Source organism: Brevundimonas sp., assembly GCF_036963785.1.
Lineage (GTDB): Bacteria > Pseudomonadota > Alphaproteobacteria > Caulobacterales > Caulobacteraceae > Brevundimonas.
Genome location: NZ_JBALUS010000004.1, coordinates 277,791 through 393,133, shown reverse-complemented (window position 1 = coordinate 393,133; position 115,343 = coordinate 277,791). Strand labels below are relative to the sequence as shown.

Below are 115,343 nucleotides of genomic sequence, written 5' to 3'. Positions count from 1 at the left end.
ATTTGGTGCCGCCCAGCTCGATGCCGGCGACCGGGCGCTCACCAGCAGACATAGCCACCATCGGTCAGGACTACGGACCCTGTCATCAGACTGGCGGCGTCGGAGGCGAGGAAGGCGATGACCGACGCGACTTCATGTGGCTCGCCCAGACGGCCCATGGGCGTGGAATCGATCCAGCGTTTGAACATCGGCGCCTCCCGGTCGGCAAAGGCGTTGAGCGGCGTGGCGATATAGGTCGGGGCGACCGCATTCACCCGGACGCCACGTCCGCCCCATTCGGCCGCCAGCGAGCGGGTCAGGTGATGCACGGCCGCCTTAGAGGCATTGTAGTGCGCCTGTCCCTGGGGCCGGTTGACGATGAAGCCACTCATCGATCCGACGTTGACGATGGCGCCCTGCCCCCTGTCCAGCATATGCCGGCCGAACGCCTGGGCACACCAGAAGGTGCCGTTGAGGTTGACGTCCAGCACCGCCTTCCAGCGCGCTTCCTCCATGTCCTCGGCGGCGATTTCGCTGAGCGCGATCCCGGCATTGTTGACCAGAATGTCGATGCGCCCGTGACGCGCCTGAATGTCGGCAGCCACCGCTTCGACCCGAGCGCGGTCGGTGACATCCATGACCACGCCGTCCGTCTCATGGCCCCTGTCCTTCAGCGCCGACCGGGCGCCCTCGATGACGGCCTCGTCCAGATCGGCGATGACGACGTGAGCCCCGGCCTCGGCCAGCGCCTCGACGGCGGCCAGACCGATGCCCCCCGCCCCGGCCCCGCCCGTGACCACAGCGACCCGGTCGGTCAGCTTCAGCTTGTCCAGATACATTTCGCCCTCAGTTCAGGATGGCGGCGCACGGCATGGGCGGTTCGACCGCTGCCTGCCCGGCCTCCAAGGCATAGACCTGCGGATCGCGGGCGGAATATTCGCCCCAGGGCAGGTCTCCGGTCTTGGCATACTGCACCCAGAGACCGTGTACCCGATCGGCCAGCCCCTGCGGCGGTGCCTCGCCCGTCAATCCTTCGGGCCCGGTGGTCGACGCCAGGGTGTTAAAGACGAACGGCAGTTCGATGCCGTGGCAGGCGCCCAGCTCGCCGCCCGAAGCCGGAGACTGCCATTCCATTTCATAGACATGGGTGCGGCCCTCATGGGCGGCGGCAAACTGCCGGGCGGGATAGCGGAACACCAGATCGCTGAGCGCGCGGGTAAAGGTCCAGCCGGGCTTCTCCCCCCGTTGCCGATAGGTCTTCAGGATTCTGCGGGCGTTGCGCTCGACCCGACCGAGGATCAGGGGCGCCAGCCAGCCCGGCAGTTTGGCGCGCACGCCGGTCGGCACGAAATAGAGGTTCATCTCCTCGCGATTGCTGCCGATCAGCACATCGATGTCGCGCCCGACACCCTTGCCCAGCGCATCAAGGGGTGGTTCGGGCAGGACGTCGTCTCCGAACACCGGCAGGAATTTGCTGAGCCCGTAGGTGGGCTCGCGGCCCCGCGCGTCGCGCAGGTCGAGGCGCACCGTCGGCTGAATGACCGCCTCCAGAACCCGCAGCGTGTCCTTGATCCGGGTGCCACGAAAGCCGTCGGCGTCCGGCCGGACCTTCAGCATCCTGGCGACCTTTTGCGTCAGACGTCGGGCGACCGGTAGAGGGCGCACCATTGACCCGTGACCGCTCTGGATGATGGCGCGGCGGAACAGACCCTGCGCCAGGGGCGACGCCACCAGACAGGCCACCGACATGGCGCCGGCGGATTCGCCGAAAACGGTGATGTTGTCGGCGTCGCCGCCGAGGGCCTCCGCATTGGCCCGCACCCATTTCAGCGCGGCGATCTGGTCCAGCAGGCCCAGGTTGGCGGGAGCCCCGTCGACCGGCAGGAACCCCTCAATCCCGAGGCGATAGGTGATCGACACCAGGACGATCCCGTCGCGGGCAAAGGCGGCGCCGTCCTGCACAGCGGCGGTGCTGGAGCCCAGCACGAACGCCCCGCCATGGATGAAGACCATGATGGGTCGACCGGTTCGGCCGTCGTCCGGCAACCAGATGTCGGCATTCAGGTAGTCGTCGCCCTCGGTCCAGCCGGTTCCGATCAGCGGGGCGACGTCCAGCCCCGGGAAGGGTTTGACGACATGCGGTGCATTGGCGCCGGCGACCGTTGCATCGCGCACGCCCGACCAGCCGGGGTGGGCCTCGGGCAGGCGAAAGCGTCGGTCGCCCACGGGCCCGGCCGCATAGGGCACACCGCGGAACCGCAGCACGCCGGATACGCGCGCACCCTTCACCTCGCCTTCCGCCAGCCGGATGATCGGTTCAGCCATACTCTGTCCTCCGTTTCGCCAGACCCTAGCGTCCAATGCCCCCGACCGGGCAGCCGCGATTGTGCCGAACCGCAGAAAAGCTGCGCGGCATACGCAGGGCACCTATCATACAGGTATTGCAAAACCTGTATGATAGGATACGGTGATGGCATCGCGGATGGACAGAGCCCAGGGCCGACGCCGCACGGAAACGACAGGACAGCCTGTGATTGACGCGCCTCTGCATCTCACGCTCGAGCCCGGCCTGAGGGTCCTGATCGGGCGGGCTGGCCGACCGCCACTGATCGAGTCCGCCAATGTGCGCGTCATGCGCTGTACGCTCGACTGGGAGGGATCGGGACGACGCGGGGCGCAGGCGATACTGTCCCTGGGGACCGCAGCCGATATGGACAATCCATCTGACCGTAGCGCGACGTCTCTCACGGTTATCTTTATCGGCGAGGGCCCCTTCGGGGGTATTCTGGCCGGCGCCGGCGACGGCGACTTCTATATGGGGGACCGCCTCGCAGCGCTGGCAACAGCCGCCGCTGCCCCCACCATTCAAGGCGCGGCGCGCGACATGTACCGGCGGGCAAAATGCCAGGAACTGTTCTGCGAGATCCTCGAAGCCGCCGAACGCGGAGACCTGGTGCCCCATACGCCCTCAGCCGGTCTCAGCCGGGCCGAGATGGAGCGGCTGATGACCGCCCGTCGCCTGATTGCCGACCGGTTCGACGAGAAGCTGACCCTTGACCAGATCGCTCGCACAGCGGGGCTGAACCGCACCAAGCTGACGCAGGGGTTTCGCGAAGTGTTTGGCCAGAGCGTCGCCGACTGTCTGGCCGATCAGCGCCTGTCACGGGCCGCGCGCGATCTGACCTCCAGCGACCGGCCGGTTTCGGTGGTCGGCTATGACGCCGGCTATCTGAACAATGCCAGCTTCGCCCGGGCCTTTACGCGTCGCTATGGCCTGTGCCCCAGCGACTATCGACGCGCGGGGGGGCAGGTGGCCCTCAATGCCGCCTAGCGGCGGCTTTCGCGACTGTGATAGCCTGATCTTCCCATTCGTTCCGGGTACTCCGACCATGCTCGCTGACAGCCGTCCCGACGAAACGCGCGTCCAGTACGTGATGCGTCAGGTCGCAGACTACATCGGCAAGGGACAGTTGAAGGTCGGGGACCAGTTGCCGAGCGAGGCGGCCTTTGGCGAGCGGCTGGGCGTCAGTCGACCGGTGGTGCGCGAGGCCTTCGGGGCCCTGGCCGCGCTCAACATCATCGACACTGCCAACGGCCGCCGCCCCCGGGTCAGCGCCCTGTCCAGTCAGACGCTGTCAATCTCGCTGGACCATGCCGTCCGCACCGAACAGATCACCGTCCAGCAGGTCTGGGAGACCCGCCGCTGCCTCGAGACCGAGACGATCGCCCTCGCCGCCGTGCGCCGTTCGGATGACGAGGCCCTGCGTATCCGGGATCTGGCGCGGGCCATGGCCGACGCCGCGCGTGGCTCGCCCGCCCTGATCGAGGCCGACATCGCCATGCACAAGGCCATTGCCGATGCCAGTCGCAATGCCCTGATGGCCAAGATCATCGGTGCCTTCGAGCCCCTGCTTGAATCTGCCGTGCCCGCTGCCTGGCGCACCCGCCGCACCGAGGACCAGCACGCCGCGATCATCGCCAAACACCTGGAGATGGCCGAGATGGTGTTGCAGCGCGACGCCGACGCGGCTCGCAAGGCCATGGACGAACATTTCGACCGCGCCATCGGCGCCATGCTGGCCGCCGACACCACCGTCTAGCTGTGAGACGGGGATCTCGCCCTCATTGTAGCCGGCGATCAGCGGCACGGGGGTCTGGTCACCCCGCTCGAACACATCGATCACCTGGTCGGGCAGGTCGGCCAACTCGGGCGCGCCCATCCGGCTGGCCACGGACAGCCCCACTGACTCGGCATCGGGACAGTTCTCGAAGGTGCCGTGGCGCAGTTCGGGCACGGTGATCAGATAGCCACTCTGGGCAGGCAGCACCGTTGCGATGCCTCAAGCGCTGCATTAGTCATGCAACAGGGGTGCTGAAGGACGAAAATGGCCGGAGCGACAATCTACGACGTTGCCGCCCGTGCAGGCGTCTCGATCAAGACCGTATCTCGCGTGGTCAATCGGGAGGCGAATGTCAGCCGGGCCATGCGCGAACGGGTCGAGGAGGCTGTTATCGCCCTTGGCTATCGGCGCAGTCTGTCGGCACGCGCCCTGGCCGGCTCGAACTCAACGATAATCGCCGCCCTCGTCGACGCCGAGTTGACCATCGAGCACTGGAAGAGCGGACGCGGCAACGACTATCTCAGCCGCCTGGAGCTGGGTGCCCTGATGGAATGCCGTCAGGCCGAATACCATCTCATGGTCGAACTCGTTGATCATGGCTCGGCTCACCTGGAGCGTGACATGCAGGCCCTGCTGGGCTCGATCCGCCCCGCAGGAGTCCTGCTGACGCCGCCCAATTCCGATCACGCGCTCGTTCTCGACATTCTGGACGCCGCAGGCGTGGCCTACGCCCGGATCAGTCCGGAAAAGGATCTGGCACGGGGCGTCTCGGTCCGGATGGACGAGCGGCAAGCGGCCTTCGACATGACCCGGCACCTGATCGACCTGGGACACCGGCGGATAGCGCACATCTCCGGCCCGGCGACCTATGCCGCCAGCAGCTTGCGCCGGGAAGGCTATGAGCAGGCGCTGAAACAGGCCGGCGTGGCTCCGTCCCCCTCTCTCATCGTCGAGGGTGACTTTACCTTTGCCTCCGGAATCGCAGGCATCGAGCGGCTTTTGTCTGGCGAGCGGCCCACCGCCGTATTTGCGGCCAACGACGACATGGCGCTCGGCGTGCTCCAGGGCGCGGCCGCAGCCGGCGTCTCTGTGCCGCTCCAGCTTTCTGTGGCCGGGTTCGACGACACGCCCAGCGCCCTGTTCAGTACGCCCCCCCTGACGACCATCCGTCAGCCGGTGGCCGAGATGGCGGCAGAGGCGACCCGGCGCCTGCTGCCCGCAATGGGCCAGGACAATTGGGCCGAGGCCGATCCTGTGGTCGTGGTGCCCTATTACCTGGTGGTCCGAGGATCGACGGCCGTTTGCCCCTGACGGGTTGACAGCGCTGTCAGGTTTACGCGAATGTGCGCTTCGGAGCGGTGATCGGATCGCACGGAGGGGGAGCGGCGCGTCACATCGCTCCGTACCTGCTGTTTCCTTCCCGAGCGTCCGAAGACCAGGTTCAAAGCCATCTCCTCCTGGAAGCCTGGCGGCGGCGGGAAACCGTCGCCGCCCCTGTTTCACTGCCGAGGCCCCTTCATGCGCGTTGCCGTTTCCGCCCTGGTCCTCCTGATGGCGCTTGGGCAGCCTGCCCTCGCCCAGCTCGCCGCCCCCGTCGATCCCGATGCCGCGACGGCTGACCCGGCGAACTGGCCGCGATCCGCATCCCCTGCGGCCCTGTCGGACGCCGAGACCGAAGCCTTCGTGGACGACCTGCTGGGGCGGATGACCGTCGAGGAGAAGGTCGGCCAGCTGATACAGGCAGACATCGCGTCGATTACCCCCGAAGATCTTCTGACCTATCCGATCGGCTCCATTCTTGCGGGTGGGAATTCCTCGCCGGGCGGCGACGAGCGCGCGCCGGCCGGGGCCTGGGTCGATCTGGCGCGGGACTTCCGCACGGCCAACGTCGCGCGCGGCGGTACGATCGTGCCCCTGATCTTCGGGATCGACGCCGTGCACGGCCACAACAATGTGGTCGGCGCGACGCTGTTTCCGCACAACATCGGCCTGGGCGCCGCCCGTGATCCGGATCTGATCCACCGCATCGGCGAGGCGACTGCGCTGGAAGTTGCGGCCACCGGCGCAGACTGGACCTTCGGGCCGACCCTGGCCGTGCCGCGCGACGACCGCTGGGGCCGGGGTTACGAAGGGTATGGCGAGCACCCCGAGATCGCCCAGAGCTATGCCGCACCCATGACGCTCGGGCTGCAGGGTCCGCTGAGCCCCGACGGGCCCATCGCATACGGTCGCATCGCCGGGTCGGCCAAGCACTTCCTCGCGGACGGCGGCACGCTCGGCGGCAAGGACCAGGGGGACTTCGTCGGAACCGAGCGTGAGCTGATCGATATCCACCTCAGCGGCTATCCGCAGGCGATCGACGCGGGCGTCCTGTCGATCATGATCAGTTTCTCGAGCTGGCACGGCGTCAAACATTCCGGCAACGCCAGCATTCTGCGCGACGTGCTTTACGGCCCGCTGGGATTCACCGGTTTCACCGTCTCGGACTGGAACGCCCATGGACAGATTCCGGGCTGTTCCAACGAGAGCTGCCCCCAGGCGATCAACGCCGGCATCGACATGCTGATGGCTCCGGATAGCTGGAAGCCGCTGTATGAGAACACGCTCGCACAGGTGCGGTCGGGTGAAATCCCGATGACGCGCGTCGACGAGGCCGTCCGTCGCATTTTGCGGGCCAAGGTCAAGGCCGGGCTCTTCCGGACAGAGCGCCCCTATGAGGGACGGCTCGAGCTGCTGGGTTCGCCTGACCACCGGGCGCTCGCGCGCGAGGCCGTCCGCAAATCCCTGGTGCTGCTGAAGAACGACGGCGTCCTGCCGATCCGTGCCGGCGCGAATGTGCTGGTCGTCGGCGCCGCGGCCGACGATATCGGTCAGGCGGCAGGTGGATGGACCCTCACCTGGCAGGGCACAGGCAACACCAATGCCGACTTCCCCAATGCCCAGTCGATCTGGGGCGGGGTCGAGGAAGCGGTTCGCGCCGGCGGCGGCACCGCGACGCTCAGCCTGGACGGCGCCTGGGAAACCCGCCCCGACGTTGCCATCGTGGTGTTCGGCGAAACGCCCTACGCGGAGTTCCAGGGCGACCTCAGCCATGTCGACTTCCAGCCGGAACAGCCGCTGGCCATGCTGCGTCGGCTGCAGGCCGCGGGCATTCCGACGGTTGCCGTCTTCCTCTCGGGCCGCCCGATGTGGGTCAATCCCGAGCTGAACGCCTCGGACGCTTTTGTGGCGGCGTGGCTGCCGGGCACGGAGGGCGGCGGCATCGCCGATGTGCTGATCGGCGGTCCGGACGGGTCACCCCGACACGACTTCACCGGCCGGCTGAGCTTCTCCTGGCCCCGGGACGCGACGGGGACTCCCGTGAACGTCGGCGACGAAGGCTATGACCCGCTGTTCGCCTATGGCTACGGCCTCAGCTATGCGGCGCCGGGGACGGTCGGCCCGGTGTCCGAAGAAAGCGGCGTCGCCACAAGCGGCTCCAGCGTTGCGGACTATCTGGTTGACGGACGCGTGGTCGAACCCTGGTCGCTTGCGCTGGAAGATGCCGGTGGCCAGACCCGGGCGGGCACAGAAGCCAGCATCGCCAGTCCGCGTGGCGCGGTCACCGTGACGGTTGTCGATGATCTCGCCCAGGAAAGCGGACGGCGTTTCACCTTCGCCGGCGCACCCCGCCAGCTCGCGCTGATCTGGGGCAATCCTGTCGACCTGAGCCGACAGGCCAACGGCGAAATGGCCCTGAGTTTCCGATACCGGGTCGACGCGGCGCCGACGGATCGGGTGACCCTCTCGGCAGGTGCGGCCGATCCGGCCCGCATCGGCGGCTTCGACCTGACGCCCTATCTGACCGATGGTCCGCTGGGACAGTGGCACACGATAAAGATTCGGCTGTCCTGCTTCGGCGACGCCGGGGCAGATCTGACAGCGCTGGAACGCCCGTTCCAGCTGTCGACGCCCGGGCAACTGACGCTATCCGTCTCCGAGATCCGCCTCGCCTCGAATGAAGGCGACGCCATCTGCCCGTCAGAGTGACGCCGGACAGTACTGTCTGAGAAAGGCCTCATGGTCCGGCATGGCGCCGGCCGTCCGGGCGATGACGTGCCGGATGCCGGCCAGCCGGTTTCGCAAGGTTTCGGCCGGCAGGGTGTCGGCCATCGGATCCCGGGACCGCGGCCAGATGCCCTGGCCCAGCAGCACGGCCAGCCAGCTGTCGGCCGAGAACAGTTCGTCGTCCCGCCGGAAGACCCGGCCCGTGGCCCGAAACAGGTCGATGCGCCCCTGCAGGCTGTCAGGAACCGGCATGTCCGCGACGTACCGCCAGAAGGCCGTGTCGTCACGGCGCGTGGCCTTGTAGTGCAGGATGATGAAGTCGCGCACCTGCTCGAACTGCTGCTGCATCATGCGATTGTATTCCGCGGCCAGCAGCGGCTCGAAATCGCGGTCCGGGAACAGGGCCAACAGGCGCGATATTCCGGCCTGGACCAGATGGATGCTGGTCGACTCAAGCGGCTCCAGAAAACCTGACGACAGGCCCAGCGCCACCACATTGCCGACCCACTGGCGCCGTCGCCGCCCCGCCGTGAACCGCAGGACCCGCGGCTCTGCCAGGGCTTCGCCCTCCAGTCCGTCCCGCAGGGTCTCCAGCGCCGCCTCATCGGTCGTGAAGGCCGAGGCGTGGACATAGCCGTTGCCGGTGCGGTGCTGCAGCGGGATCCGCCACTGCCAGCCGGCGTCGCGCGCCGTGGACCGCGTATAGGGCGTCAGCGGGCCGCCGTTGCGCGTGGGGACCGCGAGAGCCCGGTCGCAGGGCAGCCACTGGCTCCAGTCCTCATAGCCCGCCTGCATCGCCCCCTCGATCAGCAGGCCACGGAACCCCGAGCAGTCGATAAAGAGATCGGCTTCGAACCGGCGTCCGTCATCGGTTGCGACGGCGGTGACGTGGCCCGTGTCTGCATCTCGCACGACATCGGCGATGCGGCCTTCGTGCCGGGTCACGCCCCGGCTCGCGGCGATCTCACGCAGGAAGCGGGCGTAAAGACCCGCATCGAAATGATAGGCGTACTTCAGGCTGGACAGCACTGTGCGCGGGTCCGGCGACGGCAGGCACATACGGTTGGCCACGGCCGCGAAATTGGACAGATTGAAGTCCGCCAGATCCCCGCCGAAACCCTCGGCATTCGCCCTGAGCCAGGCCTGTGCGAAGGGCACGCCCTCTATGTCCATGCCGATCGCCCCAAACGGATGAACGTAGCGATCGCCCAGAGCGCCCCAGTCGACGAACTCGATGCCCAGCTTGAAGGACGCCTGGGTGCGTCTCATGAATTCGGACTCTTCGATTCCGACCAGGGCGTTGAAAGCCAGGATCGGCGGAATGGTCGCCTCCCCCACCCCCACAGTGCCGATTTCGTCCGATTCAATAAGGGAGACCTCGGTCACGCCGTTGGCGGCGAGGCGCGCCAAAGCGACGGCGGCCATCCAGCCGGCGGTACCACCGCCGACGATCAGGATACGCCGAAGGGGGCGGCGGACGGCAGCGGCAGACGGAGGATTGGGCGTCATCTGGGTCCAGGGACAGGGCGAGGAAGGGCGCGTTGATCTTATCGAGACTGCATGATAGTGTCACAAAATGACAGCGCTGTCAGACTGTCGTTAAATAGACATCTCCGAGGGGGGAAATCGTGGCTGTTATCCAATTGGGCCTGGGCGCCCCTGTGCGTGGACGTCTGTGCGGCTTGCTGTGCGGCGCGTCGGGTCTGGCCCTCGGGGCCGTGCTGCTGGTCACCCCGGCACAGGCCCAGGACGCAGCCGAGCAGGATCCCGAAGCGACCCAGGTCGAAGACATCATCGTCACCGGCATCCGCTCCAGCCTGCGCAACGCCCAGTCCATCAAACAGGACTCTGACGTCTTCGTGGACGCCATCAGCGCCGAAGACATCGGCGCCCTTCCTGATCGATCGGTGACCGAGGCGCTGCAGCGCGTGCCGGGCGTGTCCATCAGCCGCTTCGCCGGCGCCAACGACCCGGACCACTTTTCGGTCGAGGGCTCGGGCGTCGTGGTCCGCGGCCTGACCTTCGTCCGTTCCGAGCTCAACGGCCGCGACACCTTCTCGGCCAACAACGGGCGCGACCTGTCCTTCGCCGACGTCCCCCCCGAGCTGCTGGGCAGCGTCGAGGTCTTCAAGAACGTCTCGGCCGACATGATCGAGGGCGGCATCGCCGGCACGGTCAACCTGAATACGCGCCGTCCGTTCGACAGCCCCGGCCGAATGATGGCCTTGTCGGTTGAGGGCAACTATGGCGACCTCGAGCAGAAACTCACGCCCACCGTTTCGGCCCTGATCAGCGATCGTTGGGACACCGAGGCGGGCGAATTCGGTTTCATGCTCAGCGGCGTCTACTCCCAGCTCCAGTCGCGTTCCGACGGACTTCAGTCGCTCAACTACCGGCTCGATCAATCGGGCGGCAGCGATCTGTGGACCCCCTCGGGTCTCGCCTTCCGCACCCAGTCCTTCGACCGCGAGCGCACGGGCCTGGCGGCGGCGGGCCAATGGCGCTCGAACGACCGCACCATGGAGGCGACGGTCCAGTTCTTGCGGTCCGAGTCGACCCAGGCCTGGACCGAGAATGCGATCGAATCCATCGTCGACGACACGGGCAATCGGGTCCCGCTACCGGGAACCACCTGGGAGTATGACGACGACGGCATCTTCACCAGCGGGATCATCACCTCGAACGCGGGCTGGCGCTCGGCCGACCCCTCGGTGCCCCTCGAAGGCATCCAGCACAGCTTTGTCAAACGCGGCGTCGATCAGCGCTACGTCACCAGCGATCTGGGCTTCAACCTGAAATGGTCGCCGACCGATCGCCTGCGGCTGAATTTCGATGGCCAGTATGTGGAGTCCACCGTCCAGAACACGGACTTCCAGATCGCCAACTCCTTCTTTGCCGTCGATGTCATCGACCTGACCGGCGACACGCCCACCCTCGGACTGCTGCCGCCCAACGCCGGCGGCACGGGCGACATCGGCGCCTACCTTGCGGACCCGGCCAATTATTACTGGCGCAATGCGATGGACCACAAGGAAGACAGCGAGGGCGACGAATACGCCTTCCGGGCCGATGGCGAGTATGATCTCGACGCTGGCTGGCTGGACTCGGTCAAGGTGGGCGCGCGCTATGCCGAGCGCGACCAGACCACCCGCAACTCGCTGTACAACTGGGGAGTCCTGTCGGAAGTCTGGAACGGCGCCACCGGACCGGTCTGGCTGGACCAGGGCAGCGTGGGGACGCCGCGCCTTACGGGCGGCCTGGGCAATGCAGGCCTGTTCGACTTCTCGCCGATGGGCGTGCCGATTACGGCCTTTGGCTACGCCGGCAATCCCGGAAGCGACTACGACGCAGCTGTCGCCTTCGCGCTTGGCATCAACCAGATCTGGGGCGGCGGCGGATGGGTCCCGCTGAACATGCGCTCCAATGTCGTGCCCGGCACGGATTACACGCCCGGCGAGATCAACTCGACGAATGAGCAGACCCAGGCGGCCTATGCCCTGATCAAGTTCAGCAACGATGCGGACCCCGTCTGGGGCGAGAGCGTCTCGATCAGCGGCAATGTCGGCATCCGCTACGTCGAGACCACCATTACGGCGGAGGGCGCCCTCAGCTTCCCGACGCAAGCGCAGGTCTTCTCGGGTGACTGCAGCGTCCCCCCCGCGCCGGGCAGCTCGCTTCCCGCCTTCTGCCTGTTGACCCCGGCCGAGCAGGCCCGGGCCCTCGCCTTCGCGACAGGGGCCTCGGTCCCCAACAATGCGAAGAATACCTACGACAACTGGCTGCCCAGCGTGAACATCAAGGTCGGGCTGACCCCCGAGTTCCTGCTGCGGTTCGGCTATACAGAAGCGATCCGGCGGTCTGATCTCGGCCTGACGCGCAATCAGCTGCAAATCACGCCGCGCGTCGTCAACAACCAGTTCCTCGGCTTCGAAGCCCAGGCCGGCAACACCTTCCTCGAACCGATCCGGTCCCAACAGTTCGACCTTTCGGCGGAATGGTATTTCGCGCCGACCGGCTCACTGACGCTCGCCCTGTTCCACAAGTCACTGGAAGGCGTGATCACCAACGGCTTCTACGACCGGACCCTGACCAATGGCGGGGAGACCTACGACGTCTATGTACGCGGGCCCACCAACGCGTCCGAGGACGGCGAGATCCAGGGCTTTGAGCTGGCCTATCAGCAGTTCTACGACTTCCTGCCCGGCTGGTGGTCCGGCTTCGGCATCCAGGCCAACTACACCTATATCGACAGCTCGGGCGTACCCCAGGAAAACCTCCAGGCCGACAAGGCCAATCCGGGAGGGTCCGAACCGGCCATCGACACCAGCCTGCTGCCTCTGGAGTCTCTGTCCGAGCACAACTTCAACTTCGCCGCCATCTACGAAAACGACACGATTTCGGCCCGTCTCGCCTACAGCTGGCGGTCCGAATATGTGCTGACGACGCGCGACGAAATCGTGCCGTTCGCGCCGATCTATTCGGACGACACGGGCCAGCTGGACGCCTCGTTCTTCTACACGATCAACCCCACCTTCAAGGTCGGGGTCCAGGGCGTAAACCTGCTGGACGAGACCACCCGCACCTTCCAGGTTCTGGACGAGCAGCTGCTGAAGGCGCCGAGGTCGTGGTTCAAGAATGACCGTCGCTTCTCCTTCGTGGTGCGGGCGACCTTCTAGAGCGAAGACTGGCGCGCCGATCCACGTGGTCGGCGCGCCCCGTCGTCCTGTCTTCAGCGCCTGGACAGGGCGCCGAGCAGGAAGGCCCTCAGGGTCCGCGCAGTATCCTGGCTGAGCGGGCCCTGAATGCCGTGAGCGTGGGGCGGCAGATGCGCCGGCGGCACGGCGTCGGGGCCGAACACGAAGTGGTCGAACAGGTCCCGCCACGCCGCGCGGGTCGGCTCCGGCAGGGCGCGGATCGCCAGCATCCCGTGGACCATGGCCTCAAGGCCCGAGCCCGCCAGCGGATGGGCGTCCCACCAGTAGTTCACCAGCACATTGAACCGCGCCGACGCCTGCACGTGGTGCCACCACAGCGGAGGGATGTAGATCGCGTCTCCGGGCTCCAGCTCTGCGGTGACGGCCGCTGCCGCGGCCTCCGCGAACCGCGGGAACGCCCTTTCGTCAACGGCGCCCAGCCTGACCATGCTGACGGGCTGGCCTGCCAGCGTGTGCTCCAAGGGTCCCGGGTAGAGGTTGCGTGTCTGATCCGGGGGAAACAGTGTGAAGCGGCGTCGCCCCGCGACCACGCAGGCCAGGTTCTCGGAGACATCGAAATGCGTCTGCACCTCGACAGCATTGCCCAGCCATAGCCTCGGCACCGCGGATTCCGGCACGCCCGGCGGCGGATTGGCGCTCGAGAATTCGGGCAATCCGACCGGCAGCGACGCTGCCCCCATGTAGAGGGCGGGCGCACCGTCGACAGGCGCCGCCAGCAGGTCCGCGATCATCGCCGACACGGTCACTGGCTCCCGGACGAAGTTGTGGCCCCGCACATCCGGACCATAGAAGAAATGCCCGCCCGCCTCGGCCGGGGCCCGCATGCGCGTGCCGGCCGCGCCGGAGTCCATACCGGTCAGGTAGTCCGCGATCTGCGCGTCGCCGGCCAGCGCATGCTCGACGGCGGGCCAATGCGCAACGTGGCCGCGCAGCACGACGGGTTGAGCGGACGCCCGCGCCATGCCGAGGGCTAACCGGCCGTCCGATGTATTCGCTTCAATCACGCCATGAGCCTTGACAGCGCTGTCTTTAGACGGCGCACTATGCCCGGAGAGCCTTGCGTTAGACAGGGCCCGGGAGGCGAAAGATTGCAAATGAACGGTGCGAAGTTGCATAGCGGCACCGCAGCAATGACAGTGCCCACCGCGATGCCCGTTGATCATATCCCAAAGCCGTCGGACGGTGCGGTGACCGGCGGGTTCATCGCCCTTTACACCCTGGCCCAGATCGGCGCCTTCGTCGCCTTCATCCCGATGCTCAATCTGCTTCTGCCGCTGAAGGCCGAGGCTGTTGATCTGTCGGGCAAGGCCGTGCTGCTCAGCCAGGTCATGGTGATCGGCGCCGTTGTGGCCGGGTTCGCCAATCTGGCGGCCGGCGTTCTCAGCGACGGGACACGAGGGCCGTGGGGGCGGCGCAGGCCCTGGATTGCCGGCGGGGCTGTTGCCGTCGCCGCCACCCACGGGCTCGTCTATCTGGCGGACGGCCTCTGGAGTCTGATTGCCGCAGTGGTGGCGTTCCAGATCGCCCTCAATCTGATGTTTGGCCCGCTGAACGCCGTGCTGGCCGACCGGGTGCCGGACCACCAGAAGGGCACCGTCTCCGCACTCCAGGGACTCGCGCTTCCAACTGCAGGGCTGTTTTCCGCCGTGGTCCTGGCCATCGCCCTGGGCGGGCTCGCAGAGCGGTTCCTGATCACGGCCCTGGCCGTTCCGCTGCTGGTTCTCCCCTTTGCCCTGCTGGTGCCGGACCATAGCGAAGCAGGCCTTCCCGCCACGCGGCCCCGGTTCAGTCTCGGGGTCCTGACCGACCGGGACTTCCGACTGGCGTTTACCTCCCGCCTGCTGGTGCAGGTCAGCATCACCCTCAATGTCCTGTATCTGCTGTTCTACCTCCAGGACGTGGCAACCCTGCCGAGCGCGTCCGGCGCCACGGCGGAAACGGCCTTCGGCTGGCTCATGACCGCCGGGACCCTCGGCGGGCTGATCTTCGGATTCATCGGGGGCATTCTTTCAGACCGCACGCGGCGACGCCGGGTGCTCGTCATGAGCGGGGGCGTTCTGATGGCAGTGGGGGCGGGCCTGATGGTGGCACAGCCGGTATGGCCGGGCCCCCTGCTGGCCCAGATCGTGTTCGGGATCGGCCTCGGCCTCTATTCGACCGTCGACATCGCCCTCGTCGCGGAGGTGCTGCCCGATCGGTCGAGCGCCGGCCGCGATCTGGGCGTGATGAATCTGGCCATCACCGTGCCCCAGATCGCCGCGCCCCTGATCGGCCTGGGCGTGCTCCTCGCCTTCGGCGGCGAGCTCCGATGGGTCTTCGCGATTTCGGCGGTCTTCGCATTTGTGGGCGCAATCGCGGTCATGGGCATCCGGAGAGTCCGATGACCGGCCGCAGCATTCGGCGTGTGGTGATTGTCGGCGGCGGTACGGCGGGCTGGATGACCGCCGCGGCCCTGGCCCGCCTGGTCAAGACCCCCGACGTTTCGATCCAGCTGATCGAGTCGGCGGAAATCGGGACGGTGGGCGTCGGGGAGTCGACCCTGCCCCACATCCGGGCCTTCAACGAGCGCCTTGGCATTGACGAAGCGGCCTTCATGAAGGCCACCCGCGCGACATTCAAACTGGGGATCCAGTTCGAGGACTGGGGCCGCATCGGCGACCGCTACATTCACCCCTTCGGCGACTACGGCATGCCGGGCGGCGATGCGCCCTTCCATCACTACTGGCTCAAGGCGAGCGCTGAAGCTGACGTCGGGCCGATCGACGACTATTCCCTGCCCGTCGTTGCGGCGCGCGAAGGGCGGTTCGCGCCCCCGTCCGACAACGCCCGTTCCCTGATGTCGACCTATGGCTACGCCTATCAACTGGACGCATCCCTCTACGCCCGGTTTCTGCGCACCCTGTCCGAGGCAGAAGGTGTCGAGCGGCTCGAGGGTCGCATCGTCGGCACCGGACAGGACGGAGACAGCGGCCTGATCACGGGGGTCGAGATGGAGAGCGGCTCGATCGTCGAAGGCGACCTGTTCATCGACTGCTCCGGATTCCGCGGCCTGTTGATCGAGCAGGTGTTGAACGCCGGCTTTCGCGACTGGTCGCACTGGTTGCCCTGCGACCGGGCGGTCGCCATGCCGTGTGCCACCGATCAGGCCACTGTGCCCTATACCCGCGCCCGCGCGCTGGAGGCCGGCTGGCAGTTCCGCATTCCGCTGCAGCACCGGGTCGGCAACGGCTACGTCTACTGCAGCGCCTTCCTGAGCCCCGATGCCGCCACGGAGCGCCTGACAGGCCTGCTGGAAGGCGCGCCGCTGAACACGCCGAACCACTTGCGATTCACCGCCGGCCAGCGGCGGCGGACGTGGGTCGGCAACTGCGTTGCCATCGGCCTGTCCGGCGGGTTCATCGAACCGCTGGAGTCGACCAGCATCTATCTGATCCAGCAGGGCATCACCCAGTTGATCGCCCTGTGGCCCGACCGCGACTTCGCGCCCAGGGCCATCGACGAATACAATCGCTGGATGGATCTGGAATTCGAACGGATCCGCGACTTCATCATCCTCCATTACTGCGCCACGGAACGGGACGATTCCGAGCTGTGGAACCACGTCCGCACCATGACCCTGCCCGACAGCCTGTCGGCGAAGCTGGAGCTGTGGCGCGAAGGCGGCGTGGTGCAGGAGTATCGCGACGGCCTGTTCCTTCACCCCAGTTGGGTCGCCGTCTATCTGGGCCAGCGGGTGCGCCCCGCGCGCTGGCACCCCCTGGCGGACCGTCGGGAGACGGCCCAGCTGATCCCGGCGCTGGCCAGACTTCGCCAGACCGTGGCCTCGGCCGCCGGTCACCTGCCGACGCAGGACGCCTATATTGCCGGCTATTGCGACTGGCGCACCCAGGAGGCTTCATGAGTCCGCCCCCTTCCGGTCACCCGGCCCGCATCCGCAGCGTCTGCATCGTCGGTGGCGGCACCGCCGGCTGGATGACCGCGGCCGCGCTCGCCAAGGTGCTTGGCCCCCACTACGCCGAGATTACCCTGGTCGAATCCGATGAGATCGGCATCGTCGGCGTCGGCGAGGCGACCATCCCCCAGATCCGCCTGTTCAACCAGATGCTGGGGCTGGATGACGACGCGTTCGTGCGCCGCACCCACGGCAGCTTCAAGCTCGGCATCGAGTTTGTGGACTGGGGCAAGCCGGGCGACCGCTACATTCACCCCTTTGGCCGCTATGGCATCGACATGGCGGGCGTGTCCTTCCACGCCTTCTATCTGAAGGGCCGGATGCTGGGCGAGACGCACGACCTGGCGCACTATTCACTTGAGGCGTCGGCCGCCCGGGCCAACCGCTTCATGCGCTCGATCGACGCTGGCAAGTCGCCGCTGTCCAACATCGCCTATGCCTATCATTTCGACGCGGGCCTCTACGCCCGCTATCTGCGGGAATATGCCGAGGCGCGGGGCGTGCGGCGCGTCGAGGGGCGTATCGTCGACGTCGCGATGCGACCCGCCGACGGCTTTGTCGAGAGCATTGCGCTGCAGGATGACCGACGGATCGAGGCCGATCTGTTCATCGACTGCTCCGGCTTCCGCGGCCTGCTGATCGAACAGGCCCTGCAGACCGGTTACGAGGACTGGTCGCGCTGGCTGCCCTGCGACCGCGCCCTGGCCGTGCCCTGCGAGAGCGCGGGCGAGCTGACGCCCTACACCCGCTCGACGGCGCGTGAGGCCGGTTGGCAATGGCGCATCCCGCTGCAGCACCGGATCGGCAACGGCTACGTCTATTGCAGCGGCCACCTGTCGGATGACGAGGCCGCCTCGACCCTGCTGGCCAATCTGGATGGAAAGCCGCTGGCCGATCCCCGCCCGATCCGCTTCACGACCGGGCGACGCAAGGCCTTCTGGAACCGCAACGTCGTCGCGCTCGGTCTCGCCTCGGGATTCATGGAACCTCTGGAGTCTACAAGCATCCACATGATCCAGAGCGGCATTGCCCACCTGCTGACCATGTTCCCCGACCGGGACTTCGACCCGGCCGAGACCGCTCGCTACAACCGCGTGATCGGCGAGGAATATGTCCGCATCCGCGACTTTCTGGTGCTGCACTATCACGCCAACCAGCGCCCCGGCGACTTCTGGGCGCAGATGCGCGGCACGGAAATCCCCGATGGCCTGCGGGAAAAGTACGAGCTCTATCGCGCGCGGGGCCGGATCTATCGCGAGAACGATGAGCTGTTCAGCGAGACCAGCTGGTTCGCCGTCCTGGCCGGGCAGAACCTGTGGCCGGCGACCTATGATCCCGTCGCCGATGTGCTGACCGATGCGGAGACCCTCGAGCGGCTGGCCGGCGCGCGCGGCGTCTATGATGCCTGCCTGGCCCAGATGCCGGACCACGCCGACTTCATCGCCCGCAACTGCGGGATGGCCGCCGCAGCCTAGGGGTTCATCTCGCGCAGCATCTGCCGGACCAGCTGACCGGACGGGCTGATCATATCGTCGGTCCAGCCCCCCTGCCCCGAGGCGCCGGGCATCAACGCCGCCGATGTCTCGTCCTTGTCCGTGATCGACCAGTTCAGATGGCTGATGCCGTGGCTCTCCATGAAGTCCCACCACAGCCGGGTCTCCACGTCATCGAGAAGGCCGTCGCCGCTCGCCTCGCTGGTCCCCCATTCGGTGACGAACAGGGCCGCGCCGAGATCCATCGCCTTCAAGGCCTTGTCACGCAGTTCCTGGCGGTGCGTGCCGGCATAGAAATGCAGGGTGTAGGCGACATTGGAAAACGGCAGCGGGTCAGCGGCGGCGATATCCACGTCCTGCGACCATGACGGTGTCCCGGCGATGATCAGATTGTCGGGATCAACGGCACGAATGGCCGGGATCACCACCATGTGGAACGGCTTGACCACCTCGGCCCAGCCGTGGGTGTTGAGCGGCTCGTTGTAGACCTCATAGATGATGTTGGGGTGCTGCCCGTATTTGGCGGCGATCTGGGCGAAGAAGACTGCGGCGGCTTCGGGATGCGGCTCATGCGCATGCCAGTCGACGATGACGTAAAGGCCTTCGGCGAGCGCGGCCTCGATGACGGCCTCTGCCCGGGCCATCTCCTGTTCCGGATTGGCCAGATAGCCGTCGTGGTCGACCGCGATCGCGGCGCGGACCACCGTCACGTTCCAGTCCGACTTCAGATGGGCCACGGCTTCGGCGTTGTAGAACTGCCCGCCCCACTGGCTCCAGAACAGCGACATGCCGCGCAGAACGACCGGAGCCCCGCTCTGGTCCACGACCCGCCCGCCCTCGATCCGCAGGGCGCCGTGACGCTCTACGGGGGTCTGCGACAGGGCACAGCCAGCGAACAGCAGCGTCGAGACGCCAGCGACGAGGGTGAACAGTGTGCGAAGAAATGCCATGCCCCACCTTTGCTTGACAGCGCTGTCAGTCAAGTCAAATCTCTCATTTGGACGGCTTGGCCCGTTCACTTCGGGTTGCAGGGACAATAGAGGCCCGCAGGGTCCGGGGGAATACAGAAGCAGGATCATACGCGTTCCTGACCTTGCATGGGCTGACGGACGGGAACGCGGACATGAACCACGCCACCCACACGGCGGAACTCTTCCTCATCGCCATGCTGATCATCTTCAGCGTGCCGTATCTGATCTGGCGCGGCCTTCGGACCGAATATTATGCGCCGCTGGTGGTCGTGCAGATCGTCGGCGGCATCCTGCTGGGGCCCGGCGTTCTCGGCGCGGCCTTCCCCGACGCCCATGCGGCCGTCTTCAATGCCCAGGTGATCACGGCCCTCAATGGCGTGGCCTGGTGGGCGGTGATGATCTTCGTCTTCATCGCCGGGCTTGAGCTGGACCTGAGTGAGGCCTGGAAGCATCGGATCGAGACCGGGGTGACCGCCGGTCTGTCTCTCATCACCCCGCTGGCGTTCGGCGCCGTCGCAGCGATCGGTATGCTGCGCTTTCCGGGGTGGGCCGGACCGGACGGACAGGAATGGCAGGTCGTGCTCGGCATCGGCATGGCCTGTGCCGTGACCGCGCTTCCGATCCTGATGCTGTTCATGGGCAAGCTGGAGATCCTGCGGCAACCGCTGGGCCAGCGCATCCTGCGCTATGCGAGCCTCGACGACATCGCGATCTGGGGTGTCCTCGCGCTTATCCTTCTGGATTGGGAGCGCCTCGGCCGCCAGGCCACCTTCGTCCTCGGCTTCGCCCTTGCGGCCGTCGCGATCCGCGCTGTGATGAAGCGCATTCCCGAGTCTGACCGCTGGTACGTCGGGCTCATCTGGCTGGCGGCCTGCGGCCTTGCCGGCGACTGGTCGGGGCTGCATTTCATGGTGGGCGCCTTCCTCGCCGGCGTGGTGCTGGACAAGGCCTGGTTCGACCGCGCCCGGATGGATCTGTTCCGGGACCACATCCTGCTGGCCATCATGCCGGTCTTCTTCCTGAGCACCGGACTGCGGACGCAGTGGGACCTCGGGGGCACCGCCGTCTTCATGGCCGCGGGCGTGCTGCTTGTCGCTTCCGTCGCAGGCAAGCTGGCCGGGGTTCACCTCGCGGGCCGGATCCTGAAGTGGCGCAAGGGCGAGGCCTCGGTCATCGGCTGGCTGCTTCAGACCAAGGCCCTGATCATGATCATCTTCGCCAACATCCTGCTGGACCGGCAGATCATCACCAATGACGCCTTCACGGCCCTGCTGCTGATGGCCGTCGGATCGACCATGCTGACCATTCCGCTGGTCACGCCCCTGCTGAAGCCCAAGTCGAAAAGACCGACCTGACCCGGCCCCCGCAGCAGGGTGCGTCCACCCTCAGTGCGAGCCCGGAGCGGCAACCACATCGGCCCGGGACGCCGGCGTCCGGGCACAGGACACGGCGAAGATGGTCAGCAACGCATAGCCCGCCAGCGGCACATAGAAGACGGGGTTCAGCGTCGTCGAGGCATCGGCCACCATCCCGGCCATCCACGGCAGGACCGCGCCGCCGACGATGGCGGTGCACAGCAGGCCGGAGGTCGCCGAAGCCGCCGCCGACGACCGCTCCAGCGTCAGGGTGAAGATGGTGGGGAACATGATGGAGTTGAACAGACCGATGGCGATGGCGGCATAGGCCGCTGTGACGCCGTCCGTCTGCGTGACCGCAAGGCAGAGACCGCCTGCCATGACGGTGCAGATCGCCAACAGCGCTCCCGGGTTGATGCGGGTCAGCAGGATGCTGCCGATCAGGCGCCCGACCATGGCCCCACCCCAATAGTAGCTGACCATCTTGCCGGCCTGCTCCAGCGGCACGTCGAGAATATTGGGGCTGTGGAGGAAGTTGGTCAGCAGCGCGCCGATCGTCACCTCGGAGCCCACATAGAGGAAGATGGCCGCCGCCCCGAACAGGGCCCACTTCGAGGAAAAGGCCTTGAGCGGTGAGGAGACTTCAACCGTCGATCCGGCGGCCGCCGCATTGATCTTCTTGCGGGCCGTAAAGATGAAGAAGGCGATCAGGGCGAAGAAGCCCCCCATCGCCAGGAAGGCGAAATCGATACTGCGCAGCGACTCCGCGCGCGTCGCCTCCGTGATGACGGCACCCGCCGCAAAGACGCCGCCCGTGAGCAGCACGGTCGACCCGAGGTAGGGCCCCAGCGTCGTGCCGAGCGAGTTGAAGAACTGCGAGAAGTTGAGGCGGGCGTGGGATCCCTTCGGCGTGCCCAGTGCTGCGACCAGCGGATTGGCCGCAACCTGCAGGAGCGTGACGCCGGAAGCGATCACGAACAGGGCCAGCAGCACCCCCGGATACCAGTCCAGTATGGTCGCCACCGGAACGATCAGACACCCGCCGACCATCGTCGCCAGGGCGGCGATGATGGCACGGCTGTATCCCAGCCTGGACAGGACGGCCGCCGCCGGCACCGACACGATGGCATAGGCGATGAACCATGCCGACGCGGCCAGGGTCGCCTCGGTATAGCTGAGATCGAACACACGCCGGGTCGCCGCCATCAGCGGGTCGATCAGCGACGTCGCAAAGCCCCAGGCAAAGAACAGGGTGGTGACATAGGCGAACGCGGCACCCGTGCCCCGGGTAACGCGTGCGGTCTGCGGCGCGGATTCGGTCATTCAGCTCCCCCACGACCCGGATCAGGCCATTGCCTGTCCCGATCAATTTCATTCTTGTTTGACAGCGCTGTCAGCATAGGCGCGCCGCGCTCCGCTTGGCAACCGCGATTCCGCTCTCCGGGCTGCCGCCCGAAAATTCCTAAGCCTCCCCCACGGAAACATCGCCGGTCGGCGATCGCGAATAGGGATCCGGGGCTCTTTCAGCTAAGGCTCACGGATATGGGCAGGCAGGAACGGGACTGGGCGCCCCGGTTGGGCCCGGCCGATGCCTGTGCAGAACTCGAGGGACTCGTGTCAGGCAGAAACTCGACCTTGCCGTGGACGAGGATGGACGGTTCCCGGTGTCCTCGACCCTGCCGTTCGTCAACCGGAAGGCCGCCCGCGACACTTGCGGGCGCCTGAACAATCCAGACCCGGAGGGCCTCTGAGCCATGACTGCGACCGACTTCAACTTCGCCAATGCGCACGGCCGCGAATTGTCCGGCGTGCTTGAGCGCGGCGACGGCTCCGTACGGGCCTGGGCCGTGTTCGCCCACTGTTTCACCTGCGACAAGACTTCGCTGGCGGCGACGCGTCTCAGCCGGGCCTTGGCCGGCCTCGGGATTGGCGTTCTGCGCTTCGACTTCACCGGTCTCGGCGAGAGCGAGGGCGCGTTCGGCAAGGGCCTGTCCGGTGACATCCAGGATGTGGTCTGCGCGGCGCAGGCCATGGCCGTTCAGGGCATGACGCCCCAGCTGCTGGTCGGCCACAGCTTCGGCGGTGCGGCAGTGTTGGCGGCGGCGGCCGAACTGGACATGGTCAAGGCTGTAGCCGTGATCGGAACCCCGTTCGACGCCGAACACGTGCTGACCCATATCGGCCCGGCGTTGAAAGACGCCGCGGCCGGGCAGCGCATACCGGTCGAGATCGCCGGGCGGACATTTGAACTGGGCACCGAGTTCGTTCGCGATATTCGCGGCCAGAATCAGAAGGCGCGTATCGAAAACCTGGGCCGCGCCCTGCTGGTTCTGCACTCGCCGGTCGACGAAGTTGTCGGAATCGAGAATGCCGCGGAGATCTTCCTGACCGCGCACCATCCCAAGAGCTTCGTCTCGCTGGATCACGCCACCCATCTGCTGACGGACCCGGCGGATACCGATTATGCAGCGTCAGTGATCGCGGCATGGGCGGGCCGCTATCTCGATCTTGCACCCTAAGCCGGGCCCGCAGCGGGCGGGCTCGGGTGACTCAGGGCCGCTTGCACAAACGCAAAAGCATGACGCCGGCGCAGCGCGCTGTACGGCTTGAAGCGACGGTCTGGTTGGCCCTGGTGCGTGGTGCGCTGGCGCTGTTTCCTTTCCGTGTGGTCGCCGCGCGCCTCGGCGAAGCCTGCCCTCCGGCGGTCGCAGCCGCGCGGACGAGAACGGCCGACGTCCTGGCCTCGAAATCGAGGGAAAAATCTGGCACCGACGTAGGGGGTTGGTTGAAGGAGTTCCGAATGACCCGAGTCATGTCGATCATGGTCGCCAGCGCGCTGGTTCTGGCAGCCTCACCCGTGATGAGCCACGCACGCCTGGTATCGGCGACACCCGGCAGCGGGGCCGTTGTGTCCGCCCCCCGCACGATCAGCCTGACGTTCAGTGAGCGATTTGCTGCGCCGTTCTCCACCGTCGAGGTTGAGGATGGGCGGGGGCGCGCCGTCGCCTTGACCAAATCGGTCTCTGAGGACGGCAAGATCCTGGGCGGATCGTTTGCGGCGCCGCTTGCGGCCGGGACCTATCAGGTGACCTGGGCCATTGCGGCGGCCGACGGGCACCGCATGACGGGGACCTACAGCTTCACCGTCCGCTGACGTGCCGATCGATCTGACCGTCGTCCTTGTCCGGTGGCTTCAGTTCGCCGCCGCGGTCGTGGTACTGGGGCTGCCCCTGTTCCAGATGTATGCGCCAGGACCGGTCCCGGCGCGTTCGGCGCGTTGGGTCGCCATCGCCGCCGGGCTGCTGCTGGCGGCCGGAGCGGCCGGCGGCCTTGTGGCGCAGACGGCGATGATGGCCGGCGGCTGGGCCGCCGCCGTCGACCCCGCTTCGATCGGCTATGTCATCCAGTCCACCGGCCTCGGTATGGCGCACATTGCCCGCGCCGCACTGGCCCTGGCCGGGGTTGCGATCCTGATGATCGGGCAGAACAGGAGGGGCGCCGGTCTGATCGCTGTCCTGGCATTCGCCGGGGCCACCGCCAGTTTCGCCTGGAGCGGCCACGGGGCGGCCAGTGAGGGAGCCCTAGGGCTGATCCACCTCACCGCCGACATCGTTCATGCGCTGGCCGCTGCGGTCTGGCTGGGTGCTCTTGCGGGATTCTGCCTGATGACGGCGCGTTCGTCACAGGTCCCGGAGGGGAACACAGTCCGTTCGCTGGCGAGCTTTGCCGGCGTCGGCACGACAGCCGTCGTGACGCTGGCAATCACGGGCCTGGTCAACGCTGCCTTCCTGGTCGGAGCCGACGGAGTGACACGCGTCGTCGGTTCAACCTGGGGCCTGTTGCTGCTCGGAAAACTGGCTCTGTTCGTAACGATGCTGGGGCTGGCGGCGCACAACCGCTTCACGCTGACGCCCGCCTTGTCGAAGGCGAGCCATACATCCGGGACAGCCGGCGCCCTTCAGCGACTGCGCCTCAGCATCGGCGCCGAGATGGCAGCCGGCCTCGCCCTTCTGGGCCTGGTCGCGGCGATGGGCGTACAGATGCCGCCGGTGTCGATGTGATCAGCGCGGCGCGCGCGACGACCAGTGGATGTGGCGAATGCGCCAGGCGTCACCGTCCCGGTGCAGGATCATGGTCTCTGCGGTCAACCGATCGACAGCCCGGCCATTGAACGTTCCGGTGGTGCGGCCCTCGGTCAGGACCCAGGCGACGTCGCCCTCGACCCGGGCCACGCGGCGGGTCACCTCGGCGGTGGTGGCGGCCGCGAAGGCCATGTCGGCGGGCAGATGGTGGCCGGCGTATTCGGCGCGGGAGCGCTCGGCGCCGCCCTCTTCCAGCACCACGACGTCCTCGGTCAGCAGGGCCAGGACGGCCTCGGCGTCGCCCGATCGCAGGGCGGCATGAAAGGCGTCCACGACGGCGATGGCGGGGCGCGCAGCTTCATCTTCAGCCGGGGCTGACGCGGACGAGACCGCGCCGCTGGGGGTCACGATGACAGAGGCCGATACGGCGAGGGCGGCGGCAAGGATCAGGCGCTTCATGGACGGCTCCCGGTGGCGAAGGCCTGTGACTATGCTCTATTTGTGTGGAGAGGCCAGCACCCTCTTGCGAGGGACGGGCAAGGACCGTGCGTAGATGTGCGGAACCCATGGAGACAATCGGCATGGCCGAACTGGATACCTTGATTGCGCGGGACACGCCTTCGAAAGCCGCCTCCCTGGACGGTCTGGAGGACGACGTCTGGCGTCGCGTGGAACAGGCGCAAAACAGGACGCGTGAGCGATCGCTGCGGGTCGCGGCGCTCGGTGTCGCGGCGGTCATCGGCAGCGTGGCCGGTGGCATGACCGCGCCGACCGTCGAAACCGGTCACAGTGAACTGTCGATCTTCAGCCCCCGCATGGCCGCAACACCCCTGGGTGTGCGGAGCACCCTCGGATGAGCGGGCTGAAGTCCACACTGGTCACAGCGGTGCTGGCGGCCGCCGTAGGCGCGGCCGCGGCCTGGGGTGCGATGACCGTGCAGGCGCGGCAGGACCGACCTGCGGACCTCCACCACCTCGTTCACCAAAGACTGGATCTGAGCCCGGAACAGGATCGACGCCTGGACGAGATCGAAGCCGCGTTTGCCGAGCGGCGCGCGCCCCTGGAAGCGGAGGTTCGGCAGGCCAATGCCGAACTGTCGGCCGCGATTGCTGCCAGTCAGGGAGACACGCCCGAGGTGCAGGCCGCCGTCGATCACTTCCACACCGCCATGGGTGACCTCCAGATGGCGACGATCCGTCATGTCTTCGAAATGCGAGCTGTGCTGACGCCCCGGCAGGCGGAGGAGTTCGACCGTGCCGTGGTCGAGACCCTGCGCGCCGACGCCGACTGACACGGGCGTGGGGGCTGGCGACACCGACGAAGGCCAGGCCGCCCTCGGAGACCGGGCGGCGTTTTCGCGCCTGATGACGGCGACGAAGGGGGAGCTGTACCGGTTCGTCAGCCGCTATGTCGGCGACCCGGACGAGGCTCTGGATCTGACCCAGGAAACCTATGCCGCCGCCTGGTTGTCGATCCGTCGATATGACCCCGATCGGCCGTTCGCAGCCTGGCTGCGCACCATTGCCCTCAACAAGTGCCGGGACTGGAGCCGTCGTCGCCGCGTGCGCCGGTTGGTGAGGGGCGTCATGGGGCTCGACGCCCCGGAGGCCATGACGGTGGGCGACCCGACGCCGGGCATCGAGGACCGGATGGATGACCGGCGGCGGGTGGAGCGCCTGAACCGCGCCTTGAACGAACTGCCCGACGGTCAGCGCGCGCCGCTGCTGCTCGCGGTTCTGGAAAGCCGGTCTCATGCCGAGATCGGCCGGATACTGGGGCTGTCGTCCAAGGCGGTCGAACTGAGGATCGCGCGCGCCCGGAAAGCCTTGCTGGAGCGCGTCGGCCCATCTGAATGAGCCCCTGCGACCAGCCGTCGCGAGGGGCAGGCGCGGTTCTGGCGTAAGGCTTCATCAGACAGATGGGCCCAGACAGACGCATGAGATCGATTCAAACTGACCGTCGCGCCCTGCTGCGCGGCTTCGCAGGCGGCGCGGGGCTTTTTGCCGCCCAGGGGCTGATGCCGGCATGGGCCCGGAGCGGGTCAGCGGGATTAAGGGCAGACCTGCCCACTCTCGACGGCCCGAACGTGCGGCTGACCGTCGGCCATTCTCCCTTCACGGTCGGCGGTCAGGCCGGCCATGCCATTACCGTCAACGGCACCCTGCCGGCCCCGCTGATCCGGCTGCGCGAAGGCCAGACCGCCCGCCTGTCCGTGACCAACACCCTGGACGAGGACACATCGATCCACTGGCACGGCGTCCTGCTGCCCTTCCACATGGACGGCGTGCCGGGCGTCAGCTTCCCCGGCATCCGGCCGGGCGAGACCTTCCAGTACGAGTTCCCGGTCATCCAGTCGGGCACCTTCTGGTACCACAGCCACTCCAATCTTCAGGAGGCCATGGGCCACTACGGGCCGCTGATCATCGATCCTGCGGGGGCCGATCCGGTCGCCTACGACCGCGAGCACGTCATCGTCCTGTCCGACTGGAGCTTCCTGCACCCGCACGAAATCCTGGACCGACTGAAGAAGAGCCCCGGCTATTTCAACCAGTCGCGCACCACCCTCTCGGGCCTCGTGTCCGGCGAGGACGGCCTGTCGCTGGAAGAGCGCCGCATGTGGGGCCAGATGCGGATGGACCCGCGCGACATCGCCGACGTCAACGGCACGACCTACACCTATCTGGTCAACGGCCATGGTCCGGCCGAGAACTGGACCGGCCTGTTCCGGCCCGGCGAGCGGGTGCGGCTGCGGGTGATCAACGCCTCGGCCATGTCGATCTTCAATGTGCGCATCCCGGGTCTGGCCATGACCGTGGTCAATGCCGACGGCGAGAATGTGCGCCCCGTCGAGACCGACGAGTTCCAGATCTCGGTGGCCGAGACCTATGACGTCGTCGTCCGTCCGACCGAGGACCGCGCCTATACCCTGGTCGCCGAGTCCGTCGACCGCTCCGGCATGGCCCGCGCGACGCTGGCGCCCCGCATGGGCATGACGGCCGAGGTCCCGCCGCTGCGCGAGGTGCCGACCCTGACCATGCGCGACATGGGCATGGGCGGAATGGCGGGGATGGACCATTCGGCCATGGGCCACGGAACGGATCATGCCGCGATGGGCCACGGCGAGCCTGCCGCCGCTGCGATGGACCATGGCTCCATGGATCACGACATGCGCAACCCGGACAATGCACCCGCCGACATGGCCGTCGGCGTCGGGGTCGACATGATCTCGCCCGACCCGGCCAATCGCCTGGGCGAGCGTCCCATGGGGCTGGAGGACGCGCCGCACCGGGTGCTGGTCTATACCGACCTCGTCTCCCTGGCCCCCAACAGGGACCAGAGACCGCCCTCGCGCGCGCTGGAAATCCACCTGACCGGCAATATGGAACGCTTCATGTGGGGCTTCGACGGGCGCAAATTCTCCGAGATCGTCGAGCCGATCCGCTTCGAGCGCAACGAGCGGGTGCGGGTCACCCTGGTCAACGACACCATGATGGCCCACCCCATCCACCTGCACGGCCACTTCTTCGAGCTGGTGACGGGCGGCCCTGCCGGGCATCAGCCGCTCAAGCACACGGTCAATGTCGCGCCGGGGTCCAAGGTGACCTTTGACCTGACGGCCGACGCCCCGGGGGACTGGGCCTTCCACTGCCATATGCTGATGCACATGCATGCGGGGATGTTCAACGTCGTCACCGTCCGCCCGCTGGACGGAGCCGCGTCATGATCCGGCTCCTGATCTGTATGGTACCGCTGTGGCTCGTGGCGGGGGCTGCGACAGCCCAGGATCATGAGCATCACCCGCCAACGGCCCGGACGCCCGCGACCGTCCCGCCGACGGCCGACCCGCATGCCGGGCATGACATGAGCCCGACCCCGCAACCCGTCGACCCACACGCGGGACATGACATGAGCGGACAGGCCGCGGGCCCGCCTGACGTACCGACCAGCGCGGATGATGCGGGACGCCCGCGCCAACCGCCCGCCGCCCTGTCCGGCCCTGCCCATGCGGCCGACGCCATCTGGGGGGCGGATCGGATGGCCGGCGCCCGCGACCTCCTGAGGCGCGAGAACGGCGATGTGCGCGCCACCGCCGTCATCATCGACCGGCTCGAGGTCGGCTTCGACGACGGCCACGAGAGCTGGACCTGGGACGTCGCAGGCTGGACCGGCGGCGACATCAACCGCTTCTGGTGGAAGTCCGAGGCCGAGGGCGACTTCGACGGCGAGATCGAGGGCGAGGTCCAGGCGCTCTACAGCCGCGCCGTCTCGCCCTTCTGGGATGTGCAGGCCGGCGTGCGACAGGACTTTGGCGAGGGCGGCGAGAATCCGACCCACCTCGTGCTCGGCGTCCAGGGCCTGGCCCCCTACTGGTGGGAGGTCGACGCCGCCACCTTCCTGTCGACCGAGGGCGACCTGACCGCACGGGTCGAGGCCGAGTATGACCAGCGCATCACCCAGCGCCTGATCCTCCAGCCGCGCATCGAGGTCGAGGCTTCCGCGTCCGACATCCCTGACCTGGGACTGGGCTCTGGCCTGACCCACGTCGAGGCCGGCCTGCGCCTGCGCTATGAGATCGCCAAGGAGTTCGCGCCCTATGTCGGCGTCGAATGGAGTCGCGACCTCGGCGGCACCGCCGACTTCACCCGCGCGGCGGGCGGCGAGCCCGAGCACACCCGTATCGTCATTGGCCTCAAGGCCTGGTTCTAAGGAGAATACCCATGCGCAAGATCATCCCGGCCGTCGCCATGACCCTGGCCCTGGCAGTTCCCGCATTCGCCCAGGCTGCTGAGGCTTGCTGCTGCTGCAAGCAGGATCCCGCGAATGCACACGCCGGCCACGACGCCCATGGTGCCGACCCCGACCACGCCGCGCACGGTATGGTCACAACTCCGGCAGATGGGGCGATGACCGACGGGTCGCCGGACTGGTTCACCGCCACCTTCCCGCATGCCATGACGCTCACGTCCGTCACCGTGAGCGCTGATGGCCGGCCTGCCATAACGGTTCCCGTGGCGGCCGCCGCCGCGACGACGCGCGTCTCGGCCGATCTGCCGACCCTGGCCCCCGGCAACTATGTGCTGAACTGGACGGCCGAGGGCGCGGACGGCCATGAGATGACGGGCGTCGTCCGTTTCATGGTCCACTGATGCGGGCCCGGCTGAACCGTCGCACGCTTCTGGCCGGCGCCGTGGCGCTGGCCTCGACCGGTCCTGCGGTCGCCCAGGACCGTCGGATGACGGCCTACAAGACGCCCTGGTGCGGTTGCTGCGACGGCTGGGTGGCGCATATGCGCGAGGCGGGCTGGACCGTGGAAGTCATCGAACGCGAAGACCTCGCTCCGATCCGCGCGCGTCAGGGGGTGCCGGATCGCTATGCCGGCTGCCATACCGCCGTCGTCGGCGCCTATGCCATCGAGGGCCATGTTCCGGCCTCCGACGTCGCCCGTCTGCTGAGGGAGCGGCCGCAGGCCGTGGCCCTCGCCGCACCGGGAATGCCCGCCGGATCGCCCGGCATGGAGGCGGCGGGCCGCCAGCCCTACGTCACCCTGCTGATTGACCGCAGGGGTCAGGCCGCCGTCTTCGGCCGCCACAACGGAGCCTGAGCCTCAGGCCGCCTCCCCCTGGATGCGGTCGTCCCTGGGCCCGATCCGGAGCACATTCGCGAACCGCCCGGCGACTGACGGCCCCCGCGGCATGGTCCTAGGTTCGCTGGAAACGGCAAGGGGCGGCCGGTGTGTCCGGCCGCCCCCGCAGTTGGTCCACCGAGGTTCGGGTTACAGGAACCCGTCACCCGACGGCAGTTGATACCAGGTCTCGTCGGCATCCAGGCCCATCGGGTTCGGCAGGTCCGACGACCAGCTTGCCAGGAGGTCCCTCAGGCCCACGCCGGAAGACGCCGGATCAAGCAGGGCGTCCCCATACGGCAGGGCTTCGGTCGGCAGGACCTGCGGTCCCATGCCTTCCCAAACCATCGGCAGGAAGTCATCCGCGTCGACAGGCGACGCCGCGTAGGCCGGATCGGCACCCTCGACCCGCAGCATCAGCCCCGACCACTCACGTCCCGACTCGACCGGGAGCATGGGCAGGAAGGCATCGTCATCCAGCTGGGGAAGGACCTGCGGTCCCGCGTCCTTGAATGCGATGTCCTCACCCGCTCCAGGCAGGACCTGAGCACCCGCATCCTTGGCGGCGAATGCATCCGGCTCGGACGGCAGGACCTGTGCGTCATCACCCTTGTCATCGCCGGCCTCGACGCCCGGCAGGACTTGCGGACCGGACTCCTTGACGTCGCCCTCTCCACCCGTATCGGGCAGCACCTGAGCATCGGTCACGGGCTTGGATGCCATGGCCAGCGGGGCACCCAGGGGCACGATGGCCGCCGGAGCCGGGTCGATCGTCACCGTGATGGTCTGCGGCGCCGTACTGGCCGAAGACCCTGTTTCATCGATGAAGGTCGTCGCGACCACCGTCAGGGTGAACGAGCCCGAGAAGCTGTCCGGAGTATCGATGAGCAGGTTGCCGCCCAGTCCGCTGGCAGGAACCTTCCATCCACCGCTCGCCGCGTCAGCCTCGCCGGAGTTGAAGGTCGAACCTGCGGGGAAGCCCGTGATGATCACATAGGAATCCTCCGCAGCCTCACCGGCTCCCAAGGTCATGGAAATCGGCACGGTCACCTCCTCCCCCTGCTGTCCGGCGGCTTCGGCGATCCGGGCCAGACGCCCGGGGACGAGGCCGAGGAAGGCTTCGAGGGCCGCAGCGCTCTGGGAGGCCGAGTCGAGATAGGCCATCTGGCCACCGTCGGTCGGCGCGACCCCGTCATGGGCTGATTGCACCCCGACGCTGCCGAGCGTTGTCCAGCCGGCGAAGCCGCCTTCGAAGCTCGAGATCGTGCTGCCATTGACCTGCAGGTTATCGACCAGCAGGTGCGAATTCAGCGAACTGTCGTTCACATTCGAGACGCCCACACCAAAGCTGTATTCGCCCGCCTCGGTGGCGGTGAAGGTGAAGGTGTTCCAGCCCGTCGTGCCATAGTCGCCGACGACCTGGACCGAGCCGAGCATATAGGCCGCGCCGTTCACCGAGGCGAAGGCGAAGTCGTTGAACGGCATGTAGTCGTGCGCGACGAAGTCCCAGTCAAACGACACCGTGTCCCCGGCATTGAGCGTGATCGTCGTCTGGATCGCCGATCCAACGGTCGGGCTCAGGACCGTCGACGAACCGACGGCGAGAACCGGCGCATCCGCCACACCGGCGACGTTGATCGTGGTCGAGGCACTGGCCACGCCGCCGTTCCCGTCGGCGACGGTATAGGCGAAGTCGACCGGCCCACTGGCATTGGCGACGGGCGTGTAGGTCAGTGTCCCGTTCGCATTCAGCGTCAGGGTGCCGCCGGCGGTGAGGGCCACTGAGGCGCCGGCCGAAATGGCCTGGCCGTCGATATGCGTGACCGTCAGAGTATCGCCATCCACGTCGCTGTCGTTGGACCGGACGTCGAAGGTGACGGACTGGTCCTCGGTCGCGGCGACCGTGTCTGCGGCGGCCACGGGGCCGTCATTCTCGCCCTCAACAGTGACCGACAGGGTCGTCGTCGAGGATCCGCCGTCGTCGGTGACCGTATAGGTCACAGAGGTCGTCGCCGACTCCCCGGCCCCGAGATGATCGAAGTCATCGTCGGCACTGAAGGTGTAGCTGCCGTCGGACTGGAGGATGAACTCGCCGCCGTTCGAGCCGTCGACTTCCTGGCCCACGAGTCCGGCATCGCCGTCCACCGCCGTGATGAACACATCGGCATCCGCGGCGATCCGCAGATTGTCGATGAGACCGCCGACTCCGTCGTTGGCACCGGCCGGTTCCTGGAAGGTGATGATGTCCGAGCCACTGCCGATGAAGGTCACGGTGAAGGTGGAGAAGGTCGTCGAGGGCGGCGTGAACACACCCAGCGAGACACCGTTGACGAAGAACTCGACCTGGTTGCTGACGGACGAGGTGCCGTTGCGCTGCGCCAGGTCGAACGCCAGCGTATATTCGCGGCCGACATCCGTGGTCAGATTGCTGCTGTAGGCGTCCCGGCCACCGCCGTTGTCCAGTTCGAGGAAGGCGATGCCGTCGCTTGCGATGTTGCCGAGGAAGCCGGTGCCCCAGACCTCGAACGAGCCCTGGACGGACGTCCAGCCCGGCAGGCTGCCGGGATAGTCGATACCACCCGGGCCGACCTGGTGGCCGTCCTCGAAGCTGCCGTTGACCAGCACATTGCCGCTGTCGCCGGTTGAGCCGGTGACGACATCATTGAGCACAACATTGCCCGAAGCCTCGCCGTTCTGGGAGACCGTGACGCTGTCAGGATTGGCCGTCGGAGCCTCGAGCTGTCCATCGACGGTGATGGTGACCGTCGTGGTTGAGGTCGCCCCGCCGGCGTCGGTCACCACATAGGTGAAGGTGTCGGTCAGCTGCTGGCCACGGCTCAGCGCCTGGAGTTCGGTCGACGAGCCGGGGTCGTACACGACGTCGCCGGCGGCGTTGATCGATACGGAGGCGCCGCGCGCCGACACGGTCGAGACCGAGGAGATCTCCAGGGTGTCGCCGTCGAGGTCGACGTCATTCGCCGTCAGGCTTTCAGCCGTCAAAACAAGGGCCGTGTCCTCATCGGTGGACGCGGTGTCGGGCTGGCTGACCGGGGCGTCATTGGTCGGAGTGAGGTCGACCTCGACCGTGGCCGTCGTCGCCCCGCCAACGCCGTCGCTGACGGTATAGGAGAACGACTGCAGGCCATTCGCGTTCGCGCCCGGCGTATAGGTGAGGGTGCCGTCCGCGTTGAGACGCACACTCGCACCGCCACCCAGGGATACCGTCCCGTCCACGGCGATGTTGACGCCGTTGACATGGGTGACCGCCAGCGTCTCGCCATCGACATCCGTGTCGTTCGCCAGAACGTCGATGATGACCGACGTGTCCTCGGCCCCGACGATGGAGTCGACCGTCGCGACGGGCGCATCGTTGGCGCCGGCGACCCGCACGGTCACCGTGCTGGGCTCGGACACGGCGCCATGGGCGTCGGTGGCGGTATAGGTGAAGGTCACCGAGCGGGACTCGCCCTGGGCCAGATCCTGGAAGTCATCACCCGGAGAGAAGCTGAACGTGCCGTCGCCGTTGTTGATGACACTGCCTTCCGAAGGCGCCGAGGTGATGGTGTAGGTCAGGCTGGTGGCGTCATCATCGCTGTCGACGTCGTCGCCGACGAAGGATCCGGTCACGGCGGGACCGTCTTCATAGGCCCCCGAACCGCCACCGCTGCCGCCGTTCGGCGTGAATTCCGCGTCCCACGACATGTCGACGCCGGTCAGCGTCACGGACGCGAAGTTCAGATAGCCGTCACCATCGGTGTCCCCGAGGTTCTGCAGATAGGTCGCAGAACCGTTGTTGAGCGACGGCAGCACGATATCCAGGTCGCCGTCACCGTCCACGTCACCGACCGCCAGACCGTAGCTGTAGGTGCCGCTGCCGCCGAGCGCGCTCCGGACGGTGAAATCGACCAGTCCGTCGCCGTCGGCGTCACCGTTGTTGTACGCGATCCTGACGTCACCGTAGCTCGCGTCGGAAGTGACCACGTCCAGGTCGCCGTCGCCGTCGATATCGATCAGCTCGCTCTCCATGGTGGTGCCGCCGGTCCCGATCTCGAACGTACGGAATTCGATGTCGCCGTCGCCGTCGGTGTCGCCGTCGTTGATGTAGACGACCTCGTTCAGGCCGTTCCAGCGCGAGAGCACAAAGTCGAGATCGCCGTCTCCGTCGACGTCGCCGGTATCAATGCCCATGTCTGCGTAGTTGTAGACACTCGCGGTGAGCGGCTGGACCAGATAGTTGATGGCGCCGTCGCCATCCGTGTCGCCCTGGTTCAGGAACAGTTCCGAGACGCCGTAATAGCTGGCGACCAGCACGTCCACGCGACCGTCGCCGTTCATGTCTGCCGTGGTCAGGCCGTACGAATACTGCTGGCCACTGGTGTACAGGCTGGTCTGGCTGAAGTCGTTGATCAGGCCATCGCCATTGGAATCGCCCGTGTTCAGCAGCTGCACCAGGCCGTTGTACGACGAGGTCACGACGTCCAGTCGCCCGTCTCCGTCCAGGTCCGCGAGCGCCACATCATATCCATTGAAGCCCGACGCGATCACGGTGCGGGTGAAGTTGGCAACCCCGTCGCCGTCCGTATCCCCGACGTTGGTGAAGGCGCTGATGCCCAGGTCACTGGCCACAACGACATCCACGTCGCCGTCGCCGTCGATGTCCCCGACAGCAAGCCCGTAATTCCCGGAGTAGCTGTAGTTGTCCGTACCGTATTCCAGATCGGCATTCGAGCCCGGCGCGTCCGGAACCCCGTCATTATTGCTATCGACCAGCGAGAAAATGACCTGGCCGTTATTCTCGTCTGAATAGTAATAGTAGTTGTAGTAGCCGCCGAACACGAGCGGGAAGCCGGCACCGACAGACGTTCCACCCATTTCGACGTCACTGGTTACAGGCGCATCGTTGGTTCCGGTCACCGTGATCGTCACCGAACCCGGCGTAGAGGCGCCGTGCGCATCCGTCGCCTCGTAGCCGAAGGTGATCTCGCGGGTCTCGCCCGAGGCGAGGTTCTGGAAGTCGGCGCCGGGATCGAAGGAGAAGGTGCCGTTGCCGTTGTTGACGACACTGCCTTCGGCCGGGTTTGACGTAATGGTGTAGGACAGGCTTCCGGCGTCGTCATCGCTGTCCACATCATCGGCCGAGAAGGCCGCCGTAACAGGAGCGCCGTCCTCCATGGCGTCCGCAGTCACGCCCTCCACGACAGGCGCGTCATTGGTCCCGCGGATCACCACGGTCACAGTCTCGCTGACGACCCCGCCGTTGCCGTCATCGACGCTCACGACATAGCTCTGGGTCAGGGTCTCGCCTGCGGCCAGGGTCTGGATCGCGGCGTTGTCGACGGAAAACTGCCAGGCAAGGGAGCCGGCACCGTCTCCGGAGGAGTCATCGGTCAGCGAGACGCTGAAGTCTCCGAGATAGCCGGCCGCAGCGGCGGCGCTCGCCACGGTGTGGCTGTCCAGAAGGTCGACATCGGCGAACGCGAAGGTTCCGGACGTCGAGAGCACCGCATCCTCGGTCACGACGCCTTCGGTCACAGCCGCCGTGATAACCGGCGCGTCATTGGTCCCGACGATGGTGACATTGACCAGCTGCTGGGTGGTGCCGCCATTGCCGTCATCAAGGGTGATGACGTAGCGCTGCAGCAGGGACTGGCCTTCGGCCAGGTAGGCCAGCTCCGAGTCCGGGGCAGAGAAGGTCCAGGTGATTTCACCCGGGCCGTCGCCGGTGGCGCTGTCGGTGATCACCGCCGTGAAGGATCCGAGGTAGCCCTCACCTTCGGCCTCGGCGCTGACCTGGTGTCCGTCGATGAGATCCACATCGTCAAAGGTGATGGTGCCCGAAACGCTGTCGGTCACGCCCTCGACAACCTGGCCGAGCGAGAAGGCCGAAGTGATCACCGGGCCGTCGTTCTCGCCGGTCAGGGTGATGGTGACGTCCTGGGTCGCGATGCCGCCCTCGCCGTCATCCACGCTGACCGTATAGGTCTGGGTGCGGGTCTCGCCCGCGGCAAGGAACTGAACGGCAGCGTTGGCCACCGAGAAGGTCCAGCCAATGGCGCCCGTGCCGTCGCCCGTCGAAGGGTCGGAAACCGAGGCCACAAGGGTGCCCAGATATCCCTCACCCCCAGCCGTAACGCTCACCTCGTGATCGTCCGCAAGGTCCACGTCCGCGAAGGAAATCGTGCCACTGTCGGTCAGCTGCAGGTTCTGGCTGTCGATGCTCATCTGCAGGGTATAGGGGCCGGACGACTGGGCGCCGCCGCCGTCCCAGTTTCTGACGACGACGTAGAAGGCGCCGCCCGTCTCCGAGACGAACTGCAGGAAGGAGTCCTGCGACGCCAGCGATCCGGAGCCGCCCGCGCCCACCGGCGCGTCGTCATTGAAGTTCATCAGATTGCCGGCGGCGTCGTAGATGAACACGAACGAGTCGAGCCCGAAGCCTGCGGGATAGCCCGGAAACTGGCCCTCGCCGAAGCCGGCTGCGAAATCGATGTCGAGGGTCAGCAGTTCGCCAGCCGCGAGGTCGATGCGGAACACATCCTGGGCGCCCGGGGCTGCGACCGATCCCTCGATCGACAGGGACGGATCCGAAGCGTCGCCAAGGTTTGCGTTGGGGGCGATGCGGAACAGTCCGCGATCAATCACCTGCGCCGTCGCGAAGGTGTCGTTGCTTTCGGCCTCGGCCAGTACCGGCGTCGTCTCGGCCTGCGGTGCCACCACAGGGCTGGTTTCGGTCACGCCTCCGCTCGCATCCGCTGCCGTAACAACCGGCGCGTCATTGGTGCCCGTGATCGTCACCGTGACCGTCTGGCTGACCGCGCCACCGTTCCCGTCACTGATGGTGACGACATAGGTCTGGGTCAGGGTCTCGCCGGCGGCCAGGAACTGGATTGCAGCCGGGTCGACGTCGAAATTCCAGGTCACCGAACCGGCGCCGTCACCGGCGCCGTCGTCCACCATGCTTGCCGAGAAGGTGCCCAGATAGCCATCGTCGCCGGCCTCGCTGGTGACCGTGTGGCCGTCAGAGAGGTCTGCGTCCGAGAAATCGATCACGCCGGTCACGGACGATACCGAATCCTCCGTCACAGCGCCCTCCGAGACGACGGCCTCGAGCACCGGCGCATCGTTCGAGCCCGTGATGGTCACGGTGACGGTGGCGGTCCGGACGTCGCCGTCCGAGTCGGTGACGGTATAGGTAAAGGTGTCCGTCGCCGTCTCGCCGACCGCCAGATACTGCCAGTGCGATGCATCCGGAGTGTAGGTGAAGCTGGCCGTATCGGCCGATGCCGGCGCGCCGCTGGTGCGGACCAGGCTGACGGTGCCATGTTCCGGCTGGGTGTTGGTCAGGGTGGCGATCAGGTCCGGGACACTGTCATTGGCCAGCACGTCGACCGACACCGAGGCCGTGTCCTCGCCGGCCGTCATGACGTCATCGACCAGCGTCACCGCCTCGTCGCGCGGGTCCATCTCCACTCCATCCACGATGATGCGGATGTTCTCGAACTTCGACGCGATCAGGCCGAAGGAGAAGGTGAAGTTCTTGTTGTTGGCCTGGCCGTTGACCGGGTGGGTCACCTCGTCAAGAAAGGCCAGGTACCGCGCAATGTCCGCCTGCACGGCCGGGCTCTGCCACTCGGCGCGCGTCATGACCAGTTGCAGTGTGTCGATGTGCGACCCGCCGTCGTAAACGTCCGTCGACCCGACGTTCTCGCTCAGGTCGTAGATCAGCAGATCATTGCCCGAGTCGCCGCTCACCGTGTCGTTGCCCGCACCGCCGTCCAGCACGTCATTGCCGGCGCCGCCACCGATCCGGTCATTGCCACCCCGCCCGTGGATCAGGTCGTCGCGCGCCCCTCCGTTCAGATGGTCGTTGCCGGCCGTGCCGGTGATGGTGTCGTTGCCCGATTTTCCGTTGGCAGCCATGGCTTGCAGTCCCTTGCGATCACGATTTGCGGTACCGAACAGGCAGGAGCGGTCACCTCGACCGCAACCGGACGTCGCCGCCCGCGAAGGGCGGCGCCACCGCGCCGACACTGCTGTTCCTTACCCCCCACATCGCTCCGGGATCGAAGCGACCATGCCGCCCCCACTCAACTTGAAGTGAGGTTCAGGGGACGGAACAGACGCAACGGTAAACGAGTTCTTGACCGCGAAATATGACTGTCCGTCTCAGAGTCGGCAGGTGGCCCCGAAAAAATGGCGCCATTTCTCCTTTTTGGAGAACATCTTAGTTACTCGACCACCGGTCACAGAACCTTGCTCAGCACACGCCTCTTCCGGTAAGTTCGATTCGTTGCGGGCATCGCCTCTCGCATAGAGTGTGTTCCTCGCGAGGCGGTCAGAGGGTGTATGTCTGCTACCGCTCGACCGGGCCTCGCCCGATGGAACGTCTCTGCCGCCGACGATCCCGACGCGGTGGATCGATACCGCGAAGGGCTCTCCAGCCTGTACGAGGCGTCCGACCTCGGCGCGGACCCACTGATCGGGTTCTTCACCGACAACACCATCTATGAGTTCGGCAATATCGTGCTCTCGCGCGGCCGGTCCATCGAACAGACGTTGACGCGCGGACCGGAGGAGATCCGGCGCTCCGGGCTGGATAGTGTGACGCTTCTGCTCGATTTTGCCGGCATGGAGGGCGACATTGACGGCCTGAGCGTCAATGGCCGACCCGGCACGGTGCACGTCCGTCATCAGAACCGGCCGTCACGGGCGCGCGTGGCCGCCGTGGATGTGATCACGATCACCCTGCCTCGCGAGGCCGCTCCGAACTGGCTTCTGGATCCGCGCCTGCACGGGGCCAGCATCGGCAGCGGACCGGCCATCGGTCGTGTCCTGATCAACCACATGTCAGCTCTGTCGAGCACCGCACCGGCACTGGGGCTGGATCGCGGACTCGACTCGATCCACGCAGCGTTGGTGCTGGCGGAAAAGGCCTTCCGGAACTCCGGTCGTCTGTCATCGGATCAAACCCGAGCGGTCTACGGCAGCATACGGGCCGCAGCGACACAGCACATTGATCGCAATCTGACCGAGCCGGACCTGGGCATACAGCAGTTGACGCGCGCCATCGGCGTCTCGCGCGCAACCCTGTTCCGGGCATTCTCCGAAAGCGGCGGCATCACCCGGCACATCACCCACCTGCGCCTTCAGCGCGCCCGCTCGGCCCTGCTTGCCCGCCGCGGTCGGAGTCCGTCGGTCGCCGAGATCGCCCACCGGCACGGGTTTGCCAGCGAGGCGCACTTCAGTCGCCTTTTCAAGCGGAGCTACGGCGAACCCCCCGGCGCGGTTCGACCGCACCCGATGTCGCAGACGCCTGCGCACAGTGATGACATCCGCTACGACCTGCTGCTGGGCTGGATGAAGGGCGGGCCGGACTGAGGCGTGCGTCCTGCCTTAGGTCTTCTCGCCATCGACAGCGTGCCGGCGGCACATGGCCTTGCCGCCAGTGTTGAAAGACATATCGTCGAGGTGCCAGCACAGCGGCGGCGGTGGACGACGTCATCGTCGTCCTGGGAGGCGCGCTTGCGATCTCGACCGACGGCGACACGTTTACGGTTGGGCCTGGCGAGACGCGGAGGCATGAGAGCCGGGCGCTGCGCGGAGCCAAACCGCCGCCCCGTAAACCGGCTGCCCCGTCAGCTGTGCCGGCTGGGTGCGTCGAGAACCTTGCGCAGCGACGCTTCGATCTTGCCGCCGCTCCAGCTGTCGCCGTAGCGGGACCTCGACCGTTCCGCCAAGGCAGCGAGCGGCGGCAGGGCACCCACCCTGCGGGACAGGGCGGCGGTCATCGGGGCAGCCTCTGTTATAATGTCATCGAGAGCCTGGAACCGGTCGCCCATCGTGTTCCAGAGCGTCGCCGTGACGATGTCCGCCAGCCCCGGCTTGGATCCCCCCAGCAGAAATCCGGAGGTCCTCTTCAGTCCGTGACGCCGGCCCGTCTCCTCCCACAGAGACAGCCATTTCCTGAGACGCGGCTCGAACTCCGCCCATCGCTCGTCAGTCCACATCTGGCGGCCCCCATCCAGCGTGAGTTCGTCGATCACATCATTGGCGTCATTCACGACCTTGAGCGTCATGGCGCGGGCTTCCGGCGTGTCAGGCAGAAGATCGAGCGTCTCGCCGAGGTAAGCGAGGATTGCGGGCATCTGTGAGAGGGTGACCTTGTTTGCCGTGTCGAAAAGAACGGGCGGCCCCATGAATGGCACGGGCATCTCGCGCACTGACCCATTCATCAGCCGGGAAATCTCCTCGCTGTCGGGCTCCGTCCAGGCCTTGCCCGCGAAGGCGAGAGCCGCGCGCACGAACTCACCTCGGAAGGGGAGTGGCCAGTAATAGAGGGTGTAGTCGGTCATCGCGAACGGTCCCTTGCGTCTTGACCGGTCAACGCGCGTGGGCAGCTGATGTTCAGGCTGAGGCCGGCATCTCGAAGAGGTCAAGATGATCCGAAGTGCGGCGTGGCCAGGATCAGCGACGCGATGCCCGACCTGTGCTCAGCGCAGACGAGGTTTCGTTGGACTGCCAGCCCCAACCGGGTCTCTATGCCTGGTTTTTCCGATGGGTACCGTCCGGTTCCGCCGACTGCATGGTCTGGACCTGACCGTCGAGCCGTCCATTGACGGCCGCTTCGGCCAGCAGCCGGGCGACGTCCGCACGCGACGCCGATGCGGTCTTGTCCACTGCCTCTCCCAGAACAGGCTCTCCCCCCGGCCCGTCGTCGGTCAGGGCGACCGGACGGAGGATGGCGTAGGTCAGGCCCGACCTCTTGAGGTGCTCGTCAGCCACATGTTTGGCCTTGAGGTAATGGGCCAGGTCGCCCGTGGGGTTCGCCTGATCCGCCCCGACCGAACTCAGCATCACAAACCGGTTCACACCGGCTTGCTGCGCCAGATCGATCAGGCGTCTGGCGCCGTCGCGGTCGACCGCGTCCGTCATTTCGGGACTGGAAGAACCGCCCGCGCCTGCCGCGAAGACCACCGCGTCCATGCCCGCACACACATCATCCGGCAGATCGGTCAGGTCGGCCTGTCGCAGGTGCACTCCGGACGGAAGCGCGGAGGTGTCTGACTCCTCCCGGACCAGGGCGGTCGGCTCAGCCCCCCGGGCCAGGAGATGGCGAACGAGGTGCAGACCCGTCTTGCCCGTGGCACCAGCGACGAGGATGGACATAGTCATGGGGAAATCCTTTCAGGGGAGAGATGCGGCGATCCGATCGCCAGGCCGGGCGGCGGCATCAGGAATTGGCTATGGTTGGTTCCGGGGTACGCCAGCTCAGGGGAGGAAGATCGCCTTCACGTTGACGAACTCCTTCAGGCCAAAGCCGCCGTGTTCGCGGCCGTAGCCGGAGTCCTTGACCCCGCCGAAGGGCATGTTCGGGTCGGCGGCGCCGAAGCCGTTGATGCGGACCATGCCGGTATCGAACCGGTCGCGGGCCAGGCGGAAGGCGCGGTCCGCGTCAGCCGAGAAGATTCCGCCGCCCAGGCCATAGCGGCTGTCGTTCGCCAGCTGGATTGCGTGTTCGTCGTCGCGGGCCCGGATGACCGAGGCGACCGGCCCGAAGATCTCGTCGTCATAGGCGGGCATGCCCGGGGTGACATCGCCCAGCACCGTCGCGGGATAATAGGCGCCCTTGCGATCCGGCACCTTGCCGCCGCACAGGATTTTCGCGCCCTTCGCGACGCTCTTCTCGACCTGATCGCGGACGGTCTCGAACTGGTCCTGGCTGGACAGCGGACCCAGCTCGCAATCCTCGTCCAAGGGATCGCCCAGGGTGACGGCCTCCATCTGCGCCACGAACGCCTCGACGAACCGGTCATAGACGGCTCCCGTCACGATGAAGCGCTTGGCCGAGACACAGGTCTCGCCGTTGTTGTAGAGCCGCCCCATGACCGAAAATTTGACGGCCGTCTCGATGTCGGCGTCCTCCAGCACCAGATAGGCGTCGTTCGACCCCAGCTCGAGCACGGTCTTCTTCAGCGCCTTCCCGGCCACGGACGCGACGTGGCGCCCCGCGCCGTCGCTGCCGGTCAGGGTCACCCCCCGCACCAGCTCATGTTCGATCAGGGCGTCGCTGGTCTCATGGTCGATCACCACGACCTGGAACAGGTCTTCGGGCAGGCCCGCCGCAATGCAGAGCTCGCGCAGGCGCAGGGCCGACCCGGTGCAGATGCTGGCATGCTTCAGGACACAGCCGTTGCCGGCCATCACCGCCGAGGCCAGCACGCGGACGGGCTGGTAGAAGGGGAAGTTCCACGGCTGGATCGAATAGATGACGCCGATCGGCTGATAGCTGACGACACCGCGCTGGCCGTCGCTACCGTAGGTGCGTTCCTCGTCCGCCAGCGCCGCAGGGCCCTTATCGGCCGCATAGTCAAAGATGGCCGCGCAAATCTCGACCTCGGTCAGACCATCCTTGAACAGCTTGCCGGTCTCGCGCGTCATGAGGGTGGCCAGGTCCTCGGCCTCGTCGCGCAGCCTGCCGGCGATCGCCTTCAGCACCTTTGCCCGCTCCGAATGGTTCGTCTTGCGCCACTCCAGAAACGCCGTGTGACAGGCTTCGAGACGCCGGGTCGCCTTCGCCTCGGTCATGACATCATAGGTCTCGAGTTCCTGCTCTGTCGCGGGGTTTACGGTCGTGATGGTCGGCATGGGGGTCCTTTCAGGGTGTCCGCCGTCAACGCGACCGGACGGCGGACGTTGCCCTTTCCACCCGGATCGACAGTGCGACCCGACGCCACCCCCACCCCCTCGGCCGCCGCGTCGGTACCTGCCGGAGGCAACGAAATGGGCTCAGAAGCGCTCGACAGGCCTGACCTTCAACACGGGATATCGACCATGAGCGCGAAGACACTGTTCATCACCGGCGCCTCCAGCGGCATCGGCGCCGCCACTGCACGCCTCGCCGTTTCAAAGGGCTGGCACGTCGGCCTGTTTGCGCGTTCCGAGGACAAGCTGCAGTCGCTGGTCAAGGAACTGGGCGACAAGGCGATGGCCCTGCCCGGAGACGTCACCGCGCTCGACGAGGTGAAGGCCGCGCTGGACCGGTTCGTGGCGCACGCCGGCCCGCTCAAGGCGGCCTACGCCAATGCCGGCACCGGCGTTTCGACCTCGGGCACCGAGGCGGGCGACCCCGAAGAGTGGGCGAAGATGATCCAGGTCAATGTCATGGGCGTGCTCTGGACCGCCAAGGCCGCCATGCCGCATCTGAAGGCCCAGGCCGGGCATCTGCTGCTGACCGGCTCCGCCGCGGGCCGTCGGCACCTGTCCGGCTCGGTCTATGGCGCGACCAAGTGGTTCGTGCACGGCTATGGCGGCAATCTTGCCGAGGAGATGAAGGAATTCGGCGGGCGCTGCACCATCATCGCCCCCGGCATGGTGGACACGCCCTTCTTCGACGAGGCCAAGCCCGACAAGCTTCAGCCCGAAGACATCGCCCGGGCCGCCGTCTTTGCGCTTGAGGCCGACCCGCGCTGCTCGGTCAACGAAGTCTTCCTGATGCCGACAGCATGACGGCCGTGCACCTGTTCGGGTGACCCGGCGGTCAGCCGCGACAGGGGGTCGGTGATCGACGGTGCTTGAGATGTGCGCGTTGGCGGTTGACGTAGGCGTCGGGACAGGAGACCTCGGGGTATGACCATCGCCGAGCCCAGACTGACATCCCTCGCCCACGGCGGCGGCTGCGGGTGCAAGATCGCTCCGGACGTCCTCCGGGCAATCCTCGCCGGCACACCGCAGGCGGCGGCCTTTGCATCGCTGATGGTGGGCACAGAGACATCCGACGACGCCGCCGTCTGGCGCCTGAACGACAGCCAGGCTCTGGTGGCCACCACCGACTTCTTCATGCCGATGGTCGATGATCCGTTCGACTTTGGCCGCATCGCCGCCACCAATGCCCTGTCCGACGTCTATGCCATGGGCGCGACGCCGATATTCGCCCTGGCCATCGTCGGCATGCCGATCGGCAAACTGTCGGTCGAGACGATCGGCAAGGTTTTGGAGGGCGGGGCTGCGGTCTGCGCCGCTGCGGGGATTCCGATCGCCGGCGGTCACTCCATCGACAGTGTCGAGCCGATTTACGGCCTCGTGGCGCTCGGACTGGTCCATCCGGACAAGGTGCTTGCGAACCGGACGGCCCGGGCCGGAGACGTTCTGATCCTGACCAAGCCCCTGGGTGTCGGCGTTCTGAGTGCGGCCTTCAAACAGGGCCGGCTGGACGACGCGGGTTACGACGCCCTCATCGGATCCACCACCCAGTTGAACACCCTGGGCGCAAGGCTTCCCGACACTGCGGGTGTCCACGCCGTCACCGACGTCACCGGCTTTGGCCTGTTGGGCCATGCCCTGGAGATGGCGCGCGGGTCCGGGGTCGCTATCGAAGTCGACGCTGACGGTCCGGTCTGTCTGCCGTCGTCTGCGACGCTGGCGGAGGCGGGTGTCCGCACGGGCGCATCGGTTCGCAACTGGACGGCCTACGGCGACGCCGTGACCCTGCCTGAAGGCTTCGCGACCTGGCGACGGGACCTTCTGACGGACCCCCAGACCAGCGGGGGGCTGCTGATCGCCGTTGCAGAAGATCGAGCCGAAGAGGTGTTGGCCATGGCCCGGTCCCTCGGCTTCCTCCACGCGCGGGCTGTCGGCCGGGTGATCGAGGGGCCGCCTGGCGTAACCGTGGCCCAGCGACCGTGATGCGTACGACGTCTGATCTGAGCCTTGCGGCCCGACAGGGCTACGATGCGATCATCGACGTCCGCAGTCCGGGAGAGTTCGCCCAGGACCACGTGCCGGGCGCCATCAACCTGCCTGTGCTGGATGATGCGCAACGCGCCGAGGTCGGCACAATGTTCGTGCAGCGTTCAAAATTCCTCGCACGCCGCATCGGAGCGGCCTACGTCGCCCGCAACATCGCCAACCATCTTCAGGCAGCGCTGGCAGATCGTGACGGGAGCTTTCGCCCTCTGGTCTACTGCTGGCGGGGAGGCCAGCGATCGGCCGCCATGGTCACCGTTATGGAGCAGGTCGGTTGGTCGGTTACCCGGCTAGAGGGCGGGTATCAGACCTGGCGGCGAAAGGTCGTGACCGATCTCTACGGCCAGGACGCCCCGGCCGACACGGCTCTCAAGCTTGTGTTGCTTGATGGCTATACCGGCAGCGGCAAGACCGGAATCCTGCGGCGTCTCTCCCTGGAGGGCGTGCAGGCGATCGACCTCGAGGCTCTGGCGGATCATCGCGGCTCCTTGTTCGGGGCGACGCAGGCCGCCCAACCCCGACAAAAGATGTTCGAGAGCCGTATCGTCGAGGCTCTGGACCGGCTGGACCGGTCCCGACCCATCGTCGTTGAAGCCGAATCCAGCCGTATCGGCAGGCTCACGCTTCCGCCAGCCCTCTGGGCCGCGATGAAGGCGGCGCCCCGCATCGAGCTCACGGTGCCGATCGAGGCGCGCGTCGCGCTGGTTCTGAACGACTACCAGGAGATCGGGGCGGACGTTGAAGCGTTGGAGGCGGCGCTCCGGCGACTCCCTCGCCACCATAGCCGCGAAACCGTGGCCGGCTGGGTCACCGCTGCGCGAGAAGGCCGTCTTGCCGAACTCGTCACGGACCTGATGCTGCACCACTATGACCCCGCCTACCGGCGCGGGGCCGAGAGCGGGCCCCCTGCCCTCGCAACCGTGGCGTTGAGCGGGACGTCAGAGCACGATCTAAGCGATGGCTCCCGGCAAATTGCGCAAGCCGTCGCCCGTCTTCGCGCGGGCTAATCGTCGCCTTGGCCGGAACCCCGCCCCCTCTGGTCGATTAACACCGGACACCCCTGGCGGGCCCGGCCCGCCTGTCCACGACATGTGCCCCGGAGCCGACGCTGACGACAGTGACCGGACGGCGGGCATCATGATCGATCCAGATGTTCGGAGACTCCATGAGCCGCGACACGACCCTCTATCTCAACCTCGCCCCCGTCAGCGACCTCGCCAATGAAGCGGCTATCGGCGACAAGGCCGATGCCATCGTCCAGAACCGTCCTTATCACGGCTGGTCCGACCTCAAGCGCACCGGACTGGATCAGGACGGCATCGACCGTATCAAGAGCGCGGGCGTCGAACTGGGCGAACCCTCCAGTGGCCCGATCGGCGAGCCCGGCAGCGGTGGCAGCGGGGGCACGCCCGGCGGCAACCTCGGCAAGGCCTGAGGGCCAACTGCCCCCCCTGTAAGAATCTCATTGCAGGCGCCCGCGTGGCGGGCGCCCCGATCTACAGTCTTGAAAGGACCGCCATGTCTAACCTCCATCAGAAAGAAGGAACGCTCGTCGTTGTCGCCACGGGGGACGGAGCGAAGACCTTCCGCGTCAAGGGCGGCTCGCTCCAGCACGACGGCAACTGGGCCACCGGCGACCTCGCCGACCAGGGGCCTTCCGGCAAGACCCCGCCGGACATGTCGGATCGCGACCTCAACGAAGCGACCTTCTCGAAAATGATTGCCGAGCGGCTCTTCAAGATGGCCCACGCAGGCCAGTTTGATCACCTGATCCTGATCGCCGACCCTGTGACGCTGGGTGAGATCCGCCCCTTGCTGCATGCGGAAGTCACCGAGAAGCTGGTGCTCGAGCAGGCCAAGACGCTGACCAACGCCTCGGTCGAGGACATCGAGAAGTCGATCCGCGGATAGGTCCGCGTCATCCGCAGCCCCAGCCCGGAGGTCTCATGACCCGGTCCACCTCCTCCGCCACCACCCTCGACGCGGGCTTCATCCGCAAGGTGCTGTTCGTTGCGGCGGTGATCGTAGGTATGGCGCTGCTGTGGAAGCTGGCGACGGTCCTGCTGCTCGCCTTTGCGGCCGTCATCATCGCTGTGCTGGTCCGCAGCCTCGCCGATCCCATCCGGGACCGGACGGGGCTGTCGACCGGGCTGAGTATTGCCTTGGCGGCCTTGGCCATTCTGGCGGTCCTGAGCGGCTCGGCCTGGCTGTTCGGGTCCACGATCAGCGCCCAGGTCGCCACCCTGGCTGACCGCTTGCCCGCCTCTGTGGCGGAGGTCGAGAGCCGTATTGGCACCCTGCCCTTCGGGTCGCAGCTGGCCAGCCGGCTGGACGGCGCGGGCTCCACCTCCAGCCTGCAGGGCATGGTCGGCCAGGTCGGCGGCTACGTGATGACGGTCATCGGCGCGGGAGCAAACCTCCTGCTCGTCGTCTTTGCGGGCCTGTTCTTTGCGGCCCAACCTGAACGCATGCGCGACGGCCTACTGATGCTGGCACCCCGCGGTCCCCGCGAGCCGCTTCGCGAGGCGGCCAACGAAAGCGGCCGGGCGCTGCGACTCTGGCTGCTGGGCACGCTGGCCGACATGACCGTCGTGGGGGTCCTGACGGGTATCGGTACTGCGTTGATCGGCCTGCCGTCGCCCGTTGCGCTGGGGCTGTTCGCCGGCCTCGCGGCCTTTGTCCCGATCGTCGGACCGATCGTGTCGGTGGTGCCGGCGGTGCTGCTGGCGTTGGACCAGGGGCCCGAGATGATCCTGTGGGCTATCCTGGTCTACTTCGTCGTCCAGCAGATCGAGAGCAACCTCATCTATCCCTTCATCCAGAAGCGCGCCGTCAACCTGCCGCCCGTCCTGACCCTGTTCGGGGTGCTGGGACTTGGCACCCTGTTCGGGCCGCTCGGCGTGATGTTCGCCTCGCCCCTGCTGGTCGTGGGGCTGGTGTGGGTGAAGCTGCTCTATGTGCGCAACACGCTCGGCGAAGAGGTTTCGTTACCCGGCTGACGCCCGTCCCTCGAGCGAAGGCAGGGCGCAGCGTACAGGCACTGGCACCGGAGCCGCCATCGCCTCCTGCCTTGAACATTAATGACAAGACATCGACGCCATGGCCCCCGAAGCCGCGCCTCTTGCGGCGCGGCCGATTCAGGCGACGAATCGACCGGACGTGGCCAGTTGCAGGCGTTCAGCGATCCGTTTCGACTGCACGCTCATGATCTGCAGGCGTTCGTCGGGTGTTTCCTTGAACACCGCCGCAGCCAGCTCAATGGCGCGATCACGCATCCGATCAACGAGCACCCGCCCCTCTGCGGACAGATGGAGAACCTTCCGGCGTCGGTCCAGCTTGTGCGGTCGACGCTCTATCAGGCTTTCCTTTTCCAGGTCATCGACCATGCGAGACACGTAGACGGGCGATCGGTTAAGTCCCGTACCCCCAGGTCCGACTGTGACAACCCTGGCGTGGTGTTGATAAGCGAAGGGGCAAGAACGTCGGCATGGCCCAGTCGTTTGCCTGAAACGCGCTCCATCTCGTCGCCCAACCAGATACTGACCGCGTACATCAGCCTCAGGACCGCCAACTCCTGCTCCGTGCGCTCTTCCGATCTGGCCATACTTGACCCTCCCTTGCAGCACGTGGGAGCCGCGTTATTGCTACGGCTGTACGGTCGTCGTGCCCCCTTGGATGCGCTGCACGTACTGATTGAGGCACAATTCGAGATGAGACAAAAGGCTAGCCGCGTCTTTGTCGGACACGTCGCGGACGCGGAACAGCGAAATCAGGTTGATGGCGGGGTCCAGAGCCCCCTGCGGCCAATAGTCCGACTGGCCGAGAGCATCGGCCATGGCCGACAGAATCAGAAGCGTCTGGGCCAGCTTTGGCTTGTTCAGCGCCCCGCAAGCCGTGAGGGCACGATCAGCGTGGTAAATAAGGGCCGCCAGGCTCTCGGGGGATGGCCTGACCTCCGGGGCCTGGTCCAGGAAGGCGATGATCGGCCCCAACTGGAGGTCCAGTTCACGGAGGCAGCTCTCCTCGATGGTGGCGAGGTTCTTCTCCGCGTCGGTCAGGGCCTTGCGGGCCTTGATGCCGTCCCCGCCCGCCCGGACCATTCGCTCGAGTCGGTTCGCGACCTTTCGGATTGTCACGGCGCTCACAGGGCCACCTTCTGGGGTTTGATGAGGTTATCGATCTGGTCTTGAGACATGTTCGGAGCCTGCGCTTCCCCAACGTGTGCCGAGAGGTCAGCCTTCCGGCGGCCCTGGACACCTCCCGGCACGCCGTCATTCTTGAACCGGCGGTCCGGTCCGCAATACTGCGGCGCCTCCACGAACATACGCTTTGCCCGTCCAAGCCAGAATATCCGCGCCAGAAGGACCTTGGCACTGATCGGCTTGATCACGACAAAACTGCTGCCGCAGTCTCGCGCCAGCTCGATCTGCGATTTCGGCGTATGTCCCGCCAGAACGATGACAGGAAGATAGCGGTTCGGTTCAAGCTGGCTGGTCCGCAGCCAGCGGACCAGCTCATGCCCGTTGCCGCCCAGCCCGGCGTCAAAAAGCACCAGATCAAGGGTCTGGCTGGACAGGATACGCTTGGCCTCATCGGCATTCTGGGCCCGAAGGATGTTCTGGACGCCAAAGCCCATCAGGATCTGGCTGAGGATGTCGAGGCCCTGGCTGCTTTCGTCTGCGCAAAGCACCTGGGCGGAGCGCAAGTCCAGGCGTGCATTCTCATCGAATGGTTCGACGGCGGTCACCACAGCTCGGCCTCCCCCGAAACCGCCGGCTGGTGACGGGGATCCCCCCCCAGACGCTGGCCCAGTCCCGACAGGTTCAGTCGCTGAACGGCCGAGCGAATACGGCTGTCCGTCTCGGTCTCACCCGAGAGCGGCGGGTTGGACAGGTCTCCGCATAGCTGGGACAGCTGGCGAAGATGCTGGCTCAGGCCGTCGAGGGCCTGCACCGCCTCGATCTCGCGGGGGGTCAGGCTACGCCCCTCAAGCACGTCGCCGATAACCGTCTCCAGACGCTCGGACGTGGTTGCCCACTCGGCCATTTCGGCACCCAGGGCCAACATGAGGCGCGTCAGTACGGGCGTCATCAGAACAACTCCAGGTCCCCCGTCTTGCTCGCAGGCAAGCCGAGTGAACGCTCACTGTCGGCAATACCGCCGGCATCGACGATATGTTGGCGGGCGCGGCCGGACACCGGCCAGAACTGAACGCGCCGAGCGCCATCTCCGCCGAGGCTCTCTCCCTCGATGATGATGTCTTCGTCCTTCAGAAATTTTCTGACGAAGGCGGCGTTCCGGCCACCGATGTCAGCCATGCCGGTATTCATGCGACCGCCGCCAAACACCTTGGCTCGCAGACGGTCCCGGCTGGCACCGCGCACGAGCAAGGCGTTGATCAGCAGCTCCATGGCCTGAACGCCATAGCGCTTGTCGGTCGAGGCGCCATCCGGTGCCGACGGGAGCAGGAAGTGATTCATCCCCCCGACGCCCGCGACCGGGTCCCACATACAGGCGGCAACGCAGCTCCCGAGGATGGTCGTCAGACAGACGTCGGCATCGGCGCTGACCGCGTTTCCTCCCTGGATGACATGCAGTCGCCGCTCACGCGCCACAGCCAGTGCCGTCACGACAGTGCTCCGTACACATCCTCGATCTTCTGACGCAGCGTGGACACGGTGAAAGGCTTCACCAGATAGTTGTTCGCTCCGAATTGAATCGCCCGCTGGACAAGGTCACCGTCGGCCCGTCCGGTCAGCATGATGAAGCCGGTCGTCTTGAATTGCGGCAGGGATCGGACGGCGCGCAGGAGGCCCAGTCCGTCCAGTTTGGGCATGTTGTAGTCGCTGATGATGAGATTGGCGGGCGCCGTGAGCAGCTGGCGCAACCCATCCTCGCCATCGACGGCCTCGCGGGTGTCAAGCACGCCCATTTCCCGAAGGCCGGTACGGACCAGCGACCGCATCGTCATCTGGTCGTCAACGATCAGTGCCTTAATGGCAGCGGCGGCGGGCATCAGGCGGCTCCACTCAGGGTTTGACGGGTGAGGTTCAGGATTGACGGGGCGATCCGCGAAAGCGGCAGCTGTCACTCCACCGCCCCAATTTCGGCCGCGACACGCGGCATGCCAAAGACGATGCAGGTGCCCTCGTCCTGACCGATGGTGGCGGCACCCGCGCGACGCATCGCCAGCAGGCCTTCTGCGCCGTCCCGGCCCATGCCGGTCAGGATTGCCCCGACGGCGCGAGGGCCGACCGATTCTGCGACCGAATGAAACAGGGCGTCGACCGAAGGCCGGTGTCCGCTGACCAGGTCGCCGTCGACGAGGCGCAGCGCGAGGCGCTCGCCCAGTCGCCGGACGGTCAGGTGACGCGCGCCACCCGGCGCAAGATAGACGTGACCCGGCTGCACGATGTCGCCATCGGACGCCTCCACCACCGTGGGCGCGCAGCTGCGGTCAAGCCGGGCGGCAAAACTGGCCGTGAAGGCTGCCGGCATATGCTGGGTGATCAATGTGGGCGGGCAATGGCGCGGAAAGCCCGCCAGAACGGTTGACAGCGCTTCGACACCGCCGGTCGACGAGCCGATGCTGACAATCCGGTTGCCCGGGCGGAAGTCGTCATCGGCCTTGGTCCGGGAAGGCGTCTCGATCCGGGCCGTGACATTGGCTTCTGCTGCAGCAGCGACCACATCGGCGAGCGTCCCGAACGCGGCGGGGCCTCCGGACGATGGCTTGCCGACACAATCGACAGCGCCGAGCTCCAGTGCCGCGAGCGTGGCATCGGCGCCCCGCTGCGTCAGCGTCGAGACCATGACCACCGGCATCGGGCGCAGTCGCATCAGCCGGTCAAGGAACTCCAGCCCGTTCATGTTCGGCATCTCGACGTCGAGCGTGATGACGTCGGGCGACAGCGCCTTGATGATGTCCCTGGCCTCGATGGGGTCCCCGGCCTCACCGACGACCTCAAGGCCGGGATGGGCGGACAGGGCGACGCGGATCAGGGCGCGCATGGTCGGGGAGTCGTCGACGACGACAACGCGGCGGGGGGTCATGTGCCGCTCCGGCGGTAGACGGTCAGGCCGTCCGGCGTCAGCGCCGGAATGTCCGCCCGTTCAGAATGTCCGATGTAGAGTTTGGCCTGGGGTGCCAGACGTTCAGCGAAACGGCCCCAGAGACGCTGCTGGGTTTCCTCGTCGAAATAGATCGCCACATTCCGGCAGAAGATGGCGTCAAAGCTGCCCTTCATCGGCCAGGTCGCATGAAGGTTGAGCACGCCGAAGCTGATCAGATTGCGAACCGCGTCCGACACTCCGACGCCGTCCTCGCGGCGGATGACATGCCGAGCGGCCAGGTCGGCCGGAACCGGCTCCATATCCTCCCGCGAATAGTGACCCGATCGGGCGCGCTCGACGACCACGGGATCAATGTCGGTCGCAAGAATCCGGACGTCGAGCTCGCCCGCTTCCGGCAGTTCCGACAGCAGGGTCATGGCCATCGAATAGGGTTCGTGCCCCAGAGAGCACCCGGCCGACCACAGTCGCACCCGCCCCCCTGCCCGGGCCCGGGCCACGAGGGTGTCGCGGACCTGCCGCTTCAGGATGTCGAAATGGTGCGGCTCGCGGAAGAAGCGCGTCACGTTGGTGGTCAGGGCACTCAGCAGATTGGCGCGTTCGGCTTCTCCGTCGGGCCCTTGCAGAAGGGCGCGGTAGGCGGCGAACGACGGGACCCCCAGACGCCGCAGGCGCTTGGCCAGCCGCGAATAGACCAGGGTCGCCTTGGCCTCGGCGAGGTGGATGCCGGAATCGGCGTAAAGGATTTCGGCAATCTCGCGGAAATCATCCGCCGTGAACGCGAACTCACCCTCGACCAGCAGTTCCCTCGACGCCTTGCGGAGGGCGGTCATGCAGCCTCCTCGACTTCCGCCTCAGGCAGAAGCCCATCAAGCGCGATCAGGCTGATCATCCGTCCGTCCATGGGGATGACCCCCTTCACAAAGGACCGGACAGTGTCGCAGGCCACATCGGGAGTCGCCTGGATAGCGTCTTCCGAAATGCTGAGGATGTCGGAAACCGCCTCGACCAGCAGGCCGACAGTCCGCATACCCAGCCGGGCGACAATGATGACATGGCGGGCCGACGGCACGGCCGAGCCGAGTCCCAGTCGTCCGCTCAGATCGACAATCGGCAAGACCGCTCCGCGCAGGTTGATCACACCGCGCACATAGGCAGGCGCACCCGGCAGGGGCGTCGCCGGGGCCCAGCCCCGGATCTCGCGGACCGCGCGGATGTCCACGCAGAATTCCTGGTCTCCGATACGGAAGGCAATCAGTTCGCGCGGGTCATGGAGGGCGTTCTGGCTCATGGGTTCGGCTCAGCTGACATTTGCAATCGGAAGGGCACCGGCGATGCCGAAGCTGCGGCGACGCGCCGCGATCAGGCCGTCTACATCCAGGATCAGGGCGACACGCCCATCGCCAAGAATGGTGGCGGCGGCCACGCCTTCGACCTGACGGTAGTTCTGCTCAAGGCTCTTGATGACGACTTGCCGCTGGCCCTGGATGGCGTCGACGCGCAGCGCCGCCAGCCCGCCCAGATCACTCTCTACCAGCAGGGTCACGCCGCCGAGGGGGCCATCGGCCCCGCTGCGCCAGCCGAGCGAGCCACCGACATCGACCAGCGGAACATGGCTGCCCCTGACGGCCAGGACGGTACCCGACGGCCCCAGCGAGCGAATGTCGGCCGACTTGGGCTGGAGGGTCTCGACGATCACATTGATCGGCACGACCAGCGTATGATCCCCGACGGTGACGACCATGCCGTCCAGGACCGCCAGCGTCAGCGGCAAGCTGAGGGTAAAGGTCGATCCTTCACCCGGACGCGATCCGATGACGATGCGGCCGCCGAGGGCCTGGATCGAGCGCTTGACCACGTCCATGCCGACGCCGCGCCCCGATATGTCGGATACGGATTCGGCCGTTGAAAAGCCGGGGGCGAAGATCAGGTTGTCGACCTCGTCGTCGGTCAGTGTGACCTCGGGCGGGATGACACCGCGGCTGACGGCGATGGCCCGGACGCGGTCACGGTCGATGCCTCGCCCGTCATCCGCCACCTCGATCACGATGCGACCCGACCGGTGCTGGGCGCTGAGGCGAACCGTACCCTCCGCAGGCTTGCCGGCCGCAAGCCGCGCCTCCGGCGTCTCGAGCCCATGGTCGATGGCGTTGCGGATCATGTGGGTTATGGGATCGGACAGGCGCTCGATAACCGTCTTGTCGACTTCAGTGCCCTCACCTTCGGTGACCAGACGCACCTTCTTTCCGGTCGCGGCAGCAACCTCCCTCACCAGGCGCGGCATGCGCTGGAAGACGGACTTCACCGGCTGGGCCCGGATGGCCATGACGCTGTCCTGGATCTCCCGGGTCAGTTGCTCCAGGTCCTCCAGGCCGACGGCCACGGCTCCGGTTCGGGCGAGACCGGCCTCGACGACGCGCTGGGCCAGCATGGCCTGATTGATCACCAGCTCCCCCACCAGGTCGATCAGCCGATCAACCCGCTCAAGGTCAACGCGAATGGTCGTCTGGACGAGGGCTTCCGGGGCCGGAGCATTTCCGGCGGCCGCCGCCTCAGGCGGCGCAACCGGGGCCACGACCGACGGCGCGATGGCGGGCGCCGCAGCAGGCGCCTGAACGGCAGGTGCATCCATGGCGGTCGCCTCGGCCATCAGGCGTGCCAGCATGGCTTCGGGCGTTTCGGCGGCGGGCCCCGATGTCGGTGCCGAAGCCGGTGGCGATTCAGAGGCCCCTTCGGGTGCCGGTTCGGCGCCCTCGGACGGGGCGTGGATTTCCAGCACGCAGTCGCCGTCCACGAACTCGAAGACCTCTGCGATCCGATCGTAGTCAATCTGCGGCGAGGCAGCGAGCCGGACGTCGAAGCTCAACAGCGGCAGTTCAGGGTCGAACTGATCCAGCCCGGTGAGGGCTGTGTCGTCCAGTTCGACTGTCAGCGTGCCGAGCCGCTCAAGCTCCCGGATAAGGCGCAGCGCATCATTGGCATTGCGATAGAGAGCCGGCTGCGGGGTGAAACGCACGGACCACTCACCGCCGGTCTCGGGCGACATCGCCGTTACGGCCGACGGCTCCTCACCGAGGTCGAGGCTGATCATTGCCGGTGCAAATTCGAAATCGGGTTCGTCGTTCGACGCGGCGCTCGCGGTCGGACCGACCAGTCCCTCCAGCTCATCGGCGACGGCATGGGCGACCGAGAGGTCGACCGCCGGCCCGCCCTTGGCTGCAGTAACGTGATCCGCGAGCACATCCGCCGCGCGCAGCAACAGGACCAGGGTCGCTGGGTCGGCCGCAAGGCGACCGGCCCTCACCTCATCGAGGGTGGTCTCGAACACATGGGCAAAGCGAACCAGGTCTTCCAGACCGAAGGCACCGGCCCCGTCCTTCACGGAGTGAACCGCGCGGAAAACGGCGTTTACGGTTTCGCTGTCGCCTGCTCCCTGCTGCAGGGCGAGCAGCCCGGCTTCGAGATCGCCGAGCAGCTCGTCGCACTCCTGAAAGAAGGTCGCCCGGATGGCCTCCATCGGATCCATGGCGTCAGGCCGCCACTCGGCGTACCGCGTCGACCAGTTTCACCGGGTCGAAGGGTTTGACGATCCAGCCGGTCGCCCCGGCGTCTCGCGCGCGCTGCTTCTTCTCCTGGTCGCTCTCGGTGGTGAGGACCAGGATCGGGATCGTGCGATGGCGGTCCGAGCGACGGACGCCTTCGATAAAGCCGAACCCGTCAAGGTTGGGCATGTTGATGTCCGTGATGATCACATCCGGGGCGCTGGTCTCAAGGACCTCAAGGCCATGCACACCGTCCACGGCCTGCAACACCTGAAAGGCTGCGTCCCCGAGGGCGAGCTTCAGCATGTCGCGCATGGTGCGGCTGTCGTCGACGGTCAGAACCAGCTTGGTCACGCGGCTATCCCTTCGAGAGAGGCCTCGATGCCGAGGCGAGTGAAGACATCAAGAAGACAGGGGGACGGGTCCACCAGCCGGAGGTTGCGGCCATCGTCCCGCCAGGTCTGGAAGGCCGACATCAGCAGCTGAACCCCCATACCGTTGAGGCGCTCGACGGCGGCCCCCGACACGTCCAGATCCGCACCCCGCAGGCTCAGCAAGGCCGTCTTGACCGGGGCCAGGCTGATGCCCTCAAGGCGGGCGGGCAAAAGGTACTCCGCCGGCATCAGAACTCCTCCCATTCGGTCTCGCCGCTGGGCTTCAGGGCGAGTGCACCGGAGGTGCGCGGCGCCGCCCATTGCTTGGCGAAGTCGGTGACGCGCGACTGCGACTGGCGCAGCGCCGGATTATCCGCGATCGGGCGGGAGGCCGGAGCGGGAGCCGATCCGCCGAGGCGGAAGCGACCCACCAGACGGGTCAGCTGTTCGCTCTCCTGGGTCAGGCTGTGGCTGGCAGCCGTCGACTGTTCGACCATGGCGGCGTTCTGCTGGGTCGCCTGGTCCATCTGGTTGACGGCGGTATTGACCTCGCTCAGCGCCGTCGCCTGTTCCTGGGCCGAAGCGGCGATCTCGACCATCAGGCCACTGATCTCCTGGACCCGACCGACGATGGCGGTCAGCGCCTGCCCGGTCTCGCCGACAAGACCGACCCCGGACTTGACCTGGGTGGTCGAGGCCGAAATGAGCGACTTGATCTCCTTGGCGGCCTCGGCCGACCGCTGGGCAAGGGCCCGCACTTCCGAAGCGACCACGGCAAAGCCCTTGCCTGCGTCGCCGGCTCGCGCCGCCTCGACCCCGGCGTTGAGCGCCAGAAGGTTGGTCTGGAAGGCGATCTCGTCGATAACGCCGATGATCTGGCTGATCTGGTCGGCCGACCGCTCGATGTCGCCCATGGCCGTGATGGCACGGGTGACGACTTCGCCGGAGCGTTCCGCATCACCGCGGGCACCCTCGACCACCTGACCGGCCCGGCCCGCACCTTCGGCGGTCTTGCGCACGGTTGCGGTGATTTCGTCCAGGGCGGCGGCGGTCTCTTCCAGGGTTGCGGCCTGCTGCTCGGTCCGACGCGACAGATCGTCGGCGGCCTGGCTGATCTCGCTTGCGCCCGACCGCATGGCCGTGGTGTTCGAAGCGATCTCGGACATGGCCTCTTTCAGCTTGCCAATGGCTTCGTTGAAGTCATTGCGGACGCTGACGTATTCCTGCGGGAATTCCGCCGTGATCCGATAGGACAGGTCGCCGGCCGACAGGGCCTCCAGGGCGCGCCCCGTTTCCGAGACGACGATCGCCTGCTGTTCGGCCACGACCTTCGCCGCTTCTTCTTCCTCCATGCGGGCCAGTTCTGTGTGCGTCACATCGGTGGCGAACTTGACGACCTTGTAGGGTTTGCCGTTCGGATCCAGAATCGAGTTGTACGAAGCTTCCAGCCAGACCTTCCGGTGATCGCGACCGTAGCGGGCGAACTTGTCGGCGACGTAGCCGCCCTGCTTCATCGTGTCCCACAGGCCCTGGTACTCGGGCGACCGGACATAGTCCGCGTCGCAGAACATCCGGTGGTGCCGCCCCTTGATCTCTTCGAGACGATAGCCAACCGAATTCAGGAAATTCTCGTTGGCGGTCAGGATGGTTCCGTCGAGGTCAAACTCGATGACGGCCTGAGTGCGCTTGGCTGCAGTCAGCTGGGCCAGATAGTCGTTGACCTGGCTGTCCTTGGCCCGGGCGGCCGTCACGTCCTCCCACTGCAAGGCGTTACCGATGTAGTTGCCGTCCCGGTCACGCACGGCGCTGATGTTCAGGACGAACAACATGTCGCCGACCTTGATCTCGGCGCTGTGCGGCAGACGTGAAGGGTCGGCCAGCATCTGGCGCTGGTGGTTCGGGTTCTTGTGGAACACGTCGATGCACTGACCCAGCATCTTCTCGGGCTCGAACCCGTTCCACAGGCTCCGGAACGCCTGGGCGTGCTCGCTCAGCATTGCCTTCGTCGCGGCGTTGACGTGCAGGATTTTGAAGTCGCGGTCGATCGTCATCATCGCCGTCGGCGAGCCCTCGAAGGCCGCCGACTTGAAGGCGTCGTTCCACGCCTCGGCGCGGCTCGCGTCCAGCAGATCGGCGTTCTGCTTGAACTGCACCAGGGCGCGGGCCATGGCACCGATCTCATCCCCCCGGTCGCGACCGACAATCTCACCTTCAAGCCGGTTCTGGACCAGCGCGCCCATGGCATCGGTCAGGCCGACAAGCGGTTTGGCCACGGCCCGGGTCAGAAGCCAGGCAACGCCGATCGACAGCAGGACCAGCAGCAAGATACCGCCCGAGATCTGGATCATGCCCTGGCGGACAGAGTCGGAGAGCAGGCTTCGGGCGGTGTCGCGTTCAGTCGCAAAGAGCGCCTGGGTGCTCTCGAGCGCGCCCTCGGCGGCCTCCATCATCTGGTCGGCGGTCGCCTGGCTACCGACGGCCGGGCGAAGGGCCGTCGCCGACGCGCCATTCGTCACCTGCTGATACCAGGCCTCGGCGGCCCGCTCTGCCTTTTCGATCTCGGCCAGCGAGACGGCGTCGTCGCCCGCGGCGGCCCGCAGTTCGGCGATTGCCTTCTGATAGTTCCCGCGGTGGGCGTCGAGGCGCTCGCGGTAATAGGGTTCGCCACTGATCGTGTAGCCGCGGAAACTGTTTTCCTGGCGCGTGAGATAGAATTGCGCGGAGGCCGTGGTGCCATAAGCGGCGCTGGCAGCACGCGCCTCTTCCTGGCGAGCATCGATCTCGCGGAATTCCATGACTGCCAGAGCGCCGACGATCACCATCAGGGTGACGACGACGCCAAAGGCGGCGGCGAGCTTACGACCGATCTTCCAGTTGGAGAGGCGCATCTTCTATATCCCTTGAATCCGCGACGGCGGTCAGAAGCTGTAGGTGAGGGCGGCGACCAGGCGGCCGTCGTAGCGGTCGCCCAGCTCGTGGGCGTCGGTGTCGTACCAGCGGAGATCGCCCGAGATATTCGAGCTGAAGCGGTGCTTCACCCCGACGTTCCAGGCGGTGTAGTCTGAGCCGTTTTCCACGGTACGTTCGGCAAGCGCGAAGCTGAGCTTGTCCGAGCTCGTGAGCCGGACGGTGGCCTGACCTTCGACCCACCAGGCCTCGGCGCTGGGGCCGTAGCCATCGGAGGAGTAGTTGACGCGTAGACGTCCGGCCCAGCCGGCACCAAGGTCGCGCGACACATCGACCTGGTATTCGGTGTGGACGCTGTCATAACCGCTGACCTCGCCGACGATTTCCCGCCGCATGACCTGGGCGTCGACATCGAAGCCCTGCACCTCGCCCGCCCAGCCTGCGGCCAGGATCACCTCGAGGTCGGCCCCTCTGGGCGTGAACACATCCGAGGCAAAGGCGCTCACATAGAAGCCGTTCAGGCTGGCCCCGATTTCCGCGAAGGGGGCCGGATCGCCATCGCTCTTGCCGAGCCCCTTGCCGACATACTGAGAGGCCAGACCAATGCGGCCCTCGACGTCGATGCTCTGGGCCGCAGCCGATTGAGCAGCGAAGACCGTTCCGCAGACGAGGACCGACGCTACAGTGGCTGCGGCGGAGAAGGGTTTCTGGAGGAAATTCTTGTCAGGCATGGAAGGGTTCCGGGCATTTGCTATGGGCCCAGAAACACCACCAGTATTGAAGGTGCAGTTATATATCGTTCCGAAGAAAAAAGGTCTCGGGACGGAATGGTTTCAAACCGTAACCACACGCAGGAAACCGGTTACCTTTACGCGCGATACGGGTCTGTCGGAGGATTTGGTATCATGTATGAGTTGTCGCTCGCGGCGTGCGCCCCGGAGATCACCGGTTCCCTGCTCACCCTGCTGCGGAGGTCCCGTTCGATCCTGAGGTCAGAGGACGACGCACGTATCCGGCTGCTGACACATATTCAGTCATCGGGCCGACGCGGAGCATCCCAGGTCAGTGCGGCCCGCGAGCTCGGCATATCGGATGCCGGACTTTCGCGCCTCTGTGACGAACTCCAGCAGTCCGGCGTGATCCAGAGACTGCCGCACCCCCACGATCGCCGCGTCAAAATGTTGCATCTGACGCCAGAGGGTGAGCAGCAGGTGCAGGCCTGCGCAGGATCGCTTGAAACCCATATCGCCAGTTTCGTTCAGACATTGACGACTGAGGAACAGGCGCTGCTGTCCCGGCTGGTTGCCCGCGCAGGCGACGTTCCGATCGAGACCAACACCTGCGCCGGGTGTCGGGTCGGCGGCTGTTGACGCCGTTCCACCGGGCCGGACACCATTCATAACGCAGACGATGCCGGTCAGTGAAAATCCCTCGAACCCGGGAGGACACGCAAATTCCTCGGGTGCTGGGGCTTGATGAACTCATCGGCCCCTGACAGCTGGACCACCGCGTCGTGGTCGGTGGACAGATGCTGCAACTCACCCGTCCGGTCCCACAGCCCCCGGGCCATCAGATGCACGACGCCTTCGGCGCTCTTTTCTACCGTGCCCTCGACGCCCAGCAGGCGTGCGCTCATGACGATGCGGCGGTGCGCCTCGAACACCGGAACCCACAAGACCAGATTGGTGACCCCGGTCTCGTCCTCCAACGTGATGAAGATCGCCTTGCCGTTGCCGGGTCGCTGGCGCACCAGCACCACGCCGGCCGTGCGTACAAGGGATCCGGACCGGCGGGCCTCGACCTCACGACAGGTCAGCAGGCCCTCAGCGGCAAAGCCCTGCCGCAGGATGGCCATCGGATGGGCCTTCAGCGACAGTCGTGTGGTCTGATAGTCGGCGGCAACGTGTTCGCCCAGCCCCATAAGCGGCAGGTTGGCGTCCGGCTCCTCGCCCAGTTCCCGGACCGCGGCGGCGGCAAACAGCGGCAGGACATCATCGTCCGGCAGGCGCCGGGCCTCCCACAGGGCCTCGCGCCGGTCGAGCCCGAGCGAACGGAAGGCATCGGCATCGGCCAGCTTGCGGATGGCCGCGACCGGCAGGCGCGCGCGGCGCATCAGCCCCTCGATCGTGTCGAACGGTCGGGTTCGGGCCAGGACCAGATCATCGGCCCAGTCCTCCCGGAAGCCGCCGATCTGGCGCAGGCCCAGTCGCAGGGCGAGGCCCGGCGCCTCCCCTTCCAGGGTGTTATCCCAATGGCTGTGATTTACATCGACCGGGCGCACCTCGACCCCGTGCTCCTGGGCGTCCCGCACGATCTGGGCGGGCGCATAAAAGCCCATCGGCTGGCTGTTCAGCAGGGCACAGGCAAACGCCGCCGGGTGCCGGCATTTGATGTAGCTGGACACATAGACCAGCCGGGCAAAGCTGGCCGCGTGACTTTCGGGAAACCCGTAGGAGCCGAACCCCTTGATCTGTTCGAAGCAGCGCCGGGCAAAATCGGGGTCATAGCCGCGGGCGATCATCCGCCCGACCATGCGATCCTCATAGGTATGCAGGGTGCCGTCACCGCGAAAGGTGCCCATGGCCTTGCGCAGGCCGTTGGCCTCCTTGTCGGTGAACTCGGCCGCGACCATGGCGACCTTCATCGCCTGTTCCTGAAACAGGGGCACGCCAAGGGTGCGATTAAGAACCTTCCTCAGTTCGGCGGGATCATGAGGCGGGGCCGGACTGGCATAGACCACGTCCTCGGTCCCGGCGCGGCGGCGCAGGTAAGGATGGACCATGTCGCCCTGGATGGGCCCCGGGCGAACGATCGCCACCTGGATCACCAGATCGTAGAAGACGCGCGGTTTCAGGCGCGGCAGCATATTGATCTGCGCCCGGCTCTCGACCTGGAAGACACCGATCGAGTCTCCCCTGCACAGCATGTCGTAGACGTCGGCCTGCTCGGCCGGCACGGTCGCCAGGTCGTGGTCCGCCCCCTCATGCAGGCGCATCAGGTCCAGGGCCTTGCGGATACAGGTCAGCATGCCCAGCGCCAGCACATCGACCTTCATCAGGCCCAGTTCGTCGATGTCGTCCTTGTCCCATTCGATGAAGGTGCGGTCGGCCATGGCGGCATTGCCGATCGGGACCAGCTCATCCAGCCGCCCGCGCGTCAGGATGAAGCCGCCCACGTGCTGCGACAGATGCCGGGGAAAGCCCATGATGCGCCCAGCCATGGTGACCGCGCGCCGGATCATCGGATTGGCCGGATCGAGGCCGGCCTGTTCAATCCTTTCGTCGGCGATGGCCGTACCCCAGCTGCCCCACTGGGTCCCGGCCAGACGGGCGGTGACATCCTCGGTCAGGCCCAGCGCCTTGCCCACCTCGCGAATGGCGCTGCGCGGGCGATAGCGGATCACGGTCGCGGCAATCCCCGCCCGCTCGCGGCCATAGCGCTCATAGATGTACTGGATGATCTCTTCCCGACGCTCATGCTCGAAGTCGACGTCGATGTCGGGAGGTTCGTTGCGGTCGGCCGACATGAACCGCTCGAACAGCAGGTCGTGATGGGCCGGGTCGACGCTGGTGATCCCCAGCACGAAACAGACCGCCGAATTGGCCGCCGAACCGCGCCCCTGGCACAGGATACGGCGGTTATCGGCCTCGCGGACGATGTCGTGGATCGTCAGGAAATAGGGCGCCAGGTCCCGCGCATCGATATAGGCCAGCTCCTTCGCCAGGGTAGCCCGGACCTTGTCTGGAACCCCCTCAGGGTAGCGAAGGGGCAGGCGCTCCTCGACCAGCTGTTCCAGCCAGGCTTGCGGCGTCCGGCCGGGCGGGATCGGCTCTTCCGGATACTGGTAGCGAATGTCCGACAGGTCGAAGATCGGCCGCCTCAGCAGGTCCACGGCCTCGGCGAGGGCATGGGGCGCATCGGCAAACAGACGCGCCATCTCATCGGGAGTCTTGAGGTGGCGCTCGCCATTGGCCAGCAGACGACGCCCCGCCTGATCAATGCTGATCCCCTCGCGGATACAGGTCAGCACATCCTGCAGGTCGCGTTCGGACGGCGCGTGATACAGGACATCATTGGTCGCCAGAAGCGGTGTGTTCGCCCCCTGAGCGATCTCTCCCAGCCGGGCCAGCCGTCGGCGGTCGTCGCCCCGTCGCGGCATGGTCGCCCCCAGCCAGACCGCCCCCGGTCGGACGGCGTTCAACCGGTCCAGCAGGGCCGGCAGGCCGTCCCTGTTCCGCTCGGGCATGACGATCAGCAGCAATCCCTCGGGATTGGCCAGCAGATCGGCCAGAGTGAGGTGGCAGTCGCCCTTGATCGCGCGGTTCCCCACGGTCAGCAGCCGCGTCAGACGCCCCCAGCCTTCACGATCCTCGGGATAGGCGACGATATCGGGCGTACCATCGGCAAAGCCCAGCCGGGTGCCGGTCAGCAAACGAAAGGCCCCTGCCCGTTCCCGGACCTGATCGACCAGAGCCGGATCGTTCAGCGGGTCTTCCTGCCAGCGGATTTCGCCGGGCGATCCCCCATCGCGCAGTTTCTCGGGCGGGGACCAGCCATCCTCGCGCAACTGTTTCAGGGCGCTCCAGGCCCGCACCACCCCGGCCACCGTATTGCGATCCGCCAGCCCCAGACCGGCCTGCCCCAGCAGCAGCGAGGTCAGCACCAGGGTCTTGGGGTGCGACGCCCCCCTCAGAAACGAGAAATTGCTGGCGGCCACCAGCTCGGCATAAGCGGGCGGGGTCATGCGAACAGGCCATGCACATACCAGCGCGGCGGCGGCAGCTCGCCGAAATGGCCCGCCCGGAACAGCCAGAAGCGACGGCCCTCCTCGTCCTCCACCCGGTAATAGTCACGCACCCGCCCGCCCGTGCGGCGCCACCACTCTCCCTCAATCCGCTCCGGGCCCTCGGCATTCACGACCCGGTGCGTGACCCGCCGCCATTTGAAGCGAACGGGGGGACCATCAGGCACAGGTGACATGACCTCGACCGGCTGGGGCGGGTCGAACAGATGCAGGGGACGCAGGGGCGGGGATCGGGGGTCCCGCTCGGGCCAGGGCATCGCGTCCCCGTTCTCCGAATGGACAGCGGGAATCTGGCGACTGGCCCGTTCCGGCAGGTGCGAGTTCGCCGGTCGCAGCCGGCTGACGGCCGCAGAGCCGAGGCGGGCCGCCAGCCGGTCGATCAGGGCATCCAGCGCCTCGGCCCCCTCCGTCGTGGTGTCGAGATCGACCTGCACCGGGTCAAGCCGCTGCAGGTCCAGCGCCTCCATCCGCAGGTGATCAATGCCAAAGCCCGGATCCAGAGGGGTGGTGAGGGCGGCCAGCCGCTCCCGGAACAGTCGCGCAAGACTTCGGACATCCCGCGTCGGACGCGCCACACCCAGGCCGATGCGGCGGACATGGCCGTCGACCCGGAAGACGGTCAGGCGAAAGCGCCGGGCTCCGGAAAGTCGCGTCTGCAGGATCACCTCGACCTCGGTCAGCAGATCGATAATGACCGTCTCCAGAGGTTCTGTGGTGGTCAGTGGCTCCATCAACAGCCGGTCGGTCACAACCGGCGCGGGGGAACGGACGGGCGTGATCCGCACATCTTCCAGTCCCAGAATACGATCCAGCCGGATCGCGAAATCCTGCCCGAAGCGAGCGGCCAGCGAGGCGCGGGGACGGTCATCGACATCGCCGATGGTCTTCAGCCCCGCCCGTCTCAGGGCCTGGATATCCGCAGCAGCCAGTTCCAGGGCCGCGACCGGCAAACGACGCACCGTGGCGCGGTCCTCGCCCTCGGCCACGATCACTCCCGGCGGACCAAAGCGAGCCAGGGCGCGGGCGGCCTGGGGGGTTCGGGCCAGCGCGCAGCGGGTCTCCAGCCCCAGTCGCCCGGACAGGGCATGGACGGCCTTTATCAACCCCGCCTCGCCCCCGAACAGGTGGGCGCAGCCGGTGACGTCCAGCATCAGGCCGTGGGGATCATCACCCGCGACCATCGGCGAGAAGCGGCCGAACCCTTCAAGCAGATGACCCAGAAAGTCCCGGTCCGCCACCGGATCATGCGGCCAGGCATCGAGCTCAGGCACCTGGGCACGGGCATCCGCCAGGGTCATGTCGGGCGAAAGGCCCAGCGCCAGCCCATTCGTATCGACGGCGACCAGCCGCAGGGCGTTGGCCCGTCTGTCGATCAGGCAGAAAGGCCCCTCAGGCCGCGCGGATCCCAGCCGGTCGATGGGCAGGAGCGGAAACCAGACCGCCAGATGTCTTCGGTTCGACAAATGATCGCGCTTCACGATCCCACTCCATAATCCACTCGCCCGGGGTCACCCCTGCCCGGCTCCGCAACAAACTCACTCTGAAGGCCGGCCGGCCCGGCGCCCCCGCTTCCAGCGCCCTCGACGGTGTGGCCTGGACCGACCACCGCGTTTCTGCGGCGCTGGGCTGGGGCTGAGCGCCCGTTCGAACGAAGACGGCGGTTGTTCGTCCCGCGGCGGCGGCCAGCGCCAGACGACGACTGGCCGTCAGGCTCCAGGCCCGGGATTCCCCCCACCCGCTCATCAGGACAGCGGCCGGGGCCCCACTGCGCAGGGCTTCCTCGCCTGCGGCCAGCAAGGCCGCCGTGTCGGGCACCTGAACCAGCAACAGGTCTCCGGTCTCCACTCCCCATTCCCGCAGGCCACTGCCGTACAGGGTGCCTTTCTCGTGCCGGCCACGATCCTCATGGATCCACACCAGGGTGCCCGGCGCCTGAAGCGCCAGCCCCAGACCAAAACCCTCCGCCGCCGATCCATGCCGGGCCGAGGCGGCATAGACCTCATGCACGGCCTCGGCGGGAAAGACTGCGCCGCGACCTGTCGCCGGGATGTCGAACAGCCGTGCGGTCGGGGACCGCAGGACCGGACCCCGGGAAGACAGATGCGCGCGCAGATGGCTGAGAGTGGCAGGTGGGGACATGATGTTCACTAAATGTTCTCCTATATGCCTCTCTCCAGGCCCAAGGAGTCAAGTCCGCAACTTCCCCACCAGCGCTGAGCCCGGGTATTGCGGGATCGCCAGATGCGGTCAGCGCACGATCCGCACCACAGCGCCTTCCGCTGCATCGGACACGCCGTCCGCCAGGGCCCGCACGACGGTTGCCGCCTGATCCAGGCCCTGATGCTCGACGATGCGAATCCAGGGCGAGGCCGGGTCGATCACCCGCTCGAAGAAGGCCCGCTGGTCGGCGAAAAAGCGCTCATAAAAGGCGCGCAGTGTGCCCCGCTCCCGGTGGGCGTCCAGACAGGTAGCGGCGAAGAAGAACTGAGGCTTCGGTCCGACCAGCTCGGGATCGTCCGTCGGAAAGGCGTCGCCCTGGGTCGAGCCGACGAGGCAGTCATAGGTCAGGTCCGTCCCAAACCGGGCGTGCACCCGCCGCCGCAGTTCGGGATCACCGGCCAGATCCAGATACAGCGTCGGCACGCCGGTCGGCAGACGATCGATTTCGTCATAGCCGCGGACATCCTGATAGGCCCCCAGCCCCTCCACAAAGGCCCGGTTGCGTGCGCCCGTCAGGGCGATCAGCCGCACGTCGTCCCCGGCCATGCACCAGGCCGCGCCATAGGCCGTCTTGGACGAGGCACTGGACACCACCACCTGTCTGGCACCGAAGAAGTCGTGCTCGCGCAGGAAATCCACCGCCGTGTAAGACGTGATGAACAGCGGCCGGAACAGGGCCTCCGGGTTCTCCAGCGCCGCGTCATAGTTGGCGTCGGCGGCGCACAGCACATAGCGGTTGTAGATATCGGGCACCGCCTTGCGCCAAGGCGCCGCGTCGGCGAACCCGCCCTTGCTGATCTTCTCGGCCTGGACCACCAGCCGGTCGGCCATCGGGAAATAGCCGAACACCCGCGCACCGACCTCGATCCCCTCGGCGCGCGACTCCACGACGTCGGCAAAGCCCCAGACCGGCATCAGCCCATAGTCGTCGCGTCCGGTCGGAAAGACCTTCCAGTAGCCGATGGCGTCCCCGTACGCCGCATAGGTGATGTTGTTCGTGGTCAGGGAAAACCGGTCCAGCGCCAGCACCACCTCGCCTTCAACAGGCTGAGGGGCGGCCACGGTATCCAACAGGGTCTCGCCCAGATCAGACTTCCGGGTCATCAGTCGGCGGTTCAGATCGGACATGGGGGCCTCCTCGAGCAATTCCGTTCACGGACCCTAGCCGAGAACGCAGTTGACGCAGGAGAAGGATTGGGCCCCTCGACCCGATCCGGCTGTCGGAATCGTCTGAAATCCCTCGCGTTACGCGTTCCCTCGCGCGCCCAAGTTGATCAACGGTCGGGGCGCTTGATGAAGGTCATGTCGCCGTTTCGCTCCAGATAGGCATCCTGCACTGACGACAGATCCTCGAGCCCGTGGGTTCGCAGGGCCATATGCAGATCCCCGTCACCGACGCCGGCCTTGCGCATGGCGGCCTTGTCTTGCTCTCCCTCGCGGACCAGCTGAACCCGACCGCCCTTCACGAGGAAGCTGAGCCATCCCCACCGCGCTGATGCTCTGGCGAGGATTGTATGGATGGCGACCAGCACCAGGCTTGCGATCAGGGTCGGCAGGAAGGGCGCGCTGCCGGTCATGGCGCGGCTGAGGTTCGAGCCGACAATCACGGCAAAGATGATGTCCAGGGGCGTCCATTTACCGAAGGCCCGCGACGCGGCGACCCGCACGGCGAACACACCCACCGCAAAGATGAGCGCCCCCCGGATGGACATCTGCCACCAGCTGATAGTGCCGTCGTCCGAGCCGATCAGGCTGTGCAGGATCTCCATGAATTCAGACACGGTGCCTCTGTCGTCTTTGGTAATCGTCCTGGTGCCAACCCCCGGCCAGCCGTGTTGGTTTCGCGCACGAAACCGGCTTTCGGCAACATAGACAGCTTAGCTTTAGTAGTATTGCGCGATAATTGCCTCACAAGAATCCCCCGGATCAATGTTCGCGCTTTCGGAACGGGTCTCCGCGTCACGGATTATCTGAACATCCCAAGGAGATTAAACATGTACAAGACACTTATCACCCTCGCCGCCGCCAGTGCCTTGCTTGCGGCATGCGGAGAGCAGGATCCCGTCAATGCGACCCAGGACGCCGCTTCGGTGCCGGTCGGCCAGACCTCGGCGATGACGCTGGGCGCCAATACCGTCGACGGCTATGTGACGAACGCTGCGATGGGCGACATGTATGAAATCCGGGCCGCCGAAATGGCGCTGGAACGCAGCCAGAATGCGGAAGTCCGCGCCCTGGCCCAGACGATCCTCGACGATCACACGGTCGCCAGCGAAGCCCTGCGCAACGTCGTCATGACCCAGCAGATCGACATGGAAATGCCCACCGAGCTCGACGAGCGGCGACAGGGGCTGCTCGACAATCTGCGGGACGCCGACAATTTCGATGAGGTCTTCGTCGACCAGCAGGTTGCAGCCCACCAGGAAGCCCTGACCCTGCACAAGGGCTTCGCCGACAACGAGGACGCCCCGGAACTGGCGGCCCACGCCGCCAATGCCGTGCCGAAGCTTGAGGCCCACCTCGAACAGGTTCGCGCCCTCGATAACTAGGTCGACGACCCGACGAACCTGACGAACCGGCCCGCACCTGAAACAGGTGCGGGCCGGAACGTGTCCGGATCAGGCGAACACGTTGATCATGCCGTCGCAGAAGGCGGGCAGGTCGTCGGGGTTGCGCGACGTGACCAGCTTGCCGTCGATGACGACCGTTTCATCGACCCATTCCGCGCCCGCGTTCTGCAGATCGACCTTGAGCGACGGCCAGGACGTCATCTTGCGGCCCTTGGCGATACCGGCATCGATCAACGTCCAGGGGCCGTGACAGATGGCGGCGATCGGTTTGTCAGCCTTGGCGAAGGCGGCGATGAAGCTGATGGCCTTTTCCTCGAGCCGCAGGGCATCGGGGTTGATCACGCCGCCGGGCAGCACGAGGCCGTCGTAATTGTCCGCGCTGACGTCGCCCAGCGCCTTGTCCACGCCGACCTTGCGGCCCTTGTCATGGTGTTCGAAGCCCTGGATCTCGCCGGACTCGGGCGCCACGATGTGAACAGTGGCGCCGGCCTTGCGCAGGGCGTCGACGGGCTTGTCCAACTCGACCTGTTCGAAGCCGTCGGTGGCGAGGACGGCGATGGTTTTTCCGGAAAGGGTGGACATGGGCTGCTCCGTGTCTGTGAAGGGTAGAGGGTCTTACAATCCCGGGCGATACGCGGCGTTCCCATGTCCGCTTCCCGACATAGGAACCGCGGGGCTCCGCTGTGCTTTCAGCAAGGGTCACAGCCACGCGGACCCGCCCCATGAAAATCGCCCAGGTTTCCCCTCTGTATGAAGCGGTCCCCCCCACGCTTTACGGCGGGACGGAGCGGGTGGTCGCGCACCTGACGGATGCGCTGGTGGATCTGGGCCATGAGGTGACCCTGTTCTCGTCCGCCGAGGCGCAGACCCGGGCGCGTCTGGTGCCCGTCCGCGATCAGGCGATCCGGCTGGACCCCGCGCCGCTCAAGTCCGACATGGCGGCGCACATGGCCATGCTGGCCAAGGTGCGGAGCATGGCGGACCAGTTCGACGTCATCCACTTCCACACCGACATGATCCATTTTCCGTTCTTCGAGGATCGGGCCGGGCGGACGGTGACCACCCTGCACGGCCGGCTGGATCTGAAGGACCTTCCCGCCGCCTATGACGCCTGGCCGCAGTTCCCACTGGTGTCGATCTCGGACGACCAGCGTCGTCCGCTGCCCTGGGCCAACTGGGCGGGCACGGTCCAGCACGGGATGGATGCCGACCTGTACCGCCCCAGCGACCGGTCGTCGGGCTATCTGGCCTTCCTCGGCCGCATCTCTCCGGAGAAGCGCCCCGACCGCGCCATCGAGATCGCCACGCGGCTGGGCATGCGCCTCAAGATCGCGGCCAAGGTCGACGCTGCGGACTCGGTCTATTTCGAGAGCCGCATCCGCCCCCTGTTGGACAATCCCCTGATCGAGTTCGTCGGCGAGATCGGCGACGGCGCCAAGTCCGAATTCCTGGGCGGGGCCGATGCCCTGCTGTTCCCGATCGACTGGCCGGAGCCCTTTGGCCTGGTGATGATCGAGGCCATGGCTTGCGGCACGCCCGTCATCGCCTGGCCCAATGGCGCGGCGCCCGAGGTTATCGAGGACGGCGCGACCGGCTATCTGGTCAGCAGCATCGACGAGGCGGTGGACGCCGTGCGCCGGGCCATCACGCTGGACCGGTCCGCCATCCGGGCGCGGTTCGAACTGCGCTTCTCGGCCACCGCCATGGCGCAGCGCTATCTGGACATCTATCGTGAGCTTCTGGCCCGCACGCCCTATGCGCCGCCGGGCATCGAGATGCCCTTGCCCACAACAACCTTGAAGATGCCTTCGGCCGCCGTAGCCTGATTTCGATCTTGTGCGTTAGACGGTCTCACGCAGGAGACCCGCTCTATGACTGACGCCCAGACCGGGTCGACGGACACCCCCGAACCCGAGGTCGCCGTGCTGGGCCGGTTGATGCCGCTGAAGGAAGGCGATGCCTTCCTCGTGGCCGATCCGCTGGGCGACATGAGCGGCGGGGCGGACGGCTTCTTCCTCAGGGATACCCGAATCCTGTCGCGACTGCGGCTGCTGATCGGCAATGCGGCGCCCTCGCGGCTGAGCTCGGCGCTGTCGGACGACAATGTCTTCTTCGTCTGCCAGGGGACCAACCGGCCCCTGCCCCCGATGGGCGGCCGCTCGGCCCCCGCCGGCATCATCCATCTGGAGCGGCGCCGGTTCCTCTGGCAGGAGCGGATGTATGAGCGCATCCGCCTGACCAACCATGGGGTGGACGAGGTCATCCTGCCGCTGGCCGTCGAATACGGCGCGGACTTTCGCGACATCTTCGAGGTACGCGGTTCGGCGCGCCCGGCCCGCGGGCGCAGCGAGCCGCCGGTTCGCGACGGGCGCCGTGTGCGCTTTTCTTACAAAGGCCTGGACGACGTGACGCGCCGGACCTGCCTGTCCTTCTCCGAGCCGCCGGCCTCAATGAGCGCGACGCGCGCCGCCTTTCAGCTGACCCTGCCGCGCGGGCGACGCTTTGATCTGTATATCGAGGCGGGCGCGGACACCTGCGAAGCGCCCGACCGGGAGCGCTGGCGGCTGGCCTCCATCCAGGCGCGGCTGGCCATGCGGGCCCGACGGCGGCGGGGCGGCGGCGTGCGGGGCCACCGCAGCCCGCGCTTCAACCAGTGGCTGGACCAGTCGCGGGCCGATGTGGCCCTGCTGACCACGGACCTTCCGACCGGGCCCTATCCCTACGCAGGGGTGCCGTGGTTTTCGACGCCGTTCGGCCGAGACGCGATCATCACGGCCTGGCAGATGCTGTGGCTGGATCCCAGTCTGGCGCGGGGCGTGCTGACCTATCTGGCCACCCGCCAGGGCACGACCACCGACGCCTTCCAGGACGTCGAGCCGGGCAAGATCATGCACGAGACGCGGGGCGGCGAGATGTCTGCGCTCGGCGAGGTGCCCTTCGGCACCTATTACGGCGGGGTCGACACCACCTGCCTGTTCGTGGCGCTGGCCGGCGCCTATGCGCGGCGCACCGGCGACCGGGCGCTGATCGAGGCGCTGTGGCCGAACCTGTTGGCGGCGGCCGGCTGGATGGAGGCCCGGGGCGCGGCCAACGGTCTGGGGCTGATCGACTATCAGCGCGCCCGGGACACGGGCCTGTCGAACCAAGGCTGGAAGGACAGCGAGGATTCGATCTTCCACGCCGACGGTCGTTTCCCCAAGGGGCCGATCGCCCTGCTGGAAGTGCAGGGCTACGCCTATCAGGCGTGGCAGGCCATGGCCGCCATGGCGGAAACGCTTGGCCAGGACGCAGCCGAGTGGACCGACAGGGCCGGACGCCTGAAGGCCGTGGTCGAGCAGCGCTACTGGATGGAGGATCAGGGCTTCTATGCCATCGCGCTGGACGGCGACGGCGCCCCCTGTCGGGTGCTGGGCTCGAACGCCGGGCACCTGCTGTTCTCGGGACTGGCCGAGCCGGAGCGGGCCGCCGATGTGACCCGTACCCTGTTGTCGGCGCGCTTCCGGACGGGCTGGGGGCTCAGGACACTGGCGACGCGCCAGCCCCGCTACAATCCGATGTCCTATCACAACGGCTCAGTCTGGCCGCATGACACGGCCCTGTGCGTGGCCGGAATGGCCCGCTATGGCGAACGGGACGCCGTCGCGAGGGTGCTGGACGAGCTGTATTCGGCGGCGGTCAATTTCGACATGCGGCTGCCCGAGCTGTTCTGCGGCTTCAGCCGCGAGACAGGCGAGCCCCCGGTGCCCTATCCGGTCGCCTGCATGCCCCAGGCCTGGGCCGCCGGCTCGGTCTTCCTGTTGCTGCAGGCCAGTCTCGGGATCGACATCGACGCGCCGGGGCGCCGGGTGCGCGTCGACCGTCCGCGCCTGCCCAGCGGGATCGACCGACTGACCGTCACCGGCCTCGAGATCGGGGACAGCAGACTGGATCTGGTGTTCAGCCATATCGACGGGCGCACCACCGTCCGCCCGCTCCACCGCAGCGGGCCGCCGCTGGACATCGTCGCGACGTCCTGAGCTCAGAGGTCGGGCCTGTCAGCCAACAGCAGAGCCAACGTCGAGGCGGCGTGTTCTGAACGCCGCCTCGACATCGCGACCCGTTATTTGGGCAGGCCGGACAGACGCACGGCGATCTTCCGGATCGGTGCACCGATGACCAGCGCAAGCAGGAAGCCGAGGGGCCAGCCGATTGCGAAGCCATGCGCCCAGGACGATGCCCACTGAGCGGTCCATCCGAATGCGATGAATGTGAAGAAGCCGGAGAAGAAGAGCGACATCACGAAGGACATCATCAGCGATACGAGCAGGTTAATCTTGGTCTGGGGTGTCACGAGGCATCTCCTGTGGGGTGGGCAGGAGGGCAAGCACGCGCCAACACCTGCCCGATTTAAGGTCGGGTTCAAGTGTCGCGGGTTCATTGAAACGTGGCCCGTAATAACGGTTGCCGGACGACCAATCCGGCATAAGCCTCTTCTCGACGAGGCGCTTTTAGCATTCCAGCTGGCACCGGATCAAGGTCGCAGTCGGCCCGCAGCGGCTCATCGACCCGGACTGAGTTCGAGCTCAGAGGTCGGGCAGTGTCTGGCTGGCAAAGCCCCAGCCGGCGAGGGCCTTGTCCTCGGACCGCTCGATGAGGGTCTCGACATCGGCGATGGAGAAGGGGTGGGCGTCGGTCATGTCGCGCAGTTCGTCCCAGCTGACCGGCACGGCGACAGGGGCGCCGGGGCGCGCCCGTGCCGAGAAGGGCAGGACCGCCGTGCTGCCCCGCTGGTTCCTCAGCCAATCGATGAAGATGCGGCCCTTGCGTTTGGCCTTGCTCATGGTGGCGACGAAACGGTCCGGCTCGGCCAGGGCGAGGGCCCCCGCGAACCGGCGGGCGAAGTCCTTGTGCGCCTCCCAGTCATGGCCGGGGGTCAGGGGGACGACGACGTGGACCCCCTTGCCGCCTGACAGCAGGGCGAAACTGACCAGACCCAGATCGGACAGGCGGCGGCGGATGTCGCGGGCGGCGCTGACCACATCGCCGAAGTCGAGCCCCTCGTCGGGGTCGAGGTCGAAGATCATCCGGTCGGGCGCCTCTATGTCATCGGTCCGGCAGGCCCAGCCGTGAAACTCGATGGTGCCCATCTGGACGCAGGCGACCAGGCCCGCCGCATCCTCGATGTACAGATAGTCCTCGGTCCCGCCGTCCTTCTCGGGGATCGGCACGGCATGGACATGGGGGCCGAAGCTGCCGCTGTCGTGCTTCTGGAAGAAGCATTTCCGCGCCCTGCCCTGCGGACAGCGCACCAGACTGATCGGGCGGCGCGCGGCGAACGGCAGCATGAGCGGCGCCACCGCCGCATAGTAGTCGGCCAATTCCCCCTTGGTCTGGCCGCTACCGGGAAAGATGACGCGGTCGGCGCTGCTCACCTTGACCGGACGGGCCGCGGCAGGGCGCGCCGCGCGGGCGCGCTCGGGCTTCACATCGGCGGCGGGCTTGTCGTCGCGCAGGCCCAGAAAGCTGCCATGGCGGACATTGCCGTCGGCGGTGAACTCGGCAAAGGCCACCTCGGCGACGAGACGCGGCGTCAGCCAGGTGACGCCCCGCGCGCTGGCCCGGTCAACCTCCGCGGGCGGGGTCTTGCGCTCCAGCCGCTGCATGCGCGCGGCCAAGTCCTCCATGGTGTCCTGGGTGAAGCCGGTGCCGACATTGCCCTTGTAGATCCAGTTGTCGTCGTCCTTCTGCGCCAGCAGCAGGGAGGCGAACGGGCGGCCGCGGGCCGAGGAGGCCTTCCAGCCGATGATGACGAACTCTTGCCGCAGCGTGCATTTGACCTTCACCCAGTCGCGGGTGCGCCGGGACCGGTAGGGCGCGTCGATGCGCTTGGAGATGATGCCCTCCTGCCCCGCCTTGCACAGCGAGGCGTAGAGGGTCTCGCCCGCTCCGATCAGATGATCGGCGACATGGATCGGGGGCTCGGCCGCGCGCAACAGGGCCTCCAGCCGCTCCTTGCGCTCGACATTCGGCAGGGGCGTCAGGTCCTCGCCGTCCAGCGACAGGAGGTCGAAGACGTGAAAGGCCAGGGCGTCGTCGGCGGTCTGGCTGCCCTTCCCGCGCTTGAGCACCGCCTGCAAGGCGGAGAAATCCGGGTTGCCCTTGGAGTCATAGGCGACGATCTCGCCGTCGATCAGGCAGGGCGGCAGGTCCAGCCCCTGAATCACCGCGACCAGCGGGCCGAACTTGTCGGTCCAGTCCTTGCCGTTGCGGGTGAAGACCGACACGTCCTGGCCCTTCGCCGAGACCAGGGCGCGGTAGCCGTCGAACTTGATCTCGTGCATCCAGTCGTTGCCCGTGGGTAAGGCATCGACAAGTGTTGCGAGCTGGGGTGACCGGAAGGCGGGCGCTTTCGCCGGACTGCGCTTCTGGGGCTTTCGCGCCTTTTTCGTATGGTCGGCGGCGCGGGCCATTTCGCGGGCGAAGGCGTCGTCGCCCTTGCCGGCCAGGGGGTGCTTGCCCTCGGTGTCGGCGGCGATCTCGGCCATGGTCCGGCTGGTCAGCACACTGGTCAGGGCCGTCTCGACCAGACCGTCGCCGGGCGCGGCATGGGCGTCGCTGATCTTGCGCAGCAGCCAGTTCTCGCGCTTTTCCCCCTTTCGCGGTTTGAGCCGGATCAACAGCCACTCGCCCTTCATCCGCTGGCCGTGGACGATGAAATGCAGATGCCCGTCCTCGAGGTCGTCGGCGGACTTGCCCTCGACCGGCTCCCAGCGGCCCTCGTCCCACAGCATGACAGTGCCGCCGCCGTATTCGCCCTTGGGGATGATGCCCTCGAAGCGGCCATAGGACAGGGGGTGGTCCTCGGTGCGCACCGCGAGACGCTTGATGTCCAGATCGGTCGAGGGGCCTTTGGTCACCGCCCAGCTCTTCAGCACGCCATCCACTTCCAGGCGCAGGTCCCAGTGCAGCCGGGTGGCATCGTGTTTCTGGACCAGAAAACGATCGCCCGTGCCGGTCCCGATCTCGCCGCGCGGCTCAGCGGTGCGGTCAAAGTCGCGCTTGCGATTGTATTCCGCGAGCAGGTCGTCGGCCCGGGTCTTCGCTTTTGACCGCGCCTTCGTCGCCATGGATCAGGCCCGCTTTTTCGCCGGCGTCTTGCGGGTCGAAGTCTTCCGCGACGACGTCTTGGCCTTGCTGTCCCCCACCGACTCCTTCAGCGCCGCCATCAGGTCGATGACATTGCCGCCGGTTGCCGCGGCGGGCTCCTCGACGTCCTCCAGCACCTTCTTGCCCTTGGCCTTGGCCTTCTTCTCGACCAGCTTCTTCAGGGCATCGACGTAGCGGTCGTGGAACTCCGAGGCGTCGAAGGGCGCCGTCTTCTGGTCAATCAGCGAACTGGCCAGATCGATCAGGTCCTTTTCAGGCTTGTCCGTGCCGATGCCCTTGAAGAAGGACTGGCCCTGACGGACTTCGTCGCCATAGCGCAGCGTCTCCATCAGAATCCCGTTGCCGCAGGGTTTGAGGGCCACCAGCTTTTCGTGACCCCGCACCGACAGCTGGCCCAGCGCGATCTTTTTCGCAGAACGCAGGGCCTCACGCAGGACGATGAAGGCCTCTTCGGCCAGGTCGTCGGCAGGCACGACGTAATAGGGCTTTTCGAAATAGAGCGGGTCGATCTCGTGGACCTCGACGAACTGCACGAGGTCGAGGGTCTTCTTGCTCTCGATGCGGACCGCCTCGATCTCGTCGTCGTCGAGCAGGACATAATTGCCCTTCGAGATTTCGTAGCCCTTCACGATCTCGTCGGTGTCGATGGGGCCGATGCCGGAGACCACCTTTTCGTATGAGATCGGCTTGCCTGACGGCTCGTGGATCTGGCGAAAGCTGATCGAGGCGCCGGATTTGACCGCCGCATAGACCTCGACCGGAATGGACACCAGGGCCAGACGGATATTGCCCTGCCAGTATGCGCGCGCTGCCATGGATGACTCCCTTTTGCGGAGTCAGAACACGCGAGACGCCCCCGGGTTCGGCCAGCTGGGCCGTTTGCGGTCGGTCAGGGCCGTGTCGGAGTGACGAATCGGCAGCTTCGTGGCGAATGGTCGGCCACACAGTCCTGCTGGAAACGGGTCGGATCAGGACGCTCGCCCGTATCGATCCAGCGTTCCAGGGCCGAGAGCACCGTCAGATAGCCGACGTCCTCCAGCTTGCTGTGCTGGTCCTCGTCGGTGGCGGCCTGAACCAGCAGGTGCGAGCGACCGGCCGAGGCGACCGTCTCGGCATACACGGCCTCGGCCTCATAGAAGACAGTCGGATCATGCAGGGCATGAAGCGTCACTGTCGGCGCCACGATCTGACCGGTCAGATCGGCATCATGGGCCAGCATGGCCACGGCCTCCGGATCGGCGGTGAAGCGCTCGACTCCGGCGTTGAGGGCGGCATCGTCCGAAGACCCGCTATAGACCGTCTGGCTGTTGTCGAACGGATTGCGGCCGCCCAGCCGGACCTGCACCAGGTCCTGAAAGGTGAAGGTGGCCCAGTTCATATGGGCGACCAGCTCGTCCTCCTCGAGGCCGGTGATGGCCAGAAGCTCGCGCTTCCGGCGGCTCTGCTGGGCCGTCCGGTCCCGTCCCGACAGGCCGATCCCCGTGCAGTCGACGATGCGACGGCGCAGCTCGGCGCGGGTCATGCGCGCCCCGGCCGGAAGGCCCTGCCACACCGGATACTGGGGGTCCGTCGCCGCCGGGTGATTGTCGCAGATGTACTGATAGACGGCCCTGAGGTCCGCGCGGAATTGATAGGCCCGGGTGCCTCCGTTGAGGACGCCATTGGTCAGCAGCACGCCATCATAGGTCAGTCCCCCGGCCTCGTCGGTGCCGTACAGTTCGGCGGTCTTGGCCGCGACATTGCCGCCCCAGGACTGGCCGTGCAGCAGGGTCCGCTCCGGACGCCCGTACAGGCTCCAGAACAGGGCGCGGCTGCGGTCCACATCCTCGGCCGCCGAACGGACGCCATATCCGCCCCGGCGATAGGACGAGCCGATCCAGGCGTAGCCCTCGCGCACCATGGCCGAGAACCGGTCCAGATCCTCGAGCGAGTCGCCCTGCTCGGGGTCGCCCAGCCGGGGGCCGCCGTGGGCGTGCACGATCAGGTGGCCGTTCCAGTTATCGGGTCTCGCGATGATCAGCCACGCTCCCGCGTCGTCGCGCACCGAAAGACAGCTAACGCCCGGCCCCACCGACCGGGGACAGTCGATGGGCGTCGGTTGCGGGTCCTGCACCGGATGCGGCCCGGCCACCACCGGCGCGCACCCCAGGGTCAGTCCGACGGCCAGTGCCACCCCGGCCAGCCGGCGCCCCCACCCGAGGGGGGAGCGCCGACCGACAGCAGAGACGTCAGGGGAGGACATGACTGGCACCATCATCAGAAGGTCTTCGACACACTGGCATACCAGTAGCGGCCATAAGGACGATGGATCGACCCCAGATAGCCACCCTCGGCCAGGGGCGGACCTTCATCCGTCAGGTCGCGGACACCCAGACGGACCCGTGCGCCGGAGGCCGGTCCCAGGTTCTCGAACTCGAACTGGCCATACAGGTTGAAGGTCAGCTGGTCCTCGACCACCCACGGCTCACCCGCGTCGCTCAGCAGGTCCGGCTGTTCGATCTCGGACGTGTAGTGCGCCGTGACGCCGACCCGCCAGGGCCCCTTGCTCCAGTTGACGTTGGCCATGGCGCGCCATTCCGGGCGCCCATCCACGGCGATAAGCTGGCTGGTCAGGGGCAGCGGCGTCAGCGCGTTGATGGTGCCGGCCTCGCGGGCAGCCAGCAGCTGGTCCACGATCGGGCCGGCCGGTCGCGAATACTCGAGCATCTTCGAGGCATTGAGGGTGAAGTTGAAGGTGCCCCACGCCGTCCGCCGCTTGGACCAGCGAATGCCGAAGTCGACCCCTTCCACCGTCTGGGGGAGCAGGTTGACGAAGCTGTCGTTGATCGACAGCACTGTACCCGCAGAGGCCAGACCGGTGCCGTCGAACAGGGCGTCGTCATCCGCGTCCGGCGCGGCGCGCACGACGTTCGGGTTGGAACTCCCCTGCACCCGCAGCAGATAGTCCAGCGCCAGCGCGGTCTGCGCGCCCAGCAGGCCGACGATCTTCTCCTGTTCGATCGTCCAGTGGTCGACCGTGAAGGTGAAGTCGCCCCACTCGACGGGCACGAAGGTGGGCTGGAAGACCAGACCGACCGAACGGTTGGTGCTTTCCTCCGGCTCAAGGTCCGGGTTGCCGGCGATGAGCAGCGAAGCGCTGGCCGTGCGACCGCAGTCATTGAAGCTGGTGATCGCGTTCTGCCGCAGGTCCGCCTCGCAGCGGACATAGTCGGTGTTGGTGGCGAGGCGCGCATACTGGGTGGCGTTGACCTGCTCCAGGTTCGGGGCCCGGAACCCTTCGGAATAGGACGCCCGCACGCGTACCCCGTCGACGATGTCCCAGGCCAGGGCGATCTTGGGCTTGGCCACCGAGCCGAAGTCCGAATAGTTCTCGAACCGGCCGGCCAGCTGGACGTCCAGACTGCGCACCAGGGGGATGTTCATCTCGGGCGACACGACCGGCACCGCGAACTCGACGAAGGCGCCGAACACATCGCGGCTGCCCTCGGTGTCCGGGTTGGGGCTGACGGCGGCGACATTGGACTGGTTGACCTCGCCCGAGACCATGTCGGTGAAGGTAAAGGTGCCGTCCAGGTTCTCGTCCCGGTCGTCCATCTGGGTTTCGTGGCGGAACTCGACACCGAAGGCCACGCCCACATTCCCGCCCGGCAGGGACCACAGGTCGCTGCGGCTCATCTTGAAGTCCGCCAGCGTCAAGGTGGTCTCGGACACCCGCTCCATCTGGAACAGGATGGCGTCGATGGCGACCGGCGACGACGGGGTGCAGTCGCCATAGCTTGGCGTATCGACGCATCCACCGTTGAACGGATTGTAGGCGTCGGGCGTCGACAGCGCGAGCGACTGCTGCAGCGCGGTCGAGTTCACGTTCGGCGAGCTGTCGGTGGCACGGGCGCCGGAGTACAGCAGGGCCGTCTCCCAGTCGAAACCGGCCCATTCCCCGCGCAGGCCGCCCAGCAGGCGCACCTGATAGTTCTCGACGGTGACGTCCTGGAAGCCCGCATCCACGAAGCGGTGGTTGCCCATGTAGACGGGCAGGCCCTCGTTCGGAACGAAGGTCAGGCCGGGCAGCCGGTTGGGGTTGGGCGACCCGTCAGAGAAGGTGACGGGACCGAACGGGTTCCAGTAGTTGCTCGCCGGAATCCAGAGGTCATTCAGATTGATGACGGGCGGCTGTACCGCGCGGCTTTCGGCCGCATAAAAGCCCGCCTCTCCGAAGAACTCGATCGAGTCCGTCAGCTCGTAATAGCCCGAGGCGAACAGGTTCACGCGCTCGATGGACGACCGCACCGTGGTGTCGACCCGGGTGTCGTAGCGCATCTCGCGATTGGTCGAGTTGTAGGCAGTGACCCCCGAGACCAGGCACAGCCCCCCGTCCAGAGGGGCCCCGTCACAGCCGAAACTGGCCGGCTGGATGCGGAAGGTGCCCGAGGTGGACGCAATCCGGGTGCCGAAGTAGCGAGGGCGGGTCGAGGAGGTGAAGCCTGGCAGCTGGAACCGGCCCCACGGCGTGTGGGACGAGCGTCCGTCCGGCACATCCGTGGTCTCGAAGCCGGGGTACTGGTTGAACAGGGGGCGCAGATCGTCCGTGCGGGTGAACTCCTGTTCGTCGGCCCACAGCTCTGACCGGTCGGTATAGCTGGCGTAGAGCGAGATATTGCCGCGATCGAGGTCCTTGCCGGCGAACAGGTTCAGTTCCAGCTCGGTAAAGCCCGTGCCCTCGGCCCCGCCGTACTGGCTCTCGAAGGTCACGCCGTCGAAGTCGTCGCGCATGACGGTGTTGACCACACCGGCCACGGCATCGGCCCCGTAGATGGCGGCCGCGCCATCCAGCAGCACCTCGACCCGCTCGAGACCCGCGACCGGAATGGCGTTGGAGTTGTAGCTCAGCACCGGGACGGTGCCGGTGTCGGACGTCCCCTGGCTGGTCGGGTGCTGCACCATGCGGCGCCCGTTGATCAGGACCAGGGTGTTGCCGACGCCCAGCGAGCGCAGGTTGACCGAGTTGACGTCGCCCCGGGCCGAGTTGCTGGTCTGGGGATTGTTGGCGGCCTCGAACAGCACATCGCCCATCTGCGGGATGGAGCGGAACAGGTCGTCGCCCGACACTACGCCCGCGTCCTGGATGGCCTCGCGGTCCATGACGACAACCGGCAGGGCCGCCGTCGTCGAGGCCCCGCGGATGTTCGAGCCGACCACGACGATGTCGTCGACCTGGGTCACGGGTTCCTGCGGATCCTGCGCGGCCGGCGCGGACTGGGCGGAGGCTGCGGTCGCAAAGACCGATGCGGTCAGCAGGGCCGTTCCTGCCATCAGCCACTGGCGTTTCGTATTGGACATGGTTTCCTCCCTCGATTTTCTTGTTTTCTTTCGGCGGTATCAGTCGTCCGCCAGAACCAGATCGTCCCCCGGACCGGCCGCCGGATCGGGGGAGGCGGCCAGCGGTTGAGGTTTGCCGTTCAGCGCCAGGGCAAGGGCGTCGGCGTCCAGCGCCTTTTCCCAGCGGGCCACGACGACGGTGGCCACGGCATTGCCGATGAAGTTGGTCAGGGCCCGGCACTCGCTCATGAAGCGGTCGATGCCGAGGATCAGGGCCATGCCGGCGACCGGCACATCGGGCACGACCATCAGCGTCGCCGCCAGGGTGATGAAGCCCGCGCCGGTAATCCCGGCCGCCCCCTTGGAGCTGAGCATGGCGACCAGCAGCAGGGTCAGCTGCTGCCAGATGGTCAGGTCGATATTCAGCGCCTGGGCGATGAACAGGGCCGCCAGCGTCATATAGATATTGGTGCCGTCCAGATTGAACGAATAGCCGGTCGGCACGACCAGGCCGACGACCGACTTGGCCGCCCCCGCCCGCTCCATCTTGGCGATCAGACTGGGCAGGGCCGCCTCGGAACTGGAGGTGCCCAGCACCAGCAGCAGTTCTTCTTTCAGATAGCGGATCAGCTTGAAGATGGAGAAGCCGTTGGCCCAGGCGACCATCCCCAGAACGCCCAGAACAAAGATCAGCGACGTCAGATAGAAGGTGGCGATGAGCGCCGCCAGATTGGCGATTGAGGCGATGCCATAGGCGCCGATCGTAAAGGCGAAAGCACCCAGCGCCCCGATCGGCGCGGCCTTCATGACAATGGCCACCAGCTTGAACACCGCCAGGCTGACGGTCTCGAAGAAGTCGATGATCGGCTGGCCGCGCTCACCGATCAGGGCCAGGGCGATGCCGAACAGGATCGAGACGAACAGCACCTGCAGGATGTTGCCCGAGGTGAAGGCCCCGAACAGGCTGTCGGGGATGATGCTCATCAGGAAGCCGACGATGGTGCTCTCGTGGGCCGCCTGGGCATATTGCTGGACCGCGCCCGAATCCAGGGTAGCCGGGTCGATGTTCAGCCCGTCGCCGGGCCGGACGACATTGGCGACCGTCAGACCGATGATCAGCGCCAGGGTCGAAAAGACGAAGAAGTAGCCGAAGGCCTTGGCCGCCACCCGGCCAACCCGGCCGATGTCGCGCATGCCGGCAATGCCGATCACAATGGTCAGGAAGATCACCGGTGCGATCACCATCTTCACCAGCTTGATGAAGGCATCGCCGAGCGGCTTCATGCTCTCGCCGGTCTCGGGGAAGAAGTGCCCGATCAGGCCGCCGACGGTGATCGCCACCAGCACCTGGAAATACAGGTGCTTCCAGATCGGCTGGCGATGCGCGGACGCACCCTGGTCGTGATGAACCTGGATCAAACCCTCAACCTCCCTCGACGGATCATTGTCCGCTCTACGCCCGCGTCCCGTTCGTCGGGATCGCAGAGCGTCAGTATCAGGACGCACAAGTCCGAACCGCAAGCGACGCGCGTTCATCGATTAAATTACTGATAGTTCGCATTATTTGTCCACGCGGCTGAGCGGAAGGCCCCCATTTGTGCGGATTTACGCACGCCGTGTCTGGTCATTTGTGCGAAAATCCGCATTCTTGACCGATGACCCTGTCCCGCCTGTCCGAGAAAACCCAGTGGCGCCTGTTCGCGGCGGTCTGGGTGATCCTTGGAGTCCTGGCGATCGCCGTGGCCGGATGGCTGGCCCGCCTCGACGCCGAGGCCGCCACCCGTGATCAGGCCAGGACAGCCGCCGTCCTGCACGCGGCCGTGCTGACCAGTGAGCTGGAGCGCCAGCAGGCCGTGCCCTCGGTGCTGGCGGCCGATCCGGAACTGCTGGCCCTTGTGACCGCGCCCTCTGCCGAGCGGCGGGACCGCCTGAACCTGAAGCTGGAACAGCTGGCCGAAGAAGTGCGGGCCGCAGCCCTCTATGTTCTTGCGGCGGACGGAACGGCGATGGCGGCCAGCAATTGGCGCGAGCCGACCAGCTTCGTGGGCTCAAACTATCGCTTTCGTCCCTATTATATCGAGGCCATGCGCGACGGCGAGGCGGCCTTCTTCGCCCTCGGGACCGTCAGCGGCAGGCCCGGGCTGTACCTCGCGCGGCGCATTGATCGCCCCGACGGGACACCGGCCGGCGTGATCGTCGCCAAGGTCGAGTTCGGCGCCCTCGAGCAGACCTGGCGCAGCGCCGGCGAACCGACCTATGTCACGGATGCAGATGGTGTCGTGTTGATCACCACCACGCCCGAGTGGCGCTTCCGCACGACCCGCTCGCTCAGCGACACGCGACGTCGGCAGTTGGCCGAGGAACAGACCACCGGCGAGCCGCTGGAGGATATGCCGTTCACGCCGCCTGAGTCGGGTTTGTTGCGGGTCGACCGCGACGGTGCATCCCGGCTTTACGCGCACGAGACCGACACGAGTATGGGGCTGGGCTGGACGCTGCACCTGCTATGGCCCGCAGACCAGATGATGACCCGGGCTGTCGGGGCGGCGCGGATTCTGGCCGGGCTGAGCATCGCCCTGCTGGCGGGCCTCACCGGCATCCTGCTGCGGCGACGCCAGAGAGCCCGAAACCGCGCGGTCGAGGAAGAAGCGGCGCGCGCCGAGCTGGAACGGCAAGTCGCGCTGAGGACGGCAGAGCTCAGTGCGGCCAACCAGGCGCTCAGCCATGAAATGGAGGAACGCCGCAGCCTGGAACTGAGCCGTCAGGTTCTGGAAGACGAGCTTGTGCAGGCCAACAAGCTGGCGACAGTGGGTCAGATCGCCGCCGGGGTCGCCCATGAGATCAACCAGCCGATTGCCGCGATCCGCACCCATGCTGATACGGCCGGGGTCTATCTGGAACGCGGCGACCGTGACGCAGCCCTGCGGAGCCTGACCTCGATTTCCGGCCTGACCGAGCGGGTCGGCACCATCACCGATGAACTGCGCGCCTTTTCCCGAAAGACGCGGTCAGAGGTTGTGGCGGTCGATGTGGAGGAGGCTATTGAGGGGGCCCTGCTTCTAGTCTCGGCGCGGCTGAGGGAACGGGGCATCTGGCTGGACCGCTCGGCCCTGTCTCCGGGTCTGAAGGTCAAGGCCGAGCGGAACCGTCTGGAGCAGGTGGTGCTGAACCTGCTGCAGAATTCCATCGAGGCGCTGGACGGCACCGCCACGCCGACCGTGGCCCTGTCGTCGAAACGGGTCGGGCGTAAGGTCGTGATCCGCCTGACCGACAATGGACCGGGTCTGCCGGAGGATGTGCGCGACCGGCTGTTCACACCCTTCGTCACCAGCAAGGCGTCGGGACTGGGGCTGGGCCTGGTCATCAGCCGGGATATCGTCGCCGGCTTCGGAGGCGAACTGACTCACGAGTCCGCGCCGGCCGGCACGGTATTCCAGATCGTTCTGGCGCATGCGTCATGAGCATCGGCACCCTGAATCGCGTGGCTCTGGTCGAGGATGACGCTCCGTTTCGCGATGCTCTGGCCGAGCGGCTGACCCTGGCCGGGCTGGACGTCGCGACCTTTGCGTCGGCAGAGACGGCCCTCAGGTCCGTCGGTCCGGGCTTCGAAGGGGTGGTGGTCACAGACCTGCGGATGCCCGGAATGGACGGCCGTCAGTTCGCGGACCGACTGACGGCACTGGACCCGGATCTGCCCGTGGTGCTGATCACCGGACACGGCGACATCGCCGACGCGGTCGAGGCGATGAAGCGCGGTGCCTATGATTTTCTGGCCAAGCCCTTTGCGCCCGAGCGGCTGATCGAAACCCTTCGGCGGGCGCTGGAAAAGCGGGCGCTGATTCTCGACAATCGGCGCCTGACCACGCTGGCGGCCGAGACGGAGCAGTCCATCCCCCTGAGCGGCGCCAGCCCGTCTATCGTCGCCTTGCGCGGGGCCATCCGGCAGTTGGCCGACGCTGAGGTCGATGTGCTGATCGAGGGGGAAACCGGATCGGGCAAGGAGGCCGTGGCCCGTGCCATCCACAGCGGCGGCCGCCGTCGCCTGAAGCCCTTTGTCGCCGTGACCTGCGCTGCCCTGACCGAGGCCGGGGTCGAGGCTCAGCTGATGGGGCAGGACGTGGGCTACGCGTCCACCGTCACCCGCCGTCGCGAGGGCCAGGTCGAACAATCCCATCAGGGCAGCCTGTTTCTGGATGAGGTGGATCTGGCGCCGCGTCAGGCGCAGCTGACCCTGCTCCGCGTGCTGGAAGAACGCGAGGTGCTGCCGCTGGGTGCCACCGAGCCCCGGGCTCTGGACCTGCGGGTGCTGGCCGCGACGCAAAGCGACCCTGCCGAGGCCGTCGCGCGCGGCGACCTGCGAGAGGATCTGTATTACCGGCTGAATGTCGTCCGGCTACGCGTACCGCCGCTGCGGGAGCGTGCGGACGATGTGCAGATGCTGTTTGCCCGCTTCCTTGCGCGGGCCTCAGCCCGGATGGGTCGTCCCCTGCCGCCGATCGATCACGCCGTGCGTCGCCGCCTGATCGAGCACGACTGGCCGGGCAATCTTCGCGAACTGTCCAACTTCGCCAATCAGGTCGCGGTGGGTCTTACCGAGAGCGCGCCCGACCGTGCATCCCGGGACAGTTTGGCCCAGCGGGTCGCGCGCTATGAAGCCGAACTGATCCGCGAGGCCCTGAGCGACCATCGCGGGGATATCCGCAAGGTCACGGCAGCCCTCGGCCTGCCGCGCAAGACGCTCTACGACAAGATGGCCCGACACGGCATTCAGCCCGCCGACCATCGCGACCGGGACTGAGCCGCCCCTGCCCTACTGCGGAACGCCGGGCGTGCCGAAGTCGAAGGCCGGCTCCTGACGTCGCGGGCTGCTGCCGAAGGTGTAGGTCAGGCCGATATAATAGGTCGGCTCGCTGAACCGGACGCGGCTGCGGTCCTGGAAGTCGGGCGTGTCCGTGATCGCGGTGATCTCGGCCGTATCGAGGATGTTGGTCCCCGTCACGACCATGCTGAAACTGTCGGTAAACTTGCGTCGATAGCCGATGTTCAGCATGCCGAACGAGCTGCGCTCGCTCTGGGCCTGGATCTGTTCACCGACATAAAAGCCGTTCAACTGGAAGAAGTCGGTCTCGGTCGGTGACCAGTTGATCGAGGCCCGGGCCGTGCCGCTGGTGCCGCTACGTTCGATACCGCCCGCTATACCGGGGATGCTGATGTCGTTCTGGAACACGGTGCCCGAGGCATTGTAGGTGACCTTGGGACCGAAGCGGCCGTTGACGATGAATTCGACGCCGGTGCGCTGGCTCTCACCCAGATTCTCGCGGGTGGTCAGCACCACGCCGCCGCCGATGTCCTGCGAGATGTCCGTCACACCGCCGCTGCTGTCGCGATAGAAGGCCGTCACGGCATAGAAGGTCTGGCCCTTGCGCATCTGCCAGCCCAGCTCGAACGAGTCGGTGATTTCCGGCTCGAGATCGGGATTGCCGCGTCGCAGGTTCTGCGGGTCGATATAGACGGTATAGGGGTTGAGGTCCTGCGGAGAGGGACGGCTGATCCGACGGCTGTAGCCCCCGCGCAGACGTTGGCTGTCGGTCATCTGATAGCCGAAGTTCAGCGTCGGATAGGCTTTCAGATAGTCGCGCTGGACCGAGATGGAGTCTGTGATCTGATCCAGCTGGAAGTCGACCTGCTCGACCCGCAGACCCGCCTGGACATCCAGATCACCAAACGGCCGCTCATAGGTCACATAGGCGGCGTGGACCCATTCCTCGTAGTCGAAGCGGTTGGTCAGAGCGGCAATCGGCACCAGACCGGCCTCGTCCGGGCCGCGTGAGCCGAACGAGTTGAAAGCGTCGATGTCGAGGTCGCCCTCATAGCCGATCTTCAGCAGGCGCCGCTCACCCATCGGGCGGGTGTAGTCCAGCTTGAAGCCGTAAGAGTCGTTCTGGTTGTCGCTGCCGGTGCGCTGCAGGAAGTCCGGCTCGCCGCCGACCTGGGTGGTCGAGATCAGGTCGAGATCCCGTTCCGACGTGCTGGAATCCACTTCGAAATCGGCGGCCAGTTCGTGCTGGTCACCCTCAAGCTTGCGGCGCCAGGACAGCCGGCCGCCCACATTGCTGTTGGAGAAGCCGCCGGTCTGGAGGCGCTGATAGCGGTCGCTGACGATGCCATTGCCGTCGGCGCGTTCGAAGGTCTGGGTGTTGTCGTTCTCGGCATCGAACGCGCGGTAGCTGAGCTCGCCGCTGATCCGGTCGCGGGCGTTCAGATCATAGTCGGCGCCGACCCGGGCGTTGCCGAAGGTGTTGGTATTCTCGCCGGTCGACAGGCTCCCTTCGGTGATGGTCGCTGCCGGGGTCGCGCCGGGGCGCAGGCGCGTGGATTCGCTCTCAAAATCACTGACATTATGGCGAAGGCCGACCTCGCCGGACAAGGTCAGTCCGTCCTTGGTGCGGCTGCCACTCAGAGACAGGTTGCCACGCTCGCCGCCATCCCAGGACGCGCGGACCCCGACCGAGGTGACCGAAGGTTGGGCCGTCCTCGTCACCAGATTGATGACGCCGCCGCTGCCTTCGGGGCTGAAGGCGGCCGAAGGGTTGGTGATGACTTCCACGCGCTCAATCTGGCTGCCGGACATGGCCTGCAGCACATCGGCGCGGGAGGCGCCGCGCAGCATGGCGGACGGGCGTCCGTCGACGAGGATGGTCACATTGCCGTCGCCGCGCAGGCTGACATTGCCCTGAAGATCGACCTCGACACCCGGGACGTTGCGCAGGACGTCCGCGACCGATCCGGTCTGGGCCTGCACATCGTTCGAGACGTTGTAGATCATCCGGTCAGCAGCCGTGATGATATCCGGACGCGTCGCCTGGACGACGACTTCATCGACCTCGGTCGCCTCTTCGGCGTCTTCGTCCTCGGCCGTGGCCGGCGGATCCTGATCGGCGTCCTGGGCCAGGGCAGGGGCAGCGCCGAACAGGACGCACCCGAAGAGAAGCGCTGTCGTCATCAGCAGGGTGCGGTTCGACATGTTCAGCCCGATCGAGAGGAGGTAGCGGCCCGGGACGAAACGAATTCGTCTTTGGCAACAGAGAGGTGATTGACAGCGCGGTATCACGTCGCCGGGCTCCGGCAAGTTAAATCCCGGACAGGTTGAGGGCCGTGCCATGTTCACAAAGCCTCATAAGCTCACCCTATCCTCAGCATCAGAAAATAGTCTTAGCTTATTGGGCTGCGTTTGATACCTTGGCCGCACTACGTCCCCGGAATTGCACCGGGGCCCCATTGACGCCCAGGAGAGCAAGACATGGACGGAAACGCAGGCGATCCCCTCAGCGACCCTAAGAAGGAACGCGGCGCGCTTCGCTCGCTGCTGGGCCGCACCAATCGCGACTGGTGGCCGAACCATCTGGCGATCGACATCCTTCACCAGCAGGGCCGGACCGGCGACCCGATGGGCGACGACTTCGACTATGCCGAGGCGTTCAAGAAGCTGGACTATGCGGCGGTCAAGCGTGACCTGCATGCCCTGATGACCGACAGCCAGCCTTGGTGGCCGGCGGACTATGGTCACTATGGCCCCTTCTTCATCCGCATGGCGTGGCACTCGGCCGGCACCTATCGCACGGCGGACGGCCGCGGTGGTGCGGGCGCGGGCCAGCAACGCTTTGCCCCGCTGAACAGCTGGCCGGATAACGGCAACCTCGACAAGGCGCGGCGCCTGCTGTGGCCGATCAAGCAGAAATACGGGGCCAACCTCAGCTGGGCCGACCTGATGATCCTGGCCGGCAATGTGGCCATCGAGTCGATGGGCGGGCCGGTGTTCGGCTTCGGCGGCGGACGCGCCGACGTCTGGGAGCCCGAAAAGGACGTCTATTGGGGCACCGAGGAGAAGTGGGTCGGCGAAGAGGGCAATGAGACCCGCATCCAGCCGGACAAGGAGATGGCGCTGGAAGAACCTCTGGCCGCCATCCAGATGGGCCTGATCTATGTGAACCCCGAGGGCCCCGGCGGCGTGCCGGACGCCCTTCAGTCGGCCCGCGACATCCGCGAAACCTTCCGCCGGATGGGCATGAATGACGAGGAAACGGTGGCGCTGACCGCCGGCGGCCACACCTTCGGCAAGGCCCACGGCGCGGGCGACGCCAAGCTGGTCGGGACCAGCCCCGAAGGCGCCGACATCGCGCAGCAGGGCCTGGGCTGGACCTCCGGCCACGAGAGCGGCATGGGCGACCACACCATTACCTCGGGCATCGAGGGCGCCTGGACGCCCACGCCAACGACCTGGGACATGGACTATTTCAACATGCTCCTGGACCACGACTATGAGCTGACCCGCAGCCCGGCCGGCGCCAAGCAGTGGCACCCCGTCGGCGATCCGCCCGAGACGCTAGCGCCCGCCGCTCACACGCCCGGCAAACGGGTGCCGACGATGATGACGACCGCCGACATGGCGTTAAAATTCGATCCGGAATACCGCAAGGTCATGGAGAAGTTCAGGGCCGATCCCGCGTACTTCGCCGACCAGTTCGCGCGCGCCTGGTTCAAGCTGTGCCACCGCGACATGGGCCCCAAGGCCCGCTACCTCGGACCGGAAGTGCCCGCCGAGGATCTGATCTGGCAGGACCCGATCCCCGCGCACGAGGGCCCGACGCTGAGCGAGGCCGATATCCGGGACCTGAAGGACGCGATCGCGTCGTCGGACCTGTCGATCGCCGACATGGTCCGCACCGCATGGGCTTCGGCCTCGACCTACCGCGGGTCGGACCACCGGGGCGGGGCGAATGGCGCTCGCATCCGTCTGGCACCGCAGAAGGACTGGGACGTCAACGAGCCCGACAAGCTGGCGCGTGTGCTCAAGGTCTATGAGGACATCAAGGCCGGCTCGGGCAAGAATGTCTCGATTGCCGACCTGATCGTGCTCGGTGGCTCGGTGGGTATCGAGAAGGCCGCAAAGGCCGCCAGCCACGACATCGAGGTGCCCTTCACGCCGGGCCGCACGGATGCCTCGCAGGAGCAGACCGAGGTTGAGGGATTCCACTGGCTGGAGCCCCGCGCCGACGGCTTCCGCAACTATCTGCAGGTCCGGTTCAATGTGCCGACCGAGGAACTGCTGATCGACCGCTCGCAACTGCTGGGGCTGACGGCACCCCAGATGACGGTCCTAGTCGGCGGCCTGCGCGTGCTGGGCATCAACCACAAGGACTCCAGGGACGGCGTGCTGACCGATCGCCCGGGCCAGCTGACGAACGACTTCTTCGTCAATCTGCTCGACATGGGCACGGCCTGGAAACAGGTCGACGATCACTCGGACGAGACCTTTGTCGGCACCGACCGCGACACCCACGAACAGCGCTGGACCGCGACCCGGACCGATCTGGTGTTCGGCTCCAACTCCCAGCTGCGGGCGCTGGCAGAGGTCTATGCCTCGGCCGACGCCGGACAGAAGTTCGTGCGCGACTTCGTGACAGCCTGGGTCCAGGTGATGAATGCGGATCGCTTCGATCTGACCTGATCCGGCGGCTCGAACCGACTGCAAGGCACCCGGATGCAGGCGACTGCGTCCGGGTGCTTGTCTATGGGCGGTTGGCGGTCTGAGCCTGCCCGGCGTGACCGCTGTGGGCGGGGGGCGGCGTGAGTTCGGGGATGGATCAGGCCGCCGAGAGTTGGCATATCCATGGCCATGAGGAAGAACCGTCGCCCATGACCTCCCCCCGCGCCCTGATCGAACAGTCGTTGGCCGCCATAGAGATGGGCGACCACGATGTGCTCGAGGCCTGCCTGCACCTTGAGGTCATCTACCGGCGGCCGGGCCAGCCGGTCCTGTCCGGGCGGGACGCAGTCATTGACTATTACCGGCGCCACCGCAGCGCCAAGACCTCCCAGATCCTGCTGGACGAGTTCGTATGCGAAGGCGACCGCGCCGTCGCCATGGGGCTGGTGGAGGGGCGTGGCCATGACGGCGCTCCAATCCATGAGCGCTTCGCCGACGCCTACCGCATCGAGGACGGCCTGATCCGCGAACGCACCACCTACTTCTTTCGCCAGGGATTCTGAGGCGGATTGCCACGGCACCGAGCCGGAGTCAGAGTGGAGGTCGAAGCTTCGGGAGGACGAGACCCATGCGACTGACCCTGACCCTTACCGGCGCCGTTCTGGCGACCTCCATGCTGGCGCTGGCGACACCCGCCTCGGCCCAGTCCGGTGCACCGCCGACTGCCCAGCAAGCCAACGGCGGCGCCATTGGGCGCACGACCGGCGACCAGCAGATTCGGCGCTTCGAGGCGGACGAATATCGCACCGACGCCGAGGCCGAAGCCATGACCGTCGAAGAGGCCGAGGACCGCTATGGCGCCGAACGGGTCGCCCTCGCCGAACGGGTGCAGGCACTGATGGACGCCGGCCAGTGCACCGAGGCCCGTCGCCTGGCCTCCGAGGCCGGCGAACGCGCCATGGCTATCCGCGTGCGCCAGACCTGCCGCCGCCGCTGAGGCCCCCTACAGGACGGGCACGGCCTGGCTGAGGCGCCCGCCGATGCGGATCGGCTCGATGCGCGTGGCCAGGCCTGTGCGGTCGTCGGTCTCGACATAGACGCCGCAGACGGTCGCCGGACCCGACGCCGGCTGGTAGCGACCGCCGCTGAGCCGGGTGGTGAAGCGACGCAGGGGCTCTTCCTTGTCGTTGCCGATCACCGAGTCATAGTTGCAACACCCCCCGGCATCGGTCTGATAGGCCGTGCCGCCGGGCAGGATCTGGGCATCGGCGGTCGGCACATGGGTATGGGTGCCCACGACCAGGCTGGCGCGCCCGTCGCAGAAATGGCCCATGGCCATCTTCTCGCTGGTGGCCTCACAGTGGATATCCACGATGGCGGCGTCGGCGACCACGCCCAGCGGTGCGGCCTCCAGCTCGCGCTCGACGGCCGAGAAGGGGTCGTCCATCGGGTCCATATGCACCCGGCCCAGCACATTGATGACCAGCACGCGGCGGCCATCCGACGTGGTGAAGACATCGGCCCCGCGGCCCGGCGCGTCCATCAGCGGCGGATAGTTGACCGGCCGGATCAGGCGTGGCTCGCGCACGATATAGGTCAGGGCTTCGCGCTGGTCCCAGCTGTGGTTGCCGAGTGTCAGCACATCAGCCCCGGCATTGAACAGGTCGCGCGCCGTGTTCTCGGTAATGCCGAAGCCGCCGGCGGCGTTCTCGGCATTGATGACCACGAAGTCGAGCTTCAGGTCACGCTTCAGACCGGGCAGGTGATCGGACAGGCCGTCGCGACCGGACTTGCCGATCACATCGCCGAAGAATGCCAGCCTCATGCGGCCGGCCGGGAGAAACAGGTGCGCGTCATGGGAAGGCGGTATAGCCGGTCTCGGTCAGAACACCATGCAGCGGAATATCGTGATCCAGCAGGCTGAGGCGGTCGACTTGCTGGCCCGCATAGGCGATTCCAACCCGCAGGGCGTCGGGCCGCGCCGCGAACGTCCGGTCGTAATAACCGCCCCCCTGACCCAGCCGTCCGCCGGTCCGATCAAAGGCCAGAAGCGGCGTCAGGATCAGTTCGGGCTGCATGTCGTGCGCCGACGACAGGGGGGCCGGTATGCCGGCAGCGTCGGGCGCGAGTTCATCGCCGGGGCGCCACCAGCGGAAGATCAGGGGCGTGTCGGGGGCGGTGACCACCGGCAGGCAAAGGTCATAGCCTTCATAGGCCAGACGCGCCGCCAGGGGGCGCGGGTCCATCTCGGCCCCGATCGGATAATAGAGCGCGTGCACGACAGCGCCGGGCAGGTCATCCGCAAACCCCGCCAGCCGCTTGGCGGCGTCCGGTAGCGCAAGCGCCAAGGCCTTCCGCCGCGCGCGCATCTCGGATCGCAGGGCCTCTCGATCAGTCATGAGCCCACACTATCACGACCCGGCGAGCCGCCGTGCGATGAGCAGCAAGGGAAGAGAAGCGGCCCTCGGGCAGCGAGGCCCCGCGGGCCAGGCGATAGGGCAGGAATGAGGTTGGCGGCGCCACAAGAACCGTGAAGAGCGTTTAAATCCTCTCAGACCTGGGTAGCCAGGTGGGCTCCATATGCCCAGGCCCTCGAGCCCGGACAGGGACAGATCCCTTTGAGTGAATTAAGGTCGCGAGGAATGTTGCCTTCGACGAGGGCCGCAGCAAGACCCGCCAACGACCAAGATAGTCCTCGACCTGTGGCCGGACAATGGCCATTGCGCCGGGCCTGCACGAATTCCGGCGACGGGCCTCAGGTGATGGTCTGGGCGATCTTTTCGATGCGGGCCGCAACCGCATTCAGGGCCTCGGCCACGCCGGCATCAGAGGGCGCTGTCTCGGCGGGACGGGCCGGAGCCTCGCCCGAGCGAGCCTCCTGCAGCTCGTCGGCCAGGATAAGACCGGCCATCAGGAACAGGCGCAGTTCCCCGACATGGCCCACCTCGGCGGCGACCGTGCTGACATGACCGGCGAACTGGGCCGCCAATTGCTTGACGCGCTCTTCCTGTCCGTCGGCGCATCCGACGGCATAGGGGCGGCCATTGATCTCGACGGTGACGGTGGCCATCAGACACTCCCCTCGCCGTCTTCGTCGTCCGCAAGGATCGAGCGGATGGCCTCGGCCGAGGCGGCAAGCGCGGTGCGGGCCTCACGCCCTGCGTCTTCCAGCTCGGCCAGACGCCGGGCGTCGGCGCGCGGCGCAAACAGGTCATCGTCGCCGATCGGGGGCGCCGAGGCGGGGCGCGCCTTCAGGTCCTTCATGCGTCTTTCCAGCAGGGCGAGGGCCTTGTCGATGCGGGCTTTCGCAGCTGTGGTGGCGTCGGCCATCGGTGTCACTTCCTCCGGAATCCCTATAGAACCCGTCCGCGCGTCGGGGTAAAGCGGCCCCGCCCCCCTTTTTATTCCCCGCGTCCCGAGAGGTTGCCCGTGGCAAAAGCCGATTCCACCCCGCCGAAGGCTACCCCCAAGCAGATGGCCGATGCCATCCGGGTGCTGGCCATGGACGCCGTGCAAAAGGCCAACAGCGGCCACCCCGGCATGCCGATGGGCATGGCCGACGTCGCCACCGTGCTGTTTTCGAAGCATCTGAAGTTCGACGCCAGCCGCCCCGACTGGGCCGACCGCGACCGGTTCATCCTGTCCGCCGGGCACGGATCCATGCTGATCTACGCCCTGCTACACCTGACGGGCTATGAGGCCGCGACCCGCGAGGAACTGTCGAACTTTCGCCAGTGGGGGTCGAAGACCGCCGGTCACCCCGAATATGGCCACATGCCCGGCGTCGAGACGACCACGGGCCCACTGGGTCAGGGTCTGGCCAATGCCGTGGGCTTTGCCATGGCCGAACGCCATCTGGCCGCGCATTTCGGCGAGGATCTGGTCGACCACCGCACCTGGGTGATCGCCGGCGACGGCTGTCTGATGGAAGGCGTGTCGCAGGAGGCCATCGCCCTTGCCGGCCGCTATCGGCTGAACAAGCTGACCGTGCTGTGGGACGACAATGCCATCACCATCGACGGCGCCGTCAGCCTGTCGGACGCCACCGACCAGAAGGCCCGCTTCAAGGCCGCCGGCTGGGCGGTCAAGGCTATCGACGGCCACGACATGGGTGCGATCAAGTCCGCGCTGAAATGGGCCGAGCGTCAGAACAAGCCGACCCTGATCGCCTGCAGAACCAAGATCGGGCGCGGTGCCGCCACCATGGAAGGCAGCCACAAGACCCACGGCGCAGCGCTGGGCGAGGCCGAGATCGCGGCCACGCGTCTCGGCCTCGGCTGGGACCACGCTCCGTTCGATATCCCGGAACACGTCGAAAAGGCCTGGCGCAAGGTCGGACGCCGGGGCGCCAAGGCCCGCCAGGACTGGGAAGAGCGGCTGGCCGAGGCCGAGCTTCAGGACGACTTCGTCCGTGCCATGGCCGGGGGCCTGCCCGACGACGCCTTCGACGACCTTGATGCCGCCATCGCCGAGGCGGTGGAGGCCAAACCGGCCCAGGCCACGCGCCAGTCGTCCGGCGCGGCGCTCAGCGCCCTGTTCGAGGCCGTGCCCGAGCTGATGGGCGGCTCGGCCGACCTGACCGGCTCGAACAACACCCTGGTCGCGGGCACCGAGACCTTCGACGCCCCCGACTATGCCGGGCGCTATATCAACTGGGGCATCCGCGAGCACGGCATGGCTGCAGCCATGAACGGCATGGCTCTGCACGGGGGGCTGATCCCCTACGGCGGCACCTTCATGGTGTTCTCGGACTACAGCCGCCCGTCGATCCGGCTGGCGGCCCTGATGGGCATCCGGGTCGTCCATGTGCTGACCCACGACTCCATCGGACTGGGCGAGGACGGCCCCACCCACCAGCCGGTCGAGCATCTGGCTGCGCTTCGCGCCATTCCGAACCTGCAGGTCTTCCGCCCCGCCGACACGGTCGAGGCCATGGAGTGCTGGCGTCTGGCGCTGGAGAAGGCCGACGGCCCCTCGGCGCTGGCGCTGTCGCGCCAGAAGACCCCGGCCGTGCGGACCGAGGCTGCTTCCGAGAACCTGTCGGCCAAGGGTGCCTATGAACTGCGCGCCGCCTCGGCCAAGGCCAAGGCCACCCTGTTCGCCACCGGCACCGAGGTCGCCCTGGCGCTCAAGGCCGCCGAACAGCTCGAGGCTGACGGCGTCCCGACCCGCGTGGTCTCGGTGCCCTCGTTCGAGCGCTTCAACCAACAGACCAAAGCCTATCAGACCAAGGTGATCGGCAAGGGCACCGCCCGGGTCGCCATCGAGGCCGGCATCCGCCAGGGCTGGGACCGCTTCATCGGCGAGGACGGCGGCTTCGTCGGCATGTCGAGCTTCGGCGCCTCCGCCCCGGCCGAAGTGCTCTACGAAAAGTTCGGCATCACCGCCGAGGCCGTGGTCGCCGAGGTCAAGGCGCGGCTGTGACGGTTCGCGGCGCGGTCCTGATCATTCTGGCGGTTCTGTTTGCCGCATGGCCGGCCACGACGTCCGCGCAGACCGCGCCCGCGCCGATCATCATCGGGCAGTCCTACCGTTTACCGTCGGCAATCATGGGGGAGGCACGCGAGATCAACGTCTGGCTGCCGCCCGGCTACGGCGAGACGGATCAGACCTATCCCGTGCTTGTGGTCCTGGATGGCGGTGTCGGTCAGGATTTTCATCATATCTCGGGGCTGGCACAGCTGGGGACCGTAAACGGCACGACGCGCGATGTGATCGTCGTGGGGATCGCCAGCGTGGACCGGCGGCGCGAGCTGGCGCTGCCCAGCGATGATCCCGACCTCATTGCCGCCTATCCGACCCAGGGCCATTCCCAACAGTTCCGCGACCACCTGTGGCGAGAGGTTCTGCCCTGGATCGATGCCAACTTCAGTACGGACGGCCATCGGACGCTGATGGGTGAAAGTCTGGGTGGCCTGTTCGTCGTGGAGACCTTCCTCAAGGCTCCTGAACTGTTCGACGCCTATGTGGCAGTCAGCCCCAGCCTGTGGTGGGACGGTGGCAGACTGGCCCGTCAGTCCGGCGCCCATCTGCGCGATCATTCGAACGAGCCTCGCACCCTGCTGCTGTACCTGGGCGACGAAGGCGAGTTGATGGAGGCCCCCATGGCGGTTCTGCTCCATGCGCTTGCAGAACATGCAATGCCTGGACTGGTCTGGACCTATCGGCCCCGCCCCGCCGACACCCACGCGACCATCTATCACGGGGCGGCACTGGACGCGTTCCGTAGTCTGTATTCCTATCCCACGGAGGACGAATGATCCGTCTCGGCACGCCCCTCTCCGACTCTGCCGTCCGGGTCATGCTGCTCGGCGCCGGTGAGCTGGGCAAGGAAGTGGCGATCGAGCTGCAGCGCCTCGGCGTCGAGGTGATCGCGGTCGACCGCTATCCGAACGCCCCGGCCATGCAGGTCGCACATCGCAGCCACGTCATCCCCATGACCGATCCGCAGGTGCTGAACGGCGTCATCCTGGCCGAGGCGCCGCACATCATCGTGCCGGAGATCGAGGCCATTGCCACGGACGTTCTGGCCCAGATCGAGGCGGCCGGGCTGGCGACCGTCATCCCGACAGCCCGCGCAACGCAGCTGACCATGAACCGCGAAGGCATCCGTCGGCTGGCGGCCGAGGACCTGGGCCTGCCGACCAGCCCCTATGCCTTTGCCGGATCAGCCGCCGAGTTGGCGGAGGCCGCGCACACCATCGGCCTGCCGGTGTTCATCAAGCCGGTCATGTCGTCCTCGGGCAAGGGCCAGTCGATGATCGACGCCATCGAGGATGCCGCCAATGCCTGGGCCTATGCCCAGTCAAGCGGGCGGGTCGATACCGCCCGCGTGATCGTCGAGGGGCGGATCGACTTTGATTATGAGATCACCCTGCTGACCGTCCGTTCCCTGAAGGACGGCAAGGTCGTGACCGACTTCTGCGCGCCGATCGGCCACCGCCAGGTCAAGGGCGACTATGTCGAGAGCTGGCAGCCCCAGGCCATGAGCGCGGCCGCCCTGGCCTCGGCACAGGACATCGCGGGCAAGGTGACCGCAGCGCTGGGCGGCCTTGGCGTCTTTGGGGTCGAGCTGTTCGTAAAGGGGGATCAGGTCTGGTTCTCGGAAGTCTCGCCCCGGCCCCACGACACGGGTCTGGTGACCCTGGCCAGCCAGGTGATGAGCGAGTTCGCCCTCCATGCCCGGGCCATCCTGGGCCTGCCGGTCGATGTGACCCTGCGCGGACCGGCCGCCAGCGCCGTCATCTATGGCGGCATGGACGCGCAAGGGATCGCGTTCGAGGGTGTGGCCGAGGCCCTGTCGGTGCCGACCGCCGACCTGCGCCTGTTCGGCAAGCCCGAGGCCTTCGAGCGCCGTCGCATGGGCGTGGCCACGGCGCGCGGCGTCGATACCGACCAGGCCCGCGAACGCGCCCGCGAGGCGGCAGGGCGGGTCAGACCTGTCCGGGCCTGACCCGCAGAGGCCCTAGTTCTCGTCGCGCACCTCGACCGTGCGGGTGACGATGCGGGCGCCGTTCCCACCGCGTTCGCCCTCTTCCAGAGCGCCCGAGCCGTCGGCGTCCATCTGGCGGAAGATGTCGCGCATCGGCGTCAGGAATTCAGCCTCGGTAACGCGTCCGTCGCCGTTCGCATCCATCTCGGCCCCCTCGCCCTCGCGGATCAGTTCGACATGCGCCCCCCCGGCCATGGCCGGACCTTCGCCGCTGCGGATGAAGACCTGCGTGGGGCCATCGCCGGCAGAGGTAATCTCGCCGTCCTGTCCGACGATGACGAAGCTGTGCGCCTCAACCTCCACATTGTCGCCGTCGACGCGGCGCACTTCGATCCGGTGCGGACCGGAGCCCTCGGTGGCAGAAGTCCAGGTCATGGCCGGACCGCCGGCGATGATGCGCACATCGTGGTCCATGTCCGCCCCTCCGGCGCGATGCTGCAGCTCTTCGGTCGACAGGCGGCCGTCGCCGTCGGCATCCATGCGGGCAAAGGCATCGTCCATCGGCCGGGCGAACTCGGCGCGCGAGACGAACCCGTCGCCGTCCCGGTCCAATCCATTCTCGCCGTCCGGGTCAGCGCTCACAAACACCACCCGGCTCTCGGTGCGCACCACGGGCGGCGCAGGCGGCCGCGCCGGGTCCTGGGCAGCGGGGTGGGTCAGGGCAAGGGCGAGCGACAGGGAAATCAGCATGGGAAAGTCCTCGTGTGGATGACGCCCCCTTGGACCACGCCGGCCTTGCGCCCGTATTTCAGACGCGGGCCGAATTGTTTCACGGATGAAATGACGACGGCACCGGGCCGCGTCACAATGAGCAGATGACCTCAGCTCCCTCCCCCCGCATCCTTGTGGTCGATGACGATCCGGGCCTGCGCGAGGTGCTGGTCGACTATCTGGGCCAGCACGGGTTCGAGGCGATGGGTGCGGCCTCGGCGGCCGAGATGGACCGGCAACTGGGGCATCGACCGCCCGATCTGGTGGTGCTGGACCTGATGATGCCGGGCGAGGACGGGCTGTCGGCCTGCCGTCGGCTGATCGCGCGCGGCGGGCCACCGGTCGTCATGCTGAGCGCCATGGGCGAGGAGACCGACCGCATCGTCGGGCTGGAACTGGGCGCCGATGACTATCTGCCCAAGCCGTGCAATCCGCGAGAATTGCTGGCGCGCATCCGGGCCGTGCTGCGTCGCCGCGCCGGGCCAGAGGCGCCCGGGGCCTCGGCCGCCGAGCCGGTGCTGGCATTCGAAGGGCGCACGCTGAACCTTTTGCGGCGCGAGCTGAAGCGGCCGGACGGCACGGTGACCGTTCTGTCTGCCGGAGAGTTCGCCCTCCTCAAGGCCTTTGCCGAGTCCCCGCGCCGGGTGCTGAGCCGCGACCAGCTGCTGGAGCGGGCGCGCGGCTCGGACACCGAAGTCTTCGACCGGGCCATGGATGTGCAGATCAGCCGCCTGCGCAAGAAACTGGCCGACGCCGAGGGGCGCGACCCGATCCAGACCCTGCGCGGCGAGGGCTATATGTTCGATGCCACGGTCGAGCGCCGGATGGAGCGGCCCGCATGAGGCGGCTGACGTCCCCCTCCATCCTGGTGCAGGTCGCCCTGCTGGTGGCGCTGGCTATCGGCCTGTCGCAGGCACTGACGGCCGCCGCCATCCTGCTGATGCCCGAGCCCCGACCGTCTGGTTTCGACCTGGCGGCGGCCTCGGCTGCCCTGAAGGGAGAGCCGGCCCGCACCGCCGATGATCGGCCCCTGACGCGCCGCATCACCGACCAACCGGTCGCGGCCGGAAACACCGTCGGCGACCCGATGTCTCTGGCCCTGTCCCTCGCCCTCGCCCGCGTGCTGGAGGTGGAGCCGGGCGACGTGCGGGTCAGGGTGTTTCAGCCGACCGACCGTCCAACGCCCGGCATGCGCGAAGGGGCACCCGCCAGCTATGTCCTCACCCGGCCGGCGGCCGGTTCCGAGGTCACGATCGAGTCCCCCAGCATCACCTGGACGGAAAAGCACACCATCGAGCGGGCCGAGTCACCGGCGACCGCGCCGACCACGACCGGTTCGGCCACCATTACGGTCGACCGGGATACCCAGCAGGTGTTCGTCGTCGCCGACAAGCTGACCTTCGCCCCCTTCGCCGCCTCGCTCCGGCTGGAGGATGGACGCTGGGCCACGGTCGAGCCGCCGCGCGACTGGCTGTCGCCCTGGCAGGCCCGTCTGTTGCTGGCGCTGCTGATCAGCCTGCTGCTGGTCGCGCCCGTGGTGTGGTTGATGGCACGGCGGCTGACCCGTCCGATCCGGCTGTTCGCCGATGCGGCTCAGCGGCTGGGGGCCAATCCCGAGGCCGACCCTCTGCCCGTATCCGGCCCCAGCGAACTGCGTCGGGCCATCGGGGCCTTCAACGACATGCAGGCCTCGCTGCGCGCCCATATCGCCAACCGGACCCAGACGGTGGCGGCCATCGCCCACGATCTGCGGACGCCCCTGACGCGCCTGAGGTTCCGGGCCGAGCAGGCCCCGGACGCCTTGCGCGACCGGCTGGCGGCAGATGTGGAGGAGATGGACGCCCTGATCGCCCAGGCCATGGCCTATGTGCGCGGCGAGACCCGCCAGACCGCGCCCGAGCCGGTCGAGCTGACGGCGCTGGTCGCCGACTGTGTGCGGGGCTTTGCCGAGACCGGGCACGCTGCGACGCTTACACCGGCTCCGGACGTCACCGTCATGGGCCAGCCCACCGGCCTGCGCCGCGCCCTGACCAATCTGATCGCCAACGCCGTCCATTACGGCGGGCAGGCCGAGGTGACGGTGGAGCCACTGCCTGACCGGGTCGCGATCCACGTCCGCGACACCGGCCCCGGCATCGCGCCGGAGCGTATGGAGGAGGTGTTCCAACCCTTCGTCCGGCTGGAGGGGTCCCGCAATCGGGCCACCGGCGGCGTTGGTCTGGGCCTCGCCGTGGCGCGCCAGATCGCCCGGGGCCATGGCGGCGACGTCACCCTGTCCAACCGGGCCGGGGGCGGGCTTGAGGCGACCCTGTCCCTGCCCCGGGGCGGCTGAGCGACACAATCCATCACGCCTTGTTACGCGCCGGGGGTTGATCCGCGCCGCGCCCGGTTCCATTGAAGCGCCAACCACAACAACGCTTCAGGAGCCCCGCCCATGACCGTCCGCGTCGCCATCAATGGTTTCGGCCGTATCGGCCGCCTCGTCCTGCGTTCGATTGTCGAGCACGGACGCCGCGATATCGAGGTGGTGGCGATCAACGATCTGGGGCCGGTGGCCACCAATGCCCACCTGCTGAAGTATGACTCGGTGCACGGTCGCTTCCCCGGCACGGTCGAGCACGGCGACGACTGGATCGACGTGGGTCTGGGCCGGATCAAGGTCACGGCCGAGCGCGACCCCGCCAACCTGCCGCACAAGGACCTGGGCGTCGACATCGCCTTTGAGTGCACCGGCATCTTCGCCTCGAAGGACAAGGCCTCGGCCCACCTGACCGCCGGTGCCAAACGTGTGCTGGTCTCGGCCCCCGCCGACAATGCCGACAAGACCATCGTCTATGGCGTGAACCACGACACCCTGACCGCCGACGACGTCGTGGTCTCGAACGCCAGCTGCACGACCAACTGCCTCGCCCCCATCGCCAAGGTGCTTCACGATCTGGTCGGAATCGAGCGCGGCTATATGACGACCATCCACGCCTATACCGGCGACCAGCCGACGCTGGATACGATGCACAAGGACCTGTACCGCGCCCGCGCCGCAGGCCTGTCGATGATCCCGACCTCGACCGGCGCCGCCAAGGCCGTCGGCCTGGTCCTGCCGGAGCTGAAGGGCAAGCTGGACGGCTCGTCGATCCGCGTGCCGACCCCGAACGTCTCGGTCGTCGACCTCAAGATCGTCCCCGGCCGCGACACCTCGGTCGATGAGGTCAATGCCGCGCTGAAGGCCGCCGCCGACGGCCCGATGAAGGGCGTTCTGGCGACCACCACCGACCCCGTCGTGTCCATGGACCTGAACCACATCGCCGCCAGCTCGACCGCCGCCCTGCCCCAGACCCAGGTCATCGAAGGCAAGCTGGTCCGCGTGCTCAGCTGGTACGACAACGAATGGGGCTTCGCCACGCGCATGGCGGATACCGCGCTGGTGATGAGCAAGCTGATCTGATGACGTCGCGGCGCCTCCCCGTCTGGATCTGGGGCGCCGCAGCCATCGTCTGCCTTGCAGGCATCCTGGCAGGGCCCGCCCTCGCCGTGGTTGGAACGTCGGTCTGGATGGCGCTGCAATCCCGAACCTTGGTGATGGGTTGGGACGTGATTGCCATGGTGGCGGCATTCGGCCTGCTGTGGCTGGTAGCCGTCCTCGCGATTGCCCGGACTCTGCGGGGCAGGACTGGACTGGGCCTTGTCCTTGTCGCCATCGCAATCGCTGGCGCCACGGTTCTATTCGAGCGGCTTCAGCCTCCCGGCGAAGTCACGCGTTTCACAGTGACCGGCGACGCCGCCGATGTCTGGAGAGACTTTCAACCATGACCTTCCGCACCCTCGACGACGCCAAGGACCTTGCCGGCAAGACGGCCCTCGTGCGGGTCGACTTCAACGTCCCGATGGAGGATGGCAAGGTCAGCGACGACACACGGCTGCGCGCCGCCCTACCGACCATCCAGCGGCTGCGCGATTCGGGGGCGAAGGTCGCCCTGCTGGCCCACTTCGATCGCCCAAAGGGCAAGCGGGTGCCGGAGATGAGCCTGCAGCCCGTGGTCGATGATCTGGAGCTGTTAATCGGCGCCCCCGTGCGCTTCGCGGATGACTGCGTCGGCGATGTCGCGAAAGCGGCCCTCGACGACCTGGATCCGGGCGGGGTGATCCTGCTGGAGAACGTCCGCTTCCACGCGGGCGAGGAAAAGAACGACGCCGCCTTTGCCGCGCAGCTGGCCGCGCTGGGTGACCTTTACGTCAATGACGCCTTTTCCGCCGCGCACCGGGCCCATGCCTCGACCGAGGGACTGGCGCGCCTGCTGCCCGCCTATGCCGGCGAGGCGATGAAGCGCGAGCTTGAGGCGCTGGATGCGGCGCTCGGCAATCCGGTCAAGCCGGTGCTGGGAATCGTCGGTGGCGCCAAGGTCTCGACCAAGCTGGACCTGCTGAAGAATCTGGTCGGACGGCTGGACCGGCTGGCCATCGGCGGCGGCATGGCCAACACCTTCCTGTTCGCGCAGGGGATCGACATCGGCGGTTCTCTGGCCGAGCGCGACATGGCCGAGACGGCGCGCGAAATCATCGCCGAGGCCGAGGCCAAAGGCTGCGAACTGCTGCTGCCGATCGACGTGGTCGTGGCCACCGAGGTCAAGCCGGGGGCCGAGACCCGCACCGTCCTGGCCCGTGAAGAGATCGACTCGGACGAGAAGATTCTGGATGCCGGGCCGCTGACGGTTGAGAAACTGGTCAAGGCCATGGCCCTGTCGCGCACCCTGATCTGGAACGGTCCGCTGGGCGTGTTCGAGGTGCCGCCCTTCGATGCCGCGACGGTCAAGGCCGCCCAGGCGGCGGGCCAGCTGGCGACCAGCGGTGCCATCACCGCCGTGGCCGGCGGCGGCGATACCGTCTCGGCCCTCAACCATGCCGGCGTGGTCGATCAGATGACTTTCGTCTCCACTGCGGGCGGTGCCTTCCTCGAATGGATGGAGGGCAAGCCCCTGCCCGGCGTCGAGGCCCTGCGCGCCTGACGAAAGCCGTCACGGGCCTGCAATTCCTTGTTCGTGCAAGCCGGTTGCGGTTACCTTGGCCATAGGGGCGAGGGAGTGCAGGCATGAGCGAAGAGACCACCCGCAAGGATGACGTCTTCCTGACCGGACCGGCCGTTCAGCTCCGGCCGGTGGCGAAGGGTCAGGGATGCCTGGTGGCCATCGGGCTGGCAGCCGGGGCGGTGATCGCCTTCTTCCTGCTGATGTTCGTCGGGCTGGGCGCCATGGATCTGGTCGTCAGCGAGGACGACCGTCAGTCGATCCGCGGCGTATTTCTTCTTGTCGCGGGGGTGGGGCTGGTCGTCTGGGGCGCCGGATGGGTGTTTCGCTGGAATACGCGCCGGAGCCTGCGCGAACAGGTCGAGGCGCGCCTGCCCGGCTTCACGGGGCGCACCATTCCGGTCGGGCAGTTGCTGAATGGTCCGGCCGCCGCCGGCAAGCTGGAAGGCCGGTATCTGCTGGCGGTGGGGCAGGACCGGTTCCTGCTGATGCGGCACTTTCACAATACCGAGCACCTCGATGCCTTCCGCGCGCTGGTGCTGGGCCAGTTCATCAACGCCTGGCGACCGAACGGGCTGGCGCGGGTGATGGATTTCGCCATCCCCTATGGAAACATCCGGTCGGTTTCGGTCGAGGCACTCACACCGGAGCAGCTCCGCAAGGGCGCCTTCGGTCGCGCGGTGGCCCACGGCCTGGCCTCGTGGGCGCTGGACGCCGCCTTCGGCACCCGGTCGACCCAGGACATCAAGGCCGCCTTCATCCGCATTGAAATGATCGACGGCCAGTCGCTGGTCTTCTCGGTCCCCAGCCGGATCAGCGAGCGCCTTGTCGTCGCGCTCGCCGTCTCTGCGGAAAACGCCAGCTACGGCACGGGCCACGAAGTCAGCCTCGGCGAGGCCACCTACGACGGGATCGAGACCCTGCTGACGCGCAGCGGTCTGGTCGACGCGCCCAGCGACGGCTGGGACGACTTCTTTGCCAACCTCAGGCCCGACGGCCAAAGGGCACGCAGCTTCGCGGGCCTCGCCGCCTGGCGTATCCAGCAGGAGATGGACCCGGCCGCGGGTCGAACGCGTCCGGTGCCGCCCGAGGCACCCGCTGCTTCGCCCGGACCGTCGACCGGATCCCGTCCGCGCAACAGCGCGACCCTGGCGCTGTGGTCACTCGGACTTCTGGGTCTCGCCACCCTGTTCATCGCACTCAGCGAGACCCTCCGTGACGGAGGCAATGGCGATCTCGAACTGGGCCTGATCGCCATCTTTGCCGGCATTGCCCTGGTCGCCGGGATCAATCTCTGGTCGGCACGGAGTGGCTGGCTGATGGCCGGCATCAAGAGCGTGCTCAGCCTGGTGCTCGCCGGTCTGGTCGCCTTCGCGCTGGGCAGCGACCTTCTGCTGACGCGCGGCCCGCTGGCACCGATGACCCAGTCGATGGCATCGGCGACCGCCAGCCTGCTCGGGCGCGACCATCGCCCCGGCGCCACACCGGAACAGCCGGTTCGCCCCGAAGCGCCGACAGAGGCCGAGGCCGCCGTCGCGCGGGCGGCCCTCGAGGCGCGCCTGCAGCAGGAGGCCGCCGCTGCTGAACAGGCCCGACAGGAGGCTGAGGCGCGCGAGCGGGCCGAGCGTATCACCGCCGCAGAGGCCGTCATCCGCCGCGTCTACGACGATGAGCTCAGCCTGTTCGGATCGCGGACCGAGCGCTCGGCCTGGCTGACGCCCGCCCTGTCCCGTCGCATTGATCAGGTCAACGAGGCCGCCAGCGCGTACGGCGGCGCGGGCGCAGTCGTCGGGTTCGATCCCCTGATCGACGGTCAGGACGCCAACCTCGCCAACTTTGACTATGCCTCGCGCGAGACGGATTACGGGGCCGAGGTTCGGGTCCGCTTCACCAACTTTGAGACCCCCGTCGATCTCACCTTCGAACTGGTGGAGACGGATGCAGGCTGGCGTGTCCGCCAGATCCGCTCGCGGGGGGAAAGCCAATGGACGGCCACGGGACTTCTGGATCAGGCCGAAACCGATGCGGAGGATTTCGAATGAGCCACCCGACAAGGCCGCTGGTTGCCGGCGCCCTCTGCCTCGCCCTCGCAAGCTGTGCGCCTGTTGCCGACTTCTGGCCTCCGCGGTCCATGGCCGGGGCACCGGTGTCGCCTCTCCGCGCGCCCGAAGATCTCATCCGCGGCCTGTTCGAGGCTCCGGACTGGGAGGGGACCGGCGGCTCGCGCGAGGCGCGTCTGGCCTGGATGACGCCCGAGCTGGCAGAGGCCTCCTTGCGGCTGGACGCGGCAACGGACGGGATTGGCGTCGGTATGGAGCCCTCTGTCGGCAGCCCCTACATCCATGTGACCAACGCCCGCTACGACACGCGCGCCACCCCCTGGGGGGCCGAGGTTCGCGTGCGTTTCCTCAACACGAACCAGCCCCGCGAGACCCGCTTTGAGATGGTCATGACCGAGGCGGGCTGGCGGGTCGCCGATATCGTCGGCACCGACCCTGAGACCGGCCGCACCTGGCGCTACACCAACCTGATGGCCGAGACCTTCGCCGCCGTGGCCCGGGACGAGGGCCCCCGCGACCCGTCCTGACGCCGCGCCTGATTCCTTTGTAACACGGCGTGACTTCGAGCCCGTCCGGCGCTAAAGCGGGGCAAAAGATAAAAGGCTCAGGAGGCTACCCCATGGCGCGCATCACGCTGCGACAACTGCTCGATCACGCGGCAGAGGAAGGCTACGGCCTGCCCGCGTACAACATCAACAATATGGAACAGGGTCTGGCGATCATGGAGGCGGCCGAGGCGGTCAACGCCCCCGTCATCATCCAGGCCAGCCGCGGCGCGCGCAGCTACGCCAATGACATCATCTTGGCCAAGCTGATCGACGGCCTGGCCGAGCTTTATCCGCACATCCCGGTCTGCATGCACCAGGACCACGGCAATGGTCCGGCCACCTGCGCCACCGCCATCCAGTACGGCTTCACCTCGGTGATGATGGACGGCTCGCTGGAAGAGGACGCCAAGACCCCGGCCAGCTACGAATACAATGTCGACGTCACCCGCCGCGTTACCGAAATGGCCCACAGCTGCGGCGTCTCGGTCGAGGGGGAACTGGGCGTGCTGGGCAGCCTCGAGACCGGCATGGGCGAAGCCGAGGACGGTCACGGCTTCGAGGGCAAGCTTGACCACTCGGCCCTGCTGACCGACCCGGATCAGGCCGTCGATTTTGTCCGCGAGACCAAGGTCGATGCCTTGGCGATCGCCATGGGCACCAGCCACGGCGCCTACAAGTTCAGCCGCAAGCCCGACGGCGCGGTGCTGGCCATGAACGTCATCGAGGAAATCCACCGCCGCCTGCCCGACACCCATCTGGTCATGCACGGCTCATCCTCGGTGCCGCAGGACCTGCAGGACATCATCAACCAGTACGGCGGCCAGATGCCCCAGACCTGGGGCGTGCCGGTCGAGGAAATTCAGCGCGGCATCAAGCACGGCGTGCGCAAGATCAACATCGACACCGACAACCGGATGGCCATCACGGGCGCCATCCGCAAGGTGCTGGCCGAAAAGCCGGGCGAGTTCGACCCGCGCGCCTATCTGAAGCCCGCCAAGGAAGCCATGCGCAAGCTGTGCATCGAGCGCTACCAGCAGTTTGGCTGTGAGGGCCAGGCCTCGAAGATCAAGCCTCTGTCGACCGCCCAGATGGCCAAACGCTATGCCTCGGGCGAGCTCAACCCCCAGATCGGGGCCTCCGCCCGCGCGGCCTGATCACCAGCTGTAGCGGCTTTGGAAATAGTAGCGGACGTCGCGGGCGCGGCGTTCGGCATCGTCCAGCTCATCCTGGGCCCGCCGCCAGTCGCGGATGGTGTCCTCGCGCTCGCGGCGTAGCTCGCGCGCGCGGGCCCGCGCCGCATCGCGCGCTTCCTCGGTCAGGTCCCGGTCGCGGGCCTGACCCTCGAAATAGGCGATCTTGTCGTCGAGGTCCGCAGCCCGGGCGCCCAGGCTGTCGATGCGGCTGCGCGCGTCGCTGACCGCCTGTTCGGCCTGATAGACCTCCTGGCCATCGCGGAAGGCCGCCAGGAAGGCGCCCTCCATCGGCCCCCGGCACACGCCGGCATAGCTGTTGCCACGGACCGCCTCGGCAAAGCCCCGCTCGGGCACGCAATAGCCCCGCAACCCGTCCTCGCGCGCCGAAAAATAGGCGGCGGAGTCGGGCACAACGCCGTATTTGGCACAGGCCTCGGCATGGGACTGCAGCCGGCTCTCGGACAGGCCGGCATAGCCATCGTTATAGCCCTGCTGCCCCCAGTCCCCGGCCAGGCACTGGTCCTCGCTCATGGTCGCGCAACTGCCCAGCGACAGCAGCACGGCCCCGCCGGTGCACGCCAGAAAAATGCGGTTCATCTAGGCCTCCCGATTGGACGGCCGCCACCATGCCCAAGGTCAAGCTTCCGGGCAAATTCCGACGCTGGCTATCGCCCGCCACCGCGCGTGCTAAGCTCCTGCGGCCTATGCCCGTCCCCGCTCCTGACCTTGATGAAGACCTCGACGGGGCCTCCGTGCTCGAGGTCCGGCTTGAGGCCCGCCACCCCCGGCTGGACAAGGCGCTCAGCGAGGCCCTGCCCGACGTCTCGCGCGCCCGGCTTCAGGCCCTGATCGCAGCAGGGGCCGTCACCCTCAACGGCCAGATTCTCTCGTCCGGTTCGAGATCTGCCGAGCCGGGTATGTACCGCATTCTCGTACCGGCGCCGGTGGCCGCGGACCCGGAACCCGAGGACCTGGCCCTGACCGTCCTGTTCGAGGACGCCCATCTGATCGTTGTCGACAAGCCTGCCGGCATGGCCACCCACCCCGCCCCGGGCAGCGAGACCGGCACCCTCGTCAACGCCCTGCTCCACAGCTGCGGCGACAGCCTCTCGGGCATCGGCGGCGTCGCCCGCCCGGGTATCGTCCACCGGCTCGACAAGGGCACATCCGGCGTGATGGTCGCGGCCAAGCATGACAAGGCTCATCAGGGCCTGACCGCCCTGTTCGCCGCGCACGACATAGAGCGCACCTATATCGGCCTGACCCGGGGGACGCTGACCCCCGAGCGTGGCCGGATCGAGAGCCGTCTCGGCCGCTCGACCCATGATCGCAAGAAGATGGCGGTCCTCAAGTCCGGCGGCCGCGAGGCCATCACCGACTATGTCGTTGAACGCATCTTCGGTCTGCCTGCCAAGGCCGGCGGGGCGCCCCTCGCCGCGCGCGTCGCCTGCACCCTGCATACCGGGCGAACCCACCAGATTCGCGTGCATATGGCCTCCAGGGGTGCCCCGCTGCTCGGCGACCCCGTCTACGGATCCGGCCCGCCGGCAGCCTCCGTTCGCGACGCCATCGCCGCCGCCGGCCTGACCCGACAGGCCCTGCACGCCGCCATCCTCGGCTTCGTCCACCCGATCACCGCCGAGCCCCTGCGGTTCGAAACCTCACCGCCCGAGGACATGCGGGATCTGCAAACCCGGCTTGAAACCCTCTGAGACCAGGAGTGCCCATGACCGACCCCGACATCCGCAACAATACCGACGCCCGTCGCTACGAGCTTGATTTGGAGGGCCAGACGGCCACCGTCGCCTATAACCTCACCGGCCCGAACCTGATGATCACCGAGACCCTGGTGCCGACAGCGCTCGAGGGGCGCGGCATTGCCAGCCGCATGGCACGCCATGTGATCGACGACGCCCGCCGTCGGGACCTGCTCATTCTGCCGGTCTGCACCTTCTTCGGTCACTTCTTCCAGAAGCACCCGGACCAGGCCGACGTCGTCCATCCCGACTATCGAAAGGCCCTCGGCCTTACCTAAGTCTTGAAAAGCAACGGACCCGGGATTATACTCCCGCCAGTTGATCGTGGCTTCGGTGCCACGGCCGTGCACGGCTGTGACAATGCGCCCCTAGGCAAGGGGGCAACCGATCCCCACGTCGGCTGTTGAGGGGTGAGGCGTCGGTGCACAATCTCGTGGCCGTCTCCGCAGGACCCGCTCGTTTTTGAGGTCGGAGGGACCATATGACTGCCAAGCCCAGCCTTGCGATCATGTCGCCTGAACAGGGACTGTCGCGCTATCTTTCGGAAATCCGGAAATTCCCCATGCTCAGCAAGGACGAAGAGTTCATGCTGGCCAAACGCTGGGGCGAACACCAGGACACCGAAGCCGCCCACAAGCTCGTCACCTCCCACCTGCGCCTCGTGGCCAAGATCGCCATGGGCTATCGCGGCTACGGCCTGCCGATCGGCGAGGTGATCTCCGAGGGCAATGTCGGCCTGATGCAGGCGGTCAAGAAATTCGATCCGGACAAGGGCTTCCGTCTGGCGACCTACGCCATGTGGTGGATCCGCGCCTCGATCCAGGAATACATTCTGCGCAGCTGGTCGCTCGTCAAAATGGGCACCACCGCCGCGCAGAAGAAGCTGTTCTTCAACCTGCGGAAGGCCAAGAGCCAGATCTCTGCCTTCGAGGACGGTGACCTGCACCCCGAACACCTCGCCGCCATCGCCACCAAGCTGGGCGTGTCGGAAGAAGAGGTCACCAACATGAACCGCCGCCTCGGTGGCGACGCCTCGCTGAACGCGCCGCTGCGCGCGGATGGCGAAAGCGAATGGCAGGATTGGCTTTCGGACGACACGGCCGTCTCGCAAGAGACGGCCCTCGCCGACAACGAGGAAAAGTCCCTGCGCATGGGCCTGCTCCAGGAAGCCATGGAAGAGCTGACCGACCGCGAAAAGCACATCCTGACCGAGCGCCGTCTCAAGGACGATCCGGTGACGCTCGAGGAACTGGCCGGCCAGTACGGTGTCAGCCGCGAGCGCGTGCGCCAGATCGAGGTGCGCGCTTTCGAAAAGCTGCAGAAAGCCATGCAGGCTGCGGCGACCGAGCGGAACCTGGTCGACGCCTGATCGGCATTATCGCCGCGCCTAGCTGGCCTTCTTCAGACTCTCGACCGGCTTTGGCAGGGCCAGAAGCTGGCCGATAGGTGCGGCCACGTTCGCCTTGGTCGTCCCGCCCTGCGCCAGGGTTACCTCCAGCGCGCCGACGGCGACGACCAGGCGACTGTCGGCGACCTTGAGGGCCAGTGCCTTCAGGGTCTCGGCCTGCTGACGAATGGCGCGCACGGCCTGGGGGGGATCGTTGTCGAACTGGTCCAGCGCCGCCGCCAGAATCTTCATGGCCTGATCGCGGATGGCGAGGGCTTCGGCCTCCGCCCCCATGGCGCGGTCGCTCTTGCGCTTGCTCGGCCCGGCGTATTCACCCGAGTTGAAGCGACGACGATCTGGCCCAACGTAGCTGACGCCTTCCACCCAGTCCCGGGGCTTGAGAGCCACGTTCTCGACCCGTTTGATCAGGTCGGCACTGGTGAAGGGCTTCCGCAGAAACTCGTGCACGCCCACGTCGCGCGCGCCCTTGATGGTCGTGGCCGTCGCCTCGGACGTCACCATGATCACCGGCACCCGTCGGCAGGCCATATGCGACCGGCGCAGGGTTCGCGTGAAGCTTTCACCATCCAGATGAGCGCCTGACCGTTCGGTGAAGATCAGGCCGGGATCCAGTGCACCGGCCACTTGAAGACCGCGCGCCTCACTGGGCTCGACGACAACCTCCCGCGCGCCCAGTCCCTTCATCAGATCAGTGATCAGGCGGGCGGCATGGGCATTGGGATCCACAATCAGCACCCGGCCGACAGTAGGCTCAAGACGGGCCAGAAAACGTCGATCGGGAATCAGCACGCAGGGACCTCGCGGAACGAACCCGCCATCCCTAGCCGCAACGCGTTAAAGTCCCATTGAAATGCGGGACTTGCCCTCAACCGTGGAAGGGGTCCTGCATCAGGATGGTGTCATCCCGTTCCGGACTGGTCGACAGCAGCGCGACGGGCGCCCCGATCAGCTCCTCGATGCGGCGTACATATTTGATCGCCGCCGCCGGCAGGTCCTTCCATGAGCGCGCGCCCTGGGTGCTCTCGGACCAGCCCTCGACCGCCTCATAGATCGCCTCGACCTCGGCCTGCGCCTTCAGTCCGGCGGGCAGATAGTCCAGCGTCTCGCCGCCGACCCGATAGCCGGTGCAGATTTTCAGCGTCTCAAACCCGTCCAGCACATCCAGCTTGGTCAGGGCGATCCCGTGCATGCCGTTGATGGCGATCGACTGACGCACCAGCACGGCGTCGAACCAGCCGCAGCGTCGCGGTCGGCCGGTCACCGTGCCGAACTCCCGGCCGCGCTCCGCGATCCGGCGACCGTCCTCGTCGAACAGTTCGGTCGGGAACGGCCCTTCGCCGACCCGCGTCGTATAGGCCTTCACAATCCCCAGCACATAGCCGACCGAACGCGGTCCCAGGCCCGAGCCCGCGGCCGCCTGCCCGGCCACCGTGTTCGAGCTGGTCACATAGGGATAGGTGCCGTGGTCCACATCCAGCAGCGAGCCTTGCGCCCCTTCGAACAGGATGCGCTTGCCGTCGCGGTGGGCCTGATCCAGCAGGCGCCAAACCGGCTGGCCGGCATATTTCAGGACCTCGGGGGCAATGGCCAGCAGGTCGGCCTTCAGCCCGGGCACATCCACCTCCGGCAGGTCCAGGCCTTTGCGCAGCGCATTGTGGTGCGCCAGCAGGCGGTCGATCTTGGCATCCAGCGCATCGGGGTCGGTCAGGTCGCCGACGCGGATCGCCCGGCGTCCGACCTTGTCCTCATAGGCCGGGCCGATGCCGCGCCCCGTCGTGCCGATCTTGGTCGTCCCGGCCTGGGCCTCGCGCGCCTGATCGAGGTCCCGGTGCAGCGGCAGGATCAGACAGGCGGTCTCGGCAATGGTCAGCAGTTCAGCGGTGATCTTGACGCCCTGCGCCTCGATCCGCGCAATCTCGTCGCGCAGCGCCCACGGGTCGATGACCACGCCATTGCCGATCACGGACGGCTTGCCCTGCACCACGCCCGAGGGCAGCAGGCTCAGCTTGTAGGTGACATCGCCGACGACCAGGGTGTGACCGGCATTGTGACCGCCCTGAAACCGCACGACCCAATCGGCCCGGTTCGACAGCCAGTCGACGATCTTGCCTTTGCCCTCGTCGCCCCACTGGGCTCCGACCACGGTCACATTCGCCAAGGGTCACTCTCCGCTTCCAACGCGGGCCGAGCCTATAGCCGGGGAATCGTCCGGTGTCGCCTCAAGTCCGGCGATTATTCGGGAATCGCTGTCGCAAAGGCCCAGTCCAGCCAGGGCGTCAGGGCCTTGATGTCAGCAGTGTCCACCGTGCACCCGCACCAGACCCGCAAGCCTGCCGGGGCATTGCGGTGGCCCTCGACATCAAAGGCGGCCCCCTCGCCTTCCAGCAGGGCCTTCATTCGCATCACCAGTTCGCGCCGGCGGTCTTCGTCCATGGCCACGACGAGGGGATCCACGATTTTCAGACACACCGACGTGGTCGAGCGCGTTTCCGGCTCCTCGGCCAGCCAGTCGATCCAGTCCGTCCGCTCAACCCAGGCATCCAGCGCCCCCGCATTGGCCTCGGTTCGCGCGATCAGGGTCTTGAGCCCGCCCTCCCGCTCCGCCCACTCCAGGGCGTCGATCCAGTCCTCGAGCGTCAGGACGGAAAAGGTATTGATCATCGACCCGGTGGCGAGCGCCCGGTCGAATCCCTTGTCGTTCCGGAGTCGCAGCACCTTGGGCACGGGCCGGGGCGGCACATAGCTGTCCAGCCGCGCAATGGCCCGGGGCGACAGCGCCGCCACGCCCAGCCCCGCCTCGCCGCCCAGCGCCTTCTGAAAGCTGAAGGTCACCACATCCAGCCGCGCCCACGGCAGGGCCATGGCAAAGGCTGCCGAGGTCGCGTCACAGATTGCCAGCCCCTCGCGGTCGGTGGCGATCCAGTCCGCGCCGGATGCGCAGACGCCTGCGGTCGTACCGTTCCAGGGAAAGACAAGATCGGCCTTCGGATCGACCCGGCTCACATCCGGGAACCGCCCCCACGGCGCCTCCAGGATCTCGGGCTCCAGACCCAGATGATCGCGCACATCGGTCGCCCAGACCTTGCCGAAATTCTCGAACGTCATGACCTGCACGGGCCGCTCGCCCAGCAGGTTCCACAGCGCCGCCTCGACCGCGCCGGTGTCCGAGCCGGGCACATAGACCAGCGCCCAGTCGTCCGGCACCTCCAGCACCTTGCGGGTCAGCTCAAGCCCCTCGGCAAAGCGCGCCACCACTTCGGGCGCGCGGATGCCCCGGCCCAGCAGGTCGGTCGGCAGGGCATCGATCGCCCACCCCGGGCGCTTGGCCGTGGGCCCCGAGGAGAACCAGGGCCGCGCCGGCTTCACCTTCGGCCGCTCCAGCCGGGTCACAGGGCGCGCTTTCGCAGGGTCTCGGCCGCCTTCGTCAGCTCCGGCACATCCTCGCCCGGCAGCTGGATCATCAGCCGAACCTTCAGGTCGCCGCGACGACCGCCGGCAAAGGCGCCCTTGCCCTTCAGCCGCATCATCTGGCCGGAGTTCGAGCCCTTCGGCACGGTCAGATTGACCACACCATCCGGGGTCCGCACCGCCACCTTGCCGCCCAGAACCGCATCGGCCAAAGGCACCGCCAGATCCATGGTCAGATCGGCCCCGTCCCGCTGATACAAGGCATGCGGCGCAATCTTCAGCTCAATCAGGGCATCCCCCGCCGGACCGCCACGTGGCGAGGGCACGCCCTGCCCCTTCAGGCGGATCACCTGGCCGTCGTCTGCCCCTTTCGGGATCGTCACATCCAGCGTGCGCCCGTCCGAGAACTGTATGCGACGGGTCGAGCCCTGGATGGAGTCCTCCAGACTGATCTCCAGACTGGCCCGGACGTCCTGGCCGCGCGCGGGCCCACGGGCCGCTCCGCTCCGCGGCCGCGCGCCCCCACCCCCGAACATCCCGCCGAAGATGTCTTCCAGATCAATGTCGTCGAAGGTGGTGCGGGCGCCTCCGCTGCCGAAACCGCCCTGACCAAAGCCACCGGACCCGCGACTGCCGCCGCTGAAGCCCCTGTATTGCTCACGACCATCGGCATCGATCTCGCCCCGGTCGAACTTGGCGCGCTTCTCGGCATCACCCAGCAGGTCAAAGGCGGCCGTGATTCGTTTGAACCGGTCTTCAGCCGCCGCGTCGCCGGGGTTCTTGTCGGGGTGAAAATCCTTGGCCAGCTTGCGGAAGGCCTTCTTGATCTCATCCGCGCTCGCGCCCCGGGACACACCCAGTTCCTGATAGGGATCGCCTGCCACGGTTGATCATCGCTCCTGATAGCTCAAGGCCATCAGTTAGGGCATGCTACCGCCTTCGCAAAGGGGCGCGACCGCTTCCGGCCCCCATATGCCGTGGATGGAGACCTGCGACACGGCAAAGCGCGCGGTCGCACAACCACCCGGGAAATCCGCCACCCGGTCCACTTCGGAATACAGCCATTCGGTGCCTGCGACCTCGACCGTGCGTCTCTGGACCTCGCCGTCCAGAAGGCGCACCCGAAACCGCAGGGGGTCGACCGGCTCCGGTTCTCCCTCCCAGCTGTCACCGCCGGTCCGCACCCGCGCGATCCAACTCAGCATCATTCCCCCCTCTCCAGACCTGGCCT

The 115,343-nt window shown here is 66.9% G+C and carries 99 protein-coding genes and 1 other RNA gene (2 of these 100 cut by a window edge); 49 read left to right on the top strand and 51 right to left on the bottom strand.

Going from position 1 to position 115,343, the window contains the following annotated elements; translation table 11 throughout:
- The 3 genes in view from V7672_RS11765 to V7672_RS11755 are tightly spaced (at most 7 nt apart) and all read right to left on the bottom strand, a layout consistent with a single transcriptional unit that may run on beyond the window.
- A protein-coding gene (locus tag V7672_RS11765; protein WP_335624778.1) for an ROK family protein crosses the window boundary here: on the bottom strand, nt 1–52 show its beginning. 863 nt of this gene lie to the left of the window's left edge; the window shows 52 of its 915 coding nt (coding positions 1–52); it begins with the start codon at nt 50–52; the stop codon falls past the left edge of the window.
- The gene (locus V7672_RS11760; RefSeq protein ID WP_335624777.1) at nt 39–818 is read right to left on the bottom strand and encodes an SDR family NAD(P)-dependent oxidoreductase; all 780 of its coding nucleotides are present in this window, start codon (nt 816–818) and stop codon (nt 39–41) included. Before V7672_RS11760 ends, V7672_RS11765 begins: the two co-directional genes overlap by 14 nt.
- Nucleotides 819–825: 7 nt before the next feature.
- Nucleotides 826–2,304, bottom strand: coding sequence for a carboxylesterase/lipase family protein (locus tag V7672_RS11755; RefSeq protein ID WP_335624776.1), 1,479 nt, complete (start codon nt 2,302–2,304; stop codon nt 826–828).
- Between the two features lie 205 nt (nt 2,305–2,509).
- Between V7672_RS11755 and V7672_RS11750 the strand changes: the two genes are divergently transcribed.
- The 4 genes from V7672_RS11750 to V7672_RS11735 all read left to right on the top strand — a co-directional run bounded on the left by V7672_RS11750 (nt 2,510) and on the right by V7672_RS11735 (nt 8,129).
- Nucleotides 2,510–3,310, top strand: a complete 801-nt coding sequence (locus V7672_RS11750) for a helix-turn-helix domain-containing protein (RefSeq protein ID WP_335624775.1) — start codon at nt 2,510–2,512, stop codon at nt 3,308–3,310.
- Between the two features lie 58 nt (nt 3,311–3,368).
- Nucleotides 3,369–4,079, top strand: coding sequence for a FadR/GntR family transcriptional regulator (locus V7672_RS11745; protein WP_335624774.1), 711 nt, complete (start codon nt 3,369–3,371; stop codon nt 4,077–4,079).
- A 285-nt stretch (nt 4,080–4,364) separates the two neighbouring features.
- The gene (locus V7672_RS11740; protein WP_335624773.1) at nt 4,365–5,411 is read left to right on the top strand and encodes a LacI family DNA-binding transcriptional regulator; all 1,047 of its coding nucleotides are present in this window, start codon (nt 4,365–4,367) and stop codon (nt 5,409–5,411) included.
- Nucleotides 5,412–5,618: 207 nt separating this feature from the next.
- The gene (locus tag V7672_RS11735; protein ID WP_335624772.1) at nt 5,619–8,129 is read left to right on the top strand and encodes a glycoside hydrolase family 3 protein; all 2,511 of its coding nucleotides are present in this window, start codon (nt 5,619–5,621) and stop codon (nt 8,127–8,129) included.
- Here V7672_RS11735 and V7672_RS11730 read toward each other — a convergent pair.
- Nucleotides 8,121–9,656 carry a tryptophan halogenase family protein gene (locus tag V7672_RS11730; RefSeq protein ID WP_335624771.1) on the bottom strand — a complete coding sequence of 512 codons (1,536 nt, stop codon included), beginning with the start codon at nt 9,654–9,656 and terminating at the stop codon, nt 8,121–8,123. The two genes, V7672_RS11735 and V7672_RS11730, sit on opposite strands and share 9 nt — an antisense overlap.
- Before the next feature lie 119 nt (nt 9,657–9,775).
- Here V7672_RS11730 and V7672_RS11725 point away from each other — a divergent pair, with 119 nt between their 5' ends.
- On the top strand, nt 9,776–12,823 hold the full coding sequence (locus tag V7672_RS11725) for a TonB-dependent receptor (RefSeq protein WP_335624770.1): 3,048 nt from the start codon (nt 9,776–9,778) through the stop codon (nt 12,821–12,823).
- 53 nt (nt 12,824–12,876) lie between these two features.
- Here the strand turns inward: V7672_RS11725 and V7672_RS11720 are convergent, their stop codons facing one another.
- A complete protein-coding gene (locus tag V7672_RS11720) occupies nt 12,877–13,866 on the bottom strand; it encodes a cupin-like domain-containing protein (RefSeq protein ID WP_335624769.1) in 990 nt (329 codons plus the stop codon).
- 144 nt (nt 13,867–14,010) lie between these two features.
- Between V7672_RS11720 and V7672_RS11715 the strand changes: the two genes are divergently transcribed.
- From V7672_RS11715 to V7672_RS11705, 3 genes are read left to right on the top strand one after another with little or no spacing between them, the layout of a single operon-like run.
- A complete protein-coding gene (locus V7672_RS11715) occupies nt 14,011–15,246 on the top strand; it encodes an MFS transporter (RefSeq protein ID WP_335624768.1) in 1,236 nt (411 codons plus the stop codon).
- Complete coding sequence (locus V7672_RS11710) at nt 15,243–16,763, top strand: tryptophan halogenase family protein (protein ID WP_335624767.1); 1,521 nt, start codon at nt 15,243–15,245, stop codon at nt 16,761–16,763. Before V7672_RS11715 ends, V7672_RS11710 begins: the two co-directional genes overlap by 4 nt.
- Entirely contained in the window at nt 16,760–18,289 is a 1,530-nt protein-coding gene (locus tag V7672_RS11705) for a tryptophan halogenase family protein (protein WP_335624766.1), read from the top strand. Before V7672_RS11710 ends, V7672_RS11705 begins: the two co-directional genes overlap by 4 nt.
- Here V7672_RS11705 and V7672_RS11700 read toward each other — a convergent pair.
- Nucleotides 18,286–19,257 carry a glycoside hydrolase family 5 protein gene (locus tag V7672_RS11700; protein WP_335624765.1) on the bottom strand — a complete coding sequence of 324 codons (972 nt, stop codon included), beginning with the start codon at nt 19,255–19,257 and terminating at the stop codon, nt 18,286–18,288. The genes V7672_RS11705 and V7672_RS11700 overlap by 4 nt on opposite strands.
- A gap of 173 nt (nt 19,258–19,430) precedes the next feature.
- Here V7672_RS11700 and V7672_RS11695 point away from each other — a divergent pair, with 173 nt between their 5' ends.
- Nucleotides 19,431–20,633 carry a cation:proton antiporter gene (locus V7672_RS11695; protein ID WP_335624764.1) on the top strand — a complete coding sequence of 401 codons (1,203 nt, stop codon included), beginning with the start codon at nt 19,431–19,433 and terminating at the stop codon, nt 20,631–20,633.
- Nucleotides 20,634–20,663: 30 nt separating this feature from the next.
- Here the strand turns inward: V7672_RS11695 and V7672_RS11690 are convergent, their stop codons facing one another.
- Complete coding sequence (locus tag V7672_RS11690) at nt 20,664–21,956, bottom strand: sugar MFS transporter (RefSeq protein WP_335624763.1); 1,293 nt, start codon at nt 21,954–21,956, stop codon at nt 20,664–20,666.
- 431 nt (nt 21,957–22,387) lie between these two features.
- Here V7672_RS11690 and V7672_RS11685 point away from each other — a divergent pair, with 431 nt between their 5' ends.
- From V7672_RS11685 to copD, 3 genes are read left to right on the top strand one after another with little or no spacing between them, the layout of a single operon-like run.
- The gene (locus tag V7672_RS11685; protein ID WP_335624762.1) at nt 22,388–23,152 is read left to right on the top strand and encodes an alpha/beta hydrolase family protein; all 765 of its coding nucleotides are present in this window, start codon (nt 22,388–22,390) and stop codon (nt 23,150–23,152) included.
- A 41-nt stretch (nt 23,153–23,193) separates the two neighbouring features.
- Nucleotides 23,194–23,787 carry a copper homeostasis periplasmic binding protein CopC gene (gene copC, locus V7672_RS11680; RefSeq protein ID WP_335624761.1) on the top strand — a complete coding sequence of 198 codons (594 nt, stop codon included), beginning with the start codon at nt 23,194–23,196 and terminating at the stop codon, nt 23,785–23,787.
- Nucleotide 23,788: 1 nt separating this feature from the next.
- Entirely contained in the window at nt 23,789–24,694 is a 906-nt protein-coding gene (gene copD / locus V7672_RS11675; RefSeq protein ID WP_335624760.1) for a copper homeostasis membrane protein CopD, read from the top strand.
- Here the strand turns inward: copD and V7672_RS11670 are convergent, their stop codons facing one another.
- Nucleotides 24,695–25,174 (bottom strand): DUF4440 domain-containing protein, encoded by a 480-nt coding sequence (locus tag V7672_RS11670; protein WP_335624759.1) that lies wholly within the window; start codon nt 25,172–25,174, stop codon nt 24,695–24,697.
- 122 nt (nt 25,175–25,296) lie between these two features.
- On the opposite strand from V7672_RS11670, the gene V7672_RS11665 reads away from it, so the two are divergent.
- The 7 genes from V7672_RS11665 (at nt 25,297) to V7672_RS11635 (ending at nt 30,317) form a co-directional block, all read left to right on the top strand.
- Nucleotides 25,297–25,572 (top strand): hypothetical protein, encoded by a 276-nt coding sequence (locus tag V7672_RS11665; protein ID WP_335624758.1) that lies wholly within the window; start codon nt 25,297–25,299, stop codon nt 25,570–25,572.
- Entirely contained in the window at nt 25,569–26,006 is a 438-nt protein-coding gene (locus V7672_RS11660) for a Spy/CpxP family protein refolding chaperone (protein ID WP_335624757.1), read from the top strand. Before V7672_RS11665 ends, V7672_RS11660 begins: the two co-directional genes overlap by 4 nt.
- Nucleotides 26,007–26,013: 7 nt before the next feature.
- Nucleotides 26,014–26,571: an RNA polymerase sigma factor gene (locus tag V7672_RS11655; protein WP_335624756.1), complete on the top strand. Its 558-nt coding sequence runs from the start codon at nt 26,014–26,016 to the stop codon at nt 26,569–26,571.
- A gap of 80 nt (nt 26,572–26,651) precedes the next feature.
- The gene (locus tag V7672_RS11650) at nt 26,652–28,439 is read left to right on the top strand and encodes a copper resistance system multicopper oxidase (RefSeq protein WP_335624755.1); all 1,788 of its coding nucleotides are present in this window, start codon (nt 26,652–26,654) and stop codon (nt 28,437–28,439) included.
- Between the two features lie 182 nt (nt 28,440–28,621).
- Nucleotides 28,622–29,422 (top strand): copper resistance protein B, encoded by an 801-nt coding sequence (locus V7672_RS11645; RefSeq protein ID WP_442889339.1) that lies wholly within the window; start codon nt 28,622–28,624, stop codon nt 29,420–29,422.
- 11 nt (nt 29,423–29,433) lie between these two features.
- The gene (locus V7672_RS11640) at nt 29,434–29,862 is read left to right on the top strand and encodes a copper resistance protein CopC (RefSeq protein WP_335624753.1); all 429 of its coding nucleotides are present in this window, start codon (nt 29,434–29,436) and stop codon (nt 29,860–29,862) included.
- Entirely contained in the window at nt 29,862–30,317 is a 456-nt protein-coding gene (locus V7672_RS11635) for a DUF411 domain-containing protein (protein WP_335624752.1), read from the top strand. Before V7672_RS11640 ends, V7672_RS11635 begins: the two co-directional genes overlap by 1 nt.
- 171 nt (nt 30,318–30,488) lie before the next feature.
- On the opposite strand, the gene V7672_RS11630 is transcribed toward V7672_RS11635, so the two are convergent.
- Entirely contained in the window at nt 30,489–38,258 is a 7,770-nt protein-coding gene (locus V7672_RS11630) for an Ig-like domain-containing protein (protein WP_335624751.1), read from the bottom strand.
- 426 nt (nt 38,259–38,684) lie between these two features.
- On the opposite strand from V7672_RS11630, the gene V7672_RS11625 reads away from it, so the two are divergent.
- Nucleotides 38,685–39,716 carry a helix-turn-helix transcriptional regulator gene (locus V7672_RS11625; protein WP_335624750.1) on the top strand — a complete coding sequence of 344 codons (1,032 nt, stop codon included), beginning with the start codon at nt 38,685–38,687 and terminating at the stop codon, nt 39,714–39,716.
- A 257-nt stretch (nt 39,717–39,973) separates the two neighbouring features.
- Here V7672_RS11625 and V7672_RS11620 read toward each other — a convergent pair whose 3' ends face one another.
- The 3 genes from V7672_RS11620 to V7672_RS11610 form a co-directional block, all read right to left on the bottom strand.
- A complete protein-coding gene (locus V7672_RS11620) occupies nt 39,974–40,690 on the bottom strand; it encodes a glutathione S-transferase (RefSeq protein WP_335624749.1) in 717 nt (238 codons plus the stop codon).
- A 184-nt stretch (nt 40,691–40,874) separates the two neighbouring features.
- The gene (locus tag V7672_RS11615; RefSeq protein ID WP_335624748.1) at nt 40,875–41,510 is read right to left on the bottom strand and encodes an SDR family oxidoreductase; all 636 of its coding nucleotides are present in this window, start codon (nt 41,508–41,510) and stop codon (nt 40,875–40,877) included.
- A 96-nt stretch (nt 41,511–41,606) separates the two neighbouring features.
- On the bottom strand, nt 41,607–42,983 hold the full coding sequence (locus V7672_RS11610) for an NAD-dependent succinate-semialdehyde dehydrogenase (protein ID WP_335624747.1): 1,377 nt from the start codon (nt 42,981–42,983) through the stop codon (nt 41,607–41,609).
- 186 nt (nt 42,984–43,169) lie between these two features.
- On the opposite strand from V7672_RS11610, the gene V7672_RS11605 reads away from it, so the two are divergent.
- The 6 genes from V7672_RS11605 to V7672_RS11580 all read left to right on the top strand — a co-directional run bounded on the left by V7672_RS11605 (nt 43,170) and on the right by V7672_RS11580 (nt 48,079).
- Nucleotides 43,170–43,844, top strand: coding sequence for an SDR family oxidoreductase (locus tag V7672_RS11605; protein WP_335624746.1), 675 nt, complete (start codon nt 43,170–43,172; stop codon nt 43,842–43,844).
- Between the two features lie 120 nt (nt 43,845–43,964).
- Nucleotides 43,965–45,020, top strand: a complete 1,056-nt coding sequence (gene selD / locus V7672_RS11600) for a selenide, water dikinase SelD (RefSeq protein WP_335624745.1) — start codon at nt 43,965–43,967, stop codon at nt 45,018–45,020.
- The gene (gene mnmH / locus V7672_RS11595) at nt 45,020–46,087 is read left to right on the top strand and encodes a tRNA 2-selenouridine(34) synthase MnmH (protein WP_335624744.1); all 1,068 of its coding nucleotides are present in this window, start codon (nt 45,020–45,022) and stop codon (nt 46,085–46,087) included. Before selD ends, mnmH begins: the two co-directional genes overlap by 1 nt.
- Before the next feature lie 158 nt (nt 46,088–46,245).
- Complete coding sequence (locus V7672_RS11590; protein WP_335624743.1) at nt 46,246–46,515, top strand: hypothetical protein; 270 nt, start codon at nt 46,246–46,248, stop codon at nt 46,513–46,515.
- A gap of 83 nt (nt 46,516–46,598) precedes the next feature.
- A complete protein-coding gene (locus V7672_RS11585; RefSeq protein ID WP_335624742.1) occupies nt 46,599–46,991 on the top strand; it encodes a host attachment family protein in 393 nt (130 codons plus the stop codon).
- 35 nt (nt 46,992–47,026) lie between these two features.
- Nucleotides 47,027–48,079, top strand: coding sequence for an AI-2E family transporter (locus V7672_RS11580; RefSeq protein WP_335624741.1), 1,053 nt, complete (start codon nt 47,027–47,029; stop codon nt 48,077–48,079).
- A gap of 138 nt (nt 48,080–48,217) precedes the next feature.
- On the opposite strand, the gene V7672_RS11575 is transcribed toward V7672_RS11580, so the two are convergent.
- The 14 genes from V7672_RS11575 to V7672_RS11510 all read right to left on the bottom strand — a co-directional run bounded on the left by V7672_RS11575 (nt 48,218) and on the right by V7672_RS11510 (nt 59,705).
- Nucleotides 48,218–48,706 (bottom strand): MarR family winged helix-turn-helix transcriptional regulator, encoded by a 489-nt coding sequence (locus V7672_RS11575; protein ID WP_335624740.1) that lies wholly within the window; start codon nt 48,704–48,706, stop codon nt 48,218–48,220.
- Nucleotides 48,707–48,724: 18 nt separating this feature from the next.
- The gene (locus V7672_RS11570; RefSeq protein ID WP_335624739.1) at nt 48,725–49,225 is read right to left on the bottom strand and encodes a hypothetical protein; all 501 of its coding nucleotides are present in this window, start codon (nt 49,223–49,225) and stop codon (nt 48,725–48,727) included.
- Nucleotides 49,222–49,827, bottom strand: a complete 606-nt coding sequence (locus V7672_RS11565) for a response regulator (protein WP_335624738.1) — start codon at nt 49,825–49,827, stop codon at nt 49,222–49,224. Before V7672_RS11565 ends, V7672_RS11570 begins: the two co-directional genes overlap by 4 nt.
- Nucleotides 49,824–50,171 (bottom strand): hypothetical protein, encoded by a 348-nt coding sequence (locus tag V7672_RS11560; RefSeq protein WP_335624737.1) that lies wholly within the window; start codon nt 50,169–50,171, stop codon nt 49,824–49,826. The genes V7672_RS11565 and V7672_RS11560 overlap by 4 nt, the downstream gene beginning before the upstream one ends.
- Complete coding sequence (locus V7672_RS11555) at nt 50,171–50,710, bottom strand: chemotaxis protein CheD (protein ID WP_335624736.1); 540 nt, start codon at nt 50,708–50,710, stop codon at nt 50,171–50,173. The genes V7672_RS11560 and V7672_RS11555 overlap by 1 nt, the downstream gene beginning before the upstream one ends.
- Nucleotides 50,707–51,096, bottom strand: coding sequence for a response regulator (locus V7672_RS11550; protein ID WP_335624735.1), 390 nt, complete (start codon nt 51,094–51,096; stop codon nt 50,707–50,709). The genes V7672_RS11555 and V7672_RS11550 overlap by 4 nt, the downstream gene beginning before the upstream one ends.
- Before the next feature lie 71 nt (nt 51,097–51,167).
- Nucleotides 51,168–52,133, bottom strand: a complete 966-nt coding sequence (locus V7672_RS11545) for a protein-glutamate methylesterase/protein-glutamine glutaminase (RefSeq protein WP_335624734.1) — start codon at nt 52,131–52,133, stop codon at nt 51,168–51,170.
- A complete protein-coding gene (locus V7672_RS11540; RefSeq protein ID WP_335624733.1) occupies nt 52,130–52,984 on the bottom strand; it encodes a CheR family methyltransferase in 855 nt (284 codons plus the stop codon). Before V7672_RS11540 ends, V7672_RS11545 begins: the two co-directional genes overlap by 4 nt.
- A complete protein-coding gene (locus tag V7672_RS11535; RefSeq protein WP_335624732.1) occupies nt 52,981–53,442 on the bottom strand; it encodes a chemotaxis protein CheW in 462 nt (153 codons plus the stop codon). The genes V7672_RS11540 and V7672_RS11535 overlap by 4 nt, the downstream gene beginning before the upstream one ends.
- A 9-nt stretch (nt 53,443–53,451) precedes the next feature.
- Nucleotides 53,452–55,677 carry a chemotaxis protein CheA gene (locus V7672_RS11530; protein ID WP_335624731.1) on the bottom strand — a complete coding sequence of 742 codons (2,226 nt, stop codon included), beginning with the start codon at nt 55,675–55,677 and terminating at the stop codon, nt 53,452–53,454.
- A 4-nt stretch (nt 55,678–55,681) separates the two neighbouring features.
- Nucleotides 55,682–56,047: a response regulator gene (locus V7672_RS11525; RefSeq protein WP_335624730.1), complete on the bottom strand. Its 366-nt coding sequence runs from the start codon at nt 56,045–56,047 to the stop codon at nt 55,682–55,684.
- Nucleotides 56,044–56,316, bottom strand: coding sequence for an STAS domain-containing protein (locus tag V7672_RS11520; RefSeq protein ID WP_335624729.1), 273 nt, complete (start codon nt 56,314–56,316; stop codon nt 56,044–56,046). The genes V7672_RS11525 and V7672_RS11520 overlap by 4 nt, the downstream gene beginning before the upstream one ends.
- Nucleotides 56,316–58,955: a methyl-accepting chemotaxis protein gene (locus V7672_RS11515; protein ID WP_335624728.1), complete on the bottom strand. Its 2,640-nt coding sequence runs from the start codon at nt 58,953–58,955 to the stop codon at nt 56,316–56,318. The genes V7672_RS11520 and V7672_RS11515 overlap by 1 nt, the downstream gene beginning before the upstream one ends.
- Nucleotides 58,956–58,985: 30 nt before the next feature.
- Entirely contained in the window at nt 58,986–59,705 is a 720-nt protein-coding gene (locus V7672_RS11510) for a TorF family putative porin (RefSeq protein WP_335624727.1), read from the bottom strand.
- A gap of 174 nt (nt 59,706–59,879) precedes the next feature.
- Between V7672_RS11510 and V7672_RS11505 the strand changes: the two genes are divergently transcribed.
- The gene (locus tag V7672_RS11505) at nt 59,880–60,344 is read left to right on the top strand and encodes a MarR family winged helix-turn-helix transcriptional regulator (RefSeq protein WP_335624726.1); all 465 of its coding nucleotides are present in this window, start codon (nt 59,880–59,882) and stop codon (nt 60,342–60,344) included.
- Between the two features lie 47 nt (nt 60,345–60,391).
- Here V7672_RS11505 and V7672_RS11500 read toward each other — a convergent pair whose 3' ends face one another.
- The 5 genes from V7672_RS11500 to V7672_RS11480 all read right to left on the bottom strand — a co-directional run bounded on the left by V7672_RS11500 (nt 60,392) and on the right by V7672_RS11480 (nt 67,779).
- Entirely contained in the window at nt 60,392–63,718 is a 3,327-nt protein-coding gene (locus V7672_RS11500; RefSeq protein ID WP_335624725.1) for an error-prone DNA polymerase, read from the bottom strand.
- On the bottom strand, nt 63,715–65,256 hold the full coding sequence (locus V7672_RS11495; RefSeq protein ID WP_335624724.1) for a Y-family DNA polymerase: 1,542 nt from the start codon (nt 65,254–65,256) through the stop codon (nt 63,715–63,717). The genes V7672_RS11500 and V7672_RS11495 overlap by 4 nt, the downstream gene beginning before the upstream one ends.
- Nucleotides 65,168–65,917, bottom strand: a complete 750-nt coding sequence (locus tag V7672_RS11490; protein ID WP_335624723.1) for a hypothetical protein — start codon at nt 65,915–65,917, stop codon at nt 65,168–65,170. The genes V7672_RS11495 and V7672_RS11490 overlap by 89 nt, the downstream gene beginning before the upstream one ends.
- Before the next feature lie 108 nt (nt 65,918–66,025).
- Nucleotides 66,026–67,126 (bottom strand): DUF2855 family protein, encoded by a 1,101-nt coding sequence (locus V7672_RS11485; protein WP_335624722.1) that lies wholly within the window; start codon nt 67,124–67,126, stop codon nt 66,026–66,028.
- Nucleotides 67,127–67,272: 146 nt separating this feature from the next.
- Entirely contained in the window at nt 67,273–67,779 is a 507-nt protein-coding gene (locus tag V7672_RS11480; RefSeq protein ID WP_335624721.1) for a DUF421 domain-containing protein, read from the bottom strand.
- A gap of 213 nt (nt 67,780–67,992) precedes the next feature.
- Here V7672_RS11480 and V7672_RS11475 point away from each other — a divergent pair, with 213 nt between their 5' ends.
- Nucleotides 67,993–68,547, top strand: a complete 555-nt coding sequence (locus tag V7672_RS11475; RefSeq protein WP_335624720.1) for a DUF4142 domain-containing protein — start codon at nt 67,993–67,995, stop codon at nt 68,545–68,547.
- 69 nt (nt 68,548–68,616) lie between these two features.
- On the opposite strand, the gene V7672_RS11470 is transcribed toward V7672_RS11475, so the two are convergent.
- Nucleotides 68,617–69,150, bottom strand: coding sequence for a type 1 glutamine amidotransferase domain-containing protein (locus tag V7672_RS11470; RefSeq protein WP_335624719.1), 534 nt, complete (start codon nt 69,148–69,150; stop codon nt 68,617–68,619).
- 140 nt (nt 69,151–69,290) lie between these two features.
- Between V7672_RS11470 and V7672_RS11465 the strand changes: the two genes are divergently transcribed.
- Complete coding sequence (locus V7672_RS11465) at nt 69,291–70,394, top strand: glycosyltransferase family 4 protein (protein WP_335624718.1); 1,104 nt, start codon at nt 69,291–69,293, stop codon at nt 70,392–70,394.
- 45 nt (nt 70,395–70,439) lie between these two features.
- A complete protein-coding gene (locus tag V7672_RS11460) occupies nt 70,440–72,584 on the top strand; it encodes an amylo-alpha-1,6-glucosidase (protein WP_335624717.1) in 2,145 nt (714 codons plus the stop codon).
- Nucleotides 72,585–72,667: 83 nt separating this feature from the next.
- On the opposite strand, the gene V7672_RS11455 is transcribed toward V7672_RS11460, so the two are convergent.
- From V7672_RS11455 to V7672_RS11430, 6 genes are all read right to left on the bottom strand, one after another.
- Complete coding sequence (locus V7672_RS11455) at nt 72,668–72,898, bottom strand: DUF2798 domain-containing protein (RefSeq protein ID WP_335624716.1); 231 nt, start codon at nt 72,896–72,898, stop codon at nt 72,668–72,670.
- 232 nt (nt 72,899–73,130) lie between these two features.
- Nucleotides 73,131–75,674: a DNA ligase D gene (gene ligD / locus V7672_RS11450; protein WP_335624715.1), complete on the bottom strand. Its 2,544-nt coding sequence runs from the start codon at nt 75,672–75,674 to the stop codon at nt 73,131–73,133.
- 3 nt (nt 75,675–75,677) lie between these two features.
- Entirely contained in the window at nt 75,678–76,529 is an 852-nt protein-coding gene (gene ku, locus V7672_RS11445; RefSeq protein WP_335624714.1) for a non-homologous end joining protein Ku, read from the bottom strand.
- A 74-nt stretch (nt 76,530–76,603) separates the two neighbouring features.
- Complete coding sequence (locus V7672_RS11440; RefSeq protein ID WP_335624713.1) at nt 76,604–77,956, bottom strand: hypothetical protein; 1,353 nt, start codon at nt 77,954–77,956, stop codon at nt 76,604–76,606.
- A gap of 14 nt (nt 77,957–77,970) precedes the next feature.
- Nucleotides 77,971–81,051, bottom strand: coding sequence for a TonB-dependent receptor domain-containing protein (locus V7672_RS11435; RefSeq protein ID WP_335624712.1), 3,081 nt, complete (start codon nt 81,049–81,051; stop codon nt 77,971–77,973).
- A 39-nt stretch (nt 81,052–81,090) separates the two neighbouring features.
- Nucleotides 81,091–82,446: a dicarboxylate/amino acid:cation symporter gene (locus tag V7672_RS11430; protein ID WP_335624827.1), complete on the bottom strand. Its 1,356-nt coding sequence runs from the start codon at nt 82,444–82,446 to the stop codon at nt 81,091–81,093.
- 239 nt (nt 82,447–82,685) lie between these two features.
- Here V7672_RS11430 and V7672_RS11425 point away from each other — a divergent pair, with 239 nt between their 5' ends.
- Both V7672_RS11425 and V7672_RS11420 read left to right on the top strand, forming a co-directional pair.
- Nucleotides 82,686–84,491 carry a sensor histidine kinase gene (locus V7672_RS11425; RefSeq protein WP_335624711.1) on the top strand — a complete coding sequence of 602 codons (1,806 nt, stop codon included), beginning with the start codon at nt 82,686–82,688 and terminating at the stop codon, nt 84,489–84,491.
- Nucleotides 84,488–85,828, top strand: coding sequence for a sigma-54-dependent transcriptional regulator (locus V7672_RS11420; protein ID WP_335624710.1), 1,341 nt, complete (start codon nt 84,488–84,490; stop codon nt 85,826–85,828). The genes V7672_RS11425 and V7672_RS11420 overlap by 4 nt, the downstream gene beginning before the upstream one ends.
- A 12-nt stretch (nt 85,829–85,840) precedes the next feature.
- Here V7672_RS11420 and V7672_RS11415 read toward each other — a convergent pair whose 3' ends face one another.
- Nucleotides 85,841–88,054: a TonB-dependent receptor domain-containing protein gene (locus V7672_RS11415; protein ID WP_335624709.1), complete on the bottom strand. Its 2,214-nt coding sequence runs from the start codon at nt 88,052–88,054 to the stop codon at nt 85,841–85,843.
- A gap of 276 nt (nt 88,055–88,330) precedes the next feature.
- Between V7672_RS11415 and katG the strand changes: the two genes are divergently transcribed.
- The 3 genes from katG to V7672_RS11400 all read left to right on the top strand — a co-directional run bounded on the left by katG (nt 88,331) and on the right by V7672_RS11400 (nt 91,514).
- Nucleotides 88,331–90,538, top strand: a complete 2,208-nt coding sequence (gene katG / locus V7672_RS11410; protein WP_335624708.1) for a catalase/peroxidase HPI — start codon at nt 88,331–88,333, stop codon at nt 90,536–90,538.
- Between the two features lie 188 nt (nt 90,539–90,726).
- Entirely contained in the window at nt 90,727–91,080 is a 354-nt protein-coding gene (locus V7672_RS11405) for a nuclear transport factor 2 family protein (protein ID WP_335624707.1), read from the top strand.
- Between the two features lie 65 nt (nt 91,081–91,145).
- Complete coding sequence (locus tag V7672_RS11400) at nt 91,146–91,514, top strand: hypothetical protein (RefSeq protein WP_335624706.1); 369 nt, start codon at nt 91,146–91,148, stop codon at nt 91,512–91,514.
- A 6-nt stretch (nt 91,515–91,520) separates the two neighbouring features.
- Here V7672_RS11400 and V7672_RS11395 read toward each other — a convergent pair whose 3' ends face one another.
- From V7672_RS11395 to V7672_RS11380, 5 genes are all read right to left on the bottom strand, one after another.
- A complete protein-coding gene (locus V7672_RS11395) occupies nt 91,521–92,342 on the bottom strand; it encodes a TIGR00282 family metallophosphoesterase (protein WP_335624705.1) in 822 nt (273 codons plus the stop codon).
- 28 nt (nt 92,343–92,370) lie between these two features.
- Nucleotides 92,371–92,916, bottom strand: a complete 546-nt coding sequence (locus tag V7672_RS11390) for a 5-formyltetrahydrofolate cyclo-ligase (RefSeq protein WP_335624704.1) — start codon at nt 92,914–92,916, stop codon at nt 92,371–92,373.
- A 113-nt stretch (nt 92,917–93,029) separates the two neighbouring features.
- Nucleotides 93,030–93,190: non-coding RNA, 6S RNA (gene ssrS, locus V7672_RS15330), on the bottom strand.
- An 82-nt stretch (nt 93,191–93,272) separates the two neighbouring features.
- Entirely contained in the window at nt 93,273–93,587 is a 315-nt protein-coding gene (locus tag V7672_RS11385) for a cell division protein ZapA (RefSeq protein WP_335624703.1), read from the bottom strand.
- The gene (locus V7672_RS11380) at nt 93,587–93,847 is read right to left on the bottom strand and encodes a hypothetical protein (protein ID WP_335624702.1); all 261 of its coding nucleotides are present in this window, start codon (nt 93,845–93,847) and stop codon (nt 93,587–93,589) included. Before V7672_RS11380 ends, V7672_RS11385 begins: the two co-directional genes overlap by 1 nt.
- Nucleotides 93,848–93,991: 144 nt before the next feature.
- On the opposite strand from V7672_RS11380, the gene tkt reads away from it, so the two are divergent.
- Genes tkt through purT form a run of 3 tightly spaced genes read left to right on the top strand, consistent with a single transcriptional unit; the run spans nt 93,992 to nt 97,970 of the window.
- A complete protein-coding gene (gene tkt, locus V7672_RS11375) occupies nt 93,992–95,941 on the top strand; it encodes a transketolase (RefSeq protein ID WP_335624826.1) in 1,950 nt (649 codons plus the stop codon).
- On the top strand, nt 95,938–96,777 hold the full coding sequence (locus V7672_RS11370) for an alpha/beta hydrolase (protein WP_335624701.1): 840 nt from the start codon (nt 95,938–95,940) through the stop codon (nt 96,775–96,777). Before tkt ends, V7672_RS11370 begins: the two co-directional genes overlap by 4 nt.
- Nucleotides 96,774–97,970 (top strand): formate-dependent phosphoribosylglycinamide formyltransferase, encoded by a 1,197-nt coding sequence (gene purT / locus V7672_RS11365; protein WP_335624700.1) that lies wholly within the window; start codon nt 96,774–96,776, stop codon nt 97,968–97,970. The genes V7672_RS11370 and purT overlap by 4 nt, the downstream gene beginning before the upstream one ends.
- A gap of 12 nt (nt 97,971–97,982) precedes the next feature.
- Here purT and V7672_RS11360 read toward each other — a convergent pair whose 3' ends face one another.
- Nucleotides 97,983–98,699 (bottom strand): hypothetical protein, encoded by a 717-nt coding sequence (locus V7672_RS11360; protein WP_335624699.1) that lies wholly within the window; start codon nt 98,697–98,699, stop codon nt 97,983–97,985.
- 125 nt (nt 98,700–98,824) lie between these two features.
- Here V7672_RS11360 and V7672_RS11355 point away from each other — a divergent pair, with 125 nt between their 5' ends.
- The 8 genes from V7672_RS11355 (at nt 98,825) to fba (ending at nt 107,500) form a co-directional block, all read left to right on the top strand.
- Entirely contained in the window at nt 98,825–99,562 is a 738-nt protein-coding gene (locus V7672_RS11355) for a response regulator (protein WP_335624698.1), read from the top strand.
- Entirely contained in the window at nt 99,559–101,052 is a 1,494-nt protein-coding gene (locus V7672_RS11350) for an ATP-binding protein (RefSeq protein WP_335624697.1), read from the top strand. The genes V7672_RS11355 and V7672_RS11350 overlap by 4 nt, the downstream gene beginning before the upstream one ends.
- A 102-nt stretch (nt 101,053–101,154) precedes the next feature.
- Nucleotides 101,155–102,162, top strand: coding sequence for a type I glyceraldehyde-3-phosphate dehydrogenase (gene gap / locus V7672_RS11345; RefSeq protein WP_335624696.1), 1,008 nt, complete (start codon nt 101,155–101,157; stop codon nt 102,160–102,162).
- Nucleotides 102,162–102,527 (top strand): hypothetical protein, encoded by a 366-nt coding sequence (locus V7672_RS11340; protein ID WP_335624695.1) that lies wholly within the window; start codon nt 102,162–102,164, stop codon nt 102,525–102,527. The genes gap and V7672_RS11340 overlap by 1 nt, the downstream gene beginning before the upstream one ends.
- The gene (locus V7672_RS11335; RefSeq protein ID WP_335624694.1) at nt 102,524–103,720 is read left to right on the top strand and encodes a phosphoglycerate kinase; all 1,197 of its coding nucleotides are present in this window, start codon (nt 102,524–102,526) and stop codon (nt 103,718–103,720) included. Before V7672_RS11340 ends, V7672_RS11335 begins: the two co-directional genes overlap by 4 nt.
- A gap of 83 nt (nt 103,721–103,803) precedes the next feature.
- Nucleotides 103,804–105,780 (top strand): hypothetical protein, encoded by a 1,977-nt coding sequence (locus tag V7672_RS11330; RefSeq protein WP_335624693.1) that lies wholly within the window; start codon nt 103,804–103,806, stop codon nt 105,778–105,780.
- Entirely contained in the window at nt 105,777–106,325 is a 549-nt protein-coding gene (locus V7672_RS11325) for a hypothetical protein (protein ID WP_335624692.1), read from the top strand. Before V7672_RS11330 ends, V7672_RS11325 begins: the two co-directional genes overlap by 4 nt.
- A 92-nt stretch (nt 106,326–106,417) precedes the next feature.
- Nucleotides 106,418–107,500, top strand: a complete 1,083-nt coding sequence (fba, locus tag V7672_RS11320) for a class II fructose-bisphosphate aldolase (RefSeq protein ID WP_335624691.1) — start codon at nt 106,418–106,420, stop codon at nt 107,498–107,500.
- Here the strand turns inward: fba and V7672_RS11315 are convergent, their stop codons facing one another.
- Entirely contained in the window at nt 107,501–108,136 is a 636-nt protein-coding gene (locus V7672_RS11315) for a DUF2799 domain-containing protein (RefSeq protein ID WP_335624690.1), read from the bottom strand.
- A gap of 107 nt (nt 108,137–108,243) precedes the next feature.
- On the opposite strand from V7672_RS11315, the gene V7672_RS11310 reads away from it, so the two are divergent.
- The 3 genes from V7672_RS11310 (at nt 108,244) to rpoH (ending at nt 110,665) form a co-directional block, all read left to right on the top strand.
- Nucleotides 108,244–109,251: an RluA family pseudouridine synthase gene (locus tag V7672_RS11310; RefSeq protein WP_335624689.1), complete on the top strand. Its 1,008-nt coding sequence runs from the start codon at nt 108,244–108,246 to the stop codon at nt 109,249–109,251.
- Between the two features lie 14 nt (nt 109,252–109,265).
- A complete protein-coding gene (locus tag V7672_RS11305; RefSeq protein ID WP_335624688.1) occupies nt 109,266–109,574 on the top strand; it encodes a GNAT family N-acetyltransferase in 309 nt (102 codons plus the stop codon).
- Between the two features lie 203 nt (nt 109,575–109,777).
- Nucleotides 109,778–110,665 carry an RNA polymerase sigma factor RpoH gene (rpoH, locus tag V7672_RS11300; protein ID WP_335624687.1) on the top strand — a complete coding sequence of 296 codons (888 nt, stop codon included), beginning with the start codon at nt 109,778–109,780 and terminating at the stop codon, nt 110,663–110,665.
- 18 nt (nt 110,666–110,683) lie between these two features.
- Here rpoH and V7672_RS11295 read toward each other — a convergent pair whose 3' ends face one another.
- The 5 genes from V7672_RS11295 to V7672_RS11275 all read right to left on the bottom strand — a co-directional run.
- Nucleotides 110,684–111,493: a response regulator gene (locus V7672_RS11295; RefSeq protein ID WP_335624686.1), complete on the bottom strand. Its 810-nt coding sequence runs from the start codon at nt 111,491–111,493 to the stop codon at nt 110,684–110,686.
- A 76-nt stretch (nt 111,494–111,569) separates the two neighbouring features.
- Nucleotides 111,570–112,862, bottom strand: coding sequence for an adenylosuccinate synthase (locus tag V7672_RS11290; protein ID WP_335624685.1), 1,293 nt, complete (start codon nt 112,860–112,862; stop codon nt 111,570–111,572).
- Nucleotides 112,863–112,936: 74 nt separating this feature from the next.
- Complete coding sequence (locus V7672_RS11285; protein WP_335624684.1) at nt 112,937–114,094, bottom strand: phosphoserine transaminase; 1,158 nt, start codon at nt 114,092–114,094, stop codon at nt 112,937–112,939.
- A complete protein-coding gene (locus V7672_RS11280) occupies nt 114,091–114,996 on the bottom strand; it encodes a J domain-containing protein (protein WP_335624683.1) in 906 nt (301 codons plus the stop codon). Before V7672_RS11280 ends, V7672_RS11285 begins: the two co-directional genes overlap by 4 nt.
- Before the next feature lie 36 nt (nt 114,997–115,032).
- On the bottom strand, nt 115,033–115,343 hold the 3' end of the coding sequence (locus tag V7672_RS11275) for a baseplate multidomain protein megatron (protein WP_335624682.1). 3,448 nt of this gene lie beyond the right edge of the window; the window shows 311 of its 3,759 coding nt (coding positions 3,449–3,759); its start codon lies beyond the right edge, outside the window; its stop codon occupies nt 115,033–115,035.

Bases quoted from the DNA above. Each gene is read 5' to 3' on its own strand.
- V7672_RS11760 (WP_335624777.1), bottom strand. From the start codon at position 818: ATGTATCTGGACAAGCTGAAGCTGACCGACCGGGTCGCTGTGGTCACG.
- V7672_RS11755 (WP_335624776.1), bottom strand. From the start codon at position 2,304: ATGGCTGAACCGATCATCCGGCTGGCGGAAGGCGAGGTGAAGGGTGCG.
- V7672_RS11745 (WP_335624774.1), top strand. From the start codon at position 3,369: ATGCTCGCTGACAGCCGTCCCGACGAAACGCGCGTCCAGTACGTGATG.
- V7672_RS11740 (WP_335624773.1), top strand. From the start codon at position 4,365: ATGGCCGGAGCGACAATCTACGACGTTGCCGCCCGTGCAGGCGTCTCG.
- V7672_RS11735 (WP_335624772.1), top strand. From the start codon at position 5,619: ATGCGCGTTGCCGTTTCCGCCCTGGTCCTCCTGATGGCGCTTGGGCAG.
- V7672_RS11730 (WP_335624771.1), bottom strand. From the start codon at position 9,656: ATGACGCCCAATCCTCCGTCTGCCGCTGCCGTCCGCCGCCCCCTTCGG.
- V7672_RS11715 (WP_335624768.1), top strand. From the start codon at position 14,011: ATGCCCGTTGATCATATCCCAAAGCCGTCGGACGGTGCGGTGACCGGC.
- V7672_RS11710 (WP_335624767.1), top strand. From the start codon at position 15,243: ATGACCGGCCGCAGCATTCGGCGTGTGGTGATTGTCGGCGGCGGTACG.
- V7672_RS11705 (WP_335624766.1), top strand. From the start codon at position 16,760: ATGAGTCCGCCCCCTTCCGGTCACCCGGCCCGCATCCGCAGCGTCTGC.
- V7672_RS11700 (WP_335624765.1), bottom strand. From the start codon at position 19,257: ATGGCATTTCTTCGCACACTGTTCACCCTCGTCGCTGGCGTCTCGACG.
- V7672_RS11695 (WP_335624764.1), top strand. From the start codon at position 19,431: ATGAACCACGCCACCCACACGGCGGAACTCTTCCTCATCGCCATGCTG.
- V7672_RS11690 (WP_335624763.1), bottom strand. From the start codon at position 21,956: ATGACCGAATCCGCGCCGCAGACCGCACGCGTTACCCGGGGCACGGGT.
- V7672_RS11685 (WP_335624762.1), top strand. From the start codon at position 22,388: ATGACTGCGACCGACTTCAACTTCGCCAATGCGCACGGCCGCGAATTG.
- V7672_RS11670 (WP_335624759.1), bottom strand. From the start codon at position 25,174: ATGAAGCGCCTGATCCTTGCCGCCGCCCTCGCCGTATCGGCCTCTGTC.
- V7672_RS11665 (WP_335624758.1), top strand. From the start codon at position 25,297: ATGGCCGAACTGGATACCTTGATTGCGCGGGACACGCCTTCGAAAGCC.
- V7672_RS11660 (WP_335624757.1), top strand. From the start codon at position 25,569: ATGAGCGGGCTGAAGTCCACACTGGTCACAGCGGTGCTGGCGGCCGCC.
- V7672_RS11650 (WP_335624755.1), top strand. From the start codon at position 26,652: ATGAGATCGATTCAAACTGACCGTCGCGCCCTGCTGCGCGGCTTCGCA.
- V7672_RS11645 (WP_442889339.1), top strand. From the start codon at position 28,622: ATGAGCGGACAGGCCGCGGGCCCGCCTGACGTACCGACCAGCGCGGAT.
- V7672_RS11640 (WP_335624753.1), top strand. From the start codon at position 29,434: ATGCGCAAGATCATCCCGGCCGTCGCCATGACCCTGGCCCTGGCAGTT.
- V7672_RS11635 (WP_335624752.1), top strand. From the start codon at position 29,862: ATGCGGGCCCGGCTGAACCGTCGCACGCTTCTGGCCGGCGCCGTGGCG.
- V7672_RS11630 (WP_335624751.1), bottom strand. From the start codon at position 38,258: ATGGCTGCCAACGGAAAATCGGGCAACGACACCATCACCGGCACGGCC.
- V7672_RS11625 (WP_335624750.1), top strand. From the start codon at position 38,685: ATGTCTGCTACCGCTCGACCGGGCCTCGCCCGATGGAACGTCTCTGCC.
- V7672_RS11620 (WP_335624749.1), bottom strand. From the start codon at position 40,690: ATGACCGACTACACCCTCTATTACTGGCCACTCCCCTTCCGAGGTGAG.
- V7672_RS11615 (WP_335624748.1), bottom strand. From the start codon at position 41,510: ATGACTATGTCCATCCTCGTCGCTGGTGCCACGGGCAAGACGGGTCTG.
- V7672_RS11610 (WP_335624747.1), bottom strand. From the start codon at position 42,983: ATGCCGACCATCACGACCGTAAACCCCGCGACAGAGCAGGAACTCGAG.
- V7672_RS11605 (WP_335624746.1), top strand. From the start codon at position 43,170: ATGAGCGCGAAGACACTGTTCATCACCGGCGCCTCCAGCGGCATCGGC.
- selD (WP_335624745.1), top strand. From the start codon at position 43,965: ATGACCATCGCCGAGCCCAGACTGACATCCCTCGCCCACGGCGGCGGC.
- mnmH (WP_335624744.1), top strand. From the start codon at position 45,020: ATGCGTACGACGTCTGATCTGAGCCTTGCGGCCCGACAGGGCTACGAT.
- V7672_RS11590 (WP_335624743.1), top strand. From the start codon at position 46,246: ATGAGCCGCGACACGACCCTCTATCTCAACCTCGCCCCCGTCAGCGAC.
- V7672_RS11585 (WP_335624742.1), top strand. From the start codon at position 46,599: ATGTCTAACCTCCATCAGAAAGAAGGAACGCTCGTCGTTGTCGCCACG.
- V7672_RS11580 (WP_335624741.1), top strand. From the start codon at position 47,027: ATGACCCGGTCCACCTCCTCCGCCACCACCCTCGACGCGGGCTTCATC.
- V7672_RS11560 (WP_335624737.1), bottom strand. From the start codon at position 50,171: ATGACGCCCGTACTGACGCGCCTCATGTTGGCCCTGGGTGCCGAAATG.
- V7672_RS11550 (WP_335624735.1), bottom strand. From the start codon at position 51,096: ATGCCCGCCGCCGCTGCCATTAAGGCACTGATCGTTGACGACCAGATG.
- V7672_RS11545 (WP_335624734.1), bottom strand. From the start codon at position 52,133: ATGACCCCCCGCCGCGTTGTCGTCGTCGACGACTCCCCGACCATGCGC.
- V7672_RS11540 (WP_335624733.1), bottom strand. From the start codon at position 52,984: ATGACCGCCCTCCGCAAGGCGTCGAGGGAACTGCTGGTCGAGGGTGAG.
- V7672_RS11535 (WP_335624732.1), bottom strand. From the start codon at position 53,442: ATGAGCCAGAACGCCCTCCATGACCCGCGCGAACTGATTGCCTTCCGT.
- V7672_RS11530 (WP_335624731.1), bottom strand. From the start codon at position 55,677: ATGGATCCGATGGAGGCCATCCGGGCGACCTTCTTTCAGGAGTGCGAC.
- V7672_RS11520 (WP_335624729.1), bottom strand. From the start codon at position 56,316: ATGCCGGCGGAGTACCTTTTGCCCGCCCGCCTTGAGGGCATCAGCCTG.
- V7672_RS11515 (WP_335624728.1), bottom strand. From the start codon at position 58,955: ATGCGCCTCTCCAACTGGAAGATCGGTCGTAAGCTCGCCGCCGCCTTT.
- V7672_RS11510 (WP_335624727.1), bottom strand. From the start codon at position 59,705: ATGCCTGACAAGAATTTCCTCCAGAAACCCTTCTCCGCCGCAGCCACT.
- V7672_RS11505 (WP_335624726.1), top strand. From the start codon at position 59,880: ATGTATGAGTTGTCGCTCGCGGCGTGCGCCCCGGAGATCACCGGTTCC.
- V7672_RS11500 (WP_335624725.1), bottom strand. From the start codon at position 63,718: ATGACCCCGCCCGCTTATGCCGAGCTGGTGGCCGCCAGCAATTTCTCG.
- V7672_RS11490 (WP_335624723.1), bottom strand. From the start codon at position 65,917: ATGTCCCCACCTGCCACTCTCAGCCATCTGCGCGCGCATCTGTCTTCC.
- V7672_RS11485 (WP_335624722.1), bottom strand. From the start codon at position 67,126: ATGTCCGATCTGAACCGCCGACTGATGACCCGGAAGTCTGATCTGGGC.
- V7672_RS11475 (WP_335624720.1), top strand. From the start codon at position 67,993: ATGTACAAGACACTTATCACCCTCGCCGCCGCCAGTGCCTTGCTTGCG.
- V7672_RS11470 (WP_335624719.1), bottom strand. From the start codon at position 69,150: ATGTCCACCCTTTCCGGAAAAACCATCGCCGTCCTCGCCACCGACGGC.
- V7672_RS11465 (WP_335624718.1), top strand. From the start codon at position 69,291: ATGAAAATCGCCCAGGTTTCCCCTCTGTATGAAGCGGTCCCCCCCACG.
- V7672_RS11460 (WP_335624717.1), top strand. From the start codon at position 70,440: ATGACTGACGCCCAGACCGGGTCGACGGACACCCCCGAACCCGAGGTC.
- ligD (WP_335624715.1), bottom strand. From the start codon at position 75,674: ATGGCGACGAAGGCGCGGTCAAAAGCGAAGACCCGGGCCGACGACCTG.
- ku (WP_335624714.1), bottom strand. From the start codon at position 76,529: ATGGCAGCGCGCGCATACTGGCAGGGCAATATCCGTCTGGCCCTGGTG.
- V7672_RS11440 (WP_335624713.1), bottom strand. From the start codon at position 77,956: ATGTCCTCCCCTGACGTCTCTGCTGTCGGTCGGCGCTCCCCCCTCGGG.
- V7672_RS11435 (WP_335624712.1), bottom strand. From the start codon at position 81,051: ATGTCCAATACGAAACGCCAGTGGCTGATGGCAGGAACGGCCCTGCTG.
- V7672_RS11425 (WP_335624711.1), top strand. From the start codon at position 82,686: ATGACCCTGTCCCGCCTGTCCGAGAAAACCCAGTGGCGCCTGTTCGCG.
- V7672_RS11420 (WP_335624710.1), top strand. From the start codon at position 84,488: ATGAGCATCGGCACCCTGAATCGCGTGGCTCTGGTCGAGGATGACGCT.
- V7672_RS11415 (WP_335624709.1), bottom strand. From the start codon at position 88,054: ATGTCGAACCGCACCCTGCTGATGACGACAGCGCTTCTCTTCGGGTGC.
- katG (WP_335624708.1), top strand. From the start codon at position 88,331: ATGGACGGAAACGCAGGCGATCCCCTCAGCGACCCTAAGAAGGAACGC.
- V7672_RS11405 (WP_335624707.1), top strand. From the start codon at position 90,727: ATGACCTCCCCCCGCGCCCTGATCGAACAGTCGTTGGCCGCCATAGAG.
- V7672_RS11400 (WP_335624706.1), top strand. From the start codon at position 91,146: ATGCGACTGACCCTGACCCTTACCGGCGCCGTTCTGGCGACCTCCATG.
- V7672_RS11395 (WP_335624705.1), bottom strand. From the start codon at position 92,342: ATGAGGCTGGCATTCTTCGGCGATGTGATCGGCAAGTCCGGTCGCGAC.
- V7672_RS11390 (WP_335624704.1), bottom strand. From the start codon at position 92,916: ATGACTGATCGAGAGGCCCTGCGATCCGAGATGCGCGCGCGGCGGAAG.
- V7672_RS11385 (WP_335624703.1), bottom strand. From the start codon at position 93,587: ATGGCCACCGTCACCGTCGAGATCAATGGCCGCCCCTATGCCGTCGGA.
- V7672_RS11380 (WP_335624702.1), bottom strand. From the start codon at position 93,847: ATGGCCGACGCCACCACAGCTGCGAAAGCCCGCATCGACAAGGCCCTC.
- tkt (WP_335624826.1), top strand. From the start codon at position 93,992: ATGGCCGATGCCATCCGGGTGCTGGCCATGGACGCCGTGCAAAAGGCC.
- purT (WP_335624700.1), top strand. From the start codon at position 96,774: ATGATCCGTCTCGGCACGCCCCTCTCCGACTCTGCCGTCCGGGTCATG.
- V7672_RS11360 (WP_335624699.1), bottom strand. From the start codon at position 98,699: ATGCTGATTTCCCTGTCGCTCGCCCTTGCCCTGACCCACCCCGCTGCC.
- V7672_RS11355 (WP_335624698.1), top strand. From the start codon at position 98,825: ATGACCTCAGCTCCCTCCCCCCGCATCCTTGTGGTCGATGACGATCCG.
- V7672_RS11350 (WP_335624697.1), top strand. From the start codon at position 99,559: ATGAGGCGGCTGACGTCCCCCTCCATCCTGGTGCAGGTCGCCCTGCTG.
- gap (WP_335624696.1), top strand. From the start codon at position 101,155: ATGACCGTCCGCGTCGCCATCAATGGTTTCGGCCGTATCGGCCGCCTC.
- V7672_RS11340 (WP_335624695.1), top strand. From the start codon at position 102,162: ATGACGTCGCGGCGCCTCCCCGTCTGGATCTGGGGCGCCGCAGCCATC.
- V7672_RS11335 (WP_335624694.1), top strand. From the start codon at position 102,524: ATGACCTTCCGCACCCTCGACGACGCCAAGGACCTTGCCGGCAAGACG.
- V7672_RS11330 (WP_335624693.1), top strand. From the start codon at position 103,804: ATGAGCGAAGAGACCACCCGCAAGGATGACGTCTTCCTGACCGGACCG.
- V7672_RS11325 (WP_335624692.1), top strand. From the start codon at position 105,777: ATGAGCCACCCGACAAGGCCGCTGGTTGCCGGCGCCCTCTGCCTCGCC.
- fba (WP_335624691.1), top strand. From the start codon at position 106,418: ATGGCGCGCATCACGCTGCGACAACTGCTCGATCACGCGGCAGAGGAA.
- V7672_RS11315 (WP_335624690.1), bottom strand. From the start codon at position 108,136: ATGAACCGCATTTTTCTGGCGTGCACCGGCGGGGCCGTGCTGCTGTCG.
- V7672_RS11310 (WP_335624689.1), top strand. From the start codon at position 108,244: ATGCCCGTCCCCGCTCCTGACCTTGATGAAGACCTCGACGGGGCCTCC.
- V7672_RS11305 (WP_335624688.1), top strand. From the start codon at position 109,266: ATGACCGACCCCGACATCCGCAACAATACCGACGCCCGTCGCTACGAG.
- rpoH (WP_335624687.1), top strand. From the start codon at position 109,778: ATGACTGCCAAGCCCAGCCTTGCGATCATGTCGCCTGAACAGGGACTG.